The 111,352-nt window shown below is 61.7% G+C and carries 99 protein-coding genes, 5 tRNA genes, 1 other RNA gene, 3 pseudogenes and 1 riboswitch (2 of these 109 only partly in view); of the genes and pseudogenes, 54 read left to right on the top strand and 54 right to left on the bottom strand.

Annotation, left to right across the window (positions count from 1 at the left end; all coding sequences use genetic code 11):
* Positions 1-753: the 3' portion of an ATP-binding cassette domain-containing protein gene (locus ACQ4WZ_RS15300; protein WP_436573826.1), read on the top strand. 36 nt of this gene lie to the left of the window's left edge; only the last 753 of its 789 coding nucleotides appear in the window; its start codon lies beyond the left edge, outside the window; it ends in the stop codon at positions 751-753.
* Between the two features lies 1 nt (position 754).
* Here the strand turns inward: ACQ4WZ_RS15300 and ACQ4WZ_RS15295 are convergent, their stop codons facing one another.
* The 6 genes from ACQ4WZ_RS15295 to ACQ4WZ_RS15270 form a co-directional block, all read right to left on the bottom strand.
* Positions 755-1,189, bottom strand: coding sequence for a hypothetical protein (locus ACQ4WZ_RS15295; protein WP_436573825.1), 435 nt, complete (start codon positions 1,187-1,189; stop codon positions 755-757).
* Entirely contained in the window at positions 1,186-2,625 is a 1,440-nt protein-coding gene (locus ACQ4WZ_RS15290) for an efflux transporter outer membrane subunit (RefSeq protein ID WP_436573824.1), read from the bottom strand. The genes ACQ4WZ_RS15295 and ACQ4WZ_RS15290 overlap by 4 nt, the downstream gene beginning before the upstream one ends.
* On the bottom strand, positions 2,622-3,692 hold the full coding sequence (locus ACQ4WZ_RS15285; protein WP_436573823.1) for an HlyD family secretion protein: 1,071 nt from the start codon (positions 3,690-3,692) through the stop codon (positions 2,622-2,624). Before ACQ4WZ_RS15285 ends, ACQ4WZ_RS15290 begins: the two co-directional genes overlap by 4 nt.
* Before the next feature lie 28 nt (positions 3,693-3,720).
* Positions 3,721-5,256 (bottom strand): MFS transporter, encoded by a 1,536-nt coding sequence (locus ACQ4WZ_RS15280; protein WP_436573822.1) that lies wholly within the window; start codon positions 5,254-5,256, stop codon positions 3,721-3,723.
* A gap of 117 nt (positions 5,257-5,373) precedes the next feature.
* Positions 5,374-6,294 carry a LysR family transcriptional regulator gene (locus ACQ4WZ_RS15275; protein ID WP_133993016.1) on the bottom strand — a complete coding sequence of 307 codons (921 nt, stop codon included), beginning with the start codon at positions 6,292-6,294 and terminating at the stop codon, positions 5,374-5,376.
* A gap of 78 nt (positions 6,295-6,372) precedes the next feature.
* Complete coding sequence (locus ACQ4WZ_RS15270; protein WP_077401213.1) at positions 6,373-7,071, bottom strand: UPF0149 family protein; 699 nt, start codon at positions 7,069-7,071, stop codon at positions 6,373-6,375.
* 222 nt (positions 7,072-7,293) lie between these two features.
* Between ACQ4WZ_RS15270 and ACQ4WZ_RS15265 the strand changes: the two genes are divergently transcribed.
* Together ACQ4WZ_RS15265 and ACQ4WZ_RS15260 are read left to right on the top strand one after the other, a co-directional pair.
* Complete coding sequence (locus ACQ4WZ_RS15265) at positions 7,294-8,307, top strand: serine/threonine protein kinase (protein ID WP_101480257.1); 1,014 nt, start codon at positions 7,294-7,296, stop codon at positions 8,305-8,307.
* Between the two features lie 232 nt (positions 8,308-8,539).
* Entirely contained in the window at positions 8,540-10,963 is a 2,424-nt protein-coding gene (locus ACQ4WZ_RS15260; RefSeq protein ID WP_436573821.1) for a coiled-coil domain-containing protein, read from the top strand.
* 182 nt (positions 10,964-11,145) lie between these two features.
* On the opposite strand, the gene ACQ4WZ_RS15255 is transcribed toward ACQ4WZ_RS15260, so the two are convergent.
* The 10 genes from ACQ4WZ_RS15255 to ACQ4WZ_RS15210 form a co-directional block, all read right to left on the bottom strand.
* Positions 11,146-11,520 (bottom strand): DUF8785 domain-containing protein, encoded by a 375-nt coding sequence (locus tag ACQ4WZ_RS15255; RefSeq protein ID WP_070224711.1) that lies wholly within the window; start codon positions 11,518-11,520, stop codon positions 11,146-11,148.
* 32 nt (positions 11,521-11,552) lie between these two features.
* Complete coding sequence (locus ACQ4WZ_RS15250; RefSeq protein WP_436573820.1) at positions 11,553-12,797, bottom strand: TerD family protein; 1,245 nt, start codon at positions 12,795-12,797, stop codon at positions 11,553-11,555.
* Positions 12,794-13,789: an HpcH/HpaI aldolase/citrate lyase family protein gene (locus ACQ4WZ_RS15245; protein WP_101480260.1), complete on the bottom strand. Its 996-nt coding sequence runs from the start codon at positions 13,787-13,789 to the stop codon at positions 12,794-12,796. The genes ACQ4WZ_RS15250 and ACQ4WZ_RS15245 overlap by 4 nt, the downstream gene beginning before the upstream one ends.
* A complete protein-coding gene (locus ACQ4WZ_RS15240) occupies positions 13,782-14,888 on the bottom strand; it encodes a cysteine protease StiP family protein (RefSeq protein ID WP_133993008.1) in 1,107 nt (368 codons plus the stop codon). The genes ACQ4WZ_RS15245 and ACQ4WZ_RS15240 overlap by 8 nt, the downstream gene beginning before the upstream one ends.
* Positions 14,885-15,637 carry an HAD family hydrolase gene (locus ACQ4WZ_RS15235; RefSeq protein ID WP_133993006.1) on the bottom strand — a complete coding sequence of 251 codons (753 nt, stop codon included), beginning with the start codon at positions 15,635-15,637 and terminating at the stop codon, positions 14,885-14,887. Before ACQ4WZ_RS15235 ends, ACQ4WZ_RS15240 begins: the two co-directional genes overlap by 4 nt.
* Complete coding sequence (locus ACQ4WZ_RS15230) at positions 15,615-16,772, bottom strand: phosphoribosyltransferase domain-containing protein (RefSeq protein ID WP_436573819.1); 1,158 nt, start codon at positions 16,770-16,772, stop codon at positions 15,615-15,617. The genes ACQ4WZ_RS15235 and ACQ4WZ_RS15230 overlap by 23 nt, the downstream gene beginning before the upstream one ends.
* Positions 16,769-17,806 carry an ATP-grasp domain-containing protein gene (locus tag ACQ4WZ_RS15225; RefSeq protein ID WP_436573818.1) on the bottom strand — a complete coding sequence of 346 codons (1,038 nt, stop codon included), beginning with the start codon at positions 17,804-17,806 and terminating at the stop codon, positions 16,769-16,771. The genes ACQ4WZ_RS15230 and ACQ4WZ_RS15225 overlap by 4 nt, the downstream gene beginning before the upstream one ends.
* A 95-nt stretch (positions 17,807-17,901) precedes the next feature.
* Entirely contained in the window at positions 17,902-18,618 is a 717-nt protein-coding gene (locus tag ACQ4WZ_RS15220) for a TIGR00266 family protein (protein WP_101480265.1), read from the bottom strand.
* A 64-nt stretch (positions 18,619-18,682) separates the two neighbouring features.
* Positions 18,683-19,258 (bottom strand): TerD family protein, encoded by a 576-nt coding sequence (locus ACQ4WZ_RS15215; RefSeq protein WP_034759261.1) that lies wholly within the window; start codon positions 19,256-19,258, stop codon positions 18,683-18,685.
* 100 nt (positions 19,259-19,358) lie between these two features.
* Positions 19,359-20,441 carry a DUF475 domain-containing protein gene (locus tag ACQ4WZ_RS15210; RefSeq protein ID WP_436573817.1) on the bottom strand — a complete coding sequence of 361 codons (1,083 nt, stop codon included), beginning with the start codon at positions 20,439-20,441 and terminating at the stop codon, positions 19,359-19,361.
* A 244-nt stretch (positions 20,442-20,685) separates the two neighbouring features.
* On the opposite strand from ACQ4WZ_RS15210, the gene ACQ4WZ_RS15205 reads away from it, so the two are divergent.
* The 3 genes from ACQ4WZ_RS15205 (at position 20,686) to ACQ4WZ_RS15195 (ending at position 25,751) form a co-directional block, all read left to right on the top strand.
* On the top strand, positions 20,686-21,111 hold the full coding sequence (locus ACQ4WZ_RS15205) for a divergent PAP2 family protein (RefSeq protein ID WP_133992998.1): 426 nt from the start codon (positions 20,686-20,688) through the stop codon (positions 21,109-21,111).
* A gap of 239 nt (positions 21,112-21,350) precedes the next feature.
* Complete coding sequence (locus ACQ4WZ_RS15200; protein ID WP_101480268.1) at positions 21,351-22,526, top strand: efflux RND transporter periplasmic adaptor subunit; 1,176 nt, start codon at positions 21,351-21,353, stop codon at positions 22,524-22,526.
* Between the two features lie 3 nt (positions 22,527-22,529).
* The gene (locus ACQ4WZ_RS15195; RefSeq protein WP_133992995.1) at positions 22,530-25,751 is read left to right on the top strand and encodes an efflux RND transporter permease subunit; all 3,222 of its coding nucleotides are present in this window, start codon (positions 22,530-22,532) and stop codon (positions 25,749-25,751) included.
* A gap of 247 nt (positions 25,752-25,998) precedes the next feature.
* Here the strand turns inward: ACQ4WZ_RS15195 and ACQ4WZ_RS15190 are convergent, their stop codons facing one another.
* The 5 genes from ACQ4WZ_RS15190 to ACQ4WZ_RS15170 all read right to left on the bottom strand — a co-directional run bounded on the left by ACQ4WZ_RS15190 (position 25,999) and on the right by ACQ4WZ_RS15170 (position 31,838).
* Positions 25,999-26,922, bottom strand: a complete 924-nt coding sequence (locus tag ACQ4WZ_RS15190) for an SAM hydrolase/SAM-dependent halogenase family protein (protein WP_436573816.1) — start codon at positions 26,920-26,922, stop codon at positions 25,999-26,001.
* Between the two features lie 20 nt (positions 26,923-26,942).
* Entirely contained in the window at positions 26,943-29,450 is a 2,508-nt protein-coding gene (locus tag ACQ4WZ_RS15185; protein WP_436573815.1) for a TonB-dependent receptor plug domain-containing protein, read from the bottom strand.
* A 112-nt stretch (positions 29,451-29,562) separates the two neighbouring features.
* Positions 29,563-30,033 carry a histidine phosphatase family protein gene (locus tag ACQ4WZ_RS15180; RefSeq protein ID WP_257560730.1) on the bottom strand — a complete coding sequence of 157 codons (471 nt, stop codon included), beginning with the start codon at positions 30,031-30,033 and terminating at the stop codon, positions 29,563-29,565.
* Between the two features lie 138 nt (positions 30,034-30,171).
* Positions 30,172-30,357 (bottom strand): histidine phosphatase family protein, encoded by a 186-nt coding sequence (locus tag ACQ4WZ_RS15175; RefSeq protein WP_436573814.1) that lies wholly within the window; start codon positions 30,355-30,357, stop codon positions 30,172-30,174.
* Positions 30,358-30,437: 80 nt separating this feature from the next.
* Entirely contained in the window at positions 30,438-31,838 is a 1,401-nt protein-coding gene (locus ACQ4WZ_RS15170) for an L-cystine transporter (protein WP_101480271.1), read from the bottom strand.
* A 277-nt stretch (positions 31,839-32,115) separates the two neighbouring features.
* On the opposite strand from ACQ4WZ_RS15170, the gene ACQ4WZ_RS15165 reads away from it, so the two are divergent.
* From ACQ4WZ_RS15165 to ACQ4WZ_RS15155, 3 genes are all read left to right on the top strand, one after another.
* The gene (locus ACQ4WZ_RS15165; RefSeq protein ID WP_436573813.1) at positions 32,116-32,493 is read left to right on the top strand and encodes a nuclear transport factor 2 family protein; all 378 of its coding nucleotides are present in this window, start codon (positions 32,116-32,118) and stop codon (positions 32,491-32,493) included.
* Positions 32,494-32,503: 10 nt separating this feature from the next.
* Entirely contained in the window at positions 32,504-32,893 is a 390-nt protein-coding gene (locus ACQ4WZ_RS15160) for a hypothetical protein (protein WP_436573812.1), read from the top strand.
* A gap of 130 nt (positions 32,894-33,023) precedes the next feature.
* The gene (locus ACQ4WZ_RS15155; RefSeq protein ID WP_436573811.1) at positions 33,024-33,488 is read left to right on the top strand and encodes a hypothetical protein; all 465 of its coding nucleotides are present in this window, start codon (positions 33,024-33,026) and stop codon (positions 33,486-33,488) included.
* Positions 33,489-33,530: 42 nt separating this feature from the next.
* Here ACQ4WZ_RS15155 and ACQ4WZ_RS15150 read toward each other — a convergent pair whose 3' ends face one another.
* Together ACQ4WZ_RS15150 and ACQ4WZ_RS15145 are read right to left on the bottom strand one after the other, a co-directional pair.
* Positions 33,531-34,124, bottom strand: coding sequence for an IMPACT family protein (locus ACQ4WZ_RS15150; RefSeq protein ID WP_101480275.1), 594 nt, complete (start codon positions 34,122-34,124; stop codon positions 33,531-33,533).
* A 67-nt stretch (positions 34,125-34,191) separates the two neighbouring features.
* Entirely contained in the window at positions 34,192-34,449 is a 258-nt protein-coding gene (locus ACQ4WZ_RS15145; protein ID WP_436573810.1) for a hypothetical protein, read from the bottom strand.
* Positions 34,450-34,515: 66 nt separating this feature from the next.
* Between ACQ4WZ_RS15145 and ACQ4WZ_RS15140 the strand changes: the two genes are divergently transcribed.
* Entirely contained in the window at positions 34,516-35,295 is a 780-nt protein-coding gene (locus ACQ4WZ_RS15140) for an AraC family transcriptional regulator (protein WP_436573809.1), read from the top strand.
* A gap of 58 nt (positions 35,296-35,353) precedes the next feature.
* On the opposite strand, the gene ACQ4WZ_RS15135 is transcribed toward ACQ4WZ_RS15140, so the two are convergent.
* Together ACQ4WZ_RS15135 and ACQ4WZ_RS15130 are read right to left on the bottom strand one after the other, a co-directional pair.
* Positions 35,354-35,429, bottom strand: a tRNA-Lys gene (locus ACQ4WZ_RS15135).
* 79 nt (positions 35,430-35,508) lie between these two features.
* Positions 35,509-35,584, bottom strand: a tRNA-Lys gene (locus ACQ4WZ_RS15130).
* 118 nt (positions 35,585-35,702) lie between these two features.
* Here ACQ4WZ_RS15130 and ACQ4WZ_RS15125 point away from each other — a divergent pair.
* Together ACQ4WZ_RS15125 and ACQ4WZ_RS15120 are read left to right on the top strand one after the other, a co-directional pair.
* Complete coding sequence (locus ACQ4WZ_RS15125; RefSeq protein ID WP_101480277.1) at positions 35,703-36,161, top strand: MarR family winged helix-turn-helix transcriptional regulator; 459 nt, start codon at positions 35,703-35,705, stop codon at positions 36,159-36,161.
* Complete coding sequence (locus ACQ4WZ_RS15120) at positions 36,158-37,657, top strand: MDR family MFS transporter (protein ID WP_436573808.1); 1,500 nt, start codon at positions 36,158-36,160, stop codon at positions 37,655-37,657. Before ACQ4WZ_RS15125 ends, ACQ4WZ_RS15120 begins: the two co-directional genes overlap by 4 nt.
* On the opposite strand, the gene ACQ4WZ_RS15115 is transcribed toward ACQ4WZ_RS15120, so the two are convergent.
* A complete protein-coding gene (locus ACQ4WZ_RS15115) occupies positions 37,658-38,746 on the bottom strand; it encodes an NADH:flavin oxidoreductase/NADH oxidase (RefSeq protein ID WP_436573807.1) in 1,089 nt (362 codons plus the stop codon). It abuts the gene before it with no gap.
* Positions 38,747-38,850: 104 nt separating this feature from the next.
* Here ACQ4WZ_RS15115 and ACQ4WZ_RS15110 point away from each other — a divergent pair, with 104 nt between their 5' ends.
* Together ACQ4WZ_RS15110 and ACQ4WZ_RS15105 are read left to right on the top strand one after the other, a co-directional pair.
* Positions 38,851-39,192: an ArsR/SmtB family transcription factor gene (locus ACQ4WZ_RS15110; RefSeq protein WP_133992967.1), complete on the top strand. Its 342-nt coding sequence runs from the start codon at positions 38,851-38,853 to the stop codon at positions 39,190-39,192.
* Between the two features lie 121 nt (positions 39,193-39,313).
* Positions 39,314-40,444: an acyltransferase family protein gene (locus ACQ4WZ_RS15105; protein ID WP_436573806.1), complete on the top strand. Its 1,131-nt coding sequence runs from the start codon at positions 39,314-39,316 to the stop codon at positions 40,442-40,444.
* Between the two features lie 110 nt (positions 40,445-40,554).
* On the opposite strand, the gene ACQ4WZ_RS15100 is transcribed toward ACQ4WZ_RS15105, so the two are convergent.
* The 9 genes from ACQ4WZ_RS15100 to ybgC form a co-directional block, all read right to left on the bottom strand.
* A tRNA-Lys gene (locus ACQ4WZ_RS15100) sits at positions 40,555-40,630 on the bottom strand.
* An 89-nt stretch (positions 40,631-40,719) separates the two neighbouring features.
* Positions 40,720-40,795, bottom strand: a tRNA-Lys gene (locus ACQ4WZ_RS15095).
* Positions 40,796-40,862: 67 nt separating this feature from the next.
* Positions 40,863-41,621 (bottom strand): tol-pal system protein YbgF, encoded by a 759-nt coding sequence (gene ybgF, locus ACQ4WZ_RS15090; RefSeq protein WP_436573805.1) that lies wholly within the window; start codon positions 41,619-41,621, stop codon positions 40,863-40,865.
* A gap of 135 nt (positions 41,622-41,756) precedes the next feature.
* On the bottom strand, positions 41,757-42,278 hold the full coding sequence (gene pal / locus ACQ4WZ_RS15085) for a peptidoglycan-associated lipoprotein Pal (RefSeq protein ID WP_101480281.1): 522 nt from the start codon (positions 42,276-42,278) through the stop codon (positions 41,757-41,759).
* Positions 42,279-42,321: 43 nt separating this feature from the next.
* The gene (gene tolB, locus ACQ4WZ_RS15080; protein ID WP_373918887.1) at positions 42,322-43,590 is read right to left on the bottom strand and encodes a Tol-Pal system beta propeller repeat protein TolB; all 1,269 of its coding nucleotides are present in this window, start codon (positions 43,588-43,590) and stop codon (positions 42,322-42,324) included.
* A 5-nt stretch (positions 43,591-43,595) separates the two neighbouring features.
* On the bottom strand, positions 43,596-44,624 hold the full coding sequence (tolA, locus tag ACQ4WZ_RS15075; protein ID WP_436573804.1) for a cell envelope integrity protein TolA: 1,029 nt from the start codon (positions 44,622-44,624) through the stop codon (positions 43,596-43,598).
* Positions 44,625-44,672: 48 nt separating this feature from the next.
* The gene (locus ACQ4WZ_RS15070; RefSeq protein WP_242428498.1) at positions 44,673-45,113 is read right to left on the bottom strand and encodes an ExbD/TolR family protein; all 441 of its coding nucleotides are present in this window, start codon (positions 45,111-45,113) and stop codon (positions 44,673-44,675) included.
* 15 nt (positions 45,114-45,128) lie between these two features.
* Positions 45,129-45,818 (bottom strand): protein TolQ, encoded by a 690-nt coding sequence (gene tolQ / locus ACQ4WZ_RS15065; RefSeq protein WP_046682323.1) that lies wholly within the window; start codon positions 45,816-45,818, stop codon positions 45,129-45,131.
* 47 nt (positions 45,819-45,865) lie between these two features.
* On the bottom strand, positions 45,866-46,267 hold the full coding sequence (gene ybgC / locus ACQ4WZ_RS15060) for a tol-pal system-associated acyl-CoA thioesterase (protein WP_133992961.1): 402 nt from the start codon (positions 46,265-46,267) through the stop codon (positions 45,866-45,868).
* A gap of 315 nt (positions 46,268-46,582) precedes the next feature.
* Positions 46,583-46,707, top strand: a riboswitch (ZMP/ZTP riboswitch).
* 111 nt (positions 46,708-46,818) lie between these two features.
* On the opposite strand from ybgC, the gene glyA reads away from it, so the two are divergent.
* The 11 genes from glyA (at position 46,819) to ACQ4WZ_RS15005 (ending at position 59,451) form a co-directional block, all read left to right on the top strand.
* On the top strand, positions 46,819-48,066 hold the full coding sequence (gene glyA / locus ACQ4WZ_RS15055; RefSeq protein WP_101480285.1) for a serine hydroxymethyltransferase: 1,248 nt from the start codon (positions 46,819-46,821) through the stop codon (positions 48,064-48,066).
* Between the two features lie 145 nt (positions 48,067-48,211).
* Positions 48,212-48,676 carry a transcriptional regulator NrdR gene (nrdR, locus tag ACQ4WZ_RS15050; RefSeq protein ID WP_101480286.1) on the top strand — a complete coding sequence of 155 codons (465 nt, stop codon included), beginning with the start codon at positions 48,212-48,214 and terminating at the stop codon, positions 48,674-48,676.
* A 221-nt stretch (positions 48,677-48,897) separates the two neighbouring features.
* On the top strand, positions 48,898-49,482 hold the full coding sequence (gene pilV, locus ACQ4WZ_RS15045) for a type IV pilus modification protein PilV (RefSeq protein ID WP_133992959.1): 585 nt from the start codon (positions 48,898-48,900) through the stop codon (positions 49,480-49,482).
* Positions 49,479-50,447 carry a PilW family protein gene (locus tag ACQ4WZ_RS15040; protein ID WP_436573803.1) on the top strand — a complete coding sequence of 323 codons (969 nt, stop codon included), beginning with the start codon at positions 49,479-49,481 and terminating at the stop codon, positions 50,445-50,447. Before pilV ends, ACQ4WZ_RS15040 begins: the two co-directional genes overlap by 4 nt.
* Before the next feature lie 81 nt (positions 50,448-50,528).
* Positions 50,529-51,116 (top strand): pilus assembly PilX family protein, encoded by a 588-nt coding sequence (locus tag ACQ4WZ_RS15035; protein WP_436573802.1) that lies wholly within the window; start codon positions 50,529-50,531, stop codon positions 51,114-51,116.
* Positions 51,117-51,121: 5 nt separating this feature from the next.
* Entirely contained in the window at positions 51,122-54,988 is a 3,867-nt protein-coding gene (locus ACQ4WZ_RS15030) for a pilus assembly protein (RefSeq protein WP_436573801.1), read from the top strand.
* Positions 54,989-55,072: 84 nt separating this feature from the next.
* Entirely contained in the window at positions 55,073-55,573 is a 501-nt protein-coding gene (locus ACQ4WZ_RS15025; protein ID WP_101480291.1) for a type IV pilin protein, read from the top strand.
* Positions 55,574-55,576: 3 nt separating this feature from the next.
* The gene (locus ACQ4WZ_RS15020; protein ID WP_436573800.1) at positions 55,577-56,146 is read left to right on the top strand and encodes a GspH/FimT family protein; all 570 of its coding nucleotides are present in this window, start codon (positions 55,577-55,579) and stop codon (positions 56,144-56,146) included.
* Positions 56,147-56,208: 62 nt separating this feature from the next.
* Positions 56,209-57,282 (top strand): bifunctional diaminohydroxyphosphoribosylaminopyrimidine deaminase/5-amino-6-(5-phosphoribosylamino)uracil reductase RibD, encoded by a 1,074-nt coding sequence (gene ribD / locus ACQ4WZ_RS15015; protein ID WP_436573899.1) that lies wholly within the window; start codon positions 56,209-56,211, stop codon positions 57,280-57,282.
* 31 nt (positions 57,283-57,313) lie between these two features.
* Positions 57,314-57,949, top strand: coding sequence for a riboflavin synthase (locus ACQ4WZ_RS15010; RefSeq protein ID WP_436573799.1), 636 nt, complete (start codon positions 57,314-57,316; stop codon positions 57,947-57,949).
* A gap of 110 nt (positions 57,950-58,059) precedes the next feature.
* A complete protein-coding gene (locus ACQ4WZ_RS15005) occupies positions 58,060-59,451 on the top strand; it encodes a hypothetical protein (RefSeq protein ID WP_436573798.1) in 1,392 nt (463 codons plus the stop codon).
* On the opposite strand, the gene ACQ4WZ_RS15000 is transcribed toward ACQ4WZ_RS15005, so the two are convergent.
* Entirely contained in the window at positions 59,448-59,873 is a 426-nt protein-coding gene (locus ACQ4WZ_RS15000) for an OsmC family protein (RefSeq protein WP_101480296.1), read from the bottom strand. The two genes, ACQ4WZ_RS15005 and ACQ4WZ_RS15000, sit on opposite strands and share 4 nt — an antisense overlap.
* Before the next feature lie 445 nt (positions 59,874-60,318).
* Here ACQ4WZ_RS15000 and ribBA point away from each other — a divergent pair, with 445 nt between their 5' ends.
* The 3 genes from ribBA (at position 60,319) to nusB (ending at position 62,660) form a co-directional block, all read left to right on the top strand.
* Positions 60,319-61,437 carry a bifunctional 3,4-dihydroxy-2-butanone-4-phosphate synthase/GTP cyclohydrolase II gene (gene ribBA / locus ACQ4WZ_RS14995; protein ID WP_101480297.1) on the top strand — a complete coding sequence of 373 codons (1,119 nt, stop codon included), beginning with the start codon at positions 60,319-60,321 and terminating at the stop codon, positions 61,435-61,437.
* A gap of 178 nt (positions 61,438-61,615) precedes the next feature.
* Entirely contained in the window at positions 61,616-62,098 is a 483-nt protein-coding gene (gene ribH, locus ACQ4WZ_RS14990) for a 6,7-dimethyl-8-ribityllumazine synthase (protein WP_094445951.1), read from the top strand.
* A 91-nt stretch (positions 62,099-62,189) separates the two neighbouring features.
* Complete coding sequence (gene nusB, locus ACQ4WZ_RS14985) at positions 62,190-62,660, top strand: transcription antitermination factor NusB (RefSeq protein ID WP_070219581.1); 471 nt, start codon at positions 62,190-62,192, stop codon at positions 62,658-62,660.
* 222 nt (positions 62,661-62,882) lie between these two features.
* Here the strand turns inward: nusB and ACQ4WZ_RS14980 are convergent, their stop codons facing one another.
* Positions 62,883-63,800, bottom strand: a complete 918-nt coding sequence (locus ACQ4WZ_RS14980) for a transglycosylase SLT domain-containing protein (protein WP_436573797.1) — start codon at positions 63,798-63,800, stop codon at positions 62,883-62,885.
* A 478-nt stretch (positions 63,801-64,278) separates the two neighbouring features.
* Between ACQ4WZ_RS14980 and ubiD the strand changes: the two genes are divergently transcribed.
* The 7 genes from ubiD to ACQ4WZ_RS14945 all read left to right on the top strand — a co-directional run bounded on the left by ubiD (position 64,279) and on the right by ACQ4WZ_RS14945 (position 72,040).
* Positions 64,279-65,763, top strand: a complete 1,485-nt coding sequence (gene ubiD, locus ACQ4WZ_RS14975; protein WP_099380300.1) for a 4-hydroxy-3-polyprenylbenzoate decarboxylase — start codon at positions 64,279-64,281, stop codon at positions 65,761-65,763.
* A gap of 175 nt (positions 65,764-65,938) precedes the next feature.
* Positions 65,939-66,037, top strand: an RNA gene (ffs, locus tag ACQ4WZ_RS14970) — signal recognition particle sRNA small type.
* A 250-nt stretch (positions 66,038-66,287) separates the two neighbouring features.
* A complete protein-coding gene (locus ACQ4WZ_RS14965; protein WP_436573796.1) occupies positions 66,288-68,591 on the top strand; it encodes a DNA polymerase III subunit gamma/tau in 2,304 nt (767 codons plus the stop codon).
* A gap of 41 nt (positions 68,592-68,632) precedes the next feature.
* Positions 68,633-68,959, top strand: a complete 327-nt coding sequence (locus ACQ4WZ_RS14960; protein ID WP_101480300.1) for a YbaB/EbfC family nucleoid-associated protein — start codon at positions 68,633-68,635, stop codon at positions 68,957-68,959.
* 47 nt (positions 68,960-69,006) lie between these two features.
* A complete protein-coding gene (gene recR, locus ACQ4WZ_RS14955) occupies positions 69,007-69,597 on the top strand; it encodes a recombination mediator RecR (protein ID WP_086138528.1) in 591 nt (196 codons plus the stop codon).
* A gap of 3 nt (positions 69,598-69,600) precedes the next feature.
* The gene (locus tag ACQ4WZ_RS14950; RefSeq protein WP_133992945.1) at positions 69,601-70,818 is read left to right on the top strand and encodes a CaiB/BaiF CoA transferase family protein; all 1,218 of its coding nucleotides are present in this window, start codon (positions 69,601-69,603) and stop codon (positions 70,816-70,818) included.
* Between the two features lie 88 nt (positions 70,819-70,906).
* The gene (locus ACQ4WZ_RS14945; protein WP_436573795.1) at positions 70,907-72,040 is read left to right on the top strand and encodes an esterase-like activity of phytase family protein; all 1,134 of its coding nucleotides are present in this window, start codon (positions 70,907-70,909) and stop codon (positions 72,038-72,040) included.
* On the opposite strand, the gene ACQ4WZ_RS14940 is transcribed toward ACQ4WZ_RS14945, so the two are convergent.
* The 4 genes from ACQ4WZ_RS14940 to ACQ4WZ_RS14925 all read right to left on the bottom strand — a co-directional run bounded on the left by ACQ4WZ_RS14940 (position 72,009) and on the right by ACQ4WZ_RS14925 (position 79,604).
* The gene (locus ACQ4WZ_RS14940) at positions 72,009-74,168 is read right to left on the bottom strand and encodes a putative bifunctional diguanylate cyclase/phosphodiesterase (RefSeq protein WP_436573794.1); all 2,160 of its coding nucleotides are present in this window, start codon (positions 74,166-74,168) and stop codon (positions 72,009-72,011) included. The genes ACQ4WZ_RS14945 and ACQ4WZ_RS14940 overlap by 32 nt on opposite strands.
* A 1-nt stretch (position 74,169) precedes the next feature.
* Complete coding sequence (locus ACQ4WZ_RS14935; protein WP_436573793.1) at positions 74,170-77,034, bottom strand: response regulator; 2,865 nt, start codon at positions 77,032-77,034, stop codon at positions 74,170-74,172.
* Positions 77,035-77,343: 309 nt separating this feature from the next.
* Positions 77,344-77,544, bottom strand: coding sequence for a YbdD/YjiX family protein (locus ACQ4WZ_RS14930; RefSeq protein WP_010396213.1), 201 nt, complete (start codon positions 77,542-77,544; stop codon positions 77,344-77,346).
* On the bottom strand, positions 77,544-79,604 hold the full coding sequence (locus ACQ4WZ_RS14925) for a carbon starvation CstA family protein (protein ID WP_101480305.1): 2,061 nt from the start codon (positions 79,602-79,604) through the stop codon (positions 77,544-77,546). Before ACQ4WZ_RS14925 ends, ACQ4WZ_RS14930 begins: the two co-directional genes overlap by 1 nt.
* Before the next feature lie 242 nt (positions 79,605-79,846).
* Here ACQ4WZ_RS14925 and ACQ4WZ_RS14920 point away from each other — a divergent pair, with 242 nt between their 5' ends.
* The 6 genes from ACQ4WZ_RS14920 to ACQ4WZ_RS14895 all read left to right on the top strand — a co-directional run bounded on the left by ACQ4WZ_RS14920 (position 79,847) and on the right by ACQ4WZ_RS14895 (position 86,868).
* The gene (locus ACQ4WZ_RS14920; RefSeq protein WP_436573792.1) at positions 79,847-81,217 is read left to right on the top strand and encodes a cache domain-containing protein; all 1,371 of its coding nucleotides are present in this window, start codon (positions 79,847-79,849) and stop codon (positions 81,215-81,217) included.
* A 17-nt stretch (positions 81,218-81,234) separates the two neighbouring features.
* The gene (locus tag ACQ4WZ_RS14915) at positions 81,235-81,864 is read left to right on the top strand and encodes a response regulator transcription factor (RefSeq protein WP_101480307.1); all 630 of its coding nucleotides are present in this window, start codon (positions 81,235-81,237) and stop codon (positions 81,862-81,864) included.
* Between the two features lie 263 nt (positions 81,865-82,127).
* Positions 82,128-83,252 (top strand): EAL and HDOD domain-containing protein, encoded by a 1,125-nt coding sequence (locus ACQ4WZ_RS14910; RefSeq protein WP_436573791.1) that lies wholly within the window; start codon positions 82,128-82,130, stop codon positions 83,250-83,252.
* 1 nt (position 83,253) lies between these two features.
* Positions 83,254-85,308 carry a putative bifunctional diguanylate cyclase/phosphodiesterase gene (locus ACQ4WZ_RS14905; RefSeq protein WP_436573790.1) on the top strand — a complete coding sequence of 685 codons (2,055 nt, stop codon included), beginning with the start codon at positions 83,254-83,256 and terminating at the stop codon, positions 85,306-85,308.
* Between the two features lie 94 nt (positions 85,309-85,402).
* A tRNA-Ser gene (locus ACQ4WZ_RS14900) sits at positions 85,403-85,492 on the top strand.
* Positions 85,493-85,686: 194 nt separating this feature from the next.
* Positions 85,687-86,868, top strand: a complete 1,182-nt coding sequence (locus tag ACQ4WZ_RS14895) for a tyrosine-type recombinase/integrase (RefSeq protein WP_436573789.1) — start codon at positions 85,687-85,689, stop codon at positions 86,866-86,868.
* Positions 86,869-87,011: 143 nt separating this feature from the next.
* Here the strand turns inward: ACQ4WZ_RS14895 and ACQ4WZ_RS14890 are convergent, their stop codons facing one another.
* From ACQ4WZ_RS14890 to ACQ4WZ_RS14875, 4 genes are read right to left on the bottom strand one after another with little or no spacing between them, the layout of a single operon-like run.
* On the bottom strand, positions 87,012-87,179 hold the full coding sequence (locus ACQ4WZ_RS14890; protein WP_436573788.1) for a hypothetical protein: 168 nt from the start codon (positions 87,177-87,179) through the stop codon (positions 87,012-87,014).
* Positions 87,180-87,217: 38 nt separating this feature from the next.
* Entirely contained in the window at positions 87,218-87,862 is a 645-nt protein-coding gene (locus ACQ4WZ_RS14885) for a contractile injection system protein, VgrG/Pvc8 family (RefSeq protein ID WP_436573787.1), read from the bottom strand.
* Complete coding sequence (locus ACQ4WZ_RS14880) at positions 87,859-88,257, bottom strand: phage tail protein (RefSeq protein WP_436573786.1); 399 nt, start codon at positions 88,255-88,257, stop codon at positions 87,859-87,861. The genes ACQ4WZ_RS14885 and ACQ4WZ_RS14880 overlap by 4 nt, the downstream gene beginning before the upstream one ends.
* On the bottom strand, positions 88,254-89,204 hold the full coding sequence (locus ACQ4WZ_RS14875) for a phage tail sheath subtilisin-like domain-containing protein (protein WP_436573785.1): 951 nt from the start codon (positions 89,202-89,204) through the stop codon (positions 88,254-88,256). The genes ACQ4WZ_RS14880 and ACQ4WZ_RS14875 overlap by 4 nt, the downstream gene beginning before the upstream one ends.
* Between ACQ4WZ_RS14875 and ACQ4WZ_RS14870 the strand changes: the two genes are divergently transcribed.
* Positions 89,187-89,756 (top strand): HI_1402-related protein, encoded by a 570-nt coding sequence (locus ACQ4WZ_RS14870; RefSeq protein ID WP_436573784.1) that lies wholly within the window; start codon positions 89,187-89,189, stop codon positions 89,754-89,756. The two genes, ACQ4WZ_RS14875 and ACQ4WZ_RS14870, sit on opposite strands and share 18 nt — an antisense overlap.
* A 130-nt stretch (positions 89,757-89,886) precedes the next feature.
* Positions 89,887-90,126 (top strand): annotated as a pseudogene (locus ACQ4WZ_RS14865) (phage tail protein); the annotation flags it as partial.
* Here the strand turns inward: ACQ4WZ_RS14865 and ACQ4WZ_RS14860 are convergent.
* Positions 90,107-90,298, bottom strand: a pseudogene (locus ACQ4WZ_RS14860) (P2 family phage major capsid protein); the annotation flags it as partial. The pseudogenes ACQ4WZ_RS14865 and ACQ4WZ_RS14860 overlap by 20 nt on opposite strands.
* A 1-nt stretch (position 90,299) precedes the next feature.
* Here ACQ4WZ_RS14860 and ACQ4WZ_RS14855 point away from each other — a divergent pair.
* From ACQ4WZ_RS14855 to ACQ4WZ_RS14840, 4 genes are all read left to right on the top strand, one after another.
* A complete protein-coding gene (locus ACQ4WZ_RS14855; RefSeq protein WP_436573783.1) occupies positions 90,300-90,488 on the top strand; it encodes a hypothetical protein in 189 nt (62 codons plus the stop codon).
* Complete coding sequence (locus ACQ4WZ_RS14850; RefSeq protein ID WP_436573782.1) at positions 90,485-90,700, top strand: hypothetical protein; 216 nt, start codon at positions 90,485-90,487, stop codon at positions 90,698-90,700. Before ACQ4WZ_RS14855 ends, ACQ4WZ_RS14850 begins: the two co-directional genes overlap by 4 nt.
* A gap of 534 nt (positions 90,701-91,234) precedes the next feature.
* Positions 91,235-92,368 carry a sensor histidine kinase gene (locus ACQ4WZ_RS14845; RefSeq protein ID WP_436573781.1) on the top strand — a complete coding sequence of 378 codons (1,134 nt, stop codon included), beginning with the start codon at positions 91,235-91,237 and terminating at the stop codon, positions 92,366-92,368.
* A 202-nt stretch (positions 92,369-92,570) separates the two neighbouring features.
* Positions 92,571-92,945, top strand: coding sequence for a response regulator (locus ACQ4WZ_RS14840; protein WP_436573780.1), 375 nt, complete (start codon positions 92,571-92,573; stop codon positions 92,943-92,945).
* 199 nt (positions 92,946-93,144) lie between these two features.
* Here the strand turns inward: ACQ4WZ_RS14840 and ACQ4WZ_RS14835 are convergent, their stop codons facing one another.
* The 3 genes from ACQ4WZ_RS14835 to ACQ4WZ_RS14825 form a co-directional block, all read right to left on the bottom strand.
* Positions 93,145-94,296, bottom strand: a complete 1,152-nt coding sequence (locus tag ACQ4WZ_RS14835) for a sensor histidine kinase (RefSeq protein WP_436573779.1) — start codon at positions 94,294-94,296, stop codon at positions 93,145-93,147.
* Positions 94,293-94,682 carry a response regulator gene (locus tag ACQ4WZ_RS14830; RefSeq protein ID WP_436573778.1) on the bottom strand — a complete coding sequence of 130 codons (390 nt, stop codon included), beginning with the start codon at positions 94,680-94,682 and terminating at the stop codon, positions 94,293-94,295. The genes ACQ4WZ_RS14835 and ACQ4WZ_RS14830 overlap by 4 nt, the downstream gene beginning before the upstream one ends.
* A 385-nt stretch (positions 94,683-95,067) precedes the next feature.
* Complete coding sequence (locus tag ACQ4WZ_RS14825) at positions 95,068-95,532, bottom strand: hypothetical protein (protein ID WP_436573777.1); 465 nt, start codon at positions 95,530-95,532, stop codon at positions 95,068-95,070.
* An 849-nt stretch (positions 95,533-96,381) separates the two neighbouring features.
* Between ACQ4WZ_RS14825 and ACQ4WZ_RS14820 the strand changes: the two are divergent.
* Positions 96,382-101,619, top strand: a pseudogene (locus ACQ4WZ_RS14820) (putative Ig domain-containing protein); the annotation flags it as partial.
* A 1,685-nt stretch (positions 101,620-103,304) separates the two neighbouring features.
* Here the strand turns inward: ACQ4WZ_RS14820 and ACQ4WZ_RS14815 are convergent.
* Entirely contained in the window at positions 103,305-104,003 is a 699-nt protein-coding gene (locus ACQ4WZ_RS14815; protein ID WP_436573776.1) for a type 2 periplasmic-binding domain-containing protein, read from the bottom strand.
* 713 nt (positions 104,004-104,716) lie between these two features.
* Between ACQ4WZ_RS14815 and ACQ4WZ_RS14810 the strand changes: the two genes are divergently transcribed.
* Both ACQ4WZ_RS14810 and ACQ4WZ_RS14805 read left to right on the top strand, forming a co-directional pair.
* On the top strand, positions 104,717-105,091 hold the full coding sequence (locus ACQ4WZ_RS14810) for a VOC family protein (protein ID WP_243858209.1): 375 nt from the start codon (positions 104,717-104,719) through the stop codon (positions 105,089-105,091).
* A 220-nt stretch (positions 105,092-105,311) separates the two neighbouring features.
* Positions 105,312-105,704 carry a GFA family protein gene (locus tag ACQ4WZ_RS14805; RefSeq protein WP_133992853.1) on the top strand — a complete coding sequence of 131 codons (393 nt, stop codon included), beginning with the start codon at positions 105,312-105,314 and terminating at the stop codon, positions 105,702-105,704.
* A gap of 173 nt (positions 105,705-105,877) precedes the next feature.
* Here the strand turns inward: ACQ4WZ_RS14805 and ACQ4WZ_RS14800 are convergent, their stop codons facing one another.
* The 3 genes from ACQ4WZ_RS14800 to ACQ4WZ_RS14790 form a co-directional block, all read right to left on the bottom strand.
* The gene (locus ACQ4WZ_RS14800; RefSeq protein ID WP_436573775.1) at positions 105,878-106,261 is read right to left on the bottom strand and encodes a c-type cytochrome; all 384 of its coding nucleotides are present in this window, start codon (positions 106,259-106,261) and stop codon (positions 105,878-105,880) included.
* Positions 106,262-106,520: 259 nt separating this feature from the next.
* Positions 106,521-106,916 carry a hypothetical protein gene (locus ACQ4WZ_RS14795; RefSeq protein WP_436573774.1) on the bottom strand — a complete coding sequence of 132 codons (396 nt, stop codon included), beginning with the start codon at positions 106,914-106,916 and terminating at the stop codon, positions 106,521-106,523.
* Positions 106,917-107,138: 222 nt separating this feature from the next.
* Positions 107,139-107,885, bottom strand: coding sequence for a hypothetical protein (locus ACQ4WZ_RS14790; RefSeq protein WP_436573773.1), 747 nt, complete (start codon positions 107,883-107,885; stop codon positions 107,139-107,141).
* A gap of 304 nt (positions 107,886-108,189) precedes the next feature.
* Between ACQ4WZ_RS14790 and ACQ4WZ_RS14785 the strand changes: the two genes are divergently transcribed.
* The 3 genes from ACQ4WZ_RS14785 to ACQ4WZ_RS14775 all read left to right on the top strand — a co-directional run bounded on the left by ACQ4WZ_RS14785 (position 108,190) and on the right by ACQ4WZ_RS14775 (position 109,713).
* Positions 108,190-108,597: a GNAT family N-acetyltransferase gene (locus ACQ4WZ_RS14785; RefSeq protein ID WP_436573772.1), complete on the top strand. Its 408-nt coding sequence runs from the start codon at positions 108,190-108,192 to the stop codon at positions 108,595-108,597.
* Between the two features lie 355 nt (positions 108,598-108,952).
* Positions 108,953-109,150, top strand: a complete 198-nt coding sequence (locus ACQ4WZ_RS14780; RefSeq protein ID WP_133992843.1) for a DUF3079 domain-containing protein — start codon at positions 108,953-108,955, stop codon at positions 109,148-109,150.
* Positions 109,151-109,218: 68 nt separating this feature from the next.
* Entirely contained in the window at positions 109,219-109,713 is a 495-nt protein-coding gene (locus tag ACQ4WZ_RS14775) for a prolyl-tRNA synthetase associated domain-containing protein (protein WP_436573771.1), read from the top strand.
* Positions 109,714-109,725: 12 nt separating this feature from the next.
* Here the strand turns inward: ACQ4WZ_RS14775 and ACQ4WZ_RS14770 are convergent, their stop codons facing one another.
* Positions 109,726-110,871, bottom strand: coding sequence for an MFS transporter (locus ACQ4WZ_RS14770; protein ID WP_436573898.1), 1,146 nt, complete (start codon positions 110,869-110,871; stop codon positions 109,726-109,728).
* Positions 110,872-111,128: 257 nt separating this feature from the next.
* Here ACQ4WZ_RS14770 and ACQ4WZ_RS14765 point away from each other — a divergent pair, with 257 nt between their 5' ends.
* Positions 111,129-111,352, top strand: the start of a protein-coding gene (locus tag ACQ4WZ_RS14765; protein WP_436573770.1) for a TetR/AcrR family transcriptional regulator. Its footprint extends 394 nt past the window's final position; only the first 224 of its 618 coding nucleotides appear in the window; it begins with the start codon at positions 111,129-111,131; its stop codon lies off the right edge, out of view.

Here is a 111,352-nt window from a genome sequence, read left to right as displayed (position 1 = left end):
CAACTGGGCCAGCAGTACTTCGGTCCCTTCAATGTGCAGGTACATCCCGGCGAGCGCATCGCCATCCTCGGTCCCAGCGGCGCGGGCAAGTCGACCCTGCTCAAACTGATGGCGCGCGAACTGCGTCCGCAGGCGGGCCAGGTGGCGTTCGCGGGCCGGACGCTGGCGCAGTGGCCGCTGGCCGAACTGGCCCTGCGCCGGGCCGTCCTGCCGCAAGGTTCGAACGTGGCCTTCGGACTGCAGTGCGAGCTGGTGATTGGCCTGGGGCGGGTGGCGCGCCTGGCCGACCCGCAGCTGGAGCGGATCGTGCAGGACGCGGCCACCCTGGCGCATGCCGCGCATCTGCTGGGACGGCGCCTGGACACCCTGTCCGGCGGCGAACAGGCCAGGGTGCAGCTGGCGCGCATCTTCGCGCAAATGTGGGATGTGCAGGATGGCTTGATACTGGTGGACGAACCGCTGGCGGCGCTCGATCCCGGTCTGCAGTTCGATCTGCTCGATAGCCTGCAGCAGTTCTGTGCCGCGCGCGGCCACGCCGTCGTCGCCATCCTGCACGACATCAATCACGCCTTGCTGGGTTTCGAGCGGCTGCTGCTGGTGCGCTCGGGCCAGCTGGTCGCCGATCTCGCCAGCGGTGCCGGCGCCGTGCCGGCCCTTGCCGCGCTGTACGGCATCGCCCTGACGACGGCGGCCAACAGCGATGGCGACGTGTGCGTCATCCCTGCCAGAAGCGCGGTCCGCAGGGCCGCCTGATTCACCAGACGTCCGCCGCGCGCGGCCGCGCCATCTGACCGCTGCCCAGCAGCCACACCATCAGGGCCTCGGCCTGTTCGCGCGTGGCCGCCACTTCCTGCACGATACCAAAGGCTTTCATGGCGCCCGCCGCCATCGCCTGCAGGCGCGCGCGTTGTTCCGCGTCCGCCTCGACCGACACCAGGCCCCGGCAAAGGGCGGCCAGCGCTACCTTGTTGTGCTTGAGCCACAGGCCGCGCCGCTTGCGGTCGATGTGCGCTTCGTCGCTGCGTTCCTCTTCGAACAGCATGACGAACGGTATACCATGGCGCAGCAGGGCGTCCATGTCGTTTTCCCACAGCGGGGCATAGCCGGTGACGGCCGTTTCAGGGCGAAAGCGCACGATGGGAAAGTCGCTGACGTCGTGGATGGAAAAGTGTGCGGGATTCGGTTTCATGGCATGCTTCCTTGCGAGGTGGTTGAAAATGCTTGCCAGCCGCCGCCCAGCGCCTTGTAGACCTGGACCAGCGACAGCGAAGCGGTGGCGCGGCTGTCGACCAGCGCCGCTTCGTTGTTCAATAAAGTGTTTTGCACATGCAGCACGTTGATCAAGTCCGTGCCGCCCTGGCGGTACTGCAGTTCCGCGCTGCCCAGCGCGCGCCGTCCCTGCTTGACGGCTTCATCGAGGCTAGCCTGGCGGCGGGCGTTGGCCTGGTAGCCAGATAGCGCATCTTCCACTTCGTGCCAGGCGGCCAGCACCGTCTGGCGGTAGGCGATGGCCGCTTCCTGCTGCTGCGCCTCGCGCAATTGCAGATTGCCGCGCAGGCGGCCGCCGTCGAACAGGGGCACGCTGAAGCCGGGGCCGAAGGCAAAGCGCTTGGCGTCCCAGCCGATGTCGGACAGCTGCATCGCTTGCAGGCCGATGCTGCCCGAGAGCGTGATGCGCGGATAAAAATCGCCTTGCGCCACGCCGATGGCGGCAGTGGCCGCGTGCAGCTGCGCTTCGGCGCGGCGGATGTCGGGACGGCGCCCGGCCAGGCTGCTCGGCACACCCAGCTGCACCTGCATGGCCACTGTGGGAATGCCCTTGCCCGCCGCCAGTTCCGCCTGCAGGGACTGTGGCGGCAGTGCCAGCAAGAGGGCGAGGGCATTGCCCAGGCGCACTTCGCGCTGTTGCAGCGGCGGCAGGCGCGCTTCGATGGTGGCCACGTGGGCCGCCGCCTCGGCCTCGTCGAGTTGCGACGCCGCGCCTTCCTGCAGGCGGATGCGGGTCAGGTCCAGGGTATGGCGGGCGATATCGAGCAGCTGCTGCGTGATGGCCAGCGTCTGCTGCGCGCCGCGCAACTCGATGTAGTCGCGCGCCGTTTCGGCCAGCACGGCCAGCAGCACGCCGTGTTGCGTTTCCCGGGCCACCTCGACCCTGGCGTCGGCCGCTTCCACTTCGCGCCGCACGCGGCCCCACAGGTCCAGCTCCCAGGCTGCATCGAGATTGCTTTGCCACAGGCTGTAGGCGGATTGGCCGTTGTTGCGCGACGGGTCGCTCAAGCCTTGTGCACTGTTACGCGCGCGGCCATAGCTGCCATTCGCGCCCAGGGATGGGCTTTGCGCGGCACCGGCCCCGCCGCGCGCGGCGCGGCTTTGTTGCAGCCGGCTGCTTGCCGCCAGCACGTCGAGGTTGGCGCCGGCGGCGCGCTGCAGCAAGGACGACAGGGTGGTATCGCCAAAGCTGTCCCACCAGCGCTGCTCGATGGCGCCATCCTGCCTTGCGGTGAAACGGGCATCCTCCGCCTGGCGCCATTGCTGTCCCAGATCGTTGTGCGGGCGCTGGAAGTCGGTGCCGACGCTGCCGCAGCCGGCCAGGCCCAGGGCCGTGATGAGTACCAGTGCTTTCATCGTGCGCTCACCTGTTGCAGATGTTGGCGGCGCATGGCCGTATCGATGCGCACTTCGGCCGACATGCCCACGCGCAAGCGGCTGTCGCCATCCTGGCCCGGATCGAGCGCGATCCTGACGGGGATGCGCTGCACCACCTTGGTGAAATTGCCTGTGGCGTTTTCCGGCGCGATGGCGGCAAACGTCACTCCCGTGGCGGGCGCGATGCTGTGCACCGTGCCGTGCAGGAGCACGCCCGGATAGGCGTCGACGGCGATGCTGGCGGGCTGGCCCTGGCGCACGTGGGTCAGCTGAGTTTCCTGCAGGTTGGCGACGACGAAGCTGCGGTTCAAGGGCACCACGGCCATCAGGCTGGCGCCGGGAGTTACCAGGGCGCCGACGCGCACGGCACGGCGTCCCACGATGCCGTCGATGGGGGCGCGCAGCTGCGTATGCGACAAATCAAGTTCGGCCCGTTGCAGGCTGGCGTGGGCGCGCAGCAGGGCCGCTTCGGCCGCGCCTTGCTGCGCTTGCAAAATTTCCGTCTGCTTGCGGGTGGAAACCAGGGCTGCGCGGTTTTGCGCCAGGCGTGCGCGGCTCACGTCGAAGCGCGATTGCGCCTGCTGCGCGTTCTGCACGCTCCCCGCGCCCTGGCCGGCCAGATGCTGCGAACGGGCCAGTTCCTGCTGCGCCAGTTTGTCTTCCGCCTGGTTGGCGTCGACCAGGGTGGTGGCTTGTTCGATCACCGATTGCTGGCGCTGCAAGGTGGCGCGGGCATAGTCCAGCTGCGCCTCGGCGCCGGCTACTTCGGCGCGGGCCGAGGCGGCGGCGGCCTGGTAGTCGCGGTCGTCGATGCGCGCCAGCAGATCACCCGACTTGACAGTCTGGTTGTCTTCCACCAGCACTTCCCGCACGATGCCGCCCACCTTGGGGGACAGTACGGTGTAGTCGGCGCTGACAAAGGCGTCGTCGGTGCTTTGTTCATCGCCATGGGCGAATAGCAGTTGCCAGGCGCAAAAGGCGAGGGCGCAGGCCAGCAGGGCCAGGCCGAGGATAAAAGCGCGCGAGCGCAGGATGGGGACATTCATGGTGAGGCTCTTTCGTAAAAATGAAAACTCAAGCGGCGCGCGGCGGATAGACGCGCGTCGGCAGGATGGGAATGATCAGGATCATGGCCAGCGCGATGGCGGCCACGGTGAGGTACAGGTCGGACGAGGTCAGGGTGACGACTTGCGCATGCATGCGCTGTGCCAAACCCGGTACGTCCACGGCGGTCGGCAGGTTGCCCAGGCGCTCGCTGAGCACCGTCGAATGGAAATGGTTGCGGCGCGTGATCAGCGCATCGAGCACGCCGGTGGCGACGACGGCCGACATGCCCTTGATGGTGTTGAACCAGGCCGAGGCGAATGGGCCATCCTGCGGCGCCAGGCCCGTGGTGGCCAGCAGCAGCAAGGGAATCACGGCCATGGGTTGCGCAAAGATCTGCACCGCTTGCAGCAGGTAGAAATGCGTGCGTATCCAGTCCGGCGACATGCGCGCTCCGAGCACGCAGGACAGGGCCAGCAGGGCCAGGCCGATGGCCAGTACCCAGCGGCAGTCGACCGCGCGGATATTGCACAGGGCGGCCACCAGCGGCAGGGCGATCAACTGCGGCAGCGCCACCATCAGCATCACGGGCGCCGTTTGCAGCGGGCGATAGGCGTGCACCTGCGCCAGGTAGGACGAGGGAATCAGGATTACGGCCAGCAGCACGAACAGCACGCCGCCCAGGGTCAGCAGGGCGTGGCTGAGGTTGCGCCGCGATAGCAGCTGCAGTTTGAAGAACGGCAGCGGATGCGACCACTCGTTGATGAAAAACAGCACTAGCAGCAGGAGACCGCCCCCCAGCAGCACGCAGATCAGCGGCGAGGCGAACCATGCCAGGCGCTCGCCCTGCAGCATGCCGACCACCAGCATGCTGATGGCGGGCAGGCCAAGCAGCAGGCCGCGCCAGTCGAACTGGCGGAAGCGCTCCAGGCGCAGCGGGTCTTGCGGCAAGCCCCAGGACACCATTAGCAGAGCGACGATGCTGCCCGGGACGACTTGCCAGAAGGCCCATTGCCAGCCCAGGTACTCGGTCCAGAAGGCCGCCAGCGGCGTGCCCAGGCTCGGGCCAAAGGTGGCGCTCAGCGCATAGCCGCCCAGGCCATACAGCTTGATATTCGGCGGCAGGAAGCGCAGCGCCACCGTCATCAGCATGGGCGGCAGGGCGCCGCCGGCCGCGCCCTGCACCACGCGCAGTAACATCAGCACGGACAGGTTCGGTGCGAACGGGCATAGCAGGCCGGCGGCCATGCAGACGAGGATGGCGGTGGCCGTCAGGCGGCGCAGCGAGAAGGTGACGGAGCACCACGGCGCAAACGCCATGGCCGACACCGAGGCGGCCGCATACAGGGCGACGAGCCAGCTGGCGTCGTCGCGCGCGATGCCCATGGCGCCGCGGATATCGGCCAGCGCGACCTTGGTGATGTTTTCATTCAGGCCGGACACCAGCACGGCCAGCAGCACGCCGGCCAGGCCCGTGGCCAGGCGCAGGCCGAAAACGGGGGGCGCGGGCGGTGAAGGGGGAGGCGGCGCCGTCGGGACGGCGCCGGGTAGCAGTACAGCGGACACAGGGAACTCCGTGGATGAGAATCAGTCCACGCAGTATAGGTAGCCGTTAATCTTGTGAAAATTGATAATTAATGAAGTCTGAATTGCGTCTGGTGCAATGATGATGGGGCTCAGACCCTAAGCGTCCGGCGGCGTGCTGCCGCACAGCTCCTTGATCATGCGGCGCAGCCAGCGGTGCGCATGGTCGTGATCGAGGCGCGGGTGCCAGGCCTGAAACACGTCGACATTGTCGACGGGAATGGGCAGCGGGAACTGGCGTAGCTTCAAGCCCAGCCGCTCGACGATGGGCAGCAGGGGCGCGGGCATCAGCGGCAGCAGCAGGCGCGAATCGGCGACGGCGAAGATGGCAGACTGAAAATTGGGCGTGATCAGCGAGACTCGGCGCGCGTAGCCCCGCTCGGCCAGGGCCGTGTCGAACGGGCCGCGCGCCAGGCCGCGCCGCGAGACGCTGATATGTTCGTGCTCGGTAAAGCTGTCGAGGTTGATGGGGCCGTCGAAGATCGGATGGTCGCTGCGGGCGATGCCGACAAAGCTGCTGGAAAACAGATGCTGCAGCTTGATGTCTGGTGCAAAGGCGCGCCGGGCGCTGATGTACAGGTCGATGCGGCCCGCGTGCAGGGCGTCGTTTTCCGTGGCGCCATCGCCTTCTGGCACGAAGCGCAGCGCCGTGTGCGGCGCATGGATGGCCAGCAGGTCGCGCAGTTTGCCGCCATACGCGCCGACAAATACGTCGTTGGCGCACAGGCTGAAGGTACGTTCCAGCGTGCGCAGGTCGATTTCCCGGCCGGAAGTGAAGACGGCGTGCGCCTGCTCCACCACGCTGCGCACCTGCTCGCGCAATTCCAGCGCGCGCGGGGTGGGCGTCAGGCCGCGTCCGGAGCGCACGAAGACGGGGTCGCCGATGGCGTCGCGGATGCGCGACAGAGTGCGGCTCATGGCCGGTGCGCTCAAATTCATGCGCCGCGCTGCGGCCACGGCGCTGCCTTCCTCGAGCAGGATGTCGAGGGCAACGAGCAGGTTCAGGTCGGGGAGTTTCATGCGGCGATTATAGCCCTTGGGCCAACGCCAGCGCTGCGCCGGCAGGACGCCGGCGCAGAGGGAGATGCTACTGCGGGATTACTCGGCTGCCGGCTCGGCGCCGCAGCATTTCTTGAACTTCTTGCCGCTGCCACAAGGGCAGTCGTCGTTACGGCCCACTTTTGGCTCTTCGCGCTTCATGGTTTGCACGGGTGCCTTGCGGCGCGGTACCCAGAAACGGTGGATGGCCGGCAGGTTCGCTTCCAGTTCCTGCGCCAGCTTGTGCGCCTTGACCGGGTCTTCCACCAGTTTCAGTTCTTCTTCCTTGATTTCGTCGGCGCCCAGCAGGTAGATTGGCTGCATCAGCTCGGCTACTTCGGAATCCCAGATTTCGTTCCACGAGCCAGGACGCAGTTCCATGCCGTCCCAGAAGCCCCAGCACCAGGCTTCGGCGTCGATCAGGGTCTGGCCTTCGTAGTCGTGTTCGACGAACAGGGCCTCGAATTCCTTCGGTGCGACTTCAAACGTCACCAGCACTTCGTTCATGAAGCGCATGATCAGGTTGACGATGCGCTCTTCTTCCTTGCTGTTCTTGAATTTTGGTGCATCTTCGGCATCTTCGCCCCAGACGCGCGGCAACCATTCTGCCGGCATGATCGGTTCCGGGCCGATGGCCACCGCCGTCAGATAGCCGTGCAGCATATCCATGGTCATCGCGTCTTCGGAGCAGCGGTCCGACAACAGGAATTGGTCTAATTCGTCAAATTCTTTTTCTGATAATGGCTGTTCGAGTTGCATGGCTTGCTCTTTGTATTGAATGTAAGCCGCCAGTATACGCTGAGCTGCGGCTTACCGCCGAATAACCCCCAATTAAACCTGCTGCACGCCGTGATTTTTCATCTCCGCTGCTCACTGCACCAAAGTACAGTTCCGCTTCTCGACGCCAACTCCCTCCCACTGGCGAGGGTTTTCTCAGGTGTAATCAGCATGATTTTTTGTGCGCGCCTTACAATGTCGCTTATGCACAATGAAAACCAGCCGCACGAGGACGACCGGCCCGTCCATCCCTTTTCCGCCCTGAGCCCCGATTGCGTCCTCGACGCCCTCGATAGCGTGGGACTGCGCGGCGATGGCCGCCTGCTGGCGCTCAACAGCTATGAAAACCGCGTCTACCAGGTGGGCATCGAAGACAGCGCGCCCCTGGTGGCCAAGTTTTACCGCCCCAAGCGCTGGAGCGATACGGCCATCCTGGAAGAACACGCGTTCGTGTCCGAGCTGGTCGAACGCGAAATCCAGGTGGTGCCGGCGCTGGAAATCAATGGCAGCACCTTGCACCAGTACCAGGGCTTCCGCTTTGCCGTCTTCCCCCGTCACGGAGGCCGCGCGCCCGAGCTGGACGACCCTGCCACCCTGGAGTGGACAGGGCGCTTCATCGGCCGTATCCATGCCGTCGGCGCACTGTCCACCTACAAGGAGCGGCCGGCGCTCGATCACCAGACGTTCGGCGTCGAGCCGCGCGAGTTTTTGCTGGAGGGAAATTTCCTGCCGCCCGAACTGCTGGCCGCGTATTCCAGCGTGGCGCAGCAGGCGCTCGATGGCGTCAAGCGCTGCTATGACCGCGCGGGTGACGTGGCCGTGCTGCGCACGCATGGCGATTGCCATGGAGGCAACGTGCTGTGGACGGACGCAGGTCCCCATTTCGTCGATTTCGACGATAGCCGCATGGGCCCGGCCATCCAGGACCTGTGGATGATGCTGTCTGGCGAGCGGGGCGACATGGTGCGCCAGATGAGCGACATCCTGGCCGGCTACGAAGACTTTTGCGATTTCGACCCGCGCCAGCTATACCTGGTCGAAGCGCTGCGCACGCTGCGCCTGATCCATTATTCGGCCTGGCTGGCGCGCCGCTGGGACGACCCCGCCTTTCCCGTTGCCTTCCCGTGGTTTAACACGCAGCGCTACTGGCAAGACCGCATCCTTGAACTCAGGGAGCAAGTTGCCCTGATGGACGAAGCGCCGCTCTGGCCAATTTAAGCGCGCGATAAAACGCCCATGGCGGCGTTGCATTGCCTAGGCGTACTATTCGTACTGCCTTCGGCAATGCGCCTTGCCCTGAGCATTTTCTCGGACGCTTAAATCCCAGCCAAATCCTGAAAAGAGCGGTAAAAGTCGCTCTTCTTGCCGTGCTGATTTGCATGTGCTTGCTCGATAATGGTGTTAATAAATTCCCATAAGCAACGGAATTCACCCGAATAAGCGAGAAATCATGCAAGCACAGCAAAATCAGCGCCAGGCCGCCTCCCTCACCGTCGCGTATTCCGCCGACGACGAGTTCGACCAGGACAGCATGGTCTCGCTGCATGATTTCAAGGACCTGGAGCGCAAGGCGGAAGCGCCAGTTGTCGCCAACACGCCAGCACTGCAAGCCGAGCCGGCAGCGGAAACCGACAGCAAGTCGCCTGTCGCCGAACGCCAAAAAATGGAATTGAAGGCCATCCACGAGGCGATTGCCCGCGTGGAGGCGGAAGCGAAGGCCACCTGTGCCGCCGAAAGCCGCGCGCTGGCCGAGGCGCGCGTGCGCTCGCTGGCCGAGGACCGCGCCGCCATCGATGCCGCCGCCGCCGCCGCCGCACAGCAAAATGCGCAGGCCGCCGAAGAAGCCATTGCCGCCAACCGCGAACGTCTCGATACCATGCGCGCCGCCGCGCAAGCCAGCGTGGCCCGTCTGGAAGCGGTCAAGCAGGAGACGGCCGAACTGCGCGCCCGCGTGGAGTCCGATAATGCCATCCGCCTGGCTGCCGAGCAGCGTTCGCGCGCCGAGCAGGAAAGCCGTTTGCGCGCCAGCGAGCAGGTGGCCGTGCAGTCGGAGCTGGCCGAACAGGCTGCCCGCGCCGCCGAAGAATTGCAGGTGCAGACGGAGCAGGCCCGCCTGCAAGCCGTCGAGCGCGTCGCCGCCGTGCAGGCGGCCAAGGACGAAATGGTGGGTATCGCCTCGGCCGATGCCCGAGTCGCCGTGCTGGCGCGCGAACGCGAGCGCCATGCGCACGGTGCGCGCCAGACGGCGCAGATGCTGGCCGAAGCGGAAAGCGAAGCGCTGGACTTGACGGTGCAGCGCGAGCGCGCCGACCAGATCGCGCTGGAATCGGCCTTTAACCGGGCAGCCGCCGAAGTGCGCGCCCTGGAAGAAGCGCGCGCGCTGGCGCACCTGGAACAGGAACGCGAAGCCATCGCCCTGGCGCAGGCGGAATCGGAACGCCATGCGGCGCAGTCCCTGCGTCTGCGCCTGCAGACGGAAAAGGAATTGCGCGACGCAGCCATCCACCGCGAGCGCCTGGAAATGGTCGCCGTCGCCAGCGCGCAGGCGCGCCGCGATGCCGACGTGCGCATCCTTGCCGCCACCGAGGCGCGCATCGAGGTGGACCGACAGTTGCGTGCCGTGGCGCTGGCCCGCGTGGCCGCCGAACAGGATGCGGAAATCGCCGGCCACGCCAAGCTGGAAGCGGAAACGGCCGCCCTCGAAGAAACCAGGGCACGCGAAGCGGCTGAGCAGGCAGCCGCCGTAGCAGCGGCCCGTGAACTGGAAGAGCAGCAGCGCGCCGCCAGCCTGGCGCAGGAACGCACCGAACTGGCGCGACAGGCGTCGGAACTGGCTGCCATCCAGAACGATGCCGAGCAGGCCGAGGTCGATGCCGGCAAGGCTACAGTGGCAATGCAGGCGCAGGCATCGCAACTGGCGCAGGAAAAAGCCCGCCAGGCAGAGCAATTGCTGCAAGCCGAGCAGGAGCGCCTGGCTGCCGAACAAGCCGCCATCGTGGCATTGAAAGAGAAACTGGAAGCGGAAGCGCTGGCGTTCAACGCGGCGCAGGAACGCATCGCCGCCGAAGGCGCGCAAGCTGAACTGCTGCGCGGCCAGCATGCGGCCGAGCAGGCCTTGCGGGAAGCGGCGCAAAAGGAAGCCGACGCTATCCGCATCCTGATGGATCAGGCGCTGGTCGAGGGCGAGCAGAAAGCCGCTGCCGCGCAAGCCGTGCAGGCGCAGGCGCGCCTGGCCGTGGAACTGGGCCAGGTGCATAGCGAGCGCGCCCGCGTGGAAGAAGACAAAGCCCTGGCAGCCGACGCACTGCTGGCATCCGAACGCGATTTCGTCGCCGCCGAGCGCGAGTCGCTGGCGCTGATCGCGCAAAAACTGGTGCAGCAGCGCCAGACCAGCAGTGCCGAAGAGCGCGCCTCGCAAGCCATCGCCGGCCGTCTGGAAACGGAAAAGCAGGCGACGGCGGCCGCCGAATCGCGCGCCGCCACGGAACAGCAGGCGCTCGACGCCATGCGCCAGCGCGAGCAGCTGGAACGGACCGCGCAGCAAGCGGCCAGCGAGAAACTCGCCGCGCAGCAAGCCTTGCTGGCCAGCGCCCAGGCCCATGCGGCCCTGCAGCGCAAGGCCGCCGAGACCACGCGCGCGATGGCTGCGGCCAAGCAGCAATTGCTGGACCTGGAAACGGCGCGCGCGCAGCAGCAAGAGCGCGAACTGGCCGCCCTGCGCGCCAGCCTGGAGCAACCGCAAACTGTCTTTTCCAGCTCCTTGAGCGCCGCCCGCGCGAAAGCCGAACAAGTCAGCTCGGCGAGTTTGACGCGTGAAGTGATCGAGCGCTTGACGCAGCCTAACGAGGCTGGTGCCGTCTGGCGTTCGCGCTAGGCTCGAAGGTTGAAAACTTCCTGCCCGCCCCCACCGGCGATGGGAGAATTACGCTAACGATCGGCTGGCGGCTTCTCAGGCGATGGCGCAAGAATCTGCACATTGAATACATCTAGGAGGGGAGGCGCCGGCCTGGAAGGGCCGGCCGGCGCGATGCTGCTGGAGTTGCTGGACTTGCGGTATTACTGGCTCAGTACGACTTTGTCGGCAAAATACTCCGTCTCGCCGAAGCATTGCGTTGGCACACCCTTGTGCTGGCTGTAGGTGACGAGGATGCGCTTGCCGGCGGCAGCCGACAACTGCTTCGCCACTTCCTCGTCGCGCACGCTGAACTGGAATTTTTCAGGGATGGTGCCCGGCAGTGCCGTCAGCAGCAATTCACCCTCCCATGTCTTGCAAATCCAGCCCCGTTTGGAGAACTTTTGCAGGTAGCCCGCCCGTTCGCCTTCCGAGTACGAGAAGCTGAGGGCCATCCACGTGTAGGCCGCCAGAAGCAGGAAGCCGGCCACGAGGAAGATGGCGAAGGCGAAGGTGACTTTTTTGGTCGTAGGGGTCATGTTAGGGGGGAATTGTTTAGTTGGAGAAAGAGTTAGTCTTTCCGTCCGGCTTTCCAGTTCAGTCCGAAATTGTAGCGCTCGTCCATGGCCTGGTGCGCCGTGATTTTACCTTGGCCGCCGAAGTATTCCACCAATTTTGTCACCTGCAGGTTGCCGCCGTGGTTTTCCAGCATGGCGATGGCGCACATGGCGTGCGAGCTGTCTGTGTCAAGGCGCACTTCCACGGTAGGCTGGCCGGGAATCTCGATCGTCACCACGCCATCCGTGGCGGCCCAGTTCGGTACGCCTTCGTAGATGAAGGCGTAGACGAGCACACGCTTGATCTGGTCGAAATGGCTGCCGTTGATGAAGATGTTTTCGCCGCTGCTGATGCTGCCCGTACGGTCGTCGCCTTCCAGATGGATGTAGGGCGGCCGGTCGTAGGCGCCCCAGCTGTTGCCCAGCGCCTGCACGGCGCTCTTGCTGCCATTGCTCATTTCGAACAGGCAGCCGATGTCGAGGTCGATGCCGCCCGCGCGGCCGGCTGGCTTGTTGAACAGCTTGCCGAGGAAGCCCGTGTCCAGTTTCGAAGCTGGCGCCTGGCCTTGCGCGGCGTTCTGGTTCCAGTTCAGGTTGACGCGGATGCGGCCATAGCCGCCGCTGTCGCGCTTGTCGAGCGAAATCTTGTCGCCGCGCTTTTCCAGGCGGATTTTCGACAGCGAGATTTTATTCGCTGGCGGCGGGGCCGCTGGTGTGGAGACGGGAAGCGGTGCAGGGGCAGGAGCCGATTGCCCCGCCTCGCTGCCGCCGAAGTGCTTCAGCAGCGCCGCCAGGCCGCCGGCGAAACCCTGGCCCACGGCGCCGAAGCGCCAGCTGCCGTCGCGGCGATACAGTTCGCCGATGATGACGGCTTTTTCATCCTGGAAGTCATTACCCGTGAAGGCAAACGTGGCGGCCTGGCCCAGCGCCATGCTGGAGTTGCCCAGCGCGCGCATGCTGCCCTGTTCCGTCGCCGCCGTGAACACCAGCTTGTCGATCGAGGCGGGCAGGCGGGAAAGGTCCACCTGGAAGGTGGAGCGGGGGCCGTTCAAGTCCACCGTGATGGCGTTGTCCGGCGCGCTTTTCTGGTTGAAGAACACCATGTAGCGGTCGTCCGACAGCTTGCCGGCCGCATCGACGCCGAAGCAGCTGACGTCCACTTCCATCGAACCCGAAACGATATCGAGCGTGACGGCAAACGGGCCATTCAAGCTCAGGTCAGCCAGTTTGCCTTTTTGTCCACGTGTGAAATTGGTCATGGTCGTGCAGTCCCTTCGTCGCTGGAGAGTTGAGTATTCAAGGAGTGATGCAAATGAGGGGCGGGCGCCGCGGCGCCGTCGGCCGCATGGCGGATGCCGAACAGGCGCGCCTGCTCGATGATGCGCTGCGCCCAGCTGGAGTGGGTCGCCACTTCGCACATCGATTCCTGCATGCGGAACACGGCCGGGCTGTCCGGGTCGATGATGCGCAGTGCCAGTTCGATGTCCGACTGGGCCACCTGGTAGTGGCGCTCGATCTGCGGCACCTGGTCCGGGTGGATGGCCGTCTTGGCGATCATGCCGTGCGCCATGTCCTGCGCCACTTCGGCGTCCAGCCAGCTGCCTTGCGACAAGTGCTCGAAGACGGGTGCCGTCAGCTGGAAGCCGTGCGGCTTGAAGATGGTGACCAGGCGGCCGATGACTTGCCCCAGCGGCGTTTGATAGATGGTGCCGCTGGTGGGACGGCGCAGGCCCAGCAGGGCCAGTAAATCGTTGCCACCTATGCGCAGGGCCAGGATGCGGCGGCGTACTTCCGGCGCCGACAGGAGGAGGCGGAACTGCTTCATTTCCTCGTCGTCGAACACTTCCGCCGTTTCCAGCGTCGGCATCAGCAAATGATGCGTGTGGCGCACCAGCTCGAAATACGCGGCGAAATTGTGGCGGGTGGATTTGGGCAGCACGAAGCCGCTCAATTTGTCGGCGCCGGGCATGGCCAGCACGCGCGCCAGTACGTCGAGATTGCGCACGCGCACGAAGCGCAGGGTATCCGATTCGTCGCACATGTTTTGCAGCGCCAGCGATAAATTGAACAGCGCGTAACTGAGGTCGCGCTCCGCGATGGCGTCTTCGGTGCAAAGTATGACCGAACGCAAATGACTGAATTTGTCGCCATTGGCGATCGCCAGCAAGTCCTTGTGCGTGGTCGGCACATACATGGAGGCGCCCAGCGCCGCTTTATGCTCACTTTGTGGGTGTAGGGAGTTGTTATCCATCGACTGCGCTCCTGATAAGGGCGACCGCCTGGTAGGGCAGCGCCGGTTCTACGGTGACGGGTATGGCTTTTTCCTGCGCCAGAAGCAGCAAATGTGCCACGTCCGGCGCATTCGTGTCGCGCACGATCAGGCGCTCGGGCACGCGGCGCAGCAGCACGCGCGTCGCTTCGCCGATGCCTGGCTTGATCAGATTGATGTCGCTGATGCCGTATTCCTGCTGCGCTTGCGCCATGTAGGCTTGCGAGCGGGCCGCCATGGCTGGCGCATCGCTCGCCTCGGCCAGCGGAACGCCGCTGCTGGCGGCGATCGCCATGGCGTCGGCCACCAGGCCGTCGGCGAAATCGCGCGACTGGTCGTGCTGCTCGAACTGCGCATAGTACACGCAGCCATGGAAGTCGTCCGGACCGATGGCTTCATTGAGCACGGAGCGGCTGACGAGGCCCGAGACGGTGGCATTCAAAATGCTCGACGGGATCAGGTAGTCGCTGGCCGAGGCGGCGCAGGCGGCCGTGCCGGCCAGGTCGGACAGCACGAACAGGCCGCCGTCGATCAACGTGCCCTGCGCGGCGTTGAAATCCTTGACCGTTTGGCGCAGTTCGCGCGAAATCACGCCCTTGCCCGTCCAGCCATCGACGAAGACGATGGAAGCGTCGCCATGACCCTGCGCCAGGATGTGCTTGAGGGCGTTCGCATCGATGCCGCGGTCGCGGATGATGGAGACGGAATAATGGCTGCACTCGCGCTGGAACAACTGGCGCAGCAAATGACCGAGGATGACGCCCACGGGCGTGCCGGCGCGCGCCAGCGACACCAGGGTGATGGCGCCGGTACGACGCGCCGCGATCAGGGCCGCCAGACGCAGGCAGTCGCGCGCCATCTGCAGGCGGTTGGCGGCAAACGCGCTTTGGAACAGCGCCAGGTAGGCCGGCGAGGGCAGGGATTCCGGCGACAGCATTTCGCTGTAGTGGCGTTGGCCCGACTGGATCAAACGCTCCTTTTCGGCCAGGTCGAGGATGGGTTCGAGCGCCATAGGCGTGAGCAGGAACTCCACATCTTCCTGTCGGTAGCTGCCGCTGAAATGCTGCGTGCCTTCGGTCATAGCGCCGCCACCGTGAGTGCCGCCAGCTGGGTGCCGTTGGGGATGATGGCGTAGTCGCATTCGGCCATGAAACGCGCGTCCGAACGGCTGTCGCCCATGCCAAAGCTGACGATGGGGCCATGCTCGGCTTCCAGTTCCGCGCGCAGGTAGGCCACGGCGCGCGCCTTGTTCAGGGTCTTCGGCAGCACGGCAAGGTTGTTGCCGTTGCGGTGGATGAAGTAGTCGGCGCCTTCGGTGGCGATCCACTGCTGCAGCACCTGCTCCTCGATGTCGGCCAGGCGCTCGCCGCGCGCTTCATGGTCCTTGACGACGATGTAGAAAGGCGTGTTGTAATCCTCGATCAGGCGCGCGCGCGAGGGCATGCCTGCCTTGATCTGGAAATCGTCGATGATGCGCATGGCGTCCTGCAGGCCGGGCAGCGCCGTCTGCATGTCGTTCTGCATCAGCGCCAGCCAGCCCGCGTCGAGCGCGCCGCCAGGCTGCAGCACGATGCCGCCGTAGTCGAGCACGCTGTAGCTGGTAAACGGCAGGTCGACCCGGCGGAAGGCGTCGCCATTCCTTGCCGTGGCGGGAATCAGGGTCATGCCGCTTTGTGCGAATTCAAAGAAGGCGCGCTGGCGCGCCGTCGTAAACGAGCAGGCGTCACCATTTTTCAGGTAGGCGGCGGCTTGCAGGTCGGTCGCGCCGACGCATTTCTTAGGGGTCTGGAACAGTGTGTCGTCCAGGTCAACAAACAGGAATTTCTTCAATTTTGGTCTCTGACTGAAAGTGGAACAGGCGGCCGTTCAACTGGCCGGCGAGTTGCATGAGGGCCGGACTGGCCGGGGTTTCATGGCAGATGAAAACGTGCTGGTACTGGCCAGGCGCCACGTTGTACAGATAGTTGGCGATGCCTTCGCCGTAATTGTCGTCGCAGCGGACGATATGGCCGACGGAGCCCCACGACAAAATCGGTGAGCGCGTGGTCGATTGCACCACGACGTTCTTGCCCAGCGCTTCTAGCTCGCGCGCGAGCAAAAACGACGGGTGCATGAATTCGCCCGTGCCCAGCACCAGCACGGAGTTGCCCGCGCCGATTTCTTGCGCCAGCTGCACCGCCAGGCCTTGCGGCGGCGTCAAGGCGCGTCCCACGCCGATACGGCCGAAGGCAGGGCTGGCACCCCTTTCTTCATTCGCCTCGAAACGCTGCGCGCTGGCCGCTATCGGAGCCGGCGCATCGCCGGCCTGGAATGTGTACTGGCCGGATAGCGCCGCGCCTATGGTGGTGGGCAGGCCGAAACGCTGCGTGAGGCCCGCGTTGGCTGCCTGGCCCATGAAATTGGTGATCACGCCCAGGTGCAGTTTTTCCAGCTGCGGATAGCGTGCGCGGCACACTTGCACCAGGTTGGCGAAGGTGTTGCCGGTCGACGCTTCATCGTCGATCAGCACCAGGCTGCGCGCCGTGGAAAACAGCGCGCTGGCCGCGACCGACAGGTGTAAAAACTGGCGCGGTGCGTGGCTGTGCGATTCCTCGAATTCGAAGAAGGGCACGCTGCCCACGCGATAGCGCGAGCTGTGCAGGAACAGGGCCTTGCCGTTCGGATTGGCGCGCAACCACGCTTCGAACACGCCCTGGCCCAGGCCGACGGCCGTTTCGGCCATGGCGATGAAGACCACGGGGCCGGGCAGGCTGGGGGGGATTTGCGCTGCCAGGTCGTCGTGGATGGCTTCCATGGCGCGCGGCGTGACGGGCCAGTGCTTGCCCAGCACCTTGGAAAGGAACAGGAAGCCGCGCTTCGCGTTGGCGCGCGCGGCATAGCCGATCAGCCAGTCCAGCGGAAAGCGCGCCTCGTCCACTTTCAAGGTCAGCTCGCCCGTGGGCATCTGCTGCTTGACGATGTTCATGGCAGCTCCACGGCGTAGGCGGCTTCGCCCACGCGCATGCCTTCGTGGATGGCGGGCACGGTGAGCTTGTCAAAGCCCTGGTCGAAACCGGCCAGCGCCAGGTAGGGCAGGTTCGGACCTGCCGCGCACGCCATGCCGATGCCGCCCGACATGCGCGGGTTGATTTCCAACAAAGCCAGGCCGTTCGCGCCTTCGCGGAACTGGATGTTGAAGACGCCATTGAGGCGGTAGTCGCGCGCCAGTTTGTCGCAGGCTGCCAGCAAGTCGGCGCGCAGCTCGATCAGCTGGCCGCTGCCACCGCCATGCAGCTTCTTGCGCGGCACGGCGCAAATGAGCTTGCCCTGATCGGCGACGCAGTCGGCGCTGTATTCGTGGCCGTCAAGGTATTCCATCAGCAGCAGGGTCTTGAACGTTTCCATCTGCGCCAGGCCGCTGCGCAGCTCTTGCGCATTGATCTGGTAGGCGGCGCCGGCCAGCAACAGCTGGGCGCTGGTGCGCTCTTCATCGAGAATGGCAAAGCCCAGGGCATACACGGATTCGGACGGCTTGATGCACAGCTTGCGGTGCAGCGGGCGCAGCTCGGCGTAGGCGGCGTCGTATTCCACGATGGTCGTCACGGCACGGTAGTCGGCTGGGCGCGCCATCGGCAGATCGAGGCCGTCGCAGAAGCGCGCCTTGTCGTGCATCAGGGTCAGTGTTTCTTCGCTGGCCACGCTGAGCACGCGCGTGCCGAGGGCGGCGAAACGCGCGCTGGCGCTGCCGATCAGGCCTGCTTCCTTGCCGGGCCAGAAAATCGTGATGTTGCGGTCGCGGCAGAATTCCAGGCACCACTCCACATAATTGAGGCCCGTTAATCCCGACGGTTCGACCGCATATTCGTGGGCCGACAAAAAGGCCGCCGCATGCGCGTTCGTATTGGTGCACACGATGTGGTAGCGGGGCTGGCCGCCAGTTGCGGCCATATCGGCCTCGCGGATCAGGCGCATGGCCGTGCCGACCGAGGAAAATGTTTTGTTGAACCAGACTCTTTGCATGTACGGGGACCGGGTGGAAATAGGGGGAGCCGCGCGCAGGTGCGCGCGCGGGAAGTCTATATAGCCAGACTTAACCTGGCCTTAGAGAGAGGGAATCAGCCAGCTTTGCCGCTGGCGGTCCATTTCAAAAATGCGTCGCGGTTGCGCGAGCAGATAAACACTTTGCCCGAGCCGGAAAAGCGCAGCACGATACCTTCGCCGCTGGTCACGCTATTGACGATATTGCCGAGGAAACCGCCGATGCCGCCGCCGTTGGCGCCGCCACCCGTGGTCACGGAAATCTCGTATTTCAGGCTATTGTCCCAGCACACCACGTGGGAATTGTCGATCACGACATCCTTGCCCGGCTCGACGTCGAGCTGGAACATGGAGCCGAAGCCCGACACCACCACTTGCCCCGTGCCGGCTGTTTCCATGACGAAGAAGCCGCCCGACTGGGCGAACAGCGCGTTACCGATGCTTTGCGTGCGCACTTTCATTTCCGTGCCCGAGGTGGCGGCGACAAAGGCACCGTCGTTGAGCAGGTACTGGCGCGCGCCCACGTCGACCACTTCGATGGCGCCCGGAAGGGTGGGCGAGAGCAGGCAGTCGCCACTGCCGCGCACCGCTTCGATATGCTGCTGGAAGAACGATTCGCCATTCGCGAAGCGGCGCATGATGGCACTGCCCAAGCCGCCGGTCATTTTGCCTTTCAAGTCCAGCGCCGTTTCCATCATCACCATCGCATCGGATTCGCAATAGATGGTTTCGCCCTGCTTCATGCTGACGTGAAGGAAGGGATCGACGTCGCCGGTGACACTAAATACTGGCATGATAAATCTCCAAAAAAAAGCCGCCTGAGTACGTCCAGGCGGCTGTGTTTAGCGCATAAAACGTTTAGGCATTCACACCGAACGAACGGGCCAGAGGGCCGAGGCCGCCATTGAAGCCCTGGCCGATGGCCTTGAACTTCCATTCGCCGTTGTAGCGGTAGATTTCGCCAAAGATCATCGCCGTTTCCGTCGAGCTGTCTTCGGACAGGTCGTAGCGGGCGATTTCTTTTTCGCCTTCCGCGTTCAGGCAGCGGATGAAGGCTTTCGAGACCATGCCGAAGTTCTGGCGGCGCGCGTCGGCGTCGTGAATGGTGACGGTGACGCTGATGCGGTCGATGTCGGCCGGTACGCGCGACAGGTCGATTTCGATACGCTCATCGTCGCCTTCGCCTTCGCCCGTGGTGTTGTCGCCCGTGTGGACGACGGAACCGTCGGTCGACTTCAGGTTGTTGTAGAAGATGAAGTCAGAGTCGCCACGGACTTTGCCGTCGCTTTTCAGGAGGAAAGCACTACCGTCAAGGTCGAAGGTGGCGCCGTCCGTGGAACGAGGATCCCAGCCGAGGCCGACGATGATCTTCTTCAGGTTCGGTGCTTCCTTGCTCAGGTTGACGTTGCCGCCTTTTTGCAAACTGATTGCCATGTGGTGCTCCTTTTTATTAAATAACTCAAACATACCTTCATGGGATGAGCGCAAGGCGCTCGTGCCATTACTCTCTCAATTGGGGGCGAGCCCCCCGATTTCAAGCTTGTGCCGCGTGCCGTTTGCGATAACGCAGGGACGACCACAGCGAGACCAGGATGAAGGCCACGCCCGACAGGCCCGTGAACCACTCCGGAATATGGTACTTGACGGACGCCAGCATGATCAAGGCCAGGATGCCGATCGCATAATGGGCGCCGTGCTCCAGGTAGACGAATTCGTCCAGCGTGCCCTTGTGCACCAGGAAGACTGTCATCGAGCGCACGAACATGGCGCCGATGGCCAGGCCCAGCATGATGATGACGACGTCGTTGGTGATGGCGAATGCGCCGATCACGCCGTCAAAGCTGAACGAGGCGTCCAGCACTTCCAGGTACAGGAAGCCGCCGATGCTGCCGCGCGCCACCGTTTTGACGAGATCGCCATTGCCGTTCCTGGCTGGCGCGGCGCCTTCTTCTGCGTCATCCTGCAAGTCCGGTTCGCCTTCTTCCAGCAAGCCGCTGATCCAGTTTACGCCGATGTAGACGGCGATGCCGACGATGCCCGCAGCGAGCACGCTGTATTTTTCATCCGCAGGGCCCATCGCCACGCAGGCCGCCACGGCGCCCATGGTGATCAGCACGGCCAGGCTTTCGGTGCCCAGCGCATTGACTTTTTCCTCGGCCCAGCCCAGCCAGTGCAATTCCTTCTCGTCGTCAAACAGGAAGTTCAGGAAGACCAGCAGCAGGAAGGCTCCGCCGAAGGCCGCCACTTGCGCATGGTTGTCCGTCAGGTGCTTGGCATAGACATCCGGCGTGGTGGTGGCCATGGTCCACACGTCGACCAGGCCCAGGCCCGTGGCCACCGATACGATGACCAGTGGAAACAGCAGCCGCATGCCGAAGACGGCCACGAGGATACCGACCGTCAAGAACAGTTTTTGCCAGAATTCATTCCAGTGACGCAAGACCGAGGCATTCACCACGGCATTGTCGAACGACAGCGACACTTCCATGATGCCCAGCACGCCCGTGATCCACAGTGCCTGGATCATGCCTGACATGCCGCCATGGCTGTAACCCCACCAGCCCGACACTGCCATCAGGATAAAAGTGACTAAAAAGGAAATTTTGAAATGCCGCATGAGGACCCCGTTGCAAGTATGAAAGACGTTTGATTATCCGCGCCGCTGTGCGCGCCGCGCTCAGTGTTGATATACGTCAATTGTTGTATATGCCATGATTTTATATTAGTTGCCGCCAAGGGCGGCGTTTTATAGGTTGACGACAGACAGTTCTGCTGGCGCGGATGATCTGCGATAATTGCGGCGCGCCCCTCCGGCTGCCGCAGCCCCTGACACACTCTATACATATAAGAAGGAATACCCCGTGGATATCGCTTACCTCGTCACGCCCCTGATCACCTGGATCCTGGTCGGACCGATCAAATTCCTGATCAACAGTGTCCGCACGCGGCAATGGGCATTCGGCCTGGTCGGCAATGGCGGTTTTCCCAGCAATCACAGCGCCGTCGTTTCCAGCATGGCTACCCTGATCGCCTTGCGCGAGGGCATAGGCCACCCCGCCTTCGGCGTGGCCGTCACCCTGGCCTTCATCGTCATCATCGATGCGAACAGCCTGCGCCAGCACGTGGGCAAGCAGGCGGCGGCGATCAACCGCCTGGCCGTGGAAGCAGCCAGCACCGCGCACAAGACCTTGCGCGAGCGCATGGGCCATACCCTGGTGGAAATCGCCGGCGGCCTGTGCACGGGCGTGGCGATCGGTTTCCTGATCAACACCGTTTTTGCCCGCTAAGCGTCTTCGACCCTGAAACGCACAACCCCGCCCAAGGCGGGGTTTTGCGTTTCAGGGCGTAAAAACTACGTTTCATCCATTCAATAAAGCATTACAGGAATCCGTTGATTGACATGCCCGGACACGCTCATGGATACTTTGGCGCTTGTGGTTTTAATAAAAATAAACGCCTGCTAACGCCTGCAGCCCTATCCGGGCCGCCGGGACGGTAGCGGTGCTATCTATCCGGAGAATTACCCATGTTGCGCAAAACCCTGTTTGTTCTGGCAATCGCTTCTGCCCTGACCGCCTGCGGCAAAGAGTCCAAGGATCCTGGCAAGGGCGATGGCAAGGGCGCCAAGGAACAGGCGGGCGCCGCCGTCAATTTGCTCGTCTCTCCGGAAGACCTGCTGACCATACAAAGCAATGCGCTGGCGTCGGGTCCCGTCATCACCGGTTCCGTGCAGCCCGAGCGCAACGCGGACTTGCGCGCCGAGGTATCGGCCGTGGTGATCCAGGTCATGAAGGAAAACGGTGAAGTCGTCAAACGGGGAGACGTGCTGGTGCGTCTGGATGAAACGTCCATCCGCGACAGCCTCAATTCGGCCGAGGAAGCCAGCCGTGCCGCCAGCCAGGTGCTGGAGCAGTCCGAACGCATGTTCCAGCGCATGAAAACCCTGCGCGCCTCGGGCATGACGTCGACGCAGGCGCTGGAAGACGCGGAAATTCGCCGCAACAATGCGCAAAGCGACTTGTCCGCCGCGAAAAGCCGCGCCGCCCAGGCCCGCCAGCAGCTGCAGCGCACCCTCGTGCGCGCGCCGTTCGACGGCATCGTGAGCGAGCGCAAGGTATCGAATGGCGATACGGCGCAAATCGGCAAGGAATTGATCAAGGTCATCGATCCGACCAGCATGCGCCTCGAAGGCCTGGTGTCGGCCGACAAGATCGGCGTCGTCAAGGTGGGCCAGCCCGTGCTGTTCCGCATCAATGGTTATCCAGGCCAGGATTTCGCGGGCAAGGTGCGCCGCGTCGATCCTGCCGCCAACACTGTCACCCGCCAGGTGGCCGTGCTGGTCGATTTCAACGACAAGGAGCAGCCGCGCGTGGCCGGTCTGTATGCGGAAGGGCGCATCGAGACGGAAACCGTCAGCGCGTTGATGATACCCGACTCGGCCCTGGTGAAGGCGGGCGACGTCACTTACACGTGGAAAGTCAAGGACAAGGCTTTGCACAAAGTCACGCTGCGTATCGGGGCGCGCGACGTGCGCACTGGCCAGTGGGAAGTGCAAAGCGGCCTGGCCAGCGGCGACACCGTGCTGCGCACGCCCGGTTCGACCTTCAAGGATGGGCAGAAAGTGGAATTGACGGCCGGCAAGGCCGTGCCGGCCGCCGCCGTGGCCAGCAGCAGCAACGCCGTTGCCGGTAAAGGAAACTAAGCCATGTTCCTTTCCGATTTCAGTATCAAGCGGCCCACCGCCACCATCGTCCTGATCCTGGCCATGATGTGCGTCGGTTTGCTTGCGCTCAAGAAACTGCGCGTCAACCAGAATCCGGACGTCGAAGTGCCCTTCATCGTCGTCAGCATTCCTTACCCTGGCGCATCGCCTGATACGGTCGAGCGCGAAGTGGTGAACCGCCTGGAAAAGTCGCTGCAAAGCATTTCCGGCGTGACCGAGGTCAACAGCGACTCGAATGAAGGTTCGGCCAGCATCTTCCTGAAGTTCTCTTTCAATACCAATTTGATCGAGGCATCCGACAATATCCGCAATGCGATTGCCGCCGTGCGCTACAAGTTGCCGACGGAAATGCGTGAGCCTATTCTGCAGCGCATCGACCCGGCTGCCGAGCCGATCATGCAGCTGGCCCTGTCGTCGAATACGCAAAGCCATGCGGAAATTTCGCGCCTGGCAGAAGACGTGCTGTCGGACCGCTTCCGCACCGTCGATGGCGTGGCGCTGGTCAACGTGGGCGGTTCGCTGAAGCGCGAACTGTCCGTGCTGCTGCGGGCGGAAAAGTTGCGTGAATATAACGTTTCCGTCAGCGATGTCGTGACCGCCTTGCGCAACCAGAACACGAACGCGCCCGTGGGCAAGGTGCGCGGCACCCTGGACGAGAAAAGCATCCGCCTGGTGGGCCGCATCGAGTCGCCAGCCGATTTCGAAAAAGTGGTGATCAAGCGCCGCGGCGAGGAAATCGTGCGCCTGGCGCAAGTGGCCACCATCGAGGATGGCTTTGCCGAAGTCAACAGCCTGAGCATGCGCAGCGGCAAGCCCAACGTGGGGATATCGATTACCCGCGTGCGCGATGCCTCCACTGTCAGCGTGGCCAACAAGATCCGCGACATGGTGGCGGAAATCAACAAGACCTTGCCGAAAGGCACGATCCTGCAAGTGACGCGCGACGGTGGCGAAAACGCCCAGCATAGCTTGAACAATGTGATCGAATCACTGGTGCTGGGCGCCGTGCTGACCATTTTCGTCGTCTACGCCTTCCTGAACTCCTGGCGTTCGACCCTGATCACGGCGCTGAGCCTGCCCACCTCCGTGATTGCCGCCTTCATTGCCGTGTGGCTGTGCGGCTTTACCCTGAACTTCATGACCCTGCTGGGCCTGTCGCTGGCCATCGGCGTGCTGATCGATGACGCCATCGTGGTGCGCGAAAACATCGTGCGCCACATGCAGATGGGCAAGGACCGTCGCACGGCCGCGCTGGAAGGCACGGCAGAGATCGGCATGGCCGTGGCCGCCACGACCTTCTCCATCATCGCCGTCTTCATTCCCGTGGCCTTCATGCCGGGCATTTCCGGCGAATGGTTCCGTCCGTTTGCCTTGACGGTGACGTGCTCGGTGCTGGTCAGCCTGGGCATCTCGTTTACGCTCGACCCGATGCTGTCGGCCTACTGGGGCGACCCGGTCGAGGAACACTCGGCGCCGAAAAAGGGCATCGGCCGCGTGCTGGAGCGTTTCAACCACTGGTTCGACCACCAGGCCGACCGCTATGGCCGCGTCATCGCCTGGGCACTGCATCACCGCCGCTGGATGGCCGTCATCGCCTTCGGCAGCCTGGTGGGCGCCATCGTCCTGCACGCCACGCATGGCGGCACGAGTTTCTTGCCGGCATCCGACTCGGGCAATTTGATGATCAATGTGCGCACGCCATCGTCGAGCAGCATCGAGTACTCGCGTTTGAAACTGGAAGCGGCGGCCGTGCTGGCGCGGACCTTGCCTGAAACCAAGGATACCAACAGCTCCATCAATGCGGGCGGCGGACGCGTGTATGTCGACATCGGCAAGCGCAACACCCGCAAGCGTTCGGCCAAGGAAATCGCCGTCGAGCTGCGCGAGAAGATGTCGCGTCTGGTGGGCGCCGAATACGTGGTGCAGGATGACTTGAGCAACGGTTCGCAAAAACCCATCCAGGTGGAATTCACGGGTCCTGATTCGCGCAAACTGATGGAAATTACCAACGCCTATATGGACAAGCTGCGCGCCATTCCCGGCGCCGTCGACGTGGGCCTGTCCGAGCAGGATCCGAAGAATGAGTTGCAGATTGAGCTCAACCGTGGCCTGGCCAATTCGATGGGTATTTCCGTCAATGATGCTGCACAATCGTTGCGCGTGGCGTTTGCCGGCGTGGAAGTGGGCGACTGGGTCGATCCGACGGGCGAAACGCGTGACGTGGCCGTGCGCCTGCATCCCGATGACCGCGTGGCATCGGAAAACATCGAGCGCCTGCCGATCAGTGTGACGGGCACGTCGCAAATGGTGCCGCTCGACCAGATCGCCACCATTACCATGGGCAAGGGCCCGTCCGGCATCGAGCACAAGAATGGCAAGCGCACGATTACCGTGTCGGCCAATGCGCAGGGCCGCTCGAACGGCGAAGTGACGAGCGACGCCATGAAACTGGCCAACTCCATCGACTTCCCGCCCGGCTACGGTCTGGCGCTCGGTGGCGCAGGCCAGGACCAGCAAGAGCTGTTCACGGAAATGCTGATCGCGCTGGTGATGGGTATCGGCCTGATGTATTTGATCCTGGTCATGCAGTTTGGTTCCTTCACGGCGCCGGTGGCCGTGATGATGTCCTTGCCGCTGAGTCTGATTGGCGTGGTGGTGGCGCTGGTGATCACCAACAATACCCTCAATCTGATGAGCTTTATCGGCATCATCATGCTGATGGGTCTGGTCGCCAAGAACGCCATCCTGCTGCTCGATGCGGCGCGCAAGCGCGAGGAAGAGGGGCATGGCCGCGAAGACGCGCTGATGTATGCGGGCCGCATGCGTCTGCGCCCCATCCTGATGACGACGTTCGCACTGATCGCCGGCATGTTCCCCGTGGCGCTGGGCCTGGGCGAGGGCGGCGAGTTCTACCGTCCATTGGCGATCGCCATCATCGGTGGCACCATCACATCGACGATTTTGACCCTGCTGGTCGTGCCGACTTTCTATGACAGTATCGAAATCGCCCGCGATGGCGCAGTGGCCAAGTTCCACCGCCGCGCCGCGCGCATGCCCGTGGCCGTGGCCATGATATTGACCCTGCTCGAGTGCGTGCTGACATTGCTGCTGGTGCGCTTCGTCTACCGCATGCTGAAGAAGGCCGTGCTGTTCCTGATGGGGCGCCGCACGCCGAAGGCGACGTCGGTCAGCCTGCAAAAGTAATACCGGGCCAAGGCCAGCTTGCGCTGCGCCGTGGTATTCCAGGAGCCTTCTGCGGAAGGCTCTTTTTTTTGCCCGTCCAGCGGACCAGGGTTCAGTCGCTGGCCGTTGCGCGGCGGAGTGATGGTGTCATCGGGATGGCTGGAGGTGGCCGTCGCCGGGGGCAGAGCGCAGGACTTGAGGTGGCACAAACCTGCAAGGGATATCGCCAGGTGGGCCAGGACAGGATGCCCTGGCCGCGCAAGACGATTTATTTGGCGGGTGGCGACTTGCTCACTTCCACTTGCCAATCCACACCCGACTCGATGTGATGCTTGGCCGCAAAGTCACCCTGGCTGAGGGCCACGGCCACATCGAGCAGGCTGTTCAGATAGACCAGGGGCTTGCCCTTGGCGACGCCGCCAAACGTGTGTTCAAACGGCGCCGTGACCTGGGCCACTTGCTTGCCCTTGTGCAGGATGCGTACTTGCAGCGGGTCATGCAGTTTCACCTGCAATTCGTCGAGCAGGGCTTTCGGGATATTCGTCCACACATTGCCATATTTCACGTCCAGCACGGGCACGATGCCGCGGATGGTATTGCCGTCGCGTACAGGTTTTTGATACGCGATCTTGACCACCGATTCGTTCGGCAATAGCGGGCCCACCTGTTCATAGCTGATGGCGCCCGAGGCCAGGCGCGCACCCACATAGGCATACACGTCGCGGCCATGGAAGGTGTAGGACTCGCCTGATCCTGCCAGGCGGTTGACCTTTTCATCGATTTCCCGCAGTTCGGCCACGCCGTCGCGCTCGGCGATCAGGGTGAACAGGCCGTTATCCGGCCCCACGAAGTAGCGGCCACCCTTGGTTTTCAGCACCACCGACTTGCGGTTGGTGCCCACGCCGGGATCGATGACGGATACAAACACTGTGCCTTGCGGCCAGTAATTGGCTGTCTGGTACAGGCGGTAGGCACCCAGCCAGATGTCGTAGTCGGGAATCTGGTGCGTCAGGTCCGAGATGGTGAGCTTGGGGTCGACGCCATAGGCCACGCCATGCATGGCGGACACGGCGCCGTCGGCCGTGCCGAAGTCCGTCATCAGCACCAGCGGTGCGGCAGCCTGGGCGCTGGACAGCAGGAGAGCGCTCAGGCAGGCGCCGGCGACGAGGTGGGAGAGCTGTTTGATGATCATGATTTCCTTTGTGTCCAGTGTCAGAACGTGTAGCTTAATTTAGCGTAAAAGTAGGCGCCATTGACGCCGATGGGGTTGATGAAATTGTAGGGCAGGGCGCCGCCATACGTGGCGTTATTCGTCTGGCGCACGCGCTGCGGATAGCGGTCGAGGATGTTGTTGCCACCCACGCTCAAGATCAGTTGCTTGCTCAGCTTCAACTGGCCTTCCAGGTCCAGCGACCATACGGCGCCGAAGCGCTGTGCGGGGATGCCATCGATCAAGGGCGCGTCGCTGTCATACGAAAAATCTTTCAGTTCGCCAAAGCGCGTGGCGCGCGCCTGCACGCTCCAGCCGGCCGCCTGCCAGTCGGCACCCAGTATCAATTTGCTGGTGGGTGACGCCTGTTTGATGCGGAACAAACTCGTCTCCGTCAGCAGGCTCAAACTGGGATCGATGGTGCTCAACGCTGCGGCACTCTGGAGTACCTTGTCGAGACTGGTCTTGTTCAGGTTCAAGGCTGCGTTCAGGCTCAGCTTGCCTGACGCGAAGGCGAGGTCGTGATTCAGCACCACGTCCAGGCCCTTTGTGCGCGTGTCGAGCAGGTTGGCCAGGTAGGCGACGGACTGGATGTCGCTGCGGCCATTGGTGGCCAGGTAGGCGGTGACGGCATCGCTTTGCAAGTCGCTCGAGCGCGTGATGCGGTCGCGGATGCGGATCACATAGGCATCCACAGTCACGCTGGTGGCGGCAGCCGGTTTCCAGGCCAGGCCCAGGGACAGGTTGGTCGATTTTTCCGGTTTCAGCTGTTGCGCGCCGAAGCTGCGCGCCAGCGGGTCGCTGGCCGGCAGCAGGGCCGATGTTTGCAGGGCCGTTCCATCGGCGTTGAAGTTTAACGTAGCAAAGCGGAAGCCCGTCTGCACGAGGGCTGGTGCGCGGAAGCTGTTCGACAGCGAACCGCGCACGAGGAAATTCTCCGTCACTTTATAGCGCGTGGATAGCTTGCCCGTGCTGGCGCTGCCAAAGTCGCTGTAGTCGGAATAGCGGGCGGCGGCACCCACCAGCAGGCGCGGCGTGAGATCGCTTTCCACGTCCGCATACACGGAGCGGATTTGCCGGCTGCCGTCGTAGGCGTCGGACGGGCGCAAGCCCGGTCCCGCCTGCGCGCCCGGTGGAGCGTCCGTAAAGCTGCCGGCCGCGTACGAAGCCGGGTCGCCCGCCGAGCTGGTGTAGGTTTCGCGCATCCATTCGGCGCCCACGGCCACGCTCAAGGGTGAGGGCAAGCCGATGTCGATGCTGCGTGTGGCATCGAGGTTCAAGGCGTTCTGGCGGAAATCGAAGCCGGCCAGCTTGAAACGCGTGGGGCTGGCGGCGCCCAGCGAGGCGTTGACGGAGTGGCTCACGCCGTAGTCAAAGCGGTCGCTGCCGTGGCGCGCGCTGGCATCCCAGTTCCACTCGCCGGCACTGCCGCGTACGCCGGCCACGATGCTGAGGTCTCGCTTGTCGCCGTTGGTGACGGGGCGGTAGCCGTTCGGATACAGGGCCAGTACGTTCGACGGGTCGCCCGGATAGCGAAAGTAGGCGCTGCCGTCCGATTTGCGCTCGTTCAAGGTAGCAAACGAGTACAGGTCCAGGCCGTTGGCGAGGGTGAGCTGGGTGTTGTAGAACAGGTAGTTGTTGTGCTGGCGCGAGTCGCCTGACTTGAACACCACCTTGCCATCGAGCGCCTGGTCGGCTGGGGTGAAGTTGTAGGAAGTCCAGCCTGCGTCGCTGGGGCCGGCCCGTTCCGTGGGCGAGCGGCGCCGCGTTTCTGCACCGAAGCGGAAGTAGCCCGCTTCGCCCAGCGGCACGCCATAGTCGGCGTTGACGATGACAGTCTGGCCATCCGTCAGGGTTTGGTCGGTCGGGTCGAAATGCGTGTGGTTGGCACCATAGCTGACGGAAGCGGCGCCGCCTGTGCGCGCCTTTTTCAGCACGATGTTGATCACGCCTGCTACGGCGTCGCTGCCGTACTGGGCGCCCGCACCGTCGCGCAGGATTTCGATGTGGTCGATGGCGTTGGGTGGAATGGCATTGATGTCCACCGGCACGGTGCCGGCAAAGCTGCTTTCGGTGTCGAGCACGGCGCTCGTGTGGCGGCGCTTGCCGTTGATCAGCACCAGCACCTGGTCGGGCGCCAGGCCCCGCAACTGGATGCCGCGCACGGAGTCCGACGCGCCGCTCGACTCGATGCGGGGGAAGTTGATCGAGGGCGACAGGTTTTGCAGGGCCGCGCCCACGTCGCCTGTCGATAGCGCATTGCTCACTTCGCGCGCGCCGAAACGGTCGATGGGCACGCTGCTGTCGAAGACGGTGCGGTTGCGCGCGCGCGAGCCGACGACGGTGACCTGGTCGATGCTGGCGCTGGCCGTTTCAGCGGTGGTGCCGGTGGTGGCTTGCGCCTCTTGTGCCCAGGCGGACGGTGCGCCGAGCATGGCGCAGGCCAGCACGATGGCGCGCAGCGGCGTGGCGGGAAGGGAGAGGGAGGCGGATGAATGGCGCGGATACAAGGCGGTGTCCTTTGGGCTCGATTAGTGTCGGTATGGAAACTGTTGCCATGAGCTTAAGGGAGGTGACGGCGCGCGCTAACGATTCTTTCTGGATATGCTTATGCTGTTGTTTTTATGCCGCCAGCAGCGCAGCTGGGAAGACGCGAACTCGATGGCGGACATGGACAAGGCCTAGGACTTGGGTGCGGCCGGCATGTCGGGCTGGGCCGTGACGGGGGTACCGGCCGCTTCCAGCGGCGCGACGAAGTTGCACAGGTCCAGCTGCAGCTTGCCGTGCCTGCCCAGGGCGGGGTGAAGGCGTACGAGGTGATGCTGCAGTCGGGCACGTCGGCGGCCTTGTCGATGCCAGGATGGTCTGCTTGTCGCAGTGTTCCAGCAGGTAGCGGAAGCAATTGACGATGACCTGGTGGCCGACGATCAGCACCCGTTCGCCCCGGTATTCGCGGGTGATGGTGTCGAGCACGCTGCGCAGGCGCAGGATGACGTCGCACCAGCTTTCGCCGCCCGGTGGGCGGAAGTAAAACTTGCCCACGTGCTGGCGTTGTTCGTGCAGTTCCGGGTACTTGCTGGCGATGCCGTGCACGGTCAGGCGGTCGAGGAGCGCAGGCGCTTGTCGGCCACCACCGAGGCAAGGCTGTCCGCGTCGATGCGCGCCAGAACGGCTTGCGCCGTCTGGTGCGCCCGCACGTAGGGTGAGTACAACACGACGGTCGGTTGTTGTTCAGGGGGAAGGGTGGCGAACCAGTCGCGCAAGGCGTGCGCCCAACTCGGAGAGGGGGACGTCGACATCGCGCTCGGCAATGGCGATCAATAACTGTTTTTCCGCTTCGGCGGCATCGCGCGCCACGTTGCCGGCACTTTGGCCGTGACGCACGATCCAGATTTGCTGCGGCCATTTCTGTTGCATCGCCTCGCGCCTTCCTCTGTATTTATTGTTAATAAATATAGGCGAAAGGGGCAAGGCGCGGCGCGCCGGTGGATGGCTACTTAAGCGGCGTGTTCCGCTTCGTCCAGGTCGGGTGCGTCGTCGCTGTTGTAGACGGCCAGGTCGGTCTGCCCCATGACCCGGCTGGTGACGGTGCCGGCCGTAATCGAGCCGCTCACGTTCAGGGCCGTGCGGCCCATGTCGATCAGCGGTTCGACGGAGATCAGCAAGCCGGCCAGGGCGACGGGCAAGTCCATGGCCGACAGCACGATCAGGGCGGCAAACGTGGCGCCGCCGCCCACGCCGGCCACGCCGACGGAACCGATGGTGATAATGGCCAGCAAGGGCAGCAGGAAGCTGACGGTGAACGGGTCGACGCCGACGGTGGGGGCGATCATCACGGCCAGCATGGCCGGATAGATGCCGGCGCAGCCGTTCTGGCCGATGGTCGAGCCGAACGAGGCGGCGAAGTTGGCGATGCCTTCCGGCGTGCCCAGGCGTTGGGTTTGTGTCTGCACACTCATCGGGATCGAACCGGCGCTGGTGCGCGAGGTGAAGGCGAAAGCCAGCACGGGGAAGACTTTTTTCACGAAGCGCAGCGGGTTCAGGCCGACGCCGGCGATGATGGCCAGGTGCACCAGGAACATCAAGATCAGCGCGCTGTACGAGGCGACGACGAAGTTGATCAGTTTCAAAATGTCCGTATAGCTCGACGATGCCACCACTTCAAACATCAGCGCAAATACGCCATAGGGCGTCAGGCGCAGCACCAGGGTGACCATGCGCATGACGATGGCGTGCGCCACTTTCATGAAGCTCTCGAAGGACGCGAATATTTCCGGCTTTTTCGCGGCGATGCCCGTGGCCGAGATGCCGATGAAGATGGAGAACACCACCACAGCGATGGTCGACGTCTTGCGCGCGCCCGTCATGTCGAGGAAGGGGTTGGTCGGCACGAAGCTGACCAGCAACTTTGGCAAGGACAGGGCTTTCGCCGTTTCCAGCGAGCCTTGCAGCTGCACGCCGCGCGCCACTTCGGCCGCGCTCGACGTCAGGCCGACAGCCGTCAAGCCGAACAGCTTGGCCATCAGGATGCCCAGCGCGGCGGCGATCGTGGTGGTGATCAGGAGGGTGCCGATGGTCAGCGCGCTGATCTTGCCCAGGGAACTGGCATCCTTGAGTTTCAGGATGGCGGAAATGATGGAGACCATGATCAGCGGCATGATGATCATTTGCAGCAGTTTCACGTAGCCGCTGCCGACGATGTCGATGTATTCATTGGTGCCCGCGATGATGGGCGAACCGGCGCCATACAGCGCTTGCGCTGCCGCACCCAGCAGTACGCCCAGGCCCAGGCCCGTGAAGACGCGAACGGTAAACGTCGCGTGTTTGCGTTGCTGGTGGAACATGAAAGCGAAGACGATCAGCGCAACGAGCAGGTTCAGAATGATGTTAATTGCCATGAAGGGGCCTTATCTTGGTTTTATTCGAGACTGCAGAGAGCATGAGAACTTTACTACAAGTAATTGCTGCCCCAGCCCGGGGCGGAAGGGCAAGCACTGTACAGTACTATGGGGGCGTTTTATACGATGCCGCTGCGAATATTACGCTATATGAATATGCTCCACAGGCATAAGCGCAGGTATAGGTCTGCCGGATGATTGTGAAAAGGTAGATTTCGTGCCAGCATTGCATGTTTGTTCGCTTGCTAATTTGGCGCACTATTTTTTAAGGAAAAAGATGAATGCTTTAACGGAAGCTCAAGTACTCGATGCGGAAGAGCGCTTGCGCCTGGCCATGATGGCCTCCGACGTGGCGGCACTGAATGTGCTGCTGGCCGATGACTTATTGTTTACGAATCACCTGGGTCATCTGCTGAGCAAGCATGCGGACCTGGCAGCGCATGAGCAGCGCTTGCTGACCATCACCGATCTGCGCGCCTCCGAGCGCCATGTGCGCATCAACGGCAACGTGGCCGTGGTCTCCGTGCGCATGCAGCTGACGGGCAGTTATCACGACGTGGAAACGCATGGCGACTTCCGTTTTACGCGCGTCTGGACGCAGGATGCGGCCGGCGCGCTGCAAGTGATCGCCGCCCATTCGGGCGTCGTGGCATAGGGGTGATGTAGTGGATCATCGTTCCAAAGGGCAGTTGTTTGAAGCTGTCATCGCCGCCGGTCCGGCCACCCTGGCCATTATGGCCGGCTATCCCGTGCTGGTGTACAACCTGGTGCGCACCTGGGCCGACGCACCCGGCGCCAATGCCCTGGCCGGGCTATTGCTGACGGGCGGCCTGTGGGCCTTGCTGGAATTCTGGCGCATCGCGCTGGCCACAGTGGCGCGCAAGGCCTACGCGTTCAATTGGCGCTTCTGGCTGGCCATCGCCAGCTTTCTTGCCTGCTTCGTGCGTTTCGTGCCGGACATGCCGGCCGGACTGATGTTGTTGTTGATGGTGCTGCCAGCGCTGGCGTGGACGCATTTCATCTTGCTGCAGGTCAAACGTCCGCGCGGCATCTGAGTTTCGCACAAGCACCGCAAGCCGTGGCAAGATCGTCATGCCACGGCCCCTGGCTATCGATATAATCATTCCCCGCATGCACGGCAAACGGCATGTTTGGCGTAACTTCTCTTATTTTGAAAGAATTTCGATGAAAGCTCTCTTTTTGCTGCTGTTTGTATCGGGCGCGGCCCTGGCCGATGATGCTGCCATGTTGCAATGCCGTTCGCTGACCGATATCGCCAGCCGCGTGAAATGCTATGACGCCATTCCTCTGGGCGCCGCCGCGCCTGTCGCCGCCCCCGTTGCCGCGGTGCCGACCGCGCAGCAGCGCGAGCAGAGCTTTGGCATGGAAACGGTCAAGGCGCCCAAGGCAGCCGAGCCGGAAGAACACAAGTCGATCAGCAGCAGCATCGCCGGCAAGTTTGATGGCTGGAGTGGCAACGAACTGATCAAATTGAGCAATGGCCAGGTGTGGCGTATCGTCGATGGAAGCTCCGCCGTGCTGCCGCCGCTGAGCAATCCCAAGGTGACGGTCGAACGCAATTTCGTCGGCACCTTCTTTCTGAAGATCGAAGGCACGAACAACTCGCCCAAGGTACGCCGCGTGCAATAAGCTGCGCCAGTCCCAGTCCCAGTCCCAGTCCCTGTCCGATTCTCAGTCCTCGGCGTCGAGCCAGGCGATGCGTCCATTGCCCGCCTCATGCAGATGGGCGAGCAGGGCGGTGGCGGCCGTTTCAGGCAGACTGAAGTCGAACAACACGTCTTCGCTGTGCGCCACGTTCTGCAAGGTGGCGCCAGCGCTATCGAGTTCGCGGCGCAGCATGCCTTCCATCGCATATGGCACCGTGCAGCGCAAGGTTCGCTGGCGCACGATGGCCGTCTTTTCCGCCTGCAACAGCGCTTGCGCCACGCTGTCCGTATAGGCGCGCACCAGGCCGCCGGCGCCCAGCTTGATCCCGCCAAAGTAACGCACGACTGTCGCCAGCACGCCTTCCAGGTCCTGGTGGCGCAGCACGTCGAGCATGGGCCGTCCGGCCGTGCCGCTCGGTTCGCCATCATCGACGGCCGCCGATTGCCCGCCCGCCAGCAGGGCCCAGCACACATGGCAGGCGCCCGGATGCTGCGCCTTCAAGTCATTGACCACCTGCTGCGCGCTGGCGCGGTCCGTCATCGGCTGCACGCAACCGATGAAACGGCTTTTCTTGATGATCAGTTCGCTGTGGACGGGGGTGGCAATGGTAAACGGCATGGCGGGTGCGAAGGCGGGTAAAGCAGCATGATAGAGGAAATGCGCGCCGGGCACGAGCCAGTGCCGCCTAGGCTCCCGATGGCGACACCAGTTCGCGCAGCGCCGCGTCGCGCACCTGCAGAATGTCGAACAGTCCCAGCGCGTGCAGGGCGGGCAAGGCGTCGAGGATGTCGCGCTCGGCGACGGCCTTTTCGTCGATGCTGCTGGCGTCATCCAGCCATAGCCTGGCATTGGCGAGGAAGGCGCCCACCGGGCCCTTGCGCACGGTGACGCCATTGAACTGGCCCTGGTTTTGTTGATCGGCTAATACGTCTTCTGCACGCATGGTGAACTCCTGAACGATGGAAAGACTCCACTGTATGATGACGGGATTGTCTTGCCTGCGTTGTTTATGTCATTCGATACGTCAAATCCGTCAATTTTGCCAGCGTCGCTGCCGTCGCCGTTGCGTGCCATGCGCATTGCCCAGCCGCAGGAACGGGTGACGGCGGCGCACCGCCATGCCAGCGGCCAGCTGTTCGGTGCGGTGCGGGGTTTGCTCTCCGTTGCCGCCGACAGCGGACAGTGGGTGGTGCCTGCCAGCCACTGCGTGTGGATGCCGCCCCATCACATCCATGCGCTGCGTTCGCATGGCCCGTTTGCGGGCTGGAGCGTGTATGTGGGCGAGGCCAGTTGCGCCAGCTTGCCCGCCGCGCCTTGCGTGATGCGCGTCTCGGGCTTGCTGCGCGAGGCGGTGGCCCGCGCCAGCGCCTGGAACGATGGCGCGTTCGATGCGCGCCAAGCCCGGGTGGCGGACGTGATTCTTGACGAGATCGCTGCCTCGCCGCACGAGTCCTTCGGCTTGCCCTTGCCCACGGACCCGCGCCTGTTGCGCGTGGCGCGCACCGTGCTCGATGACCTGGCCGACGAGCGGGGCGTGGAAGCGCTAGCCGCCTGGGCCGGCGTGTCGCCGCGCACCCTTGCCCGCCGCTTCACGATCGAGACCGGCTTTACCCCCTCGGCCTGGCGCCAGCGCGCCCGCATCCTGCGCGCCCTGGAATTATTGGCCGCCGGCCGGCCCGTCACGACCATTGCGCTGGACCTGGGCTACGACAACGTCAGCGCCTTCATCGCCATGTTCAAGCGGGTGATGGGCGTGACGCCGGGCAGGTATGGGGAGGCAATGGAATAGCTGGCGCGGAAAACAAAAAAGCCCACGAACCGAAATTCGTGGGCTTCTCTGAAGTATTTGGTAGGCCGTGCGGGATTCGAACCTGCGACCAACGGATTAAAAGTCCGCTGCTCTACCAGCTGAGCTAACGACCCAAAAACTTTGACTACTTGCTGCGGTAACACTGTGCGGTACGTGCTTGCCATGAAGGCAAGTAAGCGGACTGCAAATTCTTGGTAGGCCGTGCGGGATTCGAACCTGCGACCAACGGATTAAAAGTCCGCTGCTCTACCAGCTGAGCTAACGACCCAAGGGCGGCTATTATGACGGCCAAAGGCGGTTTTGGGAAGGGCAGGGGAGGAAAAAGCCTTGCATGGTCCTGATACGCGGTCTAATATGGGTAGGTAGCCTACCTATATATATATGCCATGTCCACTATCGAAGACCTTCCCATCCCCGAGCGCGCGCTGGCGCTGTCCGACGAATTGCGTACGGCGTTCAAGCGCTTGCTGCGTTCCATGCAGCGCGAAGGGGGCGAGCTGGAAGGCAGTGTATCGATGATGCAAACCATGCTGCTGGCGCTGATCCACGAGCAGCCAGGCATCGGCGTGGCAGCGCTGGCGCGGCTGCAGAATGTGCGCGGGCCCACCGTCAGCGCGCAAGTCAAGTCGCTGGCCGAAGCGGGGCTGGTCGAGCGCAGCGCACCCGATCCGCAGGACCGGCGCCGTTCCGGTCTGCAAGTGTCCGCGCAAGGCCTGGCCGTCCTCGAAACCTTGCGCGCGCGGCGCCGCGATGCGCTGGCGCGGCGCATCGCCCGCCTGTCGCCGCAACAGATCGATGCGCTGGCCGCCGCCATGCAGCCCCTGCTTGAGATAGGCCAGGCATGAGCGACCACGATCACGCCGCAGGCGCAGAAAAAGACGCGGCCAAACCCGTCACCGAGCGCGAAGTGCGCGCCATCTACCTGGGCCTGATGGCCGTGCTGGGCCTTGGTGCGCTGGACCAGAGCATCGTCGCCACGGCCTTGCCGCGCATCGTCGATGACCTTGGCGGCATGGCGCATCTGTCGTGGGTGGTCACGGCGTATGTGCTGGCGTCGACGGCCACCATGCCCCTGTACGGGAAGCTGGCCGACCAGTATGGTCGCCGCCCCATGATCTTTACGGCCCTGCTGACCTTTTTGCTCGGTTCCGTGCTGTGCGGGCTGGCGCAGAACATGACGGAGCTGATCATCTTCCGCGCCATCCAGGGCCTCGGCGCGGGCGGCTTCATGCCGCTGGCGCAAATCATCATCGGCGACATCGTGCCGCCGGCCGAGCGGGGCAAGCGCCAGGGCATGGTGCCCATCGTGTTTGCCGTCACCAGCGTGCTGGGCCCCGTGCTGGGCGGCGTCATTACGGATGCCTTGTCGTGGCACTGGATTTTCTATGTCAACCTGCCCATCGGCGCGGCCGCCTTTGTCATCATTGCGCGCGCCATGCGCAAGCCCGCACGCACGCATGAGCACAAGATCGACTACCTGGGTTCTGCCTTGCTGACGGGGGCCATCACGGCGGCTCTGCTGGTGCTGGCGCTGGGCGGCACCGAGTGGCCGTGGGACTCGCTGGCCATCAAGGTGTGCGGTGGCGTCGCCCTGCTGCTGGGCGCCTGGCTGGCCTTCCACGTGGGGCGGGTGGATGAACCCGTGCTGCCGCCCGACTTGTTCGAGAACCGTACTTTCAATATCGCCAGCCTGGTGATGGCCATGACCTTCATGGGCCTGATGGGCGCCAGCGTCTTCTTCCCCCTGTTCTTCCAGCTGGTGATGGGCACCAGTCCCGCCGAATCGGGCGTGATGACGGTGGCCATGATGGTGGGGCTGGTGGCCTCGTCGATGTTCAACGGCCGGGTGTTGTCGCGCTCGGGCAAGTACAAGATGGTGCAGGTGGCGGGGCTGGCGGTGGCGCTGGTGGCGTTTGCCGTGCTGGCCTGGGCCATGGCAACGTCGCGCGGTTACTGGATCATCGAGCCGGTCATCTTCTTCCTGGGCACGGGGCTGGGACTGGTGATGCCGAACATGACGATCGCCGTGCAAAATGCCTTGCCCCTGGCGCGCCGTGGCGTGGGCACGGCCATGCTGGCCTTTTTCCGCTCGCTGGGAGGCTTGCTGGGCGTGACGGCGTCCGGCGCCATCCTTGCGCACCAGCTGCACCAGCATGGCGTGGAAGCCGTCTCGGCGCTCGGTGCGCACGCGGCGTCGCAAACGGTGGAAGTGTATCGCCACGCGATCGCCAGCGTGTTTGGCGCCGGCGCCGTGCTGCTGCTATTGGGACTGGTCTTCCTGCTGTTCCTGCCGGAACTGCCCCTGGAGGGGCATCCGGCAACGGTCAAGGATGATGGATGATCAATAGCGTTCCAGCCAGTGCGCGTAGGGCGCGGGCAGGGTCCACGAGGCGCGCTCCACGCGGAGTTCCTTGGCGGCAAAGTATGCCCAGTGCGGATTGGCCAGGTGCGCCTTGCCGACCATCACCACGTCCAGCTGTTCTTCCTTGACGACACGCTCGGCGATGGCCGGCGTGCCGAAGCCCCAGGCGGACGAGACGGGCACACCTGCTTCGCGGCGGACTCTTTCTGCAATCGGGCCCATGAAGGCGGGGCCCCACGGAATCGATACGTCGGGAATCGTGAAGCCCATGCTGACGCTGAGCATATCCATGCCCGCATCCTTGAACTGGCGCACCAGGCCTATCGATTCGAGCAGGGTTTGGTCGTCGCGGCCGTCGAATTCCAGCACGCCAAAGCGGATCGTCAGCGGCAGGTGCTCGGGCCACACTTCACGCACGGCTTTCAAGGTTTCCAGCAGGAAGCGGCTGCGGTTTTCCACGCTGCCGCCATAGATGTCGTCGCGCTGGTTCGAGTGGGCGGAAAAGAAGCTTTGCGCCAGGTAGCCGTGGGCGAAGTGCAGTTCCAGCCATTCGAAGCCCACTTCGCGGGCGCGCACGGCGGCGTCGACGAAGTTCTGGCGCACGCGGGCGATATCGTCGAGGTCCATGGCGCGCGGCACTTTCGGCAGGCCGCCGCCAAAGGCAATGGCGGACGGGGCGATGGTTTGCCAGCCGCGTGTATCACCTTCAGCGATATGGTCATCGCCTTCCCATGGGCGGTTGGCGCTGGCCTTGCGGCCCGCGTGGGCGATCTGGATGCCTGGCACGGAGCCGGCCGCCTTGATGGCTTTCACGACAGGCACGAAAGCTTGCGCCAGATCATCGTTCCAGATGCCCGTGCAGCCGGGCGTGATGCGGCCTTCTGGCGCCACGGCCGTCGCTTCGACGATTACCAGTCCCGCGCCGCCACGGGCCATGCCCGCGTAATGCGACAGGTGCCAGTCATTGACCTGGCCATCGACGGCCATGTACTGGCACATGGGCGGCACGGCGATGCGGTTGCGCAGGGTGATATCTTTAAGACTGAATGGCTGGAAGAGGGCGGACATGGTGGCCTTTGTGTGTTGGTGGAGAGGTAGATAAATGCTGATTCGGTAGTTCGTAAATATTCGAAGAATGGAATTAGTATAGCGCATGCTGTATGATTCTGCTCATGCGTCCACACAAACATCCCTCCGCCAGCGAATTCGTGCTCGAAAGAGTGCTGTACGCCTTGAGCGATTCCATCCGCCTCGACATCGTGCGCCACCTGGCCAGAGTTGACGCGGCCGCTTGTGGCGACCTTGATGGCGGACGGCCGAAGTCGACTGTCTCGCACCATTTCAAGGTCTTGCGCGAAGCTGGCCTGGTCTACACGGAAAACGCGGGCACGACGCACATGAACACCCTGCGCCGCACCGATATCGAGAGCCGCTTCCCCGGTTTGCTCGATGCCATCCTGGCGCAGCAGCCATTGTCCGCCGAGGCGCCGGAGGCGGGCGGGCAGGGAGTCTAGCTGCCTGCCGTGCCCCGCCATGTTCCAGGCTCGGCTATCATATCGGCCTTTCGGTAAATCCTCAGCCGCGTGCCTGTTGCGCGATGGCTGGCGACACTACCTGGCATGGCAAGGGGTGGGAATGACGGCAGTAGCAGCGGTATCACAGGCGGACCTGGCAAATCGTCCGCAGTTTGGCTGGATCAATGGTTTGAAGGCGGGCGCGGCGCAGTTGATCGTGTTGCACCACCTGGCGTTTTACGGGCCGATGTCTGACTATGTGCAGCCCCTGTGGCCCGCATTGCTGGACTGGCTGGGCGGCAGCGCGCGCATCGCCGTGCAAGTGTTTCTCGTCATCGGCGGCTTTCTCGTCGCCAAATCCCTTTCGCCCGCCGGCCGCCCCGGCATCGCCTCGCCGCTGCAGGCGATCTGGCGCCGCTATGCCAAGCTGGCGCCGCCTTTCCTGGCTGCCACCTTGCTTGCCGCCGTCATTACGCCTGTGGCTGGTATCTGGATGCTGCATGATTCCATGTCGGCCGCCGTCACCCTGGGTCAGCTGAGCGCCCATGCATTGCTGCTGCATGGCGTGCTGGGCTATGAATCGCTGTCGGCCGGCGCCTGGTACGTGGCCATCGATTTCCAGCTATACCTGCTGACGGTATCGCTGCTGTGGCTGGGCGGCCGCCTGGCGGGCCAGCGGCGCATGGGCTGGCTGATGCCGCTGGCCGTTACATTGGGCATCACCTTTTCCCTGCTGTACTTCAATCTCGATGCGGGCTGGGACAACTGGGCGCCGTATTTCTTCGGCAGCTACGGCCTCGGCATGCTGGCCTGGTGGGCCAGCGACCCGGCCCGCAAGCCCGGTGCCATGACCGCGCTCATGGCGATGGCCGCCGTGCCCGTGCTGCTGGCCCTGGCCGTCGACTACCGCAGCCGCATCGCCCTGGCGCTGATCGTCGCCTGCGTCCTGTTCCTGTTCGGCCGTGCCCGCACGCCTGCGCAGGGCGGCGCCTGGCATATCATCAATACTCTGGGCCGCATCTCGTATGCCGTGTTTCTCGTGCACTTTCCCGTCAGCCTGCTGGTCAATGCCTTGTTTACCGCCTATGTCCCATTGGAGCCGGCCTGGCAGGCGCTGGGCATGCTGACGGCCTGGGGCGCCAGCCTGGTGGCCGGGGCCGCGTTTTACCGCTGGGTGGAGGTGCCGCTGGGGCGGTTGATGGGCAGTGTGGTGGCGCATCTGGCGGGGCGGCCGGCATGGGTATCGCGTTAAGGTCGAAGCTGTCGAGTACCGATCGCGCTCGCCTTCTGAAATAATGCTGCCTGTTTCTATTCTGAAAAACAAAAAAGCCAACCGCGAACGGTTGGCTTCTTCATAGTATTTGGTAGGCCGTGCGGGATTCGAACCTGCGACCAACGGATTAAAAGTCCGCTGCTCTACCAGCTGAGCTAACGACCCAAAAACTTTTTACAACAACTTCGGTAACACTGTGCCGTAAAAAAATGCTTGCTATAACAACTCGCAAGCAGATCAGTACTGCGTATTCGTGGTAGGCCGTGCGGGATTCGAACCTGCGACCAACGGATTAAAAGTCCGCTGCTCTACCAGCTGAGCTAACGACCCGAAGAAGAAAGATTATAGGGGGTGCCCGGGATTCTGTCAAACCTAACGGGCAACTTTTTCCCCGGTTTTACTTTTTGCCGCCCCGTTCCTTCGCTGCCTGGGCGGCGCTGGAGTCAGGGTAGCGCGAGATCAGGGCGTTCAGCGTCTTGGTCGCGTTCGACTTGTCTTTCAGCTCCGTGTAGCAGCTGGCGATGTTGAGCATGGCGTCGGGCGTCTTCGGGCTGTCCGGATAATGCTTCAGCACGGCCTGCTGGGCCGTGATGGCGCTCTTGCAGTCACGCTGGGCGTAATAGGCATTTCCCAGCCAGTATTGCGCGTTGGCCGCGTAGGCCGATTCCGGATAGCGTTTCACGAAGGCGTCCAGTGCCGTGACAGCGCCCTTGTAGTCGCCCGACTTGAACAGGCCGAACGCGGACTCATACGAGCTTTGCTCGGAGACGCCTACGGCCGCTTCCTGGCCATCGATGGTGACCTGGCGCGGCTCCAGCTTGCGCAGGCGCGCGTCGATGTCGGTGTAGAAATCCTTCTGGCGCTTTTGCGTGTTCGCCAGGTCGTTGCCCAGTACTTCGATCTGGCCGCGCAGGCGGGCGATCTCTTGCATGGTCTGGTCGTGCTGGTTGAGCAGGCTCAAGGTGCTGGTCTTGTCCGCCTTGGTGTCGATGCGGCCGTTCAGGTCGCGCGCCATGGCGTCCACCTTGGCGCGCAGCTCCAGGATGGCCTTGCGCGCTTCGTCGTCGTCGAACAGGGCGGCGTTGGCGTGCAGGGGCAGGTAGGCAAACGCGGCCATCAAGGCGGCGGCGACGCCGGCTTTCGAGAATGTCATCATGGGTCGGGCTTTCAAAGGTTACGCAAAACATGCAAACGGGGCGCCGGGCGGTGAATCACCGCGCTGCGCCCCATTATTATGCCTATGACTGGCCAGTTAGGTAAGCGTCAATGCTGCAGCGCTCACCCATGAACATCAATAAACGATGTCAGCGCGGCGGTTTTCAGCCCATGCTGCTTCGTTGCTGCCTTGTGCTTTAGGCTTTTCTTTGCCCAGCGACACGGCTTCCATTTGGCCTTCTGGCACGCCCAGGGCGGCCATCGACTTGCGCACGGCTTCAGCACGTTTCTGGCCCAGGGCCAGGTTGTACTCAGCGCCACCGCGTTCATCGGTGTTACCTTGGATCAGGATCTTGCGTGCCGGGGTTTTTACCAGGTAGGCGGCGTGGTTTTGCACGACTGGGGTGTCCGCTTCGCGCACGACGTATTTGTTGAAGTCGAAGTAGATGCTGCGGTTAGCCAGCACGCCTTTTGGATCGTCCAGTGGATCGACCGATGCGGTCGTTACTGGCTGAACTTGACGGGTGTCAACTGGAGCTGCGACTTTTTCAGGAGCGCGCTCAACCACTGGGGTCTCTGCGACTTTGACTGGGGTGCTGCAGGCGGACAGCAGGGCTGCGGTAGCGGCGATGAAAGCCAAACTTTTAAAGTTACTCATTTTTATTCTCCGGGTCATGGTTAAAGGTGAAACTGTACAGCATTTACTTCATAAAAGGACCCCAGGTGGGCTCCTTGATATTGCCAGCTTGCGTAGTCAAACGCTGTTTGACGCGGCCATCCACCGATACCACTGCCAGCGACTTGCGTCGTCCGGATTCGGTCGCGTACATAATATATTTCCCGTTGGGCGAAAAGCTCGGTGATTCGTCGTTGGCGGTGTCCGACAGACGCAGTTCCTGGCCACTAGCCAGGTCGAGCGCGTAGAGCTGGAAATTGCCGTCGCGACGGGAAATATAAGCGAGAGTCTTCCCGTCGGATGAAATCCGCGGGCTGATGTTGTAGGAGCCGCCAAACGTCACGCGCTTGGCTTCGCCGCCGCTGACCGACATGCGATAGATTTGTGGTCCGCCGCTGCGATCGCTGGTGAAGTAAATGCTTTGTCCATCGGCCGAGAACTGAGGTTCCGTATCGATGCCGCTGCTGTTGCTGACGCGGCGCAAGCCGCTGCCGTCGGCATTGACGGTATAGACCTGGGTATGGCCATCGCGCGACAGGGCCACGGCAAGGCGCGAACCGTCCGGGCTCCAGGTGGGCGCAGAGTTGCTGCCTTTTTCATTCGATACGATGGTGCGCTGGCGCGTCACCAGATTTTGCACGTAAACGATGGGCTTTTTCTTTTCAAACGACACATACGCCACCTTGGTGCCATCCGGCGACCACGATGGCGAAATGATAGGCTCATTCGAGCGCAGGGCGACCTGGATGCCTTCGCCATCGGCGTCGGCCACTTCCAGGCGGTATTCGCGGCCCGATTGCGTGACGTAGGCGATGCGCGTGGCGAATGCGCCTTTGACGCCCGTCAGCTTCTCATAGATGTCATCGGCAATTTTGTGCGCCAGCAGGCGGTTGAACTGCGGCGCGGCCGCATTGTTCATGCTGGAGATCTGGGTGCCCTTGATGGTGTCGAACAGCTTGTAGCGCACGTCCAGGCGGCCATCGGCCATGCTTTGCACGGTGCCGGCTGCCAGCGCGTCTGCTCCGCGCGACTTCCATTGGTCGTAGCTGACGGGCGCCGTTTCCGACACGGGCGCATCGGCGTCGATCAGCTTGAACACGCCGCTGCGTGCCAGGTCGGCCTTGATGATGCCCGACAGCGATTGCGGCGCCGCCGATTCATTGACAAAGCTGGCGACAGCTACCGGGATCTGGTTGCTGCCGATCCCTGTAATCTCCACGCGCAGCTGCGCCTGGGCGCCAGAGGCTCCCAGCATCAGGCCGGCACAGAGCACGACATAGCTCATTTTTTTCATGGTCATCATTTAGGCAAATCCTTCATCTCGAATATGAGTTCAATCTCGCGTTCCACGGTGCCGTCTTTTTTCTTCGGCAGTGGCGACGATTTATTAATGGCGTTTTCCACCGAGCTGTCATACGCCGGCAGGCCGCTACTTTTAATCTTTCGGACCGAAATAATTTCCCCAGTTGGCAGTTGCTCGATCTTGAACACGGCGCGCGGGTTGCCCGGCACGTCCGTGCTACCGCTGTACGCGATATTGCTCTTGATCTTGCTCGTCAGGGCAGCGACATAGCCGCTGTCCTTGCGTGGCGCGGTCGCTTTCTCGGCCGTGCCCGTTGTGCCGGCGCCCGCCGCACCCGTGATGCGGCTCATTTCTGCGGCGCGTGCCTTGTCGGCGGCTTTTTTCTCTTCCGCCGCTTTCTTGGCTTTGGCGGCTTTTTCCGCCGCCGCTTTTTTATCGGACAGTTCTTTCTCGGCTTTTTCTTCCGCCGCTTTTTCTTTCTCTTTGGCTTCTTTGGCTTCTTTGGCTTTCGCCTGTTTGTCGGCCTTTTCTTTTTCCAGCTTTTCAGCCTTGTCTTTTTCTTTCTGCTTCTGTTTCTCCAGTTCGCGCTTTTCTTCCTCGCGTTCCTTCAGTTCTTGCTTGCGGCGCTCGTCCGCTGCCGCTTTCTCTTTTTCTTCTTTCAGCTTGGCCTTCTTGCGTTCCAGGGCGATCTCCGCCTCGCGCAGGTCGACCTTCGGCTCGGGTGCTGTCACCGGCGGCGGTGGCGGCGGGGCCGGTTGTTCCACTTGCGGTTCCCGTGGCGGCGCCGGGGTCGGTTCCGGTTCCGTCGCCACGTCGGGCGGCGGCGCTGCCGTCTGCACTTTCAGGTCCCATACTTCCGCTTCGACGGCGACAGGTTCCGTATTTTGCCAGTGTACGCCCACCCACAGGAAAAACAGCAGGCCAAGGTGCATCGCCAGCGCCAGGCCCAGCGAGGGCCAGCGGCTGCGTTCGCGCGGCACGCTGTAGGGCTTGCCGAGTACATGGTCGATTTGTTTGGTCTGCAAAGTCTAGTCTATCTAAAAACGGTCAAGTCTGGAAACAGGATGCTGTGCTTACTTGGTGGCCAGGCCGACGCGGGTAATGCCCATTTTTTTCGCTTCCGAAATGAGCTGGATCACATCGTCGTACTTGCTTTCCTTGTCGCCCGCAATCATCACGGGATAGTCGGGATTGCTCTCGTGCAAACCGCGCAGCTTGCGCAGCAGGGCGTCGCGGTTCGGTTCCGTTTCCGGCGACAACTGTTCCTTGCCGATGACGCCGATCGACAGCGAACCATTCGGTTTGAGCACGATCTGGATATAGTCATCGGGCGGCTTCGCCGACCTTTCCGCGTTGGGCAAGTTCACCACGCTGGGATTGTTCGACGACGGCATGACCATGAAGATGATCAGCAGCACCAGCATCACGTCGATGTACGGCACGACGTTGATCTCGGACTTGAACTTGCGGCCACGGCCGCCGCGCATGCCGCCGCTATTGAATGAGGAACCCATGAACGCTGCTCCCTCTTAGCGCGACTGGCGCTGCAAGATGTTGGAGAATTCCTCGACGAAGCTCTCGAAACGGATCGCCAGGCGGTCGATGTCATGCGAAAAACGGTTGTAGGCGACGACGGCGGGAATTGCCGCGAACAGGCCGATGGCGGTGGCGATCAGCGCTTCGGCAATGCCGGGCGCGACGGCAGCCAGGGTGGCTTGCTGCACGTTGGCCAGGCCGCGGAAGGCGTTCATGATGCCCCAGACGGTACCGAGCAGGCCGATGTAGGGCGAGACGGAGCCGACGGAAGCGAGGAAGGCCAGATGCGATTCGAGCACGTCCATTTCACGCTGGAAGGCGGCGCGCATGGCGCGGCGGGCACCGTCGAGCACGGCGCCCACGTCCAGCGCTTCGCGCGAACCGTAGGATGCCTTGCCCTTGATGAATTCGCCCATGCCGGCGTCGAAGATGCGGGCCAGCGCGCCGCTCTGGTCGCGGTTGCCGCTGGCGTTTTGATGCAGCGCATGCAGGTTGCCGCCGGCCCAGAAGCTGCGTTCGAATTCGATGGTTTGCTTGCGCGCCTGGCGCACGGCAAACATCTTGCGGAAAATGTAGGTCCAGCTGGTCAGGGAAATCAGCAGCAGCAGGGCCATGATCAGTTGCACGATCAAATGGGCATTGGTGATGAGCGCGAGGAAAGAAAGATCTTGTGTAACGTTCATTGGCTGGCAGTCTGTTGGGTGAATTGTCCGGGGGTGGCGGGTAGGGCTCAGGCGGCGCGCATGCGGGCCGCCACAGCATCAGGCACGGCGCGCGGGCGCAATGCCGAGTCGACGCAGCCGATCTTGACGCGGGCCGTGTTCAGCAGGCGCTCGCCGCACCAGGCTTGTTGCAGGAAAACGATGGAGGCGCGCCCCATCTTTTCTATGCTTAAGGTTAATCTTACCGTGTCATCGAGCCTGGCTGGCGCATGATAGTCGGCGTTGACGCTTTTGACAACGAACATCGCGTCGTGCTGTTCCAGCAGCTCCTGCTGGCCCACGTCGATGGCGCGCAGCCATTCGGTACGCGCACGTTCGAAGAATTTCAGGTAATTTGCGTAATAGACGATGCCGCCGGCGTCGGTGTCTTCATAGTAGACACGTACGTTCCAGGTAAAGACTGAAGGCATGTTTATTGCGCCAGTAGTGAGATTGAGCAACATTTTACGCGATTTTTCTTCTTGTGACGGTGGGCGCTTGCTGGAAAGCCATGCAAAAGCTGCATATAAGTTGCACTGCAGCATTGTAAATCGGGGGTGCATAATGGCAAGCTTCGTAACATACGCTTACATGCCGCAGCCAGGTTTAAGTTCAGCTTAAGAGCCGCAGGCACGCCCCGGGGCGGTCTGTGGCCATGCCCGGGCTGCGATGGCGCGCGGCGATTATAGCTGCACGGTTGCATTCCTTGCTCAATTTGGGCACTTAACTTACAATTTGATTTCCATTACGTCTCACGTGACTGGCGAAAAGTCGGGCGATCTCCCTGGATGGTGATCGGCAAACCGGCGAAAGGTGGGCACCCACCGGGAAACGTGAGATTTTTCATCAGCCGTTCGCCTGGGTAGCCACTATGGAAAAGCACGAAGAGGCTGCCTGTCCAATGTTGTTATTCAATTAACGCCGGCTCCCCTCATTCGATCCAACCTGCCAGTACAAGCACCCTCATCCTTGGAGTTTTTACATGTTTGCAAAAGATCACACCCTCGCCAACGTCGACCCTGAATTGTTCGCCGTCATTCAAAAAGAGAACACGCGCCAGCACGACCACATCGAACTGATCGCGTCGGAGAACTACACATCGCCGGCCGTAATGGAAGCGCAAGGCTCGCAGCTGACGAATAAATATGCCGAAGGCTATCCAGGCAAGCGCTACTACGGTGGCTGCGAATACGTCGACGTGGCCGAGCAACTGGCCATCGACCGTGTAAAACAGCTGTTCGGCGCCGAATGCGCGAATGTGCAGCCGAACTCCGGCTCGCAGGCGAACCAGGGCGTGTTCTTTGCCGTGCTGAAACCAGGCGACCTGATCATGGGTATGTCGCTGGCCGAAGGCGGCCACCTGACCCACGGCATGCCGCTGAACATGTCCGGTAAATGGTTCGACGTCGTATCGTATGGCTTGACGGCGGAAGAAGACATCGACTACGAGGCTATGGAGCGCCTGGCCCGCGAACGCAAGCCCAAGCTGATCATCGCCGGCGCGTCGGCGTTCTCGAAAAAGATCGACTTCGAGCGTTTCGGCAAGATCGCCAAGGAAGTGGGCGCCTACTTCATGGTCGACATGGCCCACTACGCCGGCTTGATCGCCGCCGGCCTGTACCCGAATCCGGTGCCGTTCGCCGACTTCGTCACCTCGACCACGCATAAGTCCTTGCGCGGCCCTCGCGGCGGCATCATCCTGATGAAGGCTGAACACGAAAAAGCCATCAACTCGGCCATCTTCCCTGGCATTCAGGGCGGCCCGCTGATGCACGTGATCGCCGGCAAGGCCGTCGCCTTCAAGGAAGCGCTGAGCCCTGACTTCGTTGAATACCAGAAGCAAGTGGTCAAGAACGCCGACGTTCTGGCGAAAACCCTGATCAAGCGCGGCCTGCGCATCGTTTCCGGCGGCACCGAATCGCACGTCATGCTGGTCGACCTGCGCGCCAAGAACCTGACGGGCAAGGAAGCCGAAGCCATCCTCGGTTCCGCGCACATCACCTGCAACAAGAACGGCATCCCGAACGACCCGCAAAAACCCTTCGTCACCTCGGGCATCCGCCTGGGCAGCCCGGCGATGACGACGCGCGGTTTCAAGGAAGCGCAAGCGGAAGAAGTGGGCAACCTGATCGCCGACGTGCTGGACAATCCGCATGACGCCGCCACCATCGAGCGCGTGAAAGCGGCCGTGAAAGTGCTGGCCGATGCACACCCGGTGTACGCCGCGTAATTATTTGTCCAGAATGTGTCATACAGAGTAAGATTCTGTCTGACACATTCCAGTCGTGCCCAAGGGCGCCCGGAGTGATTCGGGCGCCCTTTCATTTAAGGGCGGCGATTTCCCGTAATTATTACTATAAAGTTGTAGCCAGCCCATGAAATGTCCATTTTGCCAGCACGGCGACACCCAGGTCCTCGATACGCGCGTATCGGAGGACGGGGATGCCATTCGGCGGCGCCGCCGTTGCGGTAAATGCGACAAGCGCTTCACCACCTACGAACGCATTGAACTTATCATGCCGGCCGTCGTCAAAAAGAATGGCAGCCGGACGGAGTTCGCTGCGGATAAGTTGCGCGGCAGTTTGATGCTGGCCTTGCGCAAGCGTCCCGTCGCGGCCGCCTCCGTGGATACGGCTATCGCGTCCATCCAGGAAAAATTGCTGACCAGCGGCTTGCGCGAAGTCGATTCCGGCTATATCGGCGAACTCGTCATGCAGGAACTCAAGCGCCTGGACAAGATCGCCTACATCCGCTTCGCCTCCGTCTACAAGAATTTCGAAGACCTGGCCGAGTTCCAGGATGCGATTGCCGAAGTGGGACAGGCGCGCGGCAAGCCCTGATGTCCCCTTTTTGAAAACGGGGCCGGTCCTGCGCCCCGTGTTCATCACGCCAGCGTTCGCCTGGCAAGCGATCCGATCAATCCCAACGCTGTTCTTCTCACCTTATCGCCGTGCTGTTTGCGCTAGCGCAGACGCGGTTGTTTGCGCGCGCCTATCGTGTAAGTGGGCCGGGCGCCGGCGCGGCTCCCGTCCTGGTTACATTCTGTCGGCAGGAGAAGCTCATGCACAGTGGCACGCGTGGTCCCATGGATGGCAGCAGCCTTGTCGAGGTGCTGGTATCGCTGCTGCTGTTGGCGTTGGGCTTGCTGGGCGCCAGCATCCTGCAATTGAGTTCCCTGCGCGCGCGCCATGAGTCGGCGCTGTTGTCGGCGGGTGTGCAACTGGCCGCCGGCATGGCCGAACGCATGCGGGCGAACAGCGTGCTCATGCATGGCCCCGATGCGGGTAATCCCTACCTGAGCGTTGCCTACGCGGCGGAGGATGGCGCCGAGGCTGGCGGCGGCGCGCCCGGCTGCTTCGGCGCCGCCGTCTGCAGCGCGGCCGAGCTGGCGCAATTCGACATCGCCGAATGGAAACAGCAGCTGCAGTCGGCCTTGCCTGGCGCGCGGCTGCATATCTGCCGCGACCTCGCCGCGTGGGATGCCGCCGCCCAGGGTTTGCACTGGGCGTGCAGCGGCGGCAAGGGCGCGCCCATCATCATCAAGCTGGGCTGGCGCGGCAGGCAGGCCAATGGATCACCCGCCGTGAATGCGGCAGGCGAATCGTTGCCCAGGCTGGCATTCCAGCTTGGGGGAGGCGGCGCATGAACACTGTCTTGCGCGGGCATCGAGGCATAAGCCTGCTTGAATTGCTGGTGGCCCTGTCGCTGGGCGCGCTGTTGATGCTGGCGGCCAGTACCGTGCTGCTGGCTTCCAGCGGCAGTTATGGTGAGCAGTCCGCCAGCGCGCGCCTGGATGACAATGGCCGCTATGCACTCGACACCATCGCCCGCGCCGTGCGCCAGACAGCGTATGTGAACTGGGACAGCAGCGCCGCGCCCGTCGCCCATGCGGATTACGACAGCGCGAGTATCGCCGGGCTCGACGCGCGTAGCCTGGGCAAGAACAGCGAAGGCATCAGCGGCGCGCTTCCCGACGCCGTGCAGGGCAGCGACGTGCTGGCCCTGCGCTATTACGGCGCCGGCAAGGAGGAGGGCGGCGACGGATCCGTGCTCAATTGCGCCGGCTTCGCCGTGGGGGCCGCGCAAACGGAGGCGCAGCGGGGCTGGAGCATTTTCTATGTGGCCCAGGGAGCCGATGGCGAAGGCGAGCTGCGTTGCAAATATCGCGGCGCGAACGGCTGGGGCGCGGACGCCATCATCCGCGGCGTCGACAGTTTCCAAGTGCTGTATGGCCTCGATACGGATACGCCACCCGACGGCGTGGCGAACCGCTATGTCAACGCCAGCGCGCTTGACTCCGACGATGCGGCGCTGGTGCTGGCGGGCGCGGATGCGGCCGCGCGCCAGCGCGATTTTTACCGGCGCACGCACTGGAAGCGCGTGGCCAGCGTGCGCGTGGCGCTGCTGTTGCATGGCGAGGCGGGCCAGGTGGACAAGATGGCGGAACTGGGACCGGCGCAGTTCGACCTGTTCGGCAAGGCGTATGCCGAAGCGCACGGCGCCGGCGACACGGGCGTGCACATCGCGCGCGCGGCCTTGCCCGCAGCAACGCGCTCCAGGCTGCGGCAACTGGTGCAGACAAGCATCATGCTGCGTAACGGGCCGGCATAGGCGGGCGCCACCGTGGCTTGTATGGGCGTCCGTTGTTGTCCTGGCTGCTGCATTCCGGGCGCGCAAGGGCGTGGCGCCACCATGGTGTATGTGCTGTGCCTGCTTGTGATCATCTTGCTGCTGGGCATATCGGCGGCGCAGATGGCCTTGCAGGGCGAAAAGGCGGCACGCGGCGAGCGTGACCGGCAGATCGCGTTTCAGGCGGCGGAGGAGGCATTGGTGGATGCGCAAAACGATATCGAAGGCTTGCCTGGCGGGCCGGGCCGGGCAAGCCTCTTTGCGCCGGGCAGTGCGGCAGGGTTTGCCGCCGGCTGCGGCGAAGGGGGCGCACTGGGCCTGTGCCTGCCCGCGCCCGAGGATGCGCCGGCGCTCTGGCTGAGCATGGACCTCGATGGCGCGGACGCTGGAAGCCGTGCGGTACCGTATGGCCAGTTTACGGGCGCGGTCATGCAGACGGGGCAGGGTTTCCTGCCGTCTCGCCGGCCCCGCTACCTTATCGAACTGCTGCCGTTCCACCCGCCCGGCGCACAGGCAGCGGCAGTGGCCGGCGGCCTGGCCACGGAAAGCTATGTGTACCGCATCACGGCCATAGGGTTTGGCGCGCAGGAAAGCACGCAAGTCGTGCTGCAAAGCTACTACCGCAAAGAGGCGGCGGGAGCGGGGCCATGAGGGCTATGTGGTCTTTCTGCTTGATACTGCTGACTTGCCTGGCTAGTGGCGCCGCTGTCGCGGCCCAGCCGACGGTGACGCTGGCGCGGGCCGACGCGGGCTTGCAGGGCGCCAGAGTGCCGCCGAATCTGTTGCTTAACCTGTCCTTCACGCATGCGGCCGCTGCGGCTGCGTACGGCAGCGACTATGCGCCGCAGCGCGAGTACGCCGGTTACTTTCATGCGCGCATGTGCTACAGCTATCCGTACCGCAGCAAGGACGGCGTCATGCTGCCGGACTTGCGCGTAGCGACCGCTTACTTCTCCGTGTTGAAACCGGCCGATGCGCTGCACGGCTGCGGCGGCGATAGTTTTAGCGGCAACTTTCTCAACTGGGCCAGCGCCAGCATGCTCGACATCGTCCGTTACGCCCTGACGGGCGGCGACCGCGTCATTGACGAGGTGCGCAAGACGGTGCTGCAGCGCGCCTATTTGCCCGATGCCGACGGCCCCATCGACTATTTTGCCCATCCCACCTTTTTTCCCCGCAAGGTCTTGTATGCAGGCGTGGCGGCGGCGACGCCGTTTGCGCTGGCGCAACTGGCCATCGTGTCCTGCCGCAACCGCCTGCTGTTCGGCGATGCCAGCCTTGGCCAGCCCGCAGGTGGCAGTTGCGACACGCCCGGCTTTGCTGCCACGCATGGCGTGTTTCTCGCGCGCGTGCGCGTTTGCGACGCCGATGAGGGGCCGCTGCGCGAGGATTTGTGCCTGGCATACGGCAAGAATTACAAGCCGGTGGGGGCCGTGCAGCGCCATGGCGGCAGGGTGCGCGTGGGCGTGTTTGGTCACTTGAACGGCACGCCCGCCAGCGCCGGTCCCGTGTATGGCGGCGTGCTGCGCGCGCCGCTGGCGCACGTTGGGCGGCAGCGCTGGACGGCGCCCGACTATATGCCGCAAGACAATATCGATGCCGAGTGGAATCCCGCCACTGGCGTCTATATGGCGCAGGCTGTGGCCCAGGGCGCGAGCCCTGGTGGCGGGGTGACCGCTTACATCAATGGCCTGGGCCGCAGTAATGCCGGGCACCCAGGTGCGTACGCCAGGGCGGCGCCGCTGGCTGAATTGCTGTATGAATCGCTGCGCTACTTGCAGGGGCGGCAAGCGAGTACCGCTGTGCCGCCTGCCAAGGCCGCGCCTGCCATCGATGAAGGCTTGCCGGTCGTGACGTATTGGAGCGACCCGCAATCGGCCAGCTGCCAGCGCCACATCGTCGTCAGCCTCGGCGATGCGGGCATGGCGGGCGACCGCTACGTGCCCGGCAATGTTCCGGCGACTCCCGCATCAAACGGCGACCGCGCACGCGCCGCCGATGGCTTTGCGCCGCCGCCGTTCGATGCGATGGCCTGGACGCATGCGGTGGGCGGCCTGGAAAGCAGTGGCGCGCAGGGTAATCCTGCGCCACGGACCGAACTGGCGGCACTGGAATTGCTGGCCGACGGGGCGGGCGGCGCCAGCTACCATGCTGCAGGGCTGGCCTACTGGTCGCATGTGCAGGCGCTGCGTCCTGGCGCGAGGAACGACGGCGTTGCAAAGGTCGAGCACTATGCGGGCGACTTGCGGCAGGGCGACCCGGCGGGCGTGTCCGCCGTCATGCCCGCCTCGACACCCTTGTTGCTGGCGGCAAAATATGGCGGCTTTCTCGATGCGAACGGCGACGCCAACCCCTACAAGAGCGCGACGGGCAACGCGCTGGAGGAGTGGAGCGTGGACGGCCGCTGGCCCTCACATTACTTGCCCGGCAGCGATCCGGCCGCCCTGATTGCGGGATTGCGGGCAGCTTTTGCGGCAGCCGACATGGGCAGCTTGCCGGCGACGCTGGCGGGGCCGGCCCTGATGGCCTTGGCCAGTGGCACGGAAGAGGAATACTGGTTCCAGACGCAGATGCGCCTGGCCGATGGCAGCATGAGCTTGTCGCGCACCGCGTTTGCCGTGGGTGCCGACGGCGCGCTGCTTCCCGGCAAACCAAGGTGGCGCGTTGGCGGCCGGGAGAAGTTGGTGCCGGATGGCACGCCCGTGTCCTTGCGTCCCGTCTACACGCTCGACGCCCGGGGCAGCCTGATGCCGCTGGCCTGGAACCGTCTCGACGCGGAACAGCGCGGCGCATTCGAAGGCGGCGATGGCCAGGCGGGCCAGGGAGAGGCGCGCCTGGCATATCTGCTGGGCAAGCGCACGCACGAGGTGGGCCAGCCGGGCGGCTTCCTGCGGCGCCGTTCAGGCAGCCTGGGTGCGGCGCCATATGGCAATCTGCTGTACGTGGGCGCGCCGGGGCTGGGCGTGCCGGGCGCCGGCTATGGCTTGCACCGCAAGTTGCTGCTGCAGCGTCGGAAAATGCTCTACCTGGGGGCCAACGATGGCTTGCTGCATGCGTTCGATGCGCGCACGGGCAGCGAATTGTTTGCCTATCTGCCGCAAGCGCTGCTGCACGCGGCGGCGGCCGCTGCGAGCACTCGCTACAGCCCCGGCCCACTGCTCGATGGCGCGGCGGCCACGGCGGAAGTACAGGCATCGGGACGCTGGAAGACTGTGCTGGTGTCGGGCCTGGGCGGCGGAGCGCAAGGCGTGTTTGCGCTCGATATCACCGACCCGGCGCGCTTCGCGCAAGAAGGGGCGCTGTGGGAATTCACGGACCGCGACGACAAGCTGATGGGCAATGTGCGCGCGCCGCCCGCCTTTGCCCGCATCAATATGGGCGGCAAGGAGGGGGCGCCGGCTTTCCGCGATTTTGCCGTCGTCGCCAGCGGCTATAACAACCATGCGTACGACGGCAAGGACACGACGGCCCCCGCATCGGCCGCCGCCATCTTCCTGCTGGCGCTGGACAAGGCGCCTGGCACGCCCTGGCAATTGGGAAGTAATTACTTCCGGCTCAAGGTTCCCGTGGCCAGTGACGGCCATGGCGGCGATGCGGATGGGACGGTGGGCGCGGAAGCCGTGTCCCAGGCGCTGGGCCCGCCGGCCGTGGTGCCGGGCGCCGATGGCGAACAGGTTTATATCTATGCGGGAGATTTGCAGGGCAATATCTGGCGCCTCGGCATGGCTGGCGGGCCGCCGTGGAAGGAGGGGCAGGGGCGCAAGCTGGTGTTTGTGGCGCGCGATGTGCAGGGCAGGCGCCAGCCCGTGACGCAGCGGCTGAATGTGGCGTATGCGCCCGGTGGCGGCTATGTGCTGCTGTTCGGCACGGGCAAGCTGGTCGAAGCGGCCGATACTTGGCCTTCCGCCTTTCTGCCGCAGTCGTTTTACGCCGTGCACGATGATTTGCGGGAGTCGTCCCACACACGCAGCCGGGCCGACCTGGAGCAGCGCAGCCTGGGCGAGGCGGTGGGGGGCGTGCGCGTCGACGGCGCCGAGCTGCGCTATACGGGCAGCGACGCCATGCGGGGCTGGTACCTCGATTTTCTCCATACCGCGCAGACGGGCGAACGCAGTGTCAACAGTCCCGTACTGGCTGCCGGCAAGGTGCTGTTCAATACCGTACTGCCGGGGCGCGACTCTTGCGCCAAGCCCGCCACGCGCCTGTATGTGCTCGATGTGCTGAGCGGTTTTGCCGCCGATGGCGCCGGTCTCGTGCAGGCGGGGGCACAGACAGGGCGCTTGTTCGATGGCCTGGCGCGCGCGCCGCCGCTGGCGTTGGAGCTCAACAGCACGGTGGGCGCCGTGACGGCGTCGGGGCGTGCCGAGGGGCGCAAGGAACTTGCCGTGCTGCAGCCTGGCTTGCCCGGCGCGGCCAGCGGGGTGGGGCTCAAGGTCGTCAGCGCGCCGCTGCCGGCCCAGCGCCTCAGCTGGCGGGAAGTGGCGAACTGGCGCGAATTGCACGAGGCGGCCAAGAAGAAATAGGCGCCGGCATGGCTGGCGTGCGGAAAGCTAAAGCGGTACTGGCTGGCGCAGCGGCTGGCACTTTTTTGGAGAGGGGGAGATCCCATGGGCGTGCTGGCAAGGCGGAATGAGCCCGCTGCAAACGGTGGCGCCCCTGCAGCCACCTTAGGCTTCAGCCTGATCGAACTGCTGGCCGCGCTGGCGATCATGAGCCTGCTGCTTGCGCTGGCCGTGCCCGCTTATCACGGCCATGTCGTGCGCGCCAAGCGGGTGCAGGGACAGGCGGCCCTGCTGCGGCTGATGCAGCAGCAGGAACGCTATTATTCGCAAAACAATCACTATCTGGCCTTTTCTTCGGCGTCGCCGGCGACCCAGGCGCAAGCGTTTCCGTGGTGGTCCGGCGAAGGGGGGGCGCCCGGCAGCGCCTATGAAATCGAGGCGCTGGCCTGCCCCGGCTTGACGATCGGGCAATGCGTGCTGTTGCGGGCCATACCGGGCACGTCCAAGGTCGATGCGCGGTTCCAGGATGCCGATTGCGGCGTTCTCTCCTTGAACAGCACGGGCCAGCGCGGCAGCAGCGGTCCCGCCAGCCATTGCTGGCACTAGGCCATGGCCACGCATCGGCGCCCACGGTGGACAGGGCATACCTTGCTCGAATTGCTGGCCGTGCTGGCGATGGCCGCGCTGCTGTCGGCCGCTGCCATGCCCGGCTTGCAGCATCTGCTGGCGCGCCAGCAGGTACGCGCGGCGGCCACGGACCTGTTTTCGGCCATCGAACTGACGCGGGCGCAGGCGATGGCGCGCGGACAGCGCGTACTGCTGATGCCGGCCGGGCCAGGGGGCACGGACTGGGGCACGGGCTGGCTGGTCTTTATTGACCGCAATGCCAACCTGGCGTTCGACGACGGCGACGAATTGCTGTTTCGCCAGGGGCCGCTACCTGCAGGCATCACGGCGCAGTTTGCGTTTTCCTCGGCCACGGCGCCGTTTTATATCGCCTACAATGGCGCAGGACGCAGTTGCAGCGCGACCAATAGCCTGGCCGCGCGCTGGGGTACCTTGTCCCTGACTTTGGGAAAGCAGGTGCGCCATATTAAAATCAATATGCTGGGCAGGGTGCGTGTCTGTGACCCGCAGCAGCAAGCGGCCAATTGCAGCGGTGTGGCCGACAGTTCATAACCCGACTCACCTATCACTCACTATCAAAGAAGCCCGTGGAAATACTCAACGATATCGATGGCATGCGCCTGGCGCTGGAATGGGCTGCGCGCGGTTTATATACGACCTCGCCCAATCCCCGCATCGGCTGCGTGATCGTCAAGGATGGCCAGGTGATCGGCGCCGGCGTGACGCAGGCGGCGGGGCAGGATCATGCCGAGGTACAAGCCTTGGCGAATGCGGCTGCTCGCGGCAACGACGTGCGCGGTGCCACGGCTTACGTCACCCTGGAGCCGTGCAACCACCATGGCCGCACGCCGCCCTGCTCCGATGCGCTCGTGCGCGCCGGGCTGGGGCGTGTCGTGGCCGCCATGACGGACCCGAACCCGCTGGTGGCGGGGCAGGGGCTGGCCAAGCTGGAAGCGGCCGGCATCGCCGTCACCACGGGCGTGCTGGCTGACGAGGCGCATGAAATGAATATCGGCTTCTTTTCGCGCATGCAGCGCGGCAAACCGTGGGTGCGCATGAAAACGGCGGCCAGCCTGGATGGCATGACGGCTTTGCACAACGGGCAAAGCCAGTGGATCACGGGGCCTGCAGCGCGTGCCGACGGCCATGCGTGGCGCGCGCGCGCCTGCGCCATCCTGACGGGCATCGGCACGGTCAAGGCGGACGATCCGCAATTGAACGTGCGCGCCGTCGAAACGCCGCGCCAGCCGCGCCGCATCGTCATCGACAGCCGGCTCGACATCAGCCTCGACGCGCGCATCTTGCAGGGCGGCGGCACCTGGATCGTGGCGGCCGTCGCCCATCCCGAGAAGGAAGCGCAGCTGCGCGCCCTGGGCGCGGAAGTCATCGTGCTGCCGAATGCGGCCGGCAAGGTCGACCTGGCCGCGCTGATGCTGGAACTGGGCCGCCGGCAATGCAATGAAATCCACGTCGAAGCCGGCTCCAAGCTGAACGGCTCCTTGATCCGCGAAGGCTGCGTCGACGAGCTGCTGGTCTACCTGGCGCCCACCTTGCTGGGCGATGCGCAAGGCATGTTTGCCTTGCCCGCATTGACGGATCTCAAACAGCAGCGCACTTTGCAATTTCACCAGGTTCAGCAAGTGGGCGAAGATGTGCGTATCCTTGCCAGATTCGCCAAGCGCAATTAATACTTTCACACTTTTTATAGGGTATAGCTCCATGTTTACAGGAATTGTTGCCGCCATTGGCAAGATTGACACCGTGCAAGCACTCGAAGGCGGCCTCGATGCCGGCGTGCGCCTGACCATTCACGCGGGCGGCTTGCCGCTGGCCGACGTGGCCCTGGGCGATTCGATCGCCATCAATGGCGCCTGCATGACGGTGGTGGAAAAGTCGGACACGGGCTTTGCCGTCGATGTCTCGCGTGAAAGCCTCAATTGCACAGTGGGCCTCGATACGACCACGGAAGTGAACCTGGAAAAAGCCCTGACCCTGGCCGAGCGCCTGGGCGGCCACCTGGTTTCCGGCCACGTCGACGGCCTGGGCATCGTGCGCAAGTTCGAAGCCGTGGGCGAATCGTGGGAACTGGTCATCGAAGCACCGCACGAACTGGCGAAATACCTGGCCTTCAAAGGTTCCGTCGTCGTCAATGGCGTGTCCCTGACCGTCAACCGCGTGGAAGACCTGGGCGCGGGTGCCGTCAACGGCTGCCGCTTTTCCATCAACCTGATACCGCACACCATCGCCATGACGACCCTGAAACACTTGACGGTCGATGGCAAGGTCAACCTGGAAATCGACCTGATCGCCCGCTATGTCGAGCGCATGCTGTCGCTGGACAAGGCCGCCGTCTGACATGGCAGCGTAAAGGAGCAACACCCGCGTCGGCCTTTCGTCGTGCCAAGCGTGTGTTGCTTTTCTTCCAGACGCGCATACTATGAAGCTTTCCGCAGTGGAGGCTAGCCATGGACCCGATTTCGCGCGCAACCGTGCCCAATGCCATACCGGCGACGCCTCGCGTGGGCGAGATGGTACCGCTGGCGCCGGCGCAGCCTGTGCCGTCTTCCAGCGCGGCGGCGGCCTTGGCCATTCAGTCATCGACCCAGGTCGACCTCTCCCCGCTGGGCCAGTTCCTGTCCGGCGTGGCCTTGTCGCGCCGGCAACTGCTGGCCTTGCAGGGCGCCACCGAGCAGGCCGGCGCGGCAAATATCCCCGTCAACGTCAATGACGACTTGCTGGCGCTGGCGCGGCAGCTGACGGAATCGTTCACCCAGTTGCAAACGAGCGGCATCGATGCCAGCCAGCTGGCGACGGCTGGCGACACGACGGGCAGCCTGGCGCAGCGCTACGATTTGCTGTCGGGCGATGGCACGACGGGTGCTGCGGCCGCGCTGGCGCAGGACGGCGGCTTGCTCACGCAAGCACAGCTGGCCCGCATCGGCATCGATTTGCGCAATGAAGATGTCAATGCGGCAACTTTGCAAGCCGCATATGCGGCTGACAGTCATGCCACTCTGGACGCCTTGCAACAGGGAACGGACGTGCTGGCGCAGGTGGGCGCCATGCTGGCCCGGCAGCAGGGCGCGCCGCTGGCGGCCAGCGTCGAAGCGGATTTGGCGGGTGCCGCCGTGCCGGCGTATGCCGCGCAGGCCGTGGCTCAAGGGGCGCCGACGCAAACGGTTGCCATTGCACAACGACAGCTGGAACTGCAGCAGCAGCTGGAGGCGGAAGAGCTGAACCTGGACTTGCAGGAATTGCGGCCCTCGCCGCAGGCGCAAGCAGCCTCCGATGCAGCGCAATTGCTGCAGACGCAGCGCACGGACAAGCAGCGCGCCGATACCGCGCGCCTTGACGCCGAACGCCTGGACAGCGAACGCATCAATACAGATAAGCAGGCGCAGCAGCAGGAAGTTGCACGGGTGGACGATCTGCGCCAAGGACAAGTGCAGCAGCAGGGCTTGCAGCAGCGGGCGCAAGCGGCAGCGGACGATGCGGCGCGGGCCCAGCTGGCCGCAAGCGACGCGCAAATGGCGGCCCAGGCGGCCAGTGAGCGGGCGCAATCGCTGGCACGCGCAGCGCAAGTGCAAGCCGATGCAGGCCAGGCGACGTCGCAAGCCCAGCTGGCCCAGCAAAATGCGCAGGCGCAAGAGCTGGCCGCGCAAAACGCGGGCATGACTGTACCGCCGCCCTCGTCGCAAGATCCGTCAGTGGCGGCAGCCATCGCCGCCTATAACCTGAATAATGCAGCCCTGAATCCGGGCTTGATGAACCGGCCACTGCCGGCCAGCGATTCGCGCCTGCCACTGGTGGCGCCGGTGGCCGCCGTGGAACCCGTCAAGCCCGTGACTAAAATCTAGGGCAGCAGGCTGGCGTCCAGGGTAATGTTGGCTTTAAGTAACTTCGACACGGGGCAGCCGGCCTTGGCCTTCGCCGTCAATGCCTCGAATGTCGCCTGGTCGGCGCCCGGTATTTTTGCTTTCAGGATCAGGTGGACGGCCGTGATGGCAAAACCGTCGTCCCCCTTGTCGAGGGTCACTTCAGCCGTCGTCTCCATCTTTTCCGCCGTCAGGCCCGCTTCGCCCAGGATCAGCGACAGGGCCATGGTGAAGCAGCCCGCGTGGGCGGCGCCGATCAGTTCTTCGGGATTGGTGCCGGGTTTGCCTTCGAAGCGGCTGGCAAAGCCGTAGGGATAGTCCTGCAAGGCGCCGCTGCGTGTGCTGATGGCGCCCTTGCCGTCCTTGATGCCGCCTGACCAGATGGCCGATCCGTTGGTTTTCATGTTGCCGCTCCTGTGTGGGTATCGCTGCGAGTGGGGTGTCAGCGCCGTGGTGGTGACTGGCTGATCTTATGCTCTTCGCAAGACCGGTGGCGCGCGTTTTGCCGTCGCCGTGTGCGCTGGATCGGGGAAGCGGCGCTTTGCGGGGCAAGCAGGGCGGCGGCCTGCATATTGGTGTTGCTGGGCTGTCTTATTTCAGGTCTGCAAGCGCTAAATCCTTTAAAATAGCAGGTTATAAGAAAATTCCCGGAAATTCGCGGAATATTCGCGCTCGACGTTTCAATTTTAGTTTCAGTTTTTAGTTACATTAACAACGCCCGGAAAAAACCGTCGCGAGCGGAAGGGAGAGGTGGCTGAGAAGCGCAACCGTACGAAGGTACGGTGAGCATCGCAGGCCGCCTATACCAACGCGCAGCAGGTTTTGCCTGGCGTCTCAAGAGGATGAATAATGTCTATATCCAGCACCGAAGAGATCGTCGCTGAATTGCGCGCCGGCCGCATGGTGATACTGGTCGATGAAGAAGACCGGGAAAATGAAGGCGATCTGGTGCTTGCCGCCGATTTCGTGACGCCTGAAGCCATCAATTTCATGATTACGCATGCGCGTGGTCTGGTCTGCCTGACCCTGACGGAAGAGCGTTGCGACGAGCTGAACCTGTCGATGATGACCTCGCGCAACGGTACCGCCTACGGCACCAACTTTACCGTCTCCATCGAAGCGGCCGAAGGCGTAACGACAGGCATATCCGCCGCCGACCGCGCCAAGACCATCCAGGTGGCCGTGGCCAAGGGAACACAGCCCAGCGATATCGTCCAGCCTGGCCATATCTTCCCCTTGAAAGCGCAAAAGGGCGGCGTGCTGATGCGCGCAGGCCATACGGAAGCCGGTTGCGACCTGACGGCCATGGCCGGCCTGACGCCCGCGTCCGTGATTTGCGAAATCATGAAGGACGACGGCACCATGGCCCGCCTGCCGGACTTGCTGGTGTTCGCTGAGCAGCATGGCCTGAAAATCGGCACGATTGCCGACCTGATCCATTACCGCAGCCAGACGGAATCGCTGGTCGAACGCGTTGCCGAGCGTAAGCTGCATACGGCGCACGGTGAATTCCGCTTGATCGCGTTCCGCGACAAGCCCAGCGCGTCGGCCCACCTGGCCCTCGTGCATGGCGACCTGGCGCCCGGCCTGGAAGCGCTGGTGCGCGTGCACCAGCCTGTTTCCCTGCTGGACGTGCTGGAAAGCGAAGCGACTACTCACTCGTGGACGGTGGCCGCCTCGATGGCCGCCATCAAGCAGTCCGAACGGGGCGTGATGGTCTTGCTGAACTGCGGCGAAACGTCGGGCGAACTGTTTGCCCAGTTCGCCGCGCTCGATACGCCGCAAGCCAAGCCGAAAGGCCGCGCCGCCAGCATGGACTTGCGTAGCTACGGCATCGGCGCGCAAATCCTGCGCGACCTGGGCGTGAGCAAGATGCAATTGCTGGCCAGTCCACGCAAGATGCCGTCGATGGCCGGTTTCGACCTGGAAGTGACGGGTTTTCAGTGCCATCCAGGCCAGGACGCCTAAATAAATCTACTGCGCGTCGCGATTTGCGGCCTGCGATGCTCACTGTACTATTCGTACAGTTGCGCTTCTCGGCCACAACTCGCTGCCGCTCGCTACGATTTTGTCAGGCGTCGATGTGAGAGTAAACGATGGCGGCATGTGCGTGTCGCCCAGAACCACCAGATTAAAGAGGCATATGATGACCGTAGGAACATACGAAACCAATTTTGCCGGCGAAGGTTTGCGCGTCGGTATCGTCCAGGCACGATTCAATGAAATCGTCGGTGGTGGCTTGCTGTCGGCATGCCTGGAAGAGTTGAGCAAGCTGGGCGTGGCCGATGAAGATATCCTGCACGTGACCGTGCCGGGCGCCCTGGAAATCCCACTGATTCTGCAAAAAATGGCAGAAACCGAGCAATTCGACGCCCTGATCGCACTGGGCGCCGTGATTCGCGGTGAAACCTACCACTTCGAGCTGGTATCGAACGAATCGGGCGCAGGCATCACGCGCATCGGTCTCGATTACGGCATCCCCATCGCCAACGCAGTGTTGACGACCGAAAACGACGAGCAGGCGGAAGTGCGCATGCTGGTCAAGGGAGCCGAAGCGGCACGTGTGGCAGTGGAAATGGCCAATCTGGCGCAAGCGCTAGAAGAGTTGCAAGACACAGACGAGGATTAATCGTGCTTGCGCCGCGGCGTGCTGTCCAACAGCACGCCGCGGTATTCGTCACTATTTGCAGTACATACGTATTTAAGAACAGGTAACAATCATGACTGAGAAAAATTTGCTCGCCAATCCCAGCAAAAACCGCACGCCGCGTCACCGCGCGCGCGAGTTTGCGCTGCAGGGCTTGTACCAGTGGCTGCTGAACAATGAAGACGCGACCACCGTCGTGAACAATATTCGCGCCGCGCATGGCTTTGACAAGGCCGATGGCGATCACTTCACGGTGCTGCTGTATGGCGCCATCAAGGATTCGCTGGCGCTGCGCGACAGCATGGCACCCTTGATTGACCGCAATATCGCGGAACTGTCGCCCATCGAACACGGCATCCTGCTGATCGGCGCATTCGAGCTGAAGAACAACATGGAAATCCCGTACCGCGTCGTCATCAACGAAGCGGTCGAGCTGGCCAAGTCGTTTGGCGGTATCGACGGCCACAAGTATGTGAACGGCGTGCTGGACAAGCTGGCAGTGAAATTCCGCGAGGAAGAAGTCAACGCCAACAAGCGCAAGTAATATAGGTAGGGATCCAGCGGCGAAGGCCGCAATGGATGCAAAAAGGGCAGACTGAAAAGTCTGCCCTTTTTGCTGTCGGAGTGTTGCGCATTAACGCATCGGCGCCTCTTCAAACCGTAGCGAGCAAGCCCGATGTCGGGTTGAGTAACGCAGCTGTACTGGAGTACAGCGAGTAACGCCGACCCGAGAGCGGGCTGCGCAGTAGGTTGGAAGAGCGCGCTACTACAGGCCGGCGATCTCGTTGTGGGGCAGCACTTTGATGGTGATGCCGCTTTCCGCTGCCGGGGCCTTGGCTGGCGCTGGCGTGTTCGATGCCATCACCGGCGTCGTGGTCGGCACGCGCTGGCCGGCGGACACTTGCTTCAGGCGGCGGTATTCGGCCAGCACGCGCGAGCCGTAGCCCGAGTCGGTGGCGAAGTTGGCAGCGCCCACGTAGGTTTTCAAGCCCGCTTCGACGGAACCGCCGCGCGTGACGTAGTCTTTCAGGATCAGGGAGCCGACACGGATGTTGGCGACCGGGTTCAGAGCTGCTTGCACGCCGCCCATTTCCTGGAAGCGCTCATGGTGCACTTTCGACATGACTTGCATCAAGCCTTGCGCGCCCACGGGGCTTTCCGCGAACGGGTTCAAGCCCGATTCGATGGCCATCACGGCCAGGATCAGCAGCGGGTCCAGCTTGATTTCACGTGCTGTCAGGTAGGCCGTCGACACGAGCATATTGGTGGCGTCGTTGGCCACGCGGTAGCGCTTGGAGAGCCAGTTGGTGACCCATTGCTGCTGCTTTTGCGTGCCCAGCAAGGCTTTTTCTTCCTTGCTCAGCGGTGCCTCTTTGGCGGCGGCCGTTTGCACGGACGCAGGCGCTTCCATCAGTGCCGACAGAGCCGGCGCTTCGACAGCTTGCGCTTCTGCCATCGGCAGCGGGAACAGGCTGTGCGTCAGTTGCTTGCCCAGGTCGGGGCGGAACATCAGCAGGGCGATCAGTGCCAGGGCGGAAATGCCGAAGACTGTCAGTGTATGTTGCGCCGTGGTCAATACGCCACGGGCTGAAATGGCTTGTGCGCGGGCGCGCAAACGCGCCAACGCTGGCTGGCCAGCCACGGTTGAAGCAGGCAAGGCTGCTTCAGTGCTACGATGAGTCATAGAGTTCCCCGAAATGTCGCGTCAACAGGCAGTCCCTCCGCGGTTTCGCGGTGTTGTGGGTACTGCCAATGCCGTGCATCAGAAATATCATCGTTTCCGCCGCGTATGGATGCGTGCGAGAAACGCCGTCATTGCTTGCTTGAGCTGATCGGTCCCATGCTGGTATTGGATCAGTCGCAATACAACTTTTACCGGGGGTAAGGCAGACGCCTTTTGAAAACACTCCTTAAAATGTCATGTGGAGCCCCGACTCCGTGAATGAAAGAGAAACGCTAAAATCAAGCTCTGGGCCGGCGTGCTCTTTCAAGTTGGGCGAATTGTAGAAGCCGTTTTATATCAAGTCAATACTAACGAATCGATTCTTTATTACTTTTATGTCTTACTTTTTGTCTTGCATTGTGCCAAAAGCCAATAAAATCAATTACTTGGCATAGATCCTTCAGCAACGGCGTCCGACGTCAAAAAAAATTAAAAACACATGAAATATTCAGATTTGCGAGATTTTATTTCTCAACTGCAACAAATGGGTGAACTTAAGCCCATTTCGACCCCCATTTCACCGATTTTGGAGATGACCGAAGTATGCGACCGCACCTTGCGCGCAGGTGGGCCGGCCTTGCTGTTCAACAATCCCACGGGATACGACATGCCGGTGCTGGGCAATCTGTTCGGCACCACGCGTCGCGTGGCGCTGGGCATGGGGGCGGAAGATGTCAGCGAGTTGCGCAAGATCGGCCATGTGCTGGCGCGCCTGAAGGAACCGGAACCGCCGAAGGATTTCAAGGATTTGCTGGGCCTCGGCTCGCTGGTGAAATCCGTGTGGGACATGTCGCCGAAAGAGTTGCGCGGCGCCAAGTGCCAGGAAATCGTCTGGGAAGGCAATGACGTCGACCTGGCGCGCCTGCCCATCCAGCATTGCTGGCCCGGCGACATCGCCCCCCTGATCACCTGGGGCCTGGTCATCACCAAGGGGCCGAACAAGAAGCGGCAAAACCTGGGCATTTACCGCCAGCAAGTGCTGGGGCGCAATAAAGTCATCATGCGCTGGCTGGCCCATCGGGGCGGGGCGCTGGACTTCCGCGAGCATGCGATTCAAAGCAAGGGCAAGCCGTACCCGATCGCCGTGGCGCTCGGTGCCGATCCCGCTACTATATTAGGGGCCGTCACGCCGGTGCCGGACAGCCTGTCCGAATACCAGTTCGCCGGCTTGCTGCGTGGCAGCCGCACGGAGCTGGTGAAAGCCATCGGCAGCGAGCTGCGCGTGCCCGCGTCGGCCGAAATCGTGCTCGAAGGCCATATCTACCCGGACGAAAATCATCCGAGCGGCTATGAACACGCGCTGGAAGGGCCGTATGGCGACCACACGGGCTACTATAATGAGCAGGACAGTTTCCCCGTGTTTACCATCGACCGCATCACCATGCGCCGCGACCCGATCTATCACTCTACGTACACGGGCAAACCACCCGACGAGCCGGCCGTGCTTGGCCTGGCCCTGAACGAAGTGTTCGTGCCCCTGCTGCAAAAGCAGTTCAGCGAAATCACCGACTTTTACCTGCCGCCCGAAGGCTGTAGCTACCGCATGGCCGTGGTGCAGATCAAGAAGCAGTACGCGGGCCACGCCAAGCGCGTGATGTTCGGCGTGTGGAGCTTCCTGCGCCAGTTCATGTATACCAAGTTCATCGTGGTGGTCGACGAAGATGTGAATATCCGCGACTGGAAGGAAGTCATCTGGGCCATCACCACGCGCGTCGACCCCATCCGCGATACCACCCTGGTCGACAACACGCCCATCGATTACCTGGACTTCGCCTCGCCGGTCAGCGGCCTGGGCAGCAAGATGGGTATCGATGCGACGAATAAATGGCCGGGCGAAACCACGCGCGAGTGGGGCACGACGATAGCCATGACGCCGGAAGTGAAGGCCAAGGTGGATGGCATCTGGCAAGAGCTGGGTTTGTAGGTATTGGATAGGTCGGGGTAGGTCGGGTTAGCGCTTGCGCGTAACCCGACGTTGCTTGCATGTTCACGATCTGCATACTCGGCAGTGTCGGCTTACGGCCTGCGGCCTAAGCCGACCTACGCAGCATTGACACGGCAATTTCCCAATCCTGCGCAGACCGGTTATAATTGTCCCTGGCGGGCCCCTGCGCATCGTGGCATGGCTAACCTGGTCAGGTCGGGAACGAAGCAGCCACGGCTATTAACCATGAGTGCCGCAGATCAGGCTCGCCTCCTTCGGGATTGTTTTATCGGGATCGTCAATCAAGCTGCCATGGGCAGCTTTTTTGCTTTTACGGCCACATTTTCCCGTGGCGCCGCAGCATTGCCGGGCTTGCCGTGTTTTCCATATTTCCACCTGGCCATGTTATACAATTGCTGCTTTGCCGCGTTTGCCAAGTCTTGCTTGAACTTGACCTGGCCCGGCCATGAGGCTTGCGCCCGTCGCGCAGGATCACCCGCAAAATCGCATGGTAAAATCTCAGCATGTCCTATCAAGTCCTCGCCCGTAAATACCGCCCCAAGAATTTCGAGACGCTCGTCGGCCAGGAGCACGTCGTGCGCGCGCTTACGCATGCCTTGCACAGCGGCCGATTGCATCACGCCTATCTGTTCACGGGCACGCGCGGCGTCGGCAAGACGACCCTGTCGCGCATCCTGGCCAAATCGCTCAATTGCATCGGCCCCGATGGCACGGGCGGCATCACGGCCCAGCCTTGCGGCGTGTGTGTAGCGTGCACGGCAATCGATGCGGGACGCTTTGTCGACTATATAGAGATGGATGCGGCATCGAACCGCGGCGTCGATGAAATGGCGCAGCTGCTGGAACAGGCGGTGTATGCCCCAAGCAATGCGCGCTTCAAGGTCTATATGATCGATGAGGTGCACATGTTGACGAACCACGCGTTCAATTCCATGCTGAAGACGCTGGAAGAGCCGCCCGAGCACGTCAAGTTCATCCTGGCCACGACGGACCCGCAGAAGATTCCCGTGACCGTGCTGTCGCGCTGCCTGCAGTTCAACCTCAAGCAGATGCCGCCCGGCCACATCATCAGCCACCTGGACAATATCCTGGGACAGGAAGGCATCGCCTTCGAACAGCCGGCCTTGCGCCTGCTGGCCCAGGGCGCCCACGGTTCCATGCGCGATGCGCTCTCCTTGACGGACCAGGCCATCGCGTACGCGGCCGGTGCAGTCACCCTCGATGCAGTGCAAGGCATGCTGGGTGCGCTCGACCAATCCTATCTGGTGCGCCTGCTCGATGCGCTGGCGCAGCAGGACGGTGCCGATCTGCTGGCTGTGGCCGACGAGATGGCCTCGCGCAGCCTGTCCTACAACGGCGCCCTGCAGGATTTGGGCACCTTGCTGCACCGCATTGCGCTGGCGCAAACCGTGCCGGCCGCCTTGCCGCAGGATTTGCCCGAATACGCGGACATTGTCCGTTTGGCTGGTGCGTTTGACGCAGAAGAAGTGCAGCTGTTTTACCAGATCGCCGTGCATGGCCGCAATGAGCTGGGCTTGGCGCCCGACGAATACGCGGGCTTTACCATGACCTTGCTGCGCATGCTGGCCTTTCGGCCCGGCATAGGCGGCGCCGATGGCGTGCCGGCCGCCGCGCCAGCATCAGCTTCGGGTAACCGTCCCGGCTTTGTCGCCGCCGCGCGCGCCGCAGCAGGTTCGGCTCCCGCCGCCCGCGCCGCCACGAACAGCGTGGCCAGCCATGCAGCCGTGACACCGCCTGCCGTCGTTGCCGCCACTGCCGCCAGCATGGCCCGCAGCGAAGCGCCGCCGCCACGCGTGGCTGCTCCTGCGCCGGCACCGGCACCCGTTTCCGCCCCGGCGCCAGCACCGGCCGCGCCTCCGCCAGCCGCTCCGGCTGCGGCTGCGCCGGCCGCATCGGGCGCCCCTATCAGTTCCGCCCGCGCCGCCATCAATGCCGCGCTGGAAGCGGCCCGTGCCGCCTCGAAAGGCCGTCCGGGCAGTGCGCCGTCGGCGCCATCGTCGGCGCCCAAGCCAACCGCACCGGCACCGGCCGCTGCCGTAGCCACGCCAGCCCCAACCGCGCCCGTCCAGGCAGCGCCGCCACCGCCCGCCGCCGCGAAAGCGCCGGCGCCATGGGAAGATGCGCCGCCCGTGGCCGTCATGGAAGCGCCCACACTCGTGCAGCCGGCACGCCAGGCGCCGCCGCCACAGCAGGCGCCGGCCGACGACGACTTGCCGCCGTGGGTCACCGAATTTTCCGACGATAGCGCCTCGGCTGCCGTGTCGGCGCCAGCCGCGCAAAGTGCCGAGCAGCCTGCTGTCGTCATGCCACAGCGTGCCGCCAAGCAAGCCGCGCCCAGCGGGCCGTATGTGATTACGCCCGTGCCGGATCTGGACTGGGATGGCAACTGGCCGGCCGTCGCCGCCGTGCTGCCCTTGCGTGGCGTGGCCCAACAACTGGCCGTGCAGGCCGAGCTGATCGAATGCCTGCACGACGGCCACAGCACCACGTTCCGCCTGCGCGTGCCCATCGACACGTGGCGCAGCCCCGCCAACGTGGAAAAGCTGGCTGCCGCGCTGACCGAACGCTTTGGCCGCAAGGTCAATGTCGACACGGAACTGGGCGCCGTCTGGTACACGGCCAGCGCGGAGGCGCAGGCTCACCGCGAGGCGTGTCAGCTGCAAGCGGAAGAAACCATCGCAAGCGATCCCTTTGTGCTCGACATGAAGCGTGCATTCGACGCTTTTGTCGTGCCGGGCACGATTACCCCTGCACCGGCCGGCTCCGCCGCGCCGACCCTGCATTGATGATTAACACACTCACAAACTGAATTGAACGGAGCATTCTCATGATGAAAAATCAACTGGCTGGCCTGATGAAGCAGGCGCAAGCAATGCAAGACAACATGAAAAAGGCCCAGGAACAACTGGCGCTGGTGGAAGTGGAAGGCCAGTCCGGCGCCGGTCTGGTGAAGATCGTCATGACGTGCAAGAACGACGTCAAGCGCGTCTCTATCGACCCATCCTTGCTGGCCGACGACAAGGACATGCTGGAAGACCTGGTGGCAGCCGCCTTCAACGACGCCGTGCGCAAGGCGGAAGCGACGTCTGCGGAAAAAATGTCAGGCTTGACCGGCGGCATGAACTTGCCAGCCGGCTTCAAAATGCCATTCTGATGCCATACCGCATGCGCTCGATCTGTGGCACGGGGCAGGGTTGATCCATGTCCAAGTCGCTTGAATTTTTGACCGAGGCGCTGCGGCGCCTGCCCGGCGTCGGCCCCAAGTCGGCGCAGCGGATGGCGTTTCATTTGTTGCAGCACGATAGGGAGGGCGCGGCCATGCTGTCGCGCGCCCTGTTCCAGGCCGTCGATGCCGTGCATCACTGCGGCCTGTGCAATACATTTACCGAACACGAAGTGTGCGAGACCTGTCTCGACGAAGAGCGCGACAAGCGCTTGCTGTGCGTGGTGGAAACGCCCGCCGACCAGCTGATGATCGAGCAAACGCTGACCTACAAGGGCCTGTATTTCGTGCTCATGGGGAGATTATCTCCGCTGGACGGCATCGGGCCGAAAGATATCCACCTCGAAAAACTGCTGAGCCGTGCCAACGATGGCGTGGTCGGTGAAGTGGTGCTGGCCACCAATTTCACCAATGAAGGCGAAGCGACGGCCCATTACATCAGCGAAATGCTGAAGGCGCGGGGCTTGCGCGTGAGCCGTCTGGCCCGCGGCGTGCCCGTGGGCGGCGAACTGGAGTACGTCGACGCGGGCACGATTGCCCGCGCGATGCTCGACCGCAGGGCAACCTAAATCATGCAAGAGAAAACGTCGGCTGGTCCTTTGGCGGGTATCAAAGTCCTGGAACTGGGCACCCTGATCGCGGGGCCGTTCTGTGCCCGCATGCTGGCCGAATTCGGCGCCGACGTGATCAAGATCGAGTCGCCCGATGGTGGCGATCCCATCCGTACCTGGCGCGTGCTGAAGGATGGCACCTCGCTGTGGTGGTCGGTGCAGGCGCGCAACAAGAAAAGTCTGACCTTGAACCTGAAAGCGCCGGAAGGCCGCGCCATCGCGCGCCAGCTGGCCCTGGAGGCGGACATCATCATCGAGAATTACCGCCCCGGCGTGCTGGAAAAGTGGGACCTCGGCTATGAGCAGCTCAAGCAGATCAAACCCTCCCTCATCATGGTGCGCCTGTCCGGCTTTGGGCAGACGGGGCCGATGAAGGACTTGCCCGGCTTCGGCGCCATCGGCGAATCCATGGGCGGCTTGCGCTATGTGTCCGGCTTTGCCGACCGCCCGCCCGTGCGGGTCGGCGTATCCATCGGCGACTCCGTGGCGGCCCTGCATGGCGTGATCGGCGCCATGATGGCCCTGCGTCACCGCGACGTGACGGGTGGTGCGGTTGCCGGCGAAGGGCAGATGGTCGACGTGGCCCTGTACGAATCCGTGTTCAACTTGATGGAATCGCTGGTGCCCGAATACGACCAGGCCGGCGTGGTGCGCGAGCGCACGGGCGGTTCGCTGCCCGGCATCGTACCCTCGAATACCTACACGACGGGTGACGGCGAAAACATCGTGATTGCCGGCAATGGCGATGCCATCTTCAAGCGGCTGATGCTGGCCATGGGCCGCATCGACATGGCGGGCGACCCGCAGCTGGCGCGCAACGATGGCCGCGTGGCGCGCACGCAGGAAATCGACGATGCCATCGGCGCCTGGTGCGCCACGCACACGATAGACAGCGCGCTGGCCGTACTGAAGGCGGCCGACGTGCCGTCCGGCAAAATTTACTCCGTGCGCGACATGATGAGCGATCCGCAATTTCTCGCCCGTAATATGTTCGAGCAGCACCATTTCGCCGACGGCACGCCCGTCAAATTGCCCGCCATCAGCCCGAAACTGTCCGCCACGCCGGGCAAGACCCAGTGGCTGGGACCGACCCTGGGCCAGCACAACGATGAAGTGCTGGCGTCGCTCGGCTATGACGCTGCCGCCATCGCGCGGCTCAAGGCCGATGGGGTGGTGTAATTCGTTATTAACCCACACAACTAAAGCTGGGGTCAGACTCGGCGGGTCTGACCCCGGAATTTGCTTCCTGACTTATTTGATACCGATCATGCCTCCATTGTTCCGTACCGCGCTTGCCCTGGCGTCCGCCGCCATCCTTCTCTCCGCCTGTGCCAGCTTCCCGCATGACGCGCCGATTGCCGGCCTGCGCCTGATCGGCGAACAGCGCATCGCCTTGAAACAGGCATTCCAGGGCACCACCGTGGGCGGCTTGTCCGGCATCGACTATGATGCGGCCAATAATAGCTGGGTGATGGAAAGCGATGACCGCTCGGAAATCAATCCGGCGCGCTTCTACCGCGCCACCCTGGCCTACGACAGCAAGGCGTTTAGGGGCGTGACGCTGAGCAGCGTGCATTTCTTCACGCAGCCCGACGGCAGCCGCTATCCGAATCTGGCGCATGCCAAGCTCGACAGTGGCGACCAGGTGCCCGATATCGAAACCATCCGCGTCGATCCGCAGGACGGCAGCCTGTGGTACGGCAGCGAAGGAAACCGCAAGGTGGGCTTGCACCCGTTCGTGCGCCACGCCGATAGCGGTGGCCACTACCTGGCAACCTTGCCCACGCCCGCCATGTTCAATGTCTCGAAGGACGAGGTGGGTTCGCGCAACAACATGAGCTTCGAGGCACTGTCGTTCTCGTCGGATGGCAAGAGCCTGTGGCTGGGCATGGAAGCGGCCCTGTACCAGGATGGCCCGCTGGCCACGCCCGGCAACGGTTCCGTCGTGCGCATCACGCGCCTGGACCGCGCCGGCAAGGTGCTGCACCAGTATGCGTATGCTATCGAACCGGTGGCTTCGCGGCCCGCGCCGGGGCGCGAAGCGGACAATGGCGTGTCGGAAATCCTCGCCGTGAACGACCACCAGGTGCTGGTAGTGGAGCGGGCCGGCGTGGAAAACGCGGACGGCATCTATACGAATCACGTGCGCGTCTACGCGATGGAAACGGATGGCGCCACCGATATCCAGGCCATCCCGGCCCTGGCGGGCGCGGCCTATGTGCCGGCGCGCAAGCGCTTGCTGCTGGACCTGGAAAAGATCGGCCTTGAAAGAGTTGACAATATCGAAGGCATCAGTTGGGGCCCGCGCCTGGAAAACGGCCGCCGCAGCCTGGTAATGATTTCCGACGATAATTTCAACGCCCAGCAAGTCACGCAAATCCTTGCTTTCGAAGTGCTCTAGATTGCAGGCTGGCCAGCGGACCCTTCTGTCTGGCCAGCATGGCCGTGATCGTGTCGTGCGGCGAGGGATGGCCCAGGAAATAGCCTTGCGCCATGTCGCAGCCGTATTTTTCCAGCATCAGCAGCTGCTCGTCCGTCTCCACGCCTTCGGCCACCACCACCATCTTCAAACCGTGCGCCATGGCGATGATGGCGCGCGTGATGGCCGCGTTTTCCGTATCCTGCGGCAAGCCGGCGATAAAACTCTTGTCGATTTTCAAGGCCCGCACGTCGAAGCGTTTCAGGTAATTCATCGACGAGTAGCCCGTGCCGAAGTCGTCGATGGACAGGTACACGCCGATGCCGCGCAACTGCTCCAGGGTCACCATGGTGGCGCGCGCATCGTCCATCAAGGTTCCTTCCGTCAACTCCAGCTCCAGCAGGCGCGCGTCGAGGCCCGTGTCGGCCAGGGCCGAGAGCACGATCTGCATCAGGTTTTCATCCTTGAATTGTTTGGCCGACAGGTTCACGGCCATGCGGATGGCGCGTCCGCCATCGCTTTGCCAGGCCTTGGCCTGGTTGCACGCCGTGCGCAGCACCCATTCGCCGATGGGCACGATCAATCCCGTCTCTTCGGCCAGCGGGATGAATTCCGTGGGCGAAATGATGCCCCGCTCCGGGTGGCGCCACCGGACCAGCGCTTCCACGCCCACGATCTGTGTGCTCGGTACGTCTATCTGCGGCTGGTACAACAAGTACAGCTCGTTGTTCTGCAAGGCCTTGCGCAGCCCCACTTCCATCTTCACATGGCTCATGATTTCCATCGTCAGCGAAGAGCTGTACAGCTTGGCGTTGTTCTTGCCGCAGTTCTTCGCGTGGTACATGGCCGTGTCCGCAAATTTGAGCAGCGAGTTGCAGTCCTCGCCATCTTCCGGATACAGCGAGATGCCGATGCTGGCCGTGACGAAAATCTCGTGCCCCTCGATCATGAAGGGCCGCCGCATGGCTTCCTTCACCCTGTGCGCCACGTTCAGCGCGTCTTCCACCCGCTCCAGGTCGGGAATTAATATCGTGAATTCATCGCCGCCGAGACGCGCCAGGTTGCTGCCGCCGAAGGTGGCCTCACACTCGTGTTCGGTGCGCAGCACCAGGTCGCTGGGGCGGATGGTTTCGCGCAGGCGCTCGGACACCACCTTGAGCAGGTGGTCGCCCACGTCGTGGCCCAGGGTGTCGTTGATGCGCTTGAAGGCATCGAGGTCCATGAACAGCACGGCGAATTTCTTGTCGTGCTCTTTCGAGCGCACCAGTTCGCGTTCCAGTGTTTCCAGAAAGGCTTGCCGGTTGGGGATGCCTGTCAGGCTGTCGCAATAGGCGAGGCGGCGGATCTGTTCTTCCGTGCGCTTGCGCTCGCTGATGTCGCGCACCAGGCCCAGCACTTCGTCGGCCCCCGTCGCCACCAGGCGCGCCTCGAAGTGACGCGTGCTGTTTTCGTGGGTGAGCGTGTAGTCGACCGAGCCGATGTGCTGCGTGGCCAGCACGGCGTGCGCCTTGTCCAGCAGGCGCGCGGCGATTTCGGGCGGCAGCACGTCGCGGATATGGCTGCCCACGCAGTCGCTGAGGGAAAAGCCGGCGCTGGCGTCGTGGCCCTGTTCGTAGTCGAGATAAAAGCCTTCGCGGTTCAGGCGAAAGAAGGTGTCGGGGATGGCGGCCAGCACGGCGCGGTTGTGCGCGTCGGCAATGCGCAGGCGGGCGATGGCGTCGCTGGCGCGCAGCACGTACAGTGCGCGATGGCCCAGGATGGGCCAGTTGATGGGCTTGGAAATGAAATCCGTGGCGCCCACTTCGTAGGCACGCGTGACCGCATCCAGCTCGTCGTCGCCCGTGACCATGATGATGGGCACGGTACCGCCCACTTCCTGGAGGCGGATTTCGCGGCATACGGCAAAGCCGTCCAGGGCCGGCATGTCGACGTCGAGCATGACCAGGTCCGGCCCGCTGTGCTTGTAGCTGGCCAGCGCCTGCACGCCGTCTTCGGCCTCGATCACGTCCAGGCCCACCTGCGTGAGCATTTGCCGCATCAGCATGCGCATCACGGGATCGTCGTCTGCAACCAGCACCAGGCCGCGTGGGGAAGGGAGGGGCGCTGTCATGTCAGTGTTCCTTCACGAGGATGGCGCTCAGCGATTCGCGTACGGCCAGGAAGGCTTGCTGCATCTGCAGCAGCAGGATAGTCGCACCGTCGGTACTGCCAGCGCGGCCCAGTTTTTCCATCTCCTTGCATAGCTGCGCCAGGCGATCGGCGCCCACGTTGGCGCTGCCCGACTTGAGGCTGTGGGCCACCTTGCGCAGCGCATCCGCATCCGCGCCGGCAATCGCTACGCGCATGGCGCTCAATTGGCGCGGCGTCTCGCTGGTAAAAGCGAGGATGACCCGCTCGAGCAACGCATCGCCATCGGCGCGCGACAGGGTGCGGATGTTTTCCAGCGCCTGCCGGTTCAGCGGCGGGCACGCTGGCGGGGCGGCGGCCAAAGGCGGCGCCACCTCCGGCGATGTCTGCGGCTCCGGCTCAGGCGCCACACTGTGATGCACGGTGGCCGCGCGCGGCAGGGTGATCCAGCGCGCAATCGTGTGGCCCAGGTCTTGCTGCGTAAACGGCTTGCTCAGGTAATCGTCCATGCCGGCCGCCAGGCATGCTTCGCGGTCGCCCTGCAACGCATTGGCCGTGATGGCGACGATCGGCAGCACGCGCGCGTGGCCGCACTGCTGTTCATGGCGGCGGATTTCCGCCGTGGCGGCAAAGCCATCCATCACGGGCATCTGGCAATCCATCAGTATCAAATCGAAATCCTCGGCCTGCGCCGCCTGCAAAGCCTCTTCGCCGTTGCCCGCACACACCACGTCCAGGCCCAGGCTGTCGAGCATGGCCAGCGCCACTTCCACGTTAACGCGATTGTCCTCGGCCAGCAGCACGCGGCGGCGCTGGCGCCGGCCCACCTGGCGGGCCGTGTATGGCGGATGGATGCGCATGCCCTCGCTGGCGCGCGGCGGCGTGACGATGCAATCGAACAGGTCGCATTCGCGGGCCGGCTTGATCAGCTGGAAGGCCACGCCCGCCTCGCGCCGCTGCACGGGATCGGCCGCCGCCTGCTCCGTGCTCAGCAGCAGAAGCTTCAGGTCGGCCAGCAGCGGCTCGCTCTTGATGTTGGCCGCCAGGGCCAGGCCGCTGGTGCGCGGCAATTCCATGTCGAGCAGGGCCACGGCATACGGGGTGCCCGCCTGCGCGGCCGCGCGCAGCTTGGCCAGGCAATCGCTGGCCGTGCCGGCGCTGTCGCTGACGATGTGCCAGCTGGCCAGCTGCCGTTCCAGCACGGCACGCGTGGCGGGTGTGTGGTCGACGATCAAGGCGCGTAACCCTCGTGTGGTTTTCAGGTTGAAGGACGGGTCGTCGCTGTCGACCCGTCGCTTATCGAAATTTACTTCGAACCAGAAGATCGATCCTTGCGTTAAAGCATTATCAACGCCGATAGTGCCGCCCATCAGTTCCACCAGCTGTTTCGAGATCGTCAGTCCCAGGCCCGTGCCGCCGTGCTTGCGCGTGGTCGAGCCGTCCGCCTGCGAGAATGATTCGAAGATGCGCGTCTGTGCCTCGTTTGACACGCCGATGCCCGTGTCGTGCACCTCGAAGCGCAAGCCCACGCTGGCCGCATCTTCGCTGCACACTGCCACTGTCACGGTGACCTTGCCCGTTTCCGTGAACTTGATGGCGTTGCCCAGCAGGTTGACGATGATCTGGCGCAAACGGTTGGGGTCGCCGCAAATGGCAATGGGAATGTCAAACGCGATATCGAATTCCAGGCTGATATTTTTCGCTTCCGCCTGCGGCGCGAACACGTGCTCTATATCGTCGAGCAATTCGCGGAAATTGAAGCGGATGTATTCCACGCTCAGCTTGCCCGCCTCGATCTTGGAGAAGTCGAGGATATCGTTGATGATCACCAACAAATTCTGCCCCGAGCGCTGCACCATGCTCGTGTAGTGGCGCTGCTGCGGGCTCAAAGGGCTGGCCAGCAGCAGTTCCGTCATGCCCAGCACACCATTCATGGGCGTGCGGATTTCATGGCTCATGGTGGCGAGGAAGGCACTTTTTGCCTGGCTGGCTGCCTCGGCTGCATCCTTGGCCTTTTCCAGCTGCGCCGTCCGCACGCCCACCTGGCGCTCGAGCTGGTCGCGGTAATTGGCCAGGGTGCTGTCGCGGCTGTCGATCTGCGCCAGCATGTCGTTGAAACTGTCGATCAGCACGCCCAGCTCGTCGCTGCGGTGGTGCGCGATGCGGTGGCTGTAGGTCTGGCTGCGGGACACTTTTTGCGCGGTATCGATCAGTTTGGTGATCGGCTCGGCGATCACGCTTTTGAAACGCCGCGCCAGGAAGACGGCGATCAGGAAGGACAGTACGGTAGCGCCGCCGATGGCGCCCACGTGGCGGCCGATGTTGCGCCACATGTGGTTCAGGTCTGCTTCGATCAGTACGGCGCCGACGATCTGCTGCGGCGCGCCCGGCCGGTAGACGGGACGGTACAAGCGCATGGTGGGCGCCAGGGGCGTGCCCGCTCCTTGCGTGACGGGCTGCACGGCCATGTCGGCCAGCAAGGCCGGGTCCATGTCTTCCGGCGTCGCCAGGCCCGCCAGCTCCTTGTCGTGCTGCGGCGCGCGGTACAGGGCGAACAGGCGTCCGCCCCGGTCGAACAGGGCCGCCTGGGAGATCTCGTCGCGCGCCGCCAGCGCCGCCAGCATCTGTTCCGCCTGCGGCTGTGCCGATTTTCCCACCATCAATGGCGCCGCGCTGGCCGCACCGATCACCCCCGCCATGGACAGCAGTTGCTTGCCTTCATCGTTCTTGTGGCTGAGCACGGACGTCAGGGCTAACGCCACGAACACCAGCAGCAGCGCGCAGCCCGACGACAGCACGGAGATCATGGTCAGCTTCTGGCTGATGCTGGAGCGGTGGAAATTGAACATGGTGGCGGCGCTTCCCCGGTCGGCCCCTTGACTGTTTTTTAATTCCTATTGGAAAAATATAGACGCGAAGACACACCCTGATGTTGATATGGGTCTAAGGGAGGAGAGGGGAGGGGAACTTATACGAGATGAAACAAATAGGGCGGTTCCGCAAGACCGCCCTCAAATTATTGCTGAGCAACAACACCTGGCCCAGTCTTAGCGAGCGGAAGGCAGAGGTGGCCGAGAAGCGCAACCGTACTGAAGTACGGTGAGCATCGCAAGCCGCCTATGCCGACGCGCAGCAGGCTGGGTCAGGTGTCACCACAACTAGCAACAGCCGCCGCGCTTGCCGGCTCCGCCGTAGCGGGCTTCCTGGCGTTCGCGGAAGAACTCTTCATACGTCATCATCGGCTCGCCGGGATGGGTCACTTCCCGGTGCGCCACGTAGGTGTCGTACTCGGGCAAGCCGCACATCAGCCGCATGCTTTGCCCCAGATACCGTCCAGCCTTGATGATTTCATCGATCATCATTGCACCGTGGGCATGGCCTGGAACGGCGTTTCCTTGGTGCTCGGACGGCTGTCGGCGCGCGCCTTCATGATGGTGCGGATGCCGAAGAACAGCACGCTGATCACGACGATGACGAAGAAGGCGGCCAGGCCGGCGTCCAGGTAATCGTTGAAGATGATCTGCTGCATCTGCGCTACCGACTTGGCCGGCGCCAGCAGGGTGCCTTCATCCAATGCCGCCGAATACTTCTTCGCGTGCGCCAGGAAGCCGACGCGCGGATTGGCATCGAAGATCTTTTGCCAGCCGGCCGTCAGGGTGCACAGCAGCAGCCAGATGGTCGGCGTGATGGTGACCCATGCGTACTGGCCCTTCTTCATCTTGAACAGCACGCAGGTGCCGAGGATCAGCGCTATCGCCGCCAGCATCTGGTTGGCGATGCCGAACAGTGGCCACAGGGTATTGATGCCGCCCAATGGATCGACCACGCCCTGGTACAGGAAGTAGCCCCATGCCGCCACGCACAGGCCCGTAGCCAGCAGGTTGGCGATGACGTTTTCCGTCTGTTTCAAGCTTGGCACGAAGCTGCCCAGCAAGTCTTGCAGCATGAAGCGGCCCGCACGCGTACCCGCATCGACGGCCGTCAGGATGAACAGCGCTTCGAACAGGATCGCGAAGTGGTACCAGAAGGCCATCATGGCCTTGCCGCCGATGGCGCCGGAAAGAATCTGCGCCATGCCGACCGCCAGGGTCGGTGCGCCGCCAGCGCGCGAAATGATGCTGTGCTCGCCCACGTCCTTGGCCGTCTGCGTCAGCATTTCCGGTGTCACATAGAAGCCCCATTGCGAGATCGCCTGTGCGGCGGACTCTGCCGTAGTGCCGATCAGGGCGGCCGGGCTGTTCATGGCGAAATAGATGCCCGGCTCGATGGTCGAGGCGGCCACCAGGGCCATGATGGCAACAAACGATTCCATCAGCATGGCGCCATAGCCGATGAAGCGGGCATGGCTTTCGTTTTCAATCATTTTCGGCGTAGTGCCCGAGGAAATCAGCGCGTGGAAGCCGGAGACGGCGCCGCAGGCGATGGTAATGAACAGGAAGGGGAACAGATTGCCCGACCAGACGGGGCCGGAGCCGTCGATGAACTTGGTCATGGCCGGCATTTTCAGGTAAGGCGCGACGACGATGATGCCGATGGCCAGGCCCAGGATGGTGCCGATTTTCAGGAAAGTCGACAGGTAGTCGCGCGGCGCCAGCAGCAGCCACACGGGCAGCACGGAAGCGATGAAGCCGTAGCCGATTAGCATCCACGTCAGTTCCGTGCCGGTAAACGTGAACATCGGGCCGAGAACGGCGTGTTCCTGCACGTACTGGCCGCCGATGATGGCCAGCATCAGCAGCACAAAACCGATGATGGAAATTTCGCCGATGCGGCCCACGCGGATGAAGCGTGAATACACGCCCATGAACAGGGCGATGGGGATGGTCGCCATGACGGTGAAGCTGCCCCATGGGGAGCCCGTCAGCGCCTTGACCACGATCAATGCCAGCACGGCCAGAATGATGACCATGATCATGAAGCAGCCCAGCAAAGCGATCATGCCAGGAATTTCGCCCAGTTCAGCCTTGATCAGGTCGCCCAGGGAGCGGCCGTCGCGGCGCATGGAAATGAACAGCACGATGAAATCCTGCACGGCGCCGGCAAACACGACGCCCGCCAAAATCCACAGCATGCCGGGCAAATAGCCCATTTGCGCAGCCAGCACGGGGCCGACCAGGGGGCCGGCGCCGGCAATCGCCGCGAAATGGTGGCCGAACAGCACATATTTATTCGTCGGCACGTGGTCCAGGCCATCATTGTGCTTGAAGGCGGGCGTCATGCGGCGCGCATCCAGTCCCAGTACCTTGTCGGCGATGAACAGGCTGTAGAAACGGTAGGCGATCAGGTAGACGCAGACGGCGGCGATGACGATCCAGATCGCGCTGATCGGTTCGCCACGTTGCAGGGCGACGACGCCCAGGGACCCGGCGCCGGCCAGCGCAAGCGCTGCCCAGCCGAGCTGTTTGAAAATGCGGTTCATGCTTCCTCCAGAGATTTGACGGGCGCTATGCCGTGCGATGATGGTGTTTTGCTCCTGGTCGTCGCCAGTTTGATGTTACTTTTGGTGTATTTGCAGCTTATGGCGAGTATTCAGGAATCGTATAATTGCCGCAAGCGCACGACTACGCAGTAACGCTCAGTATTACTACGCAGGGCGAATGCCACGCCGCGACGTAAAATCACGCATTCCCACCAGCATCGACGCCGCCGGAGCGCCAGGCCATGAAACTCAGACAGAAAGTCATCTTCCTGGCTATCACGCCGCTCATTCTTGCCCTGTGCGCCATCGCGTTTGCCGTGCGGCACCAGGCCATCACCCTGGCAGAGCAGCAGCGCGCCACCATCCAGCAAGCCTACCTGGCCAGCAAGGAAGCCGAACTCAAGCATTACGTGACCCTGGCCAGCCATTCCATCGCGTCCCTGTACCAGTCGGGGCGCAAGGATGCCGCCACGCAAGAGGAAGCCAAGCGCATCCTGTCCGCCCTCAGCTATGGCGACGATGGCTATTTCTTCATCTATGATTTGCAGGGCAAGTCGCTGATGCACCCGCGCCAGCCCGAACTGGTGGGGCAGAATCTGTGGCAATTGCGCGACGCGGACGGCAATCTGACCATCCAGCGCCTGATGCAGCGGGCGAAGAGCGGCGGCGGCTTCGAGCGCTACAACTGGATCAAGCCGTCGACGAACAAGTCCGCACCCAAGCTCGGCTATGTGATCTTGATGCCGGAATGGGGATGGATGATGGGTACCGGCATTTACATGGATGACGTGGACCAGGCGCTGGCCAAGGTCGACGCCCAGCAGTCGCGCAATATCCGCTCGACCATGGAATTGATCGCCGCCATCGCCATCCTCGGCTCCCTGCTGGTGGCCGCCTGCGGCCTGGTGCTGAATTTGCGCGAATTGAGGGTGGCCGACGCCAAGCTGAAAGTGCTGGCGCAGCGGGTGGTCGAATCGCAGGAGGAGGAACGGGCGCGGCTGTCGCGCGACTTGCATGACGGCATCAGCCAGTGGCTCGTTTCCATCAAGCTGCAGATCGAGGCGGGCATCGCGCGCCTGGCCGGCAATGCCGAGCAGAAAGAAAAGGCGCCCGTCACCTTCGAGCGGGCCGCCGAGCAACTGAACAAGGTGCTGGGCGAGGTGCGGCGCATTTCGCACAACCTGCGCCCCGCCATTCTCGACGACCTGGGCCTGGCCGCCGCGCTCGACCACCTGGTGCATGAATTTAACGACAGCAGCAGCGCGCAAGCCAGTTTCACGGCCAGTCCGGCGGCGGCGGGCGAGGGCTTGACCGACATGGTCAATACCGTGTTGTTCCGTATCGCCCAGGAAGCGCTGACCAATTGCGAGCGCCATGCCCACGCCAGCGGCGTGGAAGTGAGCCTGCACGAGGCGGGCAAGGCGGTGGAGTTGCGCATCCAGGATAATGGCGGCGGCTTCGACTTTGACGGCATCGCCCTGCATCCGCAGCGCGGCATCGGCCTGCGCAACATGACGGAACGCATGGAAGCCATCGGCGGCAGCCTGCACATCACTTCCTCGCCGGCCGGCACCCTGGTGCTGGCGCGGCTCGCCCTTCCACCCACACATTAATTAATAGATTCCGAGACATGACCGAGACGATCAACATCCTGCTGGTGGACGACCATCCCCTCGTACGCGACGGCTTGCGCGCGCGCCTGGAGGCGGTGGCGCATTTCGACGTGGTGGCCGAGGCGGGCGGCGCCGACGAAGCGCTGGCCCAGGCGCGCCTCCACCAGGTGGACCTCGTGTTGATGGATATCAATATGCGTGGCATCAACGGCATCGAAGCGACGGCGCTGTTCAAGCAGGCGTTTCCGCAGATTGCCGTGCTGATCCTGTCCATGCACGACAAGCTCGAATATGTGTCGCAAGCCATCGCCGCCGGTGCGCGCGGCTATGTGCTTAAAGATGCCCCAGGGAAAGATATCGTCTTTGCCATCGAGACGGTGATGTCCGGCGGCATTTATTACAGCGCGGCCCTGGCGCGGCAACTGTCGCGCCCGCAAGTGCACGATTCCTTCCTCACCACGCGCGAACAGCAAGTGCTGCAGCACATCGCGGCGGGCCAGTCGAACAAGCAGATCGCCCGCGACCTGGACCTGAGTGTGCGCACGGTGGAGACGCACCGGCTGAACATCAAGCGCAAGCTGGGCATCGAAGGGCAGGCTGAATTGATCAAATATGCGGTCGAGCACGCGCATGGCGGCAGCAACTGACGAGGCGCACGCCGCGCCGTGCTTTATCAAACCCGCATGACAGGCGGGTCTCGCGGGGGAATGTTCTTTTTGAACATTTATTGCCAAAATTAAACTGTTTCGCGGGTGAGATTCGGATAGAATGATTCTCGCTGTCGAGGGCATCCCTGTCGGGCCAGGGTTGCCAATGCTGGTCAGTTTATTTACTATGGCGCCCTACCCACACTGAGATACCGATGTCAGCGTCTGAATCAAACCTGTTTCCGTTGGTGGGATTACAAGCAGTGGCCAATGCTCATAATGAGTGGGTCGCTGTCACCCTGCATGTACCGCAGGCATCGACGGCGCCGCTGCTGGCGGCGCTGGCCGCTGCCGATGCGTATGCGTTTCTGGCACCGCTCGACTGCATCATTCCCCTGGCCGACCCGCATGGCGTGGACGAGGCCGTGCTGGCGCAACTGGCGCCACAACGCACCATCTTCCGTTTGCCGGCCCAGCTTGCCGGCGACAAGCAGATCCAGAAAAAATGCCAGCAATGGCGCGACGCCGGCTACCGCATCCTTCTCGATGGCGCCGATGCCGGTCCCGTGGTGGCGGCGCAGGTGGACGCGCGCGCGCTGAGTTTTGACGCGGCGGGCGCACGCCCGGCCCTGCATCAGCTGCTGCCCTTGCCGGGGCCGCACCTGGCCTACAATATCGTCGACGCGGGGCAGTTTGCTGCCTTGCAAGAAATCGGCGTGAGCTGGTTTGCCGGCGACTATGCCCTGCACCATGCACGCCAGCAAAGCGAGCCGGAAGATGCCACCTCGCGCCGGCGCCTGCTGGCGCTGCTGGGCCTGCTGGCCCGCGATGCCGACGCGCACGAGCTGGAAGTGCCGCTCAAGCAAGACCCATCGCTCAGCTATCATTTATTGAAACTGGTCAACTCAGCCGCCTTCGGTTTCACGGCGCCGATTACCAGCTTCAGCCAGGCCATCACCCTGCTGGGACGGCGCCAGCTGCAGCGCTGGCTGCAACTGCTGCTCTATGCGCGCCAGCAAGACGACGGCAAGATCCATGCGCTGCTGCCGCTGGCGGCCGTGCGCGCGGCACAGATGGAAGCGCTGTGCCAGCTGCGCGGCGGCGATCGCGATGCGCAAGACCTGGCCTTCATGGCCGGCGTGTTTTCCCTGCTCGACGTCCTGTTGGGCATGCCGATGGAAGAGATTATCGCCACCCTGAACCTGGCGCCTGAAGTCAGTGCAGCCTTGTTGGAGCGCAATGGCGAGCTGGGTACCTTGCTGGCGCTGGTCGAAAGCGCCACGCCGCCGCCGGAAGGCTTGCGCCGTGCCGGCATCGATGGAGAAACCTATTGGCGCAGCCTGCTACAGGCCTACCAATGGGCGATCCAGGTCAGCCGGAACCTGTAGCATGACCTTGCTGCCGGTGTCGGATTACCTTGGTGACAGCGCCGCCCTGTGCGATGCCGTCGTGCGTTTGCGCGGCCCCGCGCTGGTAGCTGAACTGGGCCGTATCGCCAGCGCCGTGATGGCCAGCCCGCATGGCCAGTTCCTGCCCTCAGTCAGCGCCGATGGCGCCACGTCAGCAACGCTGCCCGCGCCTTTCCCACGCGATACGCCCGCCTTGCTGCAGGAAATCAGTTTCGACGGCCACTGCTTTGGCCATTACAGCGTGGCGGGACGCAGCCTGTACAACGACGCCGACCGCCGCCACCTGGCCAGCCTGGCTTCGTTGACGGCCGGCGTGCTGCAGGTGCATTCGCTGGCGCAACGCTCGACCCATGCTTTTGCGCAAGTCGAAGCCTTGCTGGCGCAGCAGACCCAAATCCTCGACCAGTTGCACGAATCCGTGCTGACGATGGACTTGACGGGCTACATCACCAGCTGGAACAAGGGCGCCGAGCGCCTGTTCGGCTACACCTCGGTGGAAGCCGTGGGGCGCAACATCCTGTTCCTGTACGACGATGAAGACACGGCTTTCCACGACGCCTTCCTGGAGCAGGGAGGCCGCCTGATGGAGGTGCGCCGCCGAAAGAAGTCGGGCGAGATTTTCTGGGCCAGCCTGTCCTTGTCGCCGCTGCAGGACATGGACGACAAGCCCATCGGACTCATCGCCTACCTGACGGACATCACGGAACGCAAACTGGCCGAGGAGCGCCTGCACCACCTGGCCTATTACGACCCGCTGACCAGCCTGCCCAACCGCACCTTGCTGGCCAAGCTGGTCGACCAGGCCCTCAGTGTGGCGCAGCGCAGCAAGATGCTCGGCTGCGTGCTGTTCATCGATCTGAACCGCTTCAAACTGATCAACGACACCCTGGGCCGGCGCATCGGCGACGAACTGCTGCGCCAGGTCTCCTTGCGTTTTCGCAAGGTATTGCGCGATCAGGACCTGGTGGCGCGCCTGGGCGGTGACGAGTTTGCCGTTGGTCTGTTCGACATCGGCCAGCATTTCGAAGCCAGTATGGTGGCGCAAAAGCTGCTGGCCTCCCTGGTGCAACCGTTCCTGATCGAAGGCCACGACTTGCGCGTGGGCGCCAGCATCGGCATCAGTGTGTATCCGCAAGACGGGCATGACGCGGAAACCTTGCTGCGCCTGGCCGACATCGCCATGTATCGCGCCAAGCAGGACAGCGGCGGCGAAGCGGAAAGCGTGGCCTTCTACAGCCAGGACATGAATGTGGGCATGCAGGCGCGCATGCGCCTGGAAACAGGCTTGCGCCAGGCATTGTCGGAACAGCAACTTTTGCTGCACTACCAGCCGAAGTACGCTTTGGGCAGCGGCCGCATCATCGGCGCCGAAGCCCTGGTGCGCTGGCACCACCCGCAGCACGGCATGATCCCGCCCGCCGAGTTCATTCCCCTGGCCGAATCGACGGGCCTGGTGGTGCAAGTGGGCGAATGGGTACTGGAAGCGGCCTGCGCCCAGGCGCAGGCGTGGAAGCTGGCCGGCCTGCCGCCCATTCGCCTGGCCGTCAATGTGTCCGCGCGCGAATTCACTTCGGCCCTGCCCGCCAGAGTGGCGGCCACGCTGGCCCGCTACGGCCTGGAAGCGGCCTGGCTGGAACTGGAAATCACGGAAAGCACGCTGATGCACAACATCGAGCGCGTGATCGGCATCATGGATCGCATCACGGCCTTGGGCGTGGCCTTGTCGCTGGACGACTTTGGCACCGGTTATTCAAGCTTGTCCTACCTCAAACGCTTCCCCATCGACACCTTGAAAATCGACCGATCGTTTACCACCGGCATCCCCACCGACGCCAGCGACTGCGCCATCGCCAGCACCATCATCAGCATCGCGCAGCAGTTGCATCACAAGGTGATCGCCGAAGGCGTGGAAACGGCCGAGCAGCTGGCCTTCCTGAAGAGTTCGGGCTGTGACGAAGTGCAAGGTTATTTGTTCTCGCGCCCGTTGCCGGCGGCGGAGTTCGAGAAGGTACTGCGGGAAAACTGGGGCCTTTAGTTCATGCTTGTTGGCTCTTTCCTGTCAGAAGAACGAGTTGCGACAGTGCCAGCCATTGGTAAGCCACGGACCTTTATGTATAATGCTGCCATCAGGAAGCGTGGCCGAGTGGTTGAAGGCACTAGTCTTGAAAACTAGCGACGGGTTACACTGTTCGTGAGTTCGAATCTCACCGCTTCCGCCAAGTACATAAAAAATTCGTGAGTATACTCAACCTATATTCAACCGAATTTCATTGAAAATCAACGACTTAGCTTGATTTTCAGCCTTCCGAATCGCAGATTCGGTGGTATCCAAAAAGGCTCTCGCAGAATGACGCGTAGGCTAAATTGTAGGTATCATGCGGTTTTTCTCAGAACCGTACCTACAGGATATCGCATGGCCATCAATACCCTTACCGACGCAGACTGCCGCCGCGCAACGCCGAATGACGGCAAGCTGCGCAAGCTCTTCGATGGCCATGGCCTGATGCTGGCAGTCCTGCCAAGCGGAAACAAGGTTTGGCGCATGGCCTATCGTAACGACGAGGGCAAGCAGCAAACTGCCGTGATCGGCCCGTATCCCCTGATTGGCCTCAAGGAAGCCCGCGAGCGCCGGGACGTTTTGCGGTTGAAACTGATCGACGGGGAAGACCTCAAGCCCAAGCGTAAGACAAGCAGCCCATCCATTGCACTTGATGCCGCCATCGATACCTACTGGGCCGGGCGCACGGACATCAGCGCCGGCTACAAGGCAAATGCACTGCGCGCGCTGGCCATGTATATCTCGCCGACGTTGGGCGCGAAAACTGTGCGTGAAATTACCAAGGAAGACTTGATGGCCGCGCTGCGTCCGATGGATGCCGCCGGCCTGTCCGTGTACGTCCGGCGCGTGCGCATGTGGGTGGGCCAGGTACTCGACTGGTCCATTCAGCACGGCCACTGCGAAGAGAACCCCGCATCGAACATCAATTCGAAGGTCGCTTTTTCACGCAAGCCGCGCGAAGGTTTCGCCGCCCTGGCATTGGCCGAGGTGCATCCGTTCATGGAGCGCCTGGACCTGGAAGATGAAATTCAGTCTGTGCTGGCCTGCAAGCTGCTGGCGTTGACGTGGACGCGCACGGACGAGTTGCGGCGCATGACCTGGGCGGAAGTGGAGGGCGATGTCTGGCGGATACCGGGCAAGCGCATGAAGAAGGGCCGCGAACATCTGGTGCCGCTGTCATCCCAGGCGCTGGACCTGCTGGCTGAAATGAAGCTGCGTTCGCGGGGGAGCAACTACGTTTTCCCGAACGACCGGGGCGGCAGCCGCCCCATGAGTGAAAACGCGATTCTCTACCTCATTCACCGTATCGGATTCAAGGGCAAGATGACGGGCCACGGCTGGCGCAAGGTCGGTTCCACCTGGGCCAACGAGCACGAATACAACTCGGATCATGTCGAGGTGCAGCTTGCGCACAAGGACGGCGGCGTGCGCGGAGTCTACAATTCGGCGGAATACCTGAAGCAGCGCCGAGTGATGCTTCAGGCCTTCGCTGACTGGCTGCTAAAGAAGCCTGATTCCAGCGGCTTGGAGCGTTGAAAGGCGCCATCCTAGGGTGCGCTGGGTTATGGCGACGTCCGCCGGCGGTAGCTTGTTTTCCTTGACCCATCTGCGCAGCGTCTCCGAAGTGACGCCCAGCATTTTGTATAAGTCCTGGCGGTAAATAATTCGGTCTTCGTTCATTATTTGTTTCCTTTCGTGGTGGGGTTTTTCTTGCGCTGGGCTGCTTCTATATGGCCGGCTTTGCTTTGCACCGCCAAGGCGAATGCTTCGGCCTCGGTGTGGTGCGGTACTTCGACGCCAGGCTTGCGGTAGTCGCGCAGCCGGCAGAATTCTTTGTATTGGTCCACTTTCGTAATCTCCTTCTAATCCGTGCATCCACAATCGGTTAGGCGTCGCTCTCGGCGCTGTGGTAGCGGTGGCCGTCGCCCAGGGCACGCGTGATGGGAATGACGGGCAGCACCTTGCCGCTGGCCGTGCGGCTCTGGTTGATGGGGATGAAGAGCAGGGTGTCATTCTTGACGGTGGCCACCGCGTCGTATTTCCTGCCCAGCCGGCGCAGGAAGGCCGCATCGCTTTCGTGGGTCTGGTCGACGTGCTCGACGGCGGTATCGCGCAGGCGCGCCGATACGCCCGACGCCAGCTCGTTGCGAAAGGCGATGGCCTCGATGATGGCGCCCAGGGTGGTCTTGTGAAAGCTGTGTTCCTGCTGCTGTTTGAACGTGTCGATCAGGTTGGCCGACCTGGCGCGCAGGGTGATGGTGTCGGGCGCGCCGCTGTGCTCCACTTCGTCGACGGTGAACTTGCCCATGTCCACCAGGCCGGACGATTGCCAGCCCAGCGCCAGGGCGATCTGCGCGCCGCGCGGTGGCATGGCCAGCTTGCCGTCACTGTCATCCAGGGAAATATCGAGCTGGTCGCTCTCGTCGCCACGGCACAGGGTCAAGGTCAAATTGATGAGCCGCGGTGAGACCATGGCTGTCAAATCCTTGTCCTCGATGCTGACCTTGAAGGCGGGGATATGCTCGCTCATTTGAACTTGTCCGCCGCGCTGCCGATGGCGCCGCTGATGCTGCCACCGATCTTGTCTTTCATTTCGTTGACCACGCCACCGTATTTCGAGGTGATGCCGCCGACGACATTGCCCACCATGCTGCCCACAGCATTCCTGGCCGCGCCCGCGATGCTGCTGGTCATGTCGTCGATGCTGAGCATGTTTTTCAGGTCGCCGATGTCGCCCAGGCCGACCATGGCCAGCACGCCGTCGTCGTCGTCGCGCTTGAGCGCAATCGAGAACTCGACGCGCCGCGCGCCGCCGCTGCCGTCCAGAATGCTGCGGCCTTCCGTCATGCTGGTGATGCGGTACGAGCCGAGAATGCGGCCCGTGCCCTGGATCAAAATCCACGACTTGCCCGTGTCGGCCATCATGCGCAGCGCATCGAGCGAATACAGGGATAGTCGTAGTCGATGGCTAGCTTGCCCGCCTTGAGCGTGTCCTTATCGTTGAATTGCTCGTCATACCAGGCATGGCCGTCGATGATGTAGCCCTGCAATTTCAGGTCGCGGAACTTGGCGTTGATACTCTCCAGCAGATCGCGCACCAGGGACGGGTGCAAGGGCAGATCGACAAAGGCGAAATGCGCCTCGGCGATAGTGTCGGCCAGCACCTGGGCCGTGCGCGTGTAGCTTTCAAAATAGAAGAAGCCGCCCGGCGCCTCGCAGGTGCGCGAACCCCAGAAGCGATAGCCGCCCATGTTAATCAGGGTGGTCACTTCTTTGGCGTTGAGCACGCCGGCGTCGGTGGCCGGGTCTTGCAGGTCGAAAAACACGTCCTTGGTGATGCCGGTCGGGCCGTTGATGACCACGTTGGACAGTGTCTTGTGCCAGCCCGTTTCCTCATCGATCTTGGCGCGCAGGCCCATGGCGTAGGCCACGGCGGAAATGCTGGCCTCTTCGTCGGTCGCGGTATTCCAGTTCACAAAATCCGGCCAGATAATCATCACTTCGCGCTGGCCGAACTGGCCGCGATAGGTGGTGGCGGCGACCACGTTGCTGCAGCCATACGCGGAGGCGTACACGAAGCTGCGCAGTTGCTGCGCCACGCTGGCCAGGGCATTGGTGACGGCCTGGGTGTCCACGCCCGGCGCGCCGAGGATGCGCGGTTTCACGCCCAGCTTGCTTTGCGCGGCCAGCAAGGCTTTCACGCCCAGGTACTTGCCGTCCGGCGAGACGCCGCCCACCACATTGGTGGTGGTTTCCGCTTCTGTCTCTCCTTCTTCCACGCGCACGACGACGCACAAGGGCTTGGTCTGCGCGGCAAGACACCAATCTGGTGGCCACCAGAAGGAGCGCAACACATGAAAATTGAAAATCACATCCTGACCATCGGCGCGCACTCGGAAGAATTGCCGTGCCTGCCGACTGCCGCCACGGTCACGGCATGGAAGGTCCCGACAGAGTACGTCGGCAGCGGATATTTTGTGGCGGTGCGCATCGCTGGCGCCATGGCGACCATCCCGGCCTGTGATGCTGCCGACACGGAGCTGATCGGAACGCTCGATCTGCCGGCAGATCCCGCTGCCCAGTTGGCCGCAGCAAAGGCGGAGCGCATGGATGCGATCAACCAATCCTGCGCGCAGGCTCTGGCATCTATCGTGGCCCCCTATCCAGACGGCGAAGTAAAAAGCTGGCCACAGCAGGTTGCCGAGGCTGGCGCGCTTGCCATCGTCGACGACGCGCCGACCCCGCTGCTGAGCGCCATCGCGGCCGTGCGCGGCATCTCAGTCGTCGACCTGGCGAATCTGGTACGCATCAAGGCCGAGGCCTATGCGGCCGTCTCCGGGCAGACGATCGGGCGCCGGCAATTCTTGGAATCAGCACTGGAAAAAGCAGAGACGCCGGAAGCTGTCAGCGCGGTGGTCTGGTGAAAGACCGCGCCGTGTTGATCGCGCATCAGCTGGGATGCGCAGTGCCATCTGCCTATGTTGCCTGGCCTTAGATGAAATGACACAAGCATCCAACTACCCGTAACAAAAAACCATCTCACAGGAGAAATGAATGGCCACCGACTACCACCATGGCGTGCGCGTCATTGAAATCAACGAGGGTTCGCGCCCGATCCGCACCGTCTCCACGGCCGTGCTGGGCCTGATCGCCACGGCCGACGATGCCGACCCGGCGGCCTTCCCGCTCGACACGCCCGTGCTCGTCACCAACGTGCTGGCCGCTATGGGCAAGGCCGGCAAGACGGGCACGCTGTACCGCGCGCTGGAGGCGATTCCTGATACCACGGGTCCAGCAGGTTGACGGCATCGGTGACAGCCGCGTCCAGGTTGGCATAGTCGGCATCGGCCACGTCGCCGATGATGACCTTGCCCGGCATGCCGTTGGCCACCAGGCCCAGCACGCGCTCGGGCGCCAGCTCGCGCAGGTGCTGCAGCCAGCCCTTGTTCACGTCCTGTAGCAGCGGGTTGCTATGGGTCATAGCGACTTTTGCCTTTCCCCGCTCCGCGCGCGCGCGGCCTGCCGCGCGCGTCTTCGCCCGCAATGAACTGGTGCCGCTGCAGGCGCAGTTCATGGCGATCAACGAGTGGGCCGGCGTGGAAGTGGTGAAGTTCGCCCCGTATGACCTGGCTACAGGCGGGGAGGGCGCGGTATGAGCGACCACGTAGATAACACCGACAAGATCATCTTTGCCGAGGTGGCGCGCGGCCTGGCCGCCGTGCGCAGCCGGCCGGGCCTGGTGGCGCACGACTGCTGCCACTACTGCGACGAGCCGCTGGCGCCCGCGCTGCTGTTCTGCAATGTGGACTGCCGCGACGACTACGAAAAGGAGCAGGCGGCCAAGGCCCGCGCCGGCCGCACAGGATGACCGCCACGCCGCGATAGCCGACGGGGCAGGGCCGCGATAGTCTCACCGCGCCGGAGCGCCCCAGCCACCGCACAAGCCGCCCATGAGGCGGCTTTTTTACGCCCCAGCGAATGATGTTGCCTCCGAGGCAAGAAAAATGTCAGTTTCGGCCAGGCGCGCGCAGTTGTCCCCCCTCCACACCTGCCCGCTATATAGGGGTCTTTTGACTCAAATTTTCGCCATGGCCGAAGGCGCATGAGGACTGGCGCGGCGGAGCGAAGAGGGGGCATGCGATTTGACGCATTTTGACGCACTTTCAGCGGTTTTTTGTACATCAGGTCGACGGCCTGGCGAGGTAAAGTTTCGTGTACTGGAGGGCATGCAGCATAGCAGGCTAGTCTATGAGGGGGCAATCAGTAGGTGCAGCTACCGAATCGAGGACTTGAATGCTTATTTAAAGTGTCTTTTTTGTATTGAGTGCTAGTATTGATTAGAGCTGTGGTGCTTTTCTGGCATCAAGCTGTAGGTGTCAGGCGATGCCCATAGGAGTAGACAATGATGCACGAATTTCTCATTAATAATCGAGAGAACCTTGCTGCCCGATGCCGGGAAAAGGTTTCGCTTCGCCCAGGTCGACAAGCATCCAAAGTGCAGCTACAGAATGGAGTACCATTGTTTCTAGAGCAGTTGATCAGGACATTAGCGGTTGAGCAAACGTCTGGTCCAACTGATGGCCAAAAAATATCAGGTCCTGCGGGTGGTGGGTTAGCTCTATCTGAGATGGGTGTTTCAGCAGCAGCGCATGGAAGAGAGTTGTTAGCACTAGGGTTCACTGTTGATCAGGTTGTTCACGATTATGGCGACCTTTGCCAAGCGATTACAGATTTGGCAATCGAGCGGGATGCCCCTTTCCAGATTGACGAATTTCGAACGTTAAACCGGTGCTTGGACAATGCGATTGCAGATGCAGTAACAGAATTCAGCTATCAACGTGACTTCATCTCCGAAGAAAGACTTGTGAAAGACAATAACGAGCGTCTAGGATACTTCGTTCATGAACTTCGAAACTTATTGGGTACGACATCTCTAGCATTTTCTGCTGCAAAGATTGGTAACTTGAATCTTTCCGGCGCCACTGGCTCAATACTAGAACGAAGTATTTTTAGCTTAAGTAAGTTAATTGATGACTCCCTAGAAGATATTAAGAGAGGAAGTCATTCAGCTATCAACCTAAGTACCTTTAGTTTATCGTCATTTATTGAAGAGGCTCAGGCCTCCGCAGAGTTGTCAGCGAGAAATTCAAGCTGTACTTTTAAAGTAATGCCAGTGGATGCTGATTTGGCTATTTCGGGTAACAGACCGCTATTGCTGGCTGCATTAGCAAATATTTTACAGAATGCATTTAAGTTTACACGGCCAAATACTCAAGTTCTACTTAGCGCCTATGCGTCAGCACAAAACATTAGAATAGATGTGAAAGATAATTGTGGGGGGCTGCCTCGAGGATCTGAGGAATCAATTTTTTTACCATTTTCACAAAGTGGTAAAAATAGAACTGGTGCTGGTCTAGGCCTTACGATAGCTAAGCAAAGTGTAGCGGCGAATGGGGGGGGACTTAGCGTACACAGTATTCCGGATGTCGGTTGTATTTTTACTATATCTCTTCCAAGGAAAGAGGTCGTAACATGAGACGCCTTGTCGGGAAAGATAGCAATTTATCTTAAGTAGCGCAAGACTAAGTCCTATCGCTTTTTGTACAGGATATGATTCAATAAAAGCTAGTTCTCAGTTTTTCGGAACGCCGCGTTAAGGATTCAAATTGCGGCCAGTTTTTTATTTTTTGATTTGTTGTTATATGATGAAAAATCAATCACCGGCCCGACGAATACTAGTGGTAGACGATAACCGTGATGCTGCAGACATGCTGGCAGACCTTCTTACGTTGTTTGGTCATATTACTGTTGCTGTTTATGGGGGGGCAGAGGCTCTGTTACAGGCTAAATTGTTCGTGCCAAATGTTATTTTTTTAGATATCGGTATGCCTAGGGTTGATGGTTATGATGTGGTGCGAGAACTCAAAAAATCGGACTTGTTTAGAACTGTCAAGGTGATAGCACTGACCGCATGGGGAGACAATGAAACTCGATATAAGGCACGGCTGGCGGGTTTCGATATGCATCTTGTCAAGCCTGCATCCATAGAAGAAATATTGAATAGTATTACTGATGCCGCGAATGGTTCGCTGCTATATCCACCCACCGGTTGAGTAGGCTACTCGATAGGATTGCCGAAGTCTACGCGGCAGTCCTGACGCTTGTAACGTCTGACACTACCGTCTTGGGCGGGTCGTACTATGAGGCATCACGGTGGCCTGCGAATCAGAAGTCGTACAAACGCATATACATGTCGGGCCAATGCGTAAGTAGGCCATGACCCACGACCCGTAGCTGGTTCGTCCGGCGTTCTTAATCATCACACCTTCGCTGCGGGACCTGTCGTGGCAGACGTACTGTAAAAGTAACCCCCTCATCCGCACTTGAGGCGACAGATACATCTCCATGGTGTGCGGTGACAATTTCTTTCACCACATACAGACCCAAGCCTAAATTCTGCATGCGCCGACCCACACGCTCGCTGGGGGGGCGTATGGCGAATCGCTTAATGGGATCAAACAGCGTTCGCAGTACTTTAGGTGAAATGACTTCTGCCTCGTTATGGACTGTGTAGGTGATTTCTTGTGCTGAGCCAATGATTGTAATCCTGATGGCGCTGTGTGCGGAGCTATGCTGGATTGCATTTGATATTAGATTTGAAAACGCCTGTCCTATGCGCTGACCATCCCAGGTGCCGGTCAAGTTCCCTTTGGCTACCAGTTCAAACTTGCGGTCAGGATAGAAAGTCTTTGCTTCATCGAGGGTGTGCTGGCATATTTCCAAAAGGTCAATCGTGCGTGGATCAATCGGTATCCCATAGCCAAGGTGGGTGGTTGAGAAGTCCAAAAGGTCGCGTATGATCGCATCCATGCGTTTTGAACTATTCAGAATGCGTAGCCCAACCTTCAATGCTTTGGAAGGCAAAGTCTGATCCATCAGCAGTATTTGAGCACCCATGCTAACGGCCCCGAGCGGGGTGCGCACATCGTGCCCTAAAATTGCGAGAAATAGGTTTTGCGCCTCACGCAGCATTTGCGTATAACGAGCCATGGATTCGGTTTGAGCCTGATCAATTGCCTCGTTGAAGCGTATGATGTCTTGGATATCCTCTTGCGAGGTCAGTTCCGTATTCTTTGCCCATAATCTCAAAACGCTTGACCTTAGCGCCCTGTATTCCGCCATCACCTGTTCGCCGGAAAAACCAGCCGCGACCCGTTCTTCAGCATGTAGTTCTGCTGCAGTATCGGTGTCTGAGGAACCCGCCTTGCCCTGCGACTTCGCAATGCTTTCATGTTCTGTTTGTGGTGTCTCAAGATCTCTCGCAACGCCCCGGAGTACTGCCGCCGCATGGTCACGTAGCTCGACTTTGGTTGCATCCTCAAGGGGAGCCAGCGATCCGGCGAAGTCTTCCCATTCCACTAGTATTACTTCAAGATTTGAGGCGATGAAAGTCGATAATTTCATAGGCTACCTTGCATAAGCTTAGTCGGTGCGGCAGCGTATTCATTCAGCAACTTCTTCACTTCCAGTAACAGGGACTCCGCCAGGAAGGGTTTACTGATAAACGCCTCATAGCTATCCCCCGGAGCCACCTGGCGACGCGGCGAGCCACTCATCAGTAAAATTGGCAGGGTGCTGCGGCTGTATTGAGTGCGCAAATGTTGACTGAGTTCCAAGCCTGATTGGCCAGGCATGGCGCAATCCGAGATGAGCATTTCCGGCTTGCGAGCTAGTATTTTCGTAAGTGCCTCCTCGGCACTGTGCGCTAGTTGCACTTCGTATCCGCTGGCCTCCAGGACCATCGAACAGGTTTCCGCCAAATCGACATCATCTTCTACAATTAAAATCATTTATTTCTCCGGTTTTTGCCTTTGGAACCGAAGGTGAGGCTCGGCTTGGGGAAAAGCTAACCCCTACGCAGTGTTGTACATTTTCACAAGGAAATCCGTACGCTACCGCACGTTACCAAATGTAACTGCGTACATCCGGGTATACATAGACTTTTTTGTACCTATGTTCGTGTGTAGGTAAATTAGTAGGTATGGTTGTTGTGTGGTGCGTGAAAGCGGCATGAAACCTTGCTGTTCGAATTACACCGCTTCCGCCAGAAATATGAAAATAAGCCCTTGATTATCAAGGGCTTATTTTTTTGTGCTGTCGACTGCAAAATCCCTGATGTAAAACATCAGTTTCAACTTGGCGCCAATTTGCGGAAATGGTTTCCGCAACTCGCCGCTAGCGGGTAGGGCGGACAGCCTGGCCGATGCGCCGATAGACTTTTTCCGTGATGACTTTTTCACTATGTCCCCAGCAAGGAGCTGGCGGCGCCCAGGTCGGCAATGTCGCTGGCAGAGCGCGCCCGGATATCGCGGAACTGGAATGCCTTGATGCGGCGGTCAGCTCTTCGTCTCCAACCTTTAGCGCCAGATCGGCTGCAGCTTTCCGTGCGCTATCGAAGCGCAGGCGCAAATGCCACTTCTTGACCTGGCAACCATTCGGCAGCGCGACGATGAAGGTGGTGCGCGGCCGGTGCGGGCGCGCGTGGATGCGCTCGATGACCTTCGCCAGTTCGGACTTGATGCCGTCGTGCTCGAGCACGATGCGCAGATGCCAGTTTTGAGCACCAACTACACGGAACTGTGCTGACGAACCTATGCAGACACGCTCCCATTCGTCGCATAAGCGTTTGAGGCGGTCCACTGGCTCATGGATATGCCAAACTGGCGCACCGCGCTGACCATGACCGCCACGCCGCGATAGCTGGTAGGGCGGGGCCGCGATAGCCTAGCCGCGCCAGAGCGCGCCAGCCACCACCCAAGCCGCCCATGAGGCGGCTTTTTCACGTCCCGCCGATTAATGTTGCTCTTGGAGCAAGAAAAAGATTGGTTTCGGCCCGGCGCACGCAGTTTTCCCCCTCCACTCCTGCCCGCTAGTTAGGGGTCCTTTGACTCAAATTTGCGCCATGGCCGGAGGCGCATGAGGACTGGCGTGGCGGGGCGAAGAGGGGGCGCGCGATTTGAAGCATTTTGACGCACTTTGATAGAGAGTTAATGTAGCTAGTTCCTCGCTAAATCAAGCAACAACGCAATATTGTGAAACTTTGCCTATCCACGTTTAATTCATATCTCCGCAGATCGCGAAATTAACAAGTTAATAATACTTGCAATTCCGACAAAGTTTGTCGGGAATTGCTTAGGTTTGCTCAGATTCAAATTAACATAATGTGTTAGATTTTAAGTAATGTTTTGTGATAATCTTTTTAATTTACATAATTACAAAAATAGATGTAGATATAGTCAATCGGTTTGCTAATAGTGTCTAACTAAAGTGTTATTTTTTTGACACTCCCTCTTTTGTCAGAGGGGGAAGTCTGGAGAGTTCATGAGAGTATCAATTTTCAACTTCATTCCTTGGCTGACCAAGAGAATGGTGTCCGCCGGATTACTGCTCGTAGCCTTGCTGCTTGTGAATGTCGCGCAAGCAGCAGGTCCCAAGATTGTCTCTCCACCGTCCGGTACTGTCTTGCCGACCATACCGGTAGGTCAGGTGATGAACATTACGATCACAGCGGTATTAGATGGTGATGGGCGGCCGATCGACAGGTGGGCTGAATGCGACATCGACGATCCCGATTACGATGGTGTCACACCATGCCTGCCACCAGGACTGATACTAGACGCTTCCCCTGGTAGTTTGACTACCAGACTGTATGGTTCGCCTACCAAGCCGGGCAACTACACGTTTGCCATCGGAGTCAACGACCAGAGCAACCGCGGCGGCGTCGCAACCTATACCTTAGTCGTTACCGGTAGTGCCAATCCGACATTGACTTCGCTTACCCCTGCCAGTGGAAGTAGCTCCGGAGGAACTTCGGTGACACTGACTGGTACCAATCTGACTGGTGCAACAGCAGTCAGTTTTGGCGGTACTGCAGTCGCCAGCTTCATCGTCAACAGCGCCACGACGATTACCGCCACGACACCTGCCCATGCAGCAGGCGCGGTGAATGTGATCGTTACAACTTCAGGTGGAACAGCCACGCTGACCAACGGTTATACATATACACCACCACCTCCTCCTCCTCCGCTGGCCAATGCAGTCAGCGCCACGGTGGCGGCCAACAGCAGCGCCAATCCCATCACCCTGAGCCTCGGCGGCGGCGCAGCCACCAGCGTGGCGGTGGCATCGGCCGCCAGCCATGGCACGGCGACAGCCAGCGGCACGGCCATCACCTACACGCCAACAGCCGGCTACTCGGGCACGGATAGTTTTACCTATACAGCGACGAACGCCGGTGGTACCTCCGGCGCAGCGACGGTGACGATTACCGTCAGCGCACCCACCTTGATCCTGACGCCGGCGTCGCTGGGCAATGGCACGATGGGCACGCCTTACGCTGCCACCATCAGTGCCGCTGGCGGCACCGCACCGTATAGCTTCGCCATCACCGCCGGCACCTTGCCGGCAGGCCTGAGCCTCAATACTGGCACCGGCGCGATTAGCGGTACGCCTACTACCAGCGGCACGACGAACCTGACTATCACGGCCACCGATGCCAACAGCGTGACGGGTTCGAAGCCTTACACCCTGGTGATCGGTGTCCAGGCGCCAGTGGCCAATGCCGTCAGCGCCACGGTTGCCGCTAACAGCAGCGCCAATCCCATCACCTTGAGCCTGGGCGGCGGTACTGCCACCAGCGTGGCGGTGGCATCTGCCGCCAGCCATGGCACGGCGACAGCCAGCGGCACGGCCGTCACCTACACGCCTACGGCTGGCTACTCGGGCACTGACAGTTTTACCTATACAGCGACGAACGCCGGTGGTACCTCCGGCGCAGCGACGGTGACGATTACCGTCAGCGCACCCACCTTGATCCTGACGCCGGCCTCGCTGGGCAATGGCACGACGGGCACGCCTTACGCTGCCACCATCAGTGCCGCTGGCGGCACCGCACCGTATAGCTTCGCCATCACCGCGGGCACCTTGCCGGCAGGCCTGAGCCTCAATACTAGCACCGGCGCGATTAGCGGCACGCCTACTACCAGCGGCACGACGAACCTGACCATCACGGCCACCGATGCCAACAGCGTGACGGCTTCGAAGCCTTACACCCTGGTGATCGGCGCCCAGGCGCCAGTGGCCAATGCCGTCAGCGCCACGGTTGCCGCTAACAGCAGCGCCAATCCCATCACCTTGAGCCTGGGCGGCGGTACTGCCACCAGCGTGGCGGTGGCATCTGCCGCCAGCCATGGCACGGCGACAGCCAGCGGCACGGCCGTCACCTACACGCCTACGGCTGGCTACTCGGGCACTGACAGTTTTACCTATACAGCGACGAACGCCGGTGGTACCTCCGGCGCAGCGACGGTGACGATTACCGTCAGCGCACCCACCTTGATCCTGACGCCGGCCTCGCTGGGCAATGGCACGACGGGCACGCCTTACGCTGCCACCATCAGTGCCGCTGGCGGCACCGCACCGTATAGCTTCGCCATCACCGCTGGCACCTTGCCGGTAGGCCTGAGCCTCAATACTGGCACCGGCGCGATTAGCGGTACGCCTACTACCAGCGGCACGACGAACCTGACCATCACGGCCACCGATGCCAACAGCGTGACGGCTTCGAAGCCTTACACCCTGGTGATCGGCGCCCAGGCGCCAGTGGCCAATGCCGTCAGCGCCACCGTAGTGGCGAACAGCAGCGCCAATCCCATCACCTTGAGCCTGGGCGGCGGTACTGCCACCAGCGTGGCGGTGGCATCTGCCCCCAGCCATGGCACAGCCACGGCTAGTGGAACCAGCATCACGTACACGCCAAATGTCAACTATTCGGGCACGGACAGCTTTACTTATACGGCAACGAACGCTAGCGGTACCTCCAGTGCTGCCACCGTGACGATCACCGTCAACGCGCCGACGATCAGCGTCGGGCCGGCAAGCATGCCATTGGGTAAGGTTGCTCAATTGTATAGTGTTCAATTGACAGCGGCAGGCGGTACCGCACCATATGACTATGTGGTGGCGAATGGCAGTGCTTTGCCGCCTGGCATGAGCCTCGGCACCACGGGACAGGTGATTGGTACGCCCACAGCCAGTGGCGAGTTCACCTTCGACATTCAGGCAATCGATGCGCATGGTTTTACCGGAAGCCGCACATATACGCTAGTCGTGGCGTCAGCGACCATTAGTCTGGCGCAGGCCAGCTTGCCCAACCCCACAGCGGAAAGTGTCTATGGCGCGAGCCTGACTGTGACTGGGGGCACCGCGCCCTATCATTTTGAGGTGAGCGGCAATTTGCCGCCCGGTCTGGTGCTCGACATGCTCACCGGTACGCTGTCCGGCCCGACGAATGTGGCTGGCAGCTTCTCCTTCAGCATCAAGGTCACGGATAGCAGCACAGGCGTGGGTGCACCTTATAGTGTTAGCCAAAACTATACGCTGGTGGTAGCCGCGCCAGCCTTGACGCTCTCGCCGTCCAGCTTGGCCGGCACCCGTGCCGGCGACGCCTATCGTCAGCGGTTCACGGCTGCGGGCGGCGTCGCGCCGTACGCGTATTCCCTGAGCAGCGGCGCCTTGCCGGCTGGACTGACGCTCGATGCGGCGACCGGCATCGTCAGCGGCACGCCGACGGTGGCGGGCAGTTACAACTTCACCTTGCAAGCCAGGGATGCGCACCAGTTCACGGTGCAGCAAGCGTTGACCCTGCAGGTGAATCAGGCGCCGCCACAGATTGCCAATGAAACGGCGACCACCCCGGTCAACCAGGGGTTGAGCCTGACCATCGTTTCCACCGATGGCAGCCCGATCACCGACGTCACCATCGTCACGCCGCCGCAGAACGGGCGCGTCACGGTGGTGTCGACGGGAGCACTGGCGCGCATGGCGCGCGCCGTGGGCGCGAGCTTCAAGTTGACGTATGTGCCGAATGCCGACTACTTTGGTCCTGACGCCTTCAGCTACACGGTCACGGGCCCTGGCGGCACGTCCGCGCCGGCCACGGTCAGCGTGACGGTGGCGCCGCAGCCAGTGCCCGTGCCTGTCGCCAAAACGGCGACGGTATTGGCCGGCACGCCGGTGACCCTGCATGTGACGGAAGGCGCCACCGGCGGCCCGTTCACGGCAGTGGCCATCACCACGCAGCCTGTCAGCGGCACGGCAACGGTCAGCGGCATGGATATCCTCTACACGCCAGGCATCAACACCAGCGGCGACATGAGCATCGGCTACACCGTGTCGAACGTGTTCGGCACCTCGGCGCCGGTGAAATCGACGATCAGGGTCAATCCGATGCCGCAAGTGCTCAACCAGAGCGCCACGGTGGTGGCCGGCCTGACGGTAACCGTCGATCTGACTGCGGGCGCCACGGGCGGTCCGTTCACGGCGGCCAATGTGCTCAGCGTCACGCCGGCGGAGGCGGGCAAGGCGGAGGTGCGCGACGTGGGCACAGCCGGCAAGCCGTCGTACCAGCTGAGCTTTGCTGCGTCGGGCAAGTTTGCCGGCGCGGCTGTCGTCAGCTACACCCTGAACAATGCCTTTGCCACCTCGAAGCCGGGCGTGGTCAACGTGACCGTGATGGCGCGTCGCGATCCGTCGCTCGATCCGGAAGTGATCGGCTTGCAGGCGGCGCAAGCCGATGCGGCACGGCGTTTCGCCAGCGCGCAGCTATCGAACTTCACGCAGCGCCTGGAAAGCCTGCATGGTGACGGCTGGGGACGTTCCAACTTCGGCCTGAGCATGACGCCGCCGAACGATAGTGGCAACCCGACGGCGGCGCTGGCGCGCTGGCAGGAGCAGGAAGCAGACCGTGCTTTCGGCACGAATCCACGTAAACAAGGACGTCGCACCACCCTGAAAACGGGCGTACAGCAGCCGGGGGCAGCTAGAAGCGGTACCGAGGCGGACTCAGCCGCCTTGCCGGACATGCCGCAAAAGCCGGACGCACAGAAACGGGCCCTGTCCCTGTGGCTTGGTGGCGCGGTCGATTTCGGCCAGCATTATGTGAAGGGCCGCGAGGCGGGCTTCCGATTCCGCACCAATGGCGTCAGTGTGGGCGGCGATTACCGCCTCAGCGACCTGGCGACCCTGGGCGTGGGGGCCGGTTTCAGCCATGACCGCAGCGACGTGGGTCAGAACGGCAGCCGCAGTACGGCCGACAGCGCCGTGGCGGCCGTGTATGGCAGCCTGCGTCCGAGCAAGGGTGTCTTTGTCGATGGCGTGCTCGGCTACGGCACATTGCAATACGACGCCTCGCGTTACCTGAGCGATGGCAGCGGTTTTGCCACGGGTGAACGCGACGGCAAGCAAGTGTTCGGTGCAGTCGTCGGCGGTATCGAGATGCGCCATGAAACTTGGATGTGGTCCCCATATGGCCGCGTGGAACTGATGTCGGCCAAGCTCGATCCGTACACGGAAAAGGCGGCGGGCATCAATGCCCTGAGCTACTTCAAGCAGACCGTGCGTTCGCGCATCGGCGCGCTGGGCGTGCGAGCCGAGGGCATCTATGTCGGCGGCCTGGGCACGTGGTTCCCGCGTGCGCGGCTCGAGTACCGCCACCAGTTCCAGGGCGCCGATGATGCGCGCCTGGCGTATGCCGACCTGGCGGCGGACGGTCCCGTGTATGTGATCCGCACCTTGCCGCAGCAGACGGGCAACTGGACGGCGGGGCTGGGCATGAAGCTGCTGCTGTCGAACGGTACGACACTGACTCTGGACTACAACAGCAATCTGAGTATCGATAGCGGGCGTACCCAGTCGGTTATGTTTGGCGTGGAAGTACCGTTGAAATAGTCGAAGGAAAAGTACAAATATCGCCCCCTAGCCTGAGCTCGTCGCAGGCAAGGGGCGTGACGTAATCACTCCACTGATCTTGAGGAATCGTATTTATTTGATATCATTTCTTCACCGCCTCCTATATTATCTATAAGTTAAATCAGCAATGCAGTATGTGGATCGGTACCTTTGGTCTGAATAGTTCGCTCCACAAACGTAAAATGCACCGCATCGATGGCTGCTTATACGGCCGTTAGAATGTCATTTTTACGAAGCAGAAACGGGCCGAAAGCCCGCATGGTTGTTGAGTTCCTTGTCGAGCTTCCCAAGCTTGCGATAGAACGCTGTTAGCTTGGGCTAACGCATGCTTTGCAACGTTGTCTTTGCACAGCAAAATTGTTTCCGCATCATATGTATGTGGTCGCCAAAACAGTACGTTGCGTGGTTGTGAAAAAAACATTGCGTACGGAACGATATCGCGCGCCCAGCTTTCACGGCACGCAATGCACAAGTCTGTATCTGAATGCCAGAATTGCCCCTCGCGTCCTGTTCCTCAGCAAGTGCTACAAGAACGGCCCGCACGCCGGTTTCCTCCTATACATGGCCGACGTCGCCGCCGACACCCAGGACGTGGACAAGCTCCGCCAGGCCATGCGCGACAGCAAGGGGCCGGGCAACATCCGTAGACTGTTCATGTACGCGGGCCGAACGGCAAGACGGACGGCATCCAGATTCTGCCCGCTATATAGGGCTCTTTTGACTCAAATCTGCGCCATGGCCGAAGGCGCATCTGCACTGGCGGGGCGGGGCGAAGAGGTGGGCGTGCGTTTTGACGGATTTTGGCGCACTTTGAACGGATTTTCGCGCGCGTGGTGCGATGGTGGGAATGCTGATTTTTGTGCCCTGTCGGGGCTGTATTGTAGGCCCAAAGCCTATGCCCATTCGATACTGGCCAGTGGAGTTGCAGGGGGCGTAGCGGAGTACTCTGGCTACAATAATAGGTGTTTTTCTCCTGTGCCTCCTCGCGTTCTTATCTGCATGATTTCATAGCCTTTTGATAGTTAAATTTTTACTGCTTCAAAAACTTGATTAAATAAAATATTTACTCAAAAATGGAAATATAAGTTATCTTTAAGGCAAATAAGAAGAGACATTTTTCTCTTTGTTAATGGGGCAAAAATGCACTCTAATAACTTTGATGCACCCATACCAGCTACTGCAGCTAACCAAAATTATGACTGTTTAAGGCATGACGGTCTTACTGCGCAAAAAGTCGACGTTGGAGTCATTTTTCAAGAAATGCTAGGCACAGCGACTGCGGCCGCATACCTGGCAAAAAACAAAGTTCCTATGCACGTGGCCCTCCGGGTATTGACCCAAACGCGCCGCAAGGCAATGAAATGAGGGTATTGCTGTTGTTGCAGAGTCACAGAGGTACGAAAAAAGGCTGTCAGTTTGTTGTCATTCCTACGCTGTAACAGCCTCTAAAAAATCCAAACAATGACAGCCTTCTTCTTGCTAACTACTTGATTCTAAAAAGTTAAGTGGTGGAGGCGGCGGGAATCAAATCCGCCGCGCGCGAAGTCCACTTTGGAGCAGTCCAGGGCTACGGGTTCGGAAATACGCAAGCCGGTTCAGAATACAAGCTGCAACAGCTTGCGGCCCTTAGCGGTTGCGTGCGTGAGGATGCGTGCTCATGGGGTTTAATTGTCGATCAAGGAACCCAGCATGGCGTGCGCTTGCAGATCGCTCCGGGCCGCCGCCTGTTCCTCGCCGCTTGAAATCCAGTGCGTCCTGCCGTCTTGCGTATGACTGCTGCCATATGCCTGCATCGCCTTGTGCAATGCCTGTTGACGCTCCGGCGGCAGCGCGTCGAGCCTGGACTGGCTGAAAATACTGATGGGATAAACGTCGCGTATGTGCTCATACTGCAGGCCTTTGCGCTTGATGGCGCCCCAGTTATTGCCAGGATCGGGCCTGGCTGGTACATACGGATGGGCTTCATCGATTATCCGGTAGCCGCGTGCGTAACCCGTACCATAGCCTAGCGTTTCGCTGTAGCCGTACACATAATCGCAATGATCGAGCAAGCCAGATATGCCCTCTGCGCATTGAAACAGCTGCGCCAGCGGCATCTTGCTGGCGTGGATAGCCAGCATCAGCGAACAGCTATGTGAATACAGGGCAAGAACGTCGCAGTTCGCCCACTCGTCTATATTGTCGGGTGGTACGACCCGAGGCGAATACAGGCTGATGCTGTCGGCATCAGGTGCGAACAGGGTTTTCTCGTAGTTTTTCTGCGAAAACTTGACCACCTTGCCGGTCTTGCTGCCGTAGCGGTCGACGCGCTCGCCCACTTGCTCAAACCAGGCAAACAGTTGCGCGCTGGCGGCGGCAGGCATAAATGGGCTATTCTTTTTGAATTCGCCTACCAGGAAATGAAATTGCTCCATGTGTCACCATAGTGAATGTGCTGCGCGCATGATGCCATGCGCGCGGCCATGCGGCTAGTGTGCGAGAGAGTGTGCGGGGGGGCGAATGCTGTCGTGACTTTCATCGTAAAGCGGCCTGAGTAGACGGGAAATATTAGTTTGCCGATGGGGAGAATTGTTTGCGAGGTAGTCTGGTAGGTATGGTTGTTCAATTGTTCGTAAGAGGCGCATAAAACCTGTTTATTCGCATTACACGGTTTCCGCCACAACGATGAGAGTAAGCCCTTGATTATCAGGGAATAATTTTTTTTCTCAAAATTTCACGATGCATAGATCTGATATTGGCCCTGGTACCGAGGACTAGTCACCTTGCGTTTTCGATAATTTTTTTGCAAGAAATGTGACTGTTCAGCAGCTAAGCAGATCCAGGCATTGAGCTGGATAGGATTCAGCGGTGCCCCCCCGCCGCCGGCTGGTGTGGGTAACGCTTCCCCCCGCAAAATTCATCCGCATAATACTGAGCCGTTTTGGGACCGTAAACCCTATGAAAGGGCGGCTTGGCGCCACCATCGTGCAGAGAGGCGTTGAAGCGGTGCCTGTAGCGGGTATTATGCTCAATCCGCGTAACTGGGAGGTTCATCCCAAAATGGAAGGAGGGGATGTTGAGAACGCAGAAAAGATGCATGGGTTATGTGGCCATCGTCGTAGACGATTACGATCGGGCGATCGAGTACTACACAGAAAAACTCGGATTTACGGTGGTCGAAGATACGCCACAAGCAGGGAAACGTTGGGTGGTTGTAACGCCGAACCCAGAAAGCGACTGTAATCTTTTGTTGGCGCGTGCCTCAAACGACAGGCAGGAGGTATTTATTGGCAATCAGTGTGGCGGGAGGGTTTTCCTATTTCTTCACACAGACGATTTTTGGCGAGATTATGGTGCCATGAAGGCTGCGGGCGTTCACTTTTGTGAGGAACCGAGGCAGGAAGAGTACGGAACGGTCGTGGTATTTGAAGATCTCTACGGAAATCGCTGGGACCTGTATCAAAACAAATGATGACTGGTCGCAGCGCATTCATCGTCTGCGGTCAACGCGATGGATGCCGCATCGCTCGTCCAGGTCGCCGGATGGCAAACCCTGACCCTCGCGCCCGCACAGCCCTCGCGCTCCGTACCGTGCTTTCTGTTTTGGGTTCTGAAAAATTCCACCAGGTGTACCTTGTCCGTCCAGAAGTACTGTGTAAAAATACAGTGTCAACATTCAAAAAGGACACTTCATGATCAAAGGCAGTTGCTGCTGTGGTTCGGTAAAGTTTGAATTGGCATCCCCCCCAAGCATGATGGGCATGTGTCACTGTTCTCGTTGTCGGAAGGCCGGAGCGAGTGCCTTGGCCTTCGTTGATAAAGATTCCTTTACCTTGCTGGAGGGGCGAGAATTTATTCAACGATATGAGCCAGAGCCTCCCTTTAAATACGCAAGAACTTTTTGCAAAAACTGCGGGACTTCTTTGGGGGAAATTGGCTCAGAGAATGATTCATTTCCGGTGTCAGTTAACTGCCTGGATGATGACCCTGAGGTAAGAATACAATTTCATGTTTATGTTGGTTCCAAGCCGGCATGGTATGAAATTTGTGATCATGCAAAACAGTTCCAAGAAAGTCCAACATAGAAAAGAGCCAGTCAGTTGACTGGCTTTTTTATCGCACCCTTGATATTTTGAAGAATTTCAATGTTCGTGCTCTGCCTTCGCGCCCTGCGCGTGAGATTCGAACGGCTGTGCCTGCCGGTCCAGCCCGTCCTTAATGCACCAACGGCAGCATCGCGTCCACCTCGGATCTCAAATCATCGACTCTTTGAAATCACACCACTCATGTATTGATTTAAATCGCGAAAATCCTGGACCTTCCATGCGTACGGCGATATTTTTACGCCATTTTCTCGCAAAGTTTTTGGAATCAAGTCGCCATTTGGGCGAAGTATGACTGATGAAATAATGACGCCCGGATAGTCTTTTAGTCGTTTTTTGAAAGCCGATGTTGTAAGATCAGGTGTTGGAGGAGCGCTTTTATTCGCCAATGGTCCGGTTCCTTTGATATCTATTCCGTGGCACATGGCGCATCTCTGTACATAGAGATTTTTCCCGTTAACATTATCCGCGAAGGATGGTGGCGTTTGAATGAGCGATAGCATTCCCAAGGAGGAAATGAAGAGTATGTTGATTTTCATGGGGTATTGTCGCATCAATAAAATCTGAGTCGATTATTGTATATGCTGTTGTTCGCTTGCACTAGGCCGGAGATTTCAGGCGCGAAATTGTGGTGGCAGTGCCAAGGCAGTTCCGCGTACCGCAGGCGCGCGTTCGCGGTTCTGCTTATCTCATCGGCTGAGCCAGATTCTGCGACGTCCAGCACATCAGGTCGTGTACAAACAGCAGGCCTGATCCTCGCGACCATGGACAGTTAAATCGATCATGCCCCCGCCGTGATCATTTATGCGCCATCGGCCTCTTATCGATTGGTACGAACACTTGCCATTTCTTTTGCATGGTAGGCTTGACGGTCTTGTCGCAAATCACAGCGACATTCGGCCCAGACAGGCCATGGCTTTTCGGAACCCATGCCACCCGCAAAGATAGGGCACATTTGGCAACCAGAATCTTCCGGTTCGGCTCCATGGCCTGCCACCGTGTTCCATTTTTCAGATTCTCTGCTGCAATGAACTTTACAGCTGCATCCCTTATCTCAAACAATCCATGGATGTCGCCTCTAGTCCGATCTTTGTCAAGGGTGGTAGCGAGTGCCGATGAAGTACCCGCAACAAGAAAAAAGGAGCCAGCAAGGGCGGCGTACAGGCGTTTATTCAATCGTAACGGTAGCAACATATTTACAATCCTTACCAAGTTTTCTCTTTATCAGACAAGTTTCAGCGTGCCTGCTGCGTGACCTGAGCACCCCGGTCTTAATGGGTGTTAATTGTGGGAATGCGCCTTGTCTATGGCACGGCTGGCACCGCACGACGCGCCAGCCCCTGCCCGCATGACGGAAGCGCTTATTGCGCCATGATCTGGCATGTGCGCGTTGGCGTGTTCCACGCCATGACAAAGTCAGGCTTCTTCATTCCGTCTGAATACGAATTGTTGGCGGCTAATGCCTTGTGTGACAAAGTCTGCATCCGGCGGTATCGTTTCCCAGAAAAATACATGTTTGAAAATTGGGATTTTGTTGAATTTTCGCGAACGAAATATCCATCTGTTTTTCGTAAAATCGCTGTAGCGGTCCCCTTTGAACTGCTGGTGTACAGCCGTGAAAGGAAGCAGTCTTTCCGCAATGTCCGGGAAAGAATAATCTGGATGGTCGTCTTTTATTTTTTCAAAAATGTCAAACTGATCTCTGCAGATGACTTGAATGGCCGTTTCCGGGAAACGATAGCGCGGCGACCACAGGACATTCCAGCCTGATTCTATTTCATTGATGAAATTTACCAAGCGAGGCGTCATGATATAGGCGTCAGACTCGATATGGATTATTTTATCCACGCCTAATTCATTGGCCACCTTGACCGAGTGGAGAAAACTGCGCCACCAGCCAGGGTAGTCAGCTCCGCTTTGTCGTCCAAGATTGTTATCGAAGCGAATGATGAGATTTTTTTCTGTATTTGAAGCCAGCGGAGCGCTATGGGAAATTGTATTGATGATTTCGGCGGGTGGAAGAAATGGCGAGCCATCGTCAATCATTATTTTTTTTATTGCATTGATTGGTATGTCTTCGTAATAATCGAGCCACCGTTGATACCGGCTTTCCCATGATGGGGCATCTTTTATAAAGCTGGTGCAGAATATAATGGCTTTCATTTGCTAAGCACATTCCTTGTGGCTAAAAAATACGGGTTATTCATGATCTAATCACTAAATTTTTGAACTATTTTAACAGATTGGGGGCGCTTGAATAAGCGTGGCGGCATGCCGGCGATGTGGTCGTTGGCAGCATCGAGCCTCTGGCGCCTCTCGCTCTCGACGCTGGCGCTCAAGCATCGGCGCCAGGGACCCGACTTTTCACTTATGTCGTATCGTCCACATTCCTGGACCATCGCTGCCTGGTTATACTATTTGCATAGAAGAGATTTCGCATGGGCGATATCCTTGCACCCGTGAACCGATGAAAAATATCACTGTCGAATATCGTCATAACTTTCCTCTTGATCCGTTGGATGTTGTTCGTGTCTTCGATCATTCCGGCATCAAGCGGCCCACCAGCGAGCTCCCGAGAATCGCGCGCATGTTTGCCGCGCCTTGCCTCTTGCTGTCGGCATGGGTGGATGGCGAGCTCGTGGGGCTGGCCCGGTCGCTGACCGACTATGCGTATTGCTGTTATCTCTCGGACCTGGCGGTAGAAAAGCAATACCAGGGCCTGGGTATCGGCAAAGAGCTGGTCAAGCGCACCCAGGCAGTCATCGGCGACGAAGTGTCCCTGATATTGCTCTCCGCTCCCGATGCCATGTCCTACTATCCGACGCTTGGTTTTGAAGCTGCCGGCAATGCATACGTTATTCGGCGCAAACATTGAGTGAGCGCTTTCAGGCACTTTTGCGCCCCCAAGAAACGCCTCTACGCCTTCGCCGAAACGCTGGCACAAGACCCCGCTCGCCTCGCCAAGACGCTAGCCCAGACCCCACTTGGGCCTGTAAGGCAGCCACGGCCTGTTCGCCTCCGACCTGTGGCGGGAAAGCATCAAAGCGGGACACTGATGGCAGTGTCAATGTCGCGCGTATCGTGCTGGCAGGGTACTGCGCTTTGCCGCCACACCACCCATCTGCGCAGAATTGATTCCGGACAAGTTTCCCACCGAAATGCATTTGACCGGCGTCTGCGCCTGGCCTAGAGTCAACAGTAAGACCTCAACCGACTCCGTCGCCCCTCCCATGGCCAAGCCTTTTCCCTTGAACCCCAAGAACCCCGAACGCATCTGCTGGGGCTGCGACAAGTATTGTCCGCCGGACGCCATGCGCTGCGGCAATGGTTCCGAGCGCACGCAGCATCCGATCGAGCTGTTTGGAGAAGGCTGGAATGACTGGGGGCTGGCGGCGGCCGACAGGGAAGAGGCTGAGAAAACACCTTGACGGTGACAGCCAGCTAACGAAGCAGCGACCCGCTACAATTGCTCATCGCGCCGAGTTGAGGAAGCACAATGCATGAAACCCTTTCCCGCTGGCTGGCAAGCAACGCCGGTGATGACACTTTGGTCGAGCACCCGGCCGTGCACACCATCGATGAAGCTCTGATTCACGTGCCGGCCATGCCGGGCCTGATGGTGAAAAACCTGTTCGTACGCGACGAGAAGGGCCGCCGGCATTTGCTCGTCATCGTTCCCTTCGACAAGCGCATCGACTTGGCTGCGCTGGGGCGCTTGCTGCCGGCCAGCAAGCTGAGCATGGCCTCGCCCCAGCGCCTGCTGCAGCACCTGGGCATCACGCCCGGATCCGTCAGCCTGTTTGCCCTGCTACACGACAGCGCGCAGGCGGTGGAATTGGTGCTGGACCAGGCCGTGTGGGAAGCTGAATTTGTGCAAGCCCATCCGCTGCGCAACACGGCCACGGTGGCGCTGTCGCACGCCGCCCTGGTCAGTTTCCTCACGCATACAGGCCATGTGCCCCGCATCGTGACGGTGCCGGCGGCTGATTAAACGGCAGCTATTTCAATGCCCGGCGGCGGGTGCGTTACCGCTGCGCCGTCCCGGTCGGAAGCCATGTTTGCAGGCCGACCAGGCGAGCACGAAAGCCAGCACGAGCAAGGAAAGCATGGCCCATGGGAAGGCGCCCGCGCCCCAGGTTTCCAGCAGGGCGCCGCCCACCACGCCCGCAGCCGCAATCGCTCCATTCCACGCCACCACCTTCATCGACAAGGCCACGTCGGCGCCGCTGCCGGCCGTGTCGGCCAGCGCCGTTTGCAACAGCGTTGCCGCGCCGCCAAAGCTCAGGCCCCAGACGGCCATGCCGGCATAGATGACCGCAGGCATGTGCGAGGCCAGGCCCAGCACGAGGGCAGTTGTGGCGAACATGGCCAGGCTGGACAGCACGGTGGCGCGCAAGTGGCGTTCAACCAGCCTGCCCGTGATCCAGATGCCAGCCATGGCGGCGGCGCCGAAGACGAGCAAGACCAAGTCGATGCGGCCCGTCAATCCGGCAGGCGCCACGAACGGGGCGATGTAGGTGTAGAGAATGTTGTGCGCCAGCATCCAGGCAATGACGACGGCCAGCACGGGACGCACGCCGGGCGTCGTGAAGACGCGGCGCAGGGGCAGGCGCTCATGGACGGACTGGCCGGGGTAGTCCGGCACCTTCGCCAGCACCCAGGCGATGAGGATCAATGTCAGTGCGGAAATGATCCAGAATGCGGCGCGCCAGCCGACTAGCGAACCGAGCAAGGTGCCCAACGGCACGCCCAGGGATAGGGCGACGGGTGCGCCCACCATGGCCAGCGCCAGGGCGCGGCCTTGCTGCTGCGGCGCCACCATGCGCCGCGCATAGCCGGCCAGCAAGCTCCACGCCAGCCCGGCTGCCATGCCGGCAAAGAAGCGGGCCGCCAGTGTCAGCCAGTAGTGGGATGACAGGGCCGTGACGGTATTGAACACGAGAAAGCCGATGACGGTGAGCAGCAGCACCTTGCGGCGTCGCCAGCCGCGCGTGGCGATGGTAAGCGGAATGGCTGCCAGCAAGGAACCGAGGGCATAGGCCGTGACCATTTGCCCGGCCATCGCGGCGCTGATGCCGAGTCCCGCACTGATCTGCGGCAGCAAGCCGGCGGGCAAGGTTTCCGTGACGATGCAGATAAAACCCGTCATTGCGAGGGCCAGGAGGCCCGAGACGGGGAGGCGGACGGCCAGCGCTGGGCTGGGTCCGGTGGTGAGCGTGACGTGATGCAAAGCTGAATATCCTTGGAAGTGTGACGAGTCGGCCAGGCGCAGGAGTGCCCCTGAGCGTCGCTGTGGTATATATGTATCGATCGGTATAAATATAGGCGATGGGGCGCAGCGTTGTCAACGACTTTTGTATCGAGTAGTATGTAAGTAGCTTTTAAGTAGATGAGAAGGAGCGATGGATGGCGCAAATGGGACGGCCGCGCACGTTTGACCGGCAGGCAGCGGTCGAGCAGGCCATGTTTTTATTTTGGCAGCAAGGGTATGAATCCACGTCCTTGAGCCAGCTCAAGGCGAGCCTGGGTGGCGGCATTTCCGCGCCCAGCTTTTACGCGGCGTTCGGCTCGAAGGAAGCGTTGTTCCGCGAGGCGGCGCAGTGCTACCTGGATACCTTTGCGCGCGTGAC

It is taken from the genome of Janthinobacterium darwini (genome assembly GCF_051380905.1).
In the GTDB taxonomy this organism is placed as follows: Bacteria; Pseudomonadota; Gammaproteobacteria; order Burkholderiales; family Burkholderiaceae_D; genus Janthinobacterium.
The sequence above is the reverse complement of the archived record's forward strand: the minus strand, read 5'-3'. Positions and strand labels throughout refer to the sequence as shown.

What these genes read in the sequence shown, in the direction of transcription:
- ribBA (WP_101480297.1), top strand. Translation starts at nt 60,319, where the DNA reads ATGTCTATATCCAGCACCGAAGAGATCGTCGCTGAATTGCGCGCCGGC.
- ACQ4WZ_RS15225 (WP_436573818.1), bottom strand. Translation starts at nt 17,806, where the DNA reads ATGCAAAGAGTCTGGTTCAACAAAACATTTTCCTCGGTCGGCACGGCC.
- ACQ4WZ_RS15240 (WP_133993008.1), bottom strand. Translation starts at nt 14,888, where the DNA reads ATGACCGAAGGCACGCAGCATTTCAGCGGCAGCTACCGACAGGAAGAT.
- ACQ4WZ_RS14880 (WP_436573786.1), bottom strand. Translation starts at nt 88,257, where the DNA reads ATGATGGCCGACACGGGCAAGTCGTGGATTTTGATCCAGGGCACGGGC.
- ACQ4WZ_RS15270 (WP_077401213.1), bottom strand. Translation starts at nt 7,071, where the DNA reads ATGCAACTCGAACAGCCATTATCAGAAAAAGAATTTGACGAATTAGAC.
- ACQ4WZ_RS14830 (WP_436573778.1), bottom strand. Translation starts at nt 94,682, where the DNA reads ATGATTTTAATTGTAGAAGATGATGTCGATTTGGCGGAAACCTGTTCG.
- ACQ4WZ_RS14815 (WP_436573776.1), bottom strand. Translation starts at nt 104,003, where the DNA reads ATGCCTGCCGCCGCCAGCGCGCAACTGTTTGCCTGGTTTGAGCAAGTG.
- ACQ4WZ_RS15115 (WP_436573807.1), bottom strand. Translation starts at nt 38,746, where the DNA reads ATGTCCGCCCTCTTCCAGCCATTCAGTCTTAAAGATATCACCCTGCGC.
- ACQ4WZ_RS15215 (WP_034759261.1), bottom strand. Translation starts at nt 19,258, where the DNA reads ATGGCAATCAGTTTGCAAAAAGGCGGCAACGTCAACCTGAGCAAGGAA.
- ACQ4WZ_RS15000 (WP_101480296.1), bottom strand. Translation starts at nt 59,873, where the DNA reads ATGAAAACCAACGGATCGGCCATCTGGTCAGGCGGCATCAAGGACGGC.
- ACQ4WZ_RS15260 (WP_436573821.1), top strand. Translation starts at nt 8,540, where the DNA reads ATGCAAGCACAGCAAAATCAGCGCCAGGCCGCCTCCCTCACCGTCGCG.
- tolB (WP_373918887.1), bottom strand. Translation starts at nt 43,590, where the DNA reads ATGAAAAAAATGAGCTATGTCGTGCTCTGTGCCGGCCTGATGCTGGGA.
- ACQ4WZ_RS15255 (WP_070224711.1), bottom strand. Translation starts at nt 11,520, where the DNA reads ATGACCCCTACGACCAAAAAAGTCACCTTCGCCTTCGCCATCTTCCTC.
- ACQ4WZ_RS15295 (WP_436573825.1), bottom strand. Translation starts at nt 1,189, where the DNA reads ATGAAACCGAATCCCGCACACTTTTCCATCCACGACGTCAGCGACTTT.
- ACQ4WZ_RS15145 (WP_436573810.1), bottom strand. Translation starts at nt 34,449, where the DNA reads ATGCGTGCAGAAGACGTATTAGCCGATCAACAAAACCAGGGCCAGTTC.
- ACQ4WZ_RS15020 (WP_436573800.1), top strand. Translation starts at nt 55,577, where the DNA reads ATGGCCACGCATCGGCGCCCACGGTGGACAGGGCATACCTTGCTCGAA.
- ACQ4WZ_RS15285 (WP_436573823.1), bottom strand. Translation starts at nt 3,692, where the DNA reads ATGAATGTCCCCATCCTGCGCTCGCGCGCTTTTATCCTCGGCCTGGCC.
- ACQ4WZ_RS14805 (WP_133992853.1), top strand. Translation starts at nt 105,312, where the DNA reads ATGATCAAAGGCAGTTGCTGCTGTGGTTCGGTAAAGTTTGAATTGGCA.
- ACQ4WZ_RS14940 (WP_436573794.1), bottom strand. Translation starts at nt 74,168, where the DNA reads ATGACAGCGCCCCTCCCTTCCCCACGCGGCCTGGTGCTGGTTGCAGAC.
- ACQ4WZ_RS15010 (WP_436573799.1), top strand. Translation starts at nt 57,314, where the DNA reads ATGTTTACAGGAATTGTTGCCGCCATTGGCAAGATTGACACCGTGCAA.
- ACQ4WZ_RS14925 (WP_101480305.1), bottom strand. Translation starts at nt 79,604, where the DNA reads ATGAACCGCATTTTCAAACAGCTCGGCTGGGCAGCGCTTGCGCTGGCC.
- ACQ4WZ_RS15155 (WP_436573811.1), top strand. Translation starts at nt 33,024, where the DNA reads ATGAAAGCTCTCTTTTTGCTGCTGTTTGTATCGGGCGCGGCCCTGGCC.
- ACQ4WZ_RS15120 (WP_436573808.1), top strand. Translation starts at nt 36,158, where the DNA reads ATGAGCGACCACGATCACGCCGCAGGCGCAGAAAAAGACGCGGCCAAA.
- ACQ4WZ_RS15275 (WP_133993016.1), bottom strand. Translation starts at nt 6,294, where the DNA reads ATGAAACTCCCCGACCTGAACCTGCTCGTTGCCCTCGACATCCTGCTC.
- ACQ4WZ_RS14965 (WP_436573796.1), top strand. Translation starts at nt 66,288, where the DNA reads ATGTCCTATCAAGTCCTCGCCCGTAAATACCGCCCCAAGAATTTCGAG.
- ACQ4WZ_RS14950 (WP_133992945.1), top strand. Translation starts at nt 69,601, where the DNA reads ATGCAAGAGAAAACGTCGGCTGGTCCTTTGGCGGGTATCAAAGTCCTG.
- ACQ4WZ_RS15210 (WP_436573817.1), bottom strand. Translation starts at nt 20,441, where the DNA reads ATGCGGCATTTCAAAATTTCCTTTTTAGTCACTTTTATCCTGATGGCA.
- recR (WP_086138528.1), top strand. Translation starts at nt 69,007, where the DNA reads ATGTCCAAGTCGCTTGAATTTTTGACCGAGGCGCTGCGGCGCCTGCCC.
- nusB (WP_070219581.1), top strand. Translation starts at nt 62,190, where the DNA reads ATGACTGAGAAAAATTTGCTCGCCAATCCCAGCAAAAACCGCACGCCG.
- ACQ4WZ_RS15070 (WP_242428498.1), bottom strand. Translation starts at nt 45,113, where the DNA reads ATGGGTTCCTCATTCAATAGCGGCGGCATGCGCGGCGGCCGTGGCCGC.
- ybgC (WP_133992961.1), bottom strand. Translation starts at nt 46,267, where the DNA reads ATGCCTTCAGTCTTTACCTGGAACGTACGTGTCTACTATGAAGACACC.
- pilV (WP_133992959.1), top strand. Translation starts at nt 48,898, where the DNA reads ATGCACAGTGGCACGCGTGGTCCCATGGATGGCAGCAGCCTTGTCGAG.
- ACQ4WZ_RS15190 (WP_436573816.1), bottom strand. Translation starts at nt 26,922, where the DNA reads ATGATCATCAAACAGCTCTCCCACCTCGTCGCCGGCGCCTGCCTGAGC.
- pal (WP_101480281.1), bottom strand. Translation starts at nt 42,278, where the DNA reads ATGAGTAACTTTAAAAGTTTGGCTTTCATCGCCGCTACCGCAGCCCTG.
- ACQ4WZ_RS14905 (WP_436573790.1), top strand. Translation starts at nt 83,254, where the DNA reads ATGACCTTGCTGCCGGTGTCGGATTACCTTGGTGACAGCGCCGCCCTG.
- ACQ4WZ_RS14800 (WP_436573775.1), bottom strand. Translation starts at nt 106,261, where the DNA reads ATGAAAATCAACATACTCTTCATTTCCTCCTTGGGAATGCTATCGCTC.
- ACQ4WZ_RS14770 (WP_436573898.1), bottom strand. Translation starts at nt 110,871, where the DNA reads ATGACGGGTTTTATCTGCATCGTCACGGAAACCTTGCCCGCCGGCTTG.
- ACQ4WZ_RS15265 (WP_101480257.1), top strand. Translation starts at nt 7,294, where the DNA reads ATGCACAATGAAAACCAGCCGCACGAGGACGACCGGCCCGTCCATCCC.
- ACQ4WZ_RS15140 (WP_436573809.1), top strand. Translation starts at nt 34,516, where the DNA reads ATGTCATTCGATACGTCAAATCCGTCAATTTTGCCAGCGTCGCTGCCG.
- ACQ4WZ_RS14935 (WP_436573793.1), bottom strand. Translation starts at nt 77,034, where the DNA reads ATGTTCAATTTCCACCGCTCCAGCATCAGCCAGAAGCTGACCATGATC.
- ACQ4WZ_RS15110 (WP_133992967.1), top strand. Translation starts at nt 38,851, where the DNA reads ATGCGTCCACACAAACATCCCTCCGCCAGCGAATTCGTGCTCGAAAGA.
- ACQ4WZ_RS14960 (WP_101480300.1), top strand. Translation starts at nt 68,633, where the DNA reads ATGATGAAAAATCAACTGGCTGGCCTGATGAAGCAGGCGCAAGCAATG.
- ubiD (WP_099380300.1), top strand. Translation starts at nt 64,279, where the DNA reads ATGAAATATTCAGATTTGCGAGATTTTATTTCTCAACTGCAACAAATG.
- ACQ4WZ_RS14785 (WP_436573772.1), top strand. Translation starts at nt 108,190, where the DNA reads ATGAAAAATATCACTGTCGAATATCGTCATAACTTTCCTCTTGATCCG.
- ACQ4WZ_RS14945 (WP_436573795.1), top strand. Translation starts at nt 70,907, where the DNA reads ATGCCTCCATTGTTCCGTACCGCGCTTGCCCTGGCGTCCGCCGCCATC.
- ACQ4WZ_RS15025 (WP_101480291.1), top strand. Translation starts at nt 55,073, where the DNA reads ATGGGCGTGCTGGCAAGGCGGAATGAGCCCGCTGCAAACGGTGGCGCC.
- nrdR (WP_101480286.1), top strand. Translation starts at nt 48,212, where the DNA reads ATGAAATGTCCATTTTGCCAGCACGGCGACACCCAGGTCCTCGATACG.
- glyA (WP_101480285.1), top strand. Translation starts at nt 46,819, where the DNA reads ATGTTTGCAAAAGATCACACCCTCGCCAACGTCGACCCTGAATTGTTC.
- ACQ4WZ_RS15230 (WP_436573819.1), bottom strand. Translation starts at nt 16,772, where the DNA reads ATGAACATCGTCAAGCAGCAGATGCCCACGGGCGAGCTGACCTTGAAA.
- ACQ4WZ_RS14870 (WP_436573784.1), top strand. Translation starts at nt 89,187, where the DNA reads ATGAAAATTGAAAATCACATCCTGACCATCGGCGCGCACTCGGAAGAA.
- ACQ4WZ_RS15290 (WP_436573824.1), bottom strand. Translation starts at nt 2,625, where the DNA reads ATGAAAGCACTGGTACTCATCACGGCCCTGGGCCTGGCCGGCTGCGGC.
- tolQ (WP_046682323.1), bottom strand. Translation starts at nt 45,818, where the DNA reads ATGAACGTTACACAAGATCTTTCTTTCCTCGCGCTCATCACCAATGCC.
- ACQ4WZ_RS14895 (WP_436573789.1), top strand. Translation starts at nt 85,687, where the DNA reads ATGGCCATCAATACCCTTACCGACGCAGACTGCCGCCGCGCAACGCCG.
- ACQ4WZ_RS14930 (WP_010396213.1), bottom strand. Translation starts at nt 77,544, where the DNA reads ATGATCGATGAAATCATCAAGGCTGGACGGTATCTGGGGCAAAGCATG.
- ACQ4WZ_RS14835 (WP_436573779.1), bottom strand. Translation starts at nt 94,296, where the DNA reads ATGAAATTATCGACTTTCATCGCCTCAAATCTTGAAGTAATACTAGTG.
- ACQ4WZ_RS14775 (WP_436573771.1), top strand. Translation starts at nt 109,219, where the DNA reads ATGCATGAAACCCTTTCCCGCTGGCTGGCAAGCAACGCCGGTGATGAC.
- ribD (WP_436573899.1), top strand. Translation starts at nt 56,209, where the DNA reads ATGCGCCTGGCGCTGGAATGGGCTGCGCGCGGTTTATATACGACCTCG.
- ACQ4WZ_RS15030 (WP_436573801.1), top strand. Translation starts at nt 51,122, where the DNA reads ATGTGGTCTTTCTGCTTGATACTGCTGACTTGCCTGGCTAGTGGCGCC.
- ACQ4WZ_RS15035 (WP_436573802.1), top strand. Translation starts at nt 50,529, where the DNA reads ATGGTGTATGTGCTGTGCCTGCTTGTGATCATCTTGCTGCTGGGCATA.
- ACQ4WZ_RS14885 (WP_436573787.1), bottom strand. Translation starts at nt 87,862, where the DNA reads ATGAGCGAGCATATCCCCGCCTTCAAGGTCAGCATCGAGGACAAGGAT.
- ribH (WP_094445951.1), top strand. Translation starts at nt 61,616, where the DNA reads ATGACCGTAGGAACATACGAAACCAATTTTGCCGGCGAAGGTTTGCGC.
- ACQ4WZ_RS14810 (WP_243858209.1), top strand. Translation starts at nt 104,717, where the DNA reads ATGGGTTATGTGGCCATCGTCGTAGACGATTACGATCGGGCGATCGAG.
- ybgF (WP_436573805.1), bottom strand. Translation starts at nt 41,621, where the DNA reads ATGATGACATTCTCGAAAGCCGGCGTCGCCGCCGCCTTGATGGCCGCG.
- ACQ4WZ_RS15105 (WP_436573806.1), top strand. Translation starts at nt 39,314, where the DNA reads ATGACGGCAGTAGCAGCGGTATCACAGGCGGACCTGGCAAATCGTCCG.
- ACQ4WZ_RS14795 (WP_436573774.1), bottom strand. Translation starts at nt 106,916, where the DNA reads ATGTTGCTACCGTTACGATTGAATAAACGCCTGTACGCCGCCCTTGCT.
- ACQ4WZ_RS15220 (WP_101480265.1), bottom strand. Translation starts at nt 18,618, where the DNA reads ATGCCAGTATTTAGTGTCACCGGCGACGTCGATCCCTTCCTTCACGTC.
- ACQ4WZ_RS14780 (WP_133992843.1), top strand. Translation starts at nt 108,953, where the DNA reads ATGGCCAAGCCTTTTCCCTTGAACCCCAAGAACCCCGAACGCATCTGC.
- ACQ4WZ_RS14790 (WP_436573773.1), bottom strand. Translation starts at nt 107,885, where the DNA reads ATGAAAGCCATTATATTCTGCACCAGCTTTATAAAAGATGCCCCATCA.
- ACQ4WZ_RS14980 (WP_436573797.1), bottom strand. Translation starts at nt 63,800, where the DNA reads ATGACTCATCGTAGCACTGAAGCAGCCTTGCCTGCTTCAACCGTGGCT.
- ACQ4WZ_RS15175 (WP_436573814.1), bottom strand. Translation starts at nt 30,357, where the DNA reads ATGCAACAGAAATGGCCGCAGCAAATCTGGATCGTGCGTCACGGCCAA.
- ACQ4WZ_RS15040 (WP_436573803.1), top strand. Translation starts at nt 49,479, where the DNA reads ATGAACACTGTCTTGCGCGGGCATCGAGGCATAAGCCTGCTTGAATTG.
- ACQ4WZ_RS15170 (WP_101480271.1), bottom strand. Translation starts at nt 31,838, where the DNA reads ATGGCAATTAACATCATTCTGAACCTGCTCGTTGCGCTGATCGTCTTC.
- ACQ4WZ_RS15150 (WP_101480275.1), bottom strand. Translation starts at nt 34,124, where the DNA reads ATGCCGTTTACCATTGCCACCCCCGTCCACAGCGAACTGATCATCAAG.
- ACQ4WZ_RS14920 (WP_436573792.1), top strand. Translation starts at nt 79,847, where the DNA reads ATGAAACTCAGACAGAAAGTCATCTTCCTGGCTATCACGCCGCTCATT.
- ACQ4WZ_RS15195 (WP_133992995.1), top strand. Translation starts at nt 22,530, where the DNA reads ATGTTCCTTTCCGATTTCAGTATCAAGCGGCCCACCGCCACCATCGTC.
- ACQ4WZ_RS15005 (WP_436573798.1), top strand. Translation starts at nt 58,060, where the DNA reads ATGGACCCGATTTCGCGCGCAACCGTGCCCAATGCCATACCGGCGACG.
- ACQ4WZ_RS15250 (WP_436573820.1), bottom strand. Translation starts at nt 12,797, where the DNA reads ATGACCAATTTCACACGTGGACAAAAAGGCAAACTGGCTGACCTGAGC.
- ACQ4WZ_RS15125 (WP_101480277.1), top strand. Translation starts at nt 35,703, where the DNA reads ATGTCCACTATCGAAGACCTTCCCATCCCCGAGCGCGCGCTGGCGCTG.
- ACQ4WZ_RS14845 (WP_436573781.1), top strand. Translation starts at nt 91,235, where the DNA reads ATGATGCACGAATTTCTCATTAATAATCGAGAGAACCTTGCTGCCCGA.
- ACQ4WZ_RS14915 (WP_101480307.1), top strand. Translation starts at nt 81,235, where the DNA reads ATGACCGAGACGATCAACATCCTGCTGGTGGACGACCATCCCCTCGTA.
- ACQ4WZ_RS15165 (WP_436573813.1), top strand. Translation starts at nt 32,116, where the DNA reads ATGAATGCTTTAACGGAAGCTCAAGTACTCGATGCGGAAGAGCGCTTG.
- ACQ4WZ_RS14850 (WP_436573782.1), top strand. Translation starts at nt 90,485, where the DNA reads ATGAGCGACCACGTAGATAACACCGACAAGATCATCTTTGCCGAGGTG.
- ACQ4WZ_RS15245 (WP_101480260.1), bottom strand. Translation starts at nt 13,789, where the DNA reads ATGGATAACAACTCCCTACACCCACAAAGTGAGCATAAAGCGGCGCTG.
- ACQ4WZ_RS15200 (WP_101480268.1), top strand. Translation starts at nt 21,351, where the DNA reads ATGTTGCGCAAAACCCTGTTTGTTCTGGCAATCGCTTCTGCCCTGACC.